Genomic DNA, 113732 nt, shown 5'->3' with positions numbered 1-113732 from the left:
CCTGCCCCGATCCGCCCGGTCCGCCCGGATGGCAGACCGCCTCCGACCCCTGGTGCACCGCACCGGCCTGCTCGGCCGCGGTCTCGAGGTCACCCTGCCCGGTGAGCCCGATCCGGCCGGCATCCGCGACGGCCTCGGCAAACCGCCTCCCCGGCGCTCGGCCCGAGGCTGGTGGCTCGAGCAGATGTGCGCCGGCGCACCGCTCGAGGTCTGGTCCGAGCTGACCGGCGCGGACCCGTCTGCGACGGTCAAGCGGCTCACCGACGCGCAGGCAGGCGACGCGCTGGCCGGCATACGTCGGGCGGTGCGGGCGCGACGCGACCCCGAGTGGGCGACAGCACTCCTTGAACGCGGGTGGGACCCGGCCCTCGTGCCCGCGCTGCCCCGCGAGCGCCGCGAGCGCGTCGTGCTGACCCGCGTCGACGCCACCACCGACCGCGTGCACGAGCTGGGTGCCGTCGTCGGCGCGGTCGACCCGCCGTGGTCGCCGGACTTCAGCGTGGCCCTCCTCTCGCGCCTGCGTGCGTCGAGGGTCGGCTCGGCCATGGTGCTCGCGACGATGCCGCACCTGCTCACCGGGCTGCACCCGGCGGCCCTCGACCCGCTCGAGCGGTGGATCGAGCAGGCCGGCGGCGACCAGACCCTCACGACCAACCTCCGCAACCTGCTCCAGTTCCACTCCGTCAGGCGATCGATCACCGAGGCCTTCAGATGAGCGAATCACCCTCTCCCACCACGGTTCTGCGGGCCCACGCCGAAGATGCGCACGCCGCCGAACTGGCCGCCCTGGTGGCCTCCGACGACCGCCCCCGCCCGCCACGGTGGAGGCTCTCACCGTGGGCCGTGACGACCTACCTCCTCGGCGGCACGCTCGACGACGGCACCGAGATCACCCCGAAGTACCTCGGGTCCCGCCGCCTCATGGAGGTCGCGGTCGCCTCGCTCGCCACCGACCGGGCGCTGCTGCTCCTCGGCGTGCCCGGCACCGCGAAGACGTGGGTCAGCGAGCACCTCGCGGCGGCGATCAGTGGCTCGTCGACGCTCGTCGTCCAGGGCACAGCGGGAACGCCTGAGGAGTCGCTGCGCTACGGCTGGAACTACGCGCGGCTGCTCGCCGAGGGGCCGACCCGGGCAGCCCTCGTGCCGAGCCCCGTCATGCGCGCCATGGAGACGGGCACCCTCGTGCGCATCGAGGAGCTGACCCGCATCCCGGCCGACGTGCAGGACGCCCTCATCACGATCCTGTCGGAGAAGCACCTGCCGATCCCCGAGCTCGACTCGGAGGTGCAGGCGCAGCAGGGGTTCAACGTCATCGCCACGGCCAACAACCGCGACAAGGGCGTCAACGACCTGTCGTCGGCGCTCAAGCGCCGCTTCAACACCCTCGTCCTGCCGCTGCCCGACTCCCTCGCCCAGGAGGTCGAGATCGTGCGGACGCGCGTCGACTCGCTGGGCCGCTCGCTCGAGCTGCCGCCCGGGCTCGAGTCGCTCGCCGAGATCGAGCGGGTCGTCACGATCTTCCGCGAGCTGCGCTCCGGGGTCACCGCGGACCAGCGCACGACGGTGAAGTCGCCGTCCGCCACCCTGTCGACGGCCGAGGCGATCTCGGTCATGACCAACGGCCTGTCGCTCGCCGCGCACTTCGGCGACGGCGTCGTGCGGGCCGACGACGTCGCGGCCGGCCTCGTCGGCGCGATCGTCAAGGACCCGGTCCAGGACCGCATCGTCTGGCAGGAGTACCTCGAGACCGTCGTCAAGGACCGCACCGAGTGGACCGACCTCTACCGCGCCTGCCGCGAGCTGGGCTGACATGACCGCGAGCACTGCCCGAGGCGAGCCGCGCGTCGAGGTGCTCGGGGTCCGGCACCACGGCCCGGGCTCCGCGCGCTCGGTCTCGCGCGCCCTCGACGAGCTACTGCCCGACGTCGTCGTCATCGAGGGGCCGCCCGAGCTCGACGTGCTCATCCCGCTCGCGGGCGACCCCGACCTCGTGCCCCCGGTGGCGGGCCTCGTCTATGCCGTCGACGAGCCACGTCGGGCGGCGTTCTATCCCTTCGCCGTGTTCTCGCCCGAGTGGGTCGCCCTGCGCTGGGCGCTCGAGCACGGCGTCGACGTCCGCTTCGCCGACCTCCCGGCCACGCACTACCTCGCCGACGACGCGGACGGCTCGGACGACTTCGAGGACTCCGACGACTCCAAGCGCGCCCCCCGCCGCCCGGGCAGGCGCGTCGACCCGATCTCGGCGCTCGCGTCGGCCGCGGGCTACGACGACCCCGAGCGGTGGTGGGAGGACGCCGTCGAGCACCGCCGCACGTCCTCCCTCGCGCACTTCGCCCACCTGCGCGAGGCGATGGAAGGCGTGCGGGGCAGCCTCGAAGTCGACGATGACGGTCGCCGAGAAGCCTTCATGCGCAAGGTGATCCGTGCCGAGATGCGAGCGGGCCGCGAGCGCATCGCCGTCGTGTGCGGCGCCTACCACGCCCCTGCGCTCCACCCCTCATCGTTCCCGCCCGCGAGCCACGACAACGCCCTGCTCGGCCGGCTCCCCAAGGTGAAGGTCGCCGCCACGTGGGCTCCGTGGAGCTCCGAGCGGCTGTCGTATGTCAGTGGCTACGGCGCCGGCGTCCGCTCGCCGGGGTGGTACCACCACCTCTTCGTCACCCCCGACGACGAGGTCGTGCCCTCGTGGTTCGTCCGGGTCGCCCGAGCGCTGCGTGGCGAGAATCTCGATGCCTCCACGGCGTCGATCGTCGAGGCGACCCGTCTGGCGGGCGCGCTCGCGGCCGTGCGGGGCCGCCCCTCGGTGGGCCTCGCCGAGCTCACCGACGCCGCCCGGGCCGTGCTCACCGAGGGCTCCGACCTGCCGCTGCGCCTCGTCGACCGCACCCTCGTCATCGGTGAGGAGCTCGGCCGGGTGCCCGAGTCGACACCGATGGTGCCCCTCGCCGGCGACCTCGCTAGGCAGCAGAAGTCGTTGCGGCTCAAGGCTTCTGCGACCTCGACGGTTGTCCAGCTCGACCTGCGCCGCGAGTCGCAGCTGGCGCGTTCGGTCCTGCTCCACCGGCTCGCGGTGCTCGGCGTGCCGTGGGGCACCCCGGTCGAGGCGGGCCGGACCATGGGCACCTTCAAGGAGGCGTGGGAGCTCGAGTGGACCCCCGAGCTGGCTGTCGCCGTCATCGAGGCGAGCCTCTACGGCACGACGGTTCGCAGTGCCGCCGAGGCCCGCATCGCCGAGGAGGCCCGGGAGGCGGCCGACCTCGGCGTGCTCGGCCGCCTCATCGAGGAGTGCCTGCTCGCCGACCTGCCGGAGGGCCTGCGCGCCGTCGTCGCCGCGCTGGCCGAGCGCACGGCCCGCCAGCACGACACCCGGGCCCTGCTCGAGACCGTCGAGCCGCTCGCCCGCACCTGCCGCTACGGCGACGTGCGCGGCGTCGACGTCGCCGATGTCTCCCACGTGCTCCAGACCGTCGTCGTGCGCGCGTCGGTGGGTCTGCGTGCCGCCTGCTCCAGCCTCGACGACGACAGCGCGGCCGCGATGCGCACCGCGATCGAGGCGGCGCACCGCGGGGTGGCCCTCGTCGACCGCGCCGACCTGCGCGACCCGTGGACCGAGGCGCTCGTCACAGTGGGGCGTGACGAGGCCATCCACGGAGCCGTCGCCGGGCGGGTCGGCAGACTCCTGCTCGACGGCGGCCTGCTGACCCACGAGGAGGCCGCCGCGCGCCTGAGCCGCCGCCTCTCGCCGGGCACCCCGGCGCCGGCAGCAGCGGCGTGGCTCGACGGCTTCCTCACGGGCGAGGCCCTGCTGCTCATCCACGGCGACGACCTGCTCTCCATCATCGACGAGTGGCTCGCCGGCGCCACCGAGGAGGCCTTCGAGGACCTCCTCCCGCTCGTGCGCCGCACCTTCGCGCGCTACCAGCCGGCCGAACGCCGCCTCATCGGGACGCACCTTCGAGACCTCGCGAGCGGCACGCATACCCCTGCTGTGTCGACGGACTCGCTCGACCTCGACCGCGCCGCCCCGGCGATCGCGGCCGTCGCCCGGCTGCTCGGACTGGGGGTGGCCTCATGACCGAACGCGACCGGCTGACCCGCTGGCGGCTCGTCCTCGGCGGCGAGCAGGCCGACGGCATCGGGGAGGCGGCCACCCTCGACAGCGACGACCTCAAGCGCGACGCGGCGCTGCGCGAGCTCTACGACGGCGAGCGACGCAGCGGCCTCGGCGCCTCGGCGCCACGGGTCGCCCGCTGGCTCGGCGACATCCGCGGCTACTTCCCGTCGTCGGTCGTCCAGGTCATGCAGCACGACGCGATGGACCGCCTCGGGCTGACCCAGCTGCTCCTCGAGCCGGAGCTTATGGAGGCGGTGCAGCCCGACGTCAACCTCGTCGCGACGCTCGTCGGGCTGAACCGCGTCATCCCGGAGCGGTCCCGCGCGACGGCGCGGGCGGTCGTCCGCGTCGTCACCGACGAGCTCGAGGAGCGGCTGCGCGCCGAGACCGTCCAGGCGGTGCACGGCGCCCTCGACCGCGCCGCCCGCACCCGGCGCCCCAGGGCCTCCGACATCGACTGGAACCGCACCATCGCGGCCAACCTCAAGCACTACCAGCCCGAGCACGGCACGGTCGTGCCCGAGCGGCTCGTCGGCCACGCCCGCCGGGCGCACCGGGTCGAGCGCCGGATCATCCTCTGCATCGACCAGTCCGGCTCGATGGCCGAGTCGGTCGTCTACTCGAGCGTCTTCGGTGCCGTGCTCGCGTCGCTGCGATCGGTCGACACGCGGCTCGTCGTCTTCGACACCGCCGTCGTCGACCTCACCGACGAGCTCGACGACCCCGTCGACGTACTCTTCGGCGTGCAGCTCGGCGGGGGCACCGACATCAACCAGGCGCTCGCCTACTGCGAGGGCCTCATCGAGCAGCCGGGCGAGACGATCCTCGTGCTCATCAGCGACCTCTACGAGGGCGGCATCGCCGACGAGATGGTGCGCCGGGCAGCGGCGATCGTCGGATCGGGGGCGACGATGGTCGCGCTGCTCGCGCTCAGCGACTCCGGCCGCCCGAGCTTCGACGCCGACCACGCCGCAGCGCTCGCGGCCGTCGGGGTGCCGGCCTTCGCGTGCACGCCGGACCGCTTCCCCGACCTCATGGCCACGGCGATCGAGAAGCGCGACATCACCGCCTGGGCCGCAGCCCACGACATCGTCACGACGCACGAGCCGCAGGCGGCTACCTGACCGCGGCCACGGCCTCGATCTCGACGAGCTGGTCGGGGTAGCCGAGGACGGTGACCCCGTGCAGGGTGCTCGGCACCTCGTGCTCACCGAAGGCGTCGTGGACCACGCCCCACGCCGTCACGAGCTCCTCGCGGACCGTCGTCGCGACGAGCACGCGCGTGTAGGCGACGTCCTCGAGGCTCGCGCCGGCGGCCTCGAGAGCCGTGACGAGGTTGGCGACGCACTGCCGCGCCTGGGCCGCGATGTCGCCGGGCGCGACGGTCGCCCCGGCCTCGTCGAGCGGGCACGCTCCGGCGGCGAAGACGAGGCGCGCACCGGCGTCGACGGTGGCGGCATACGCGTAGGGCGCGGTGTCGGTGAGGGCATCCGAGCCGACGAGACGGACGGCACTGCGGGGTCGGTCCATGGGCCGACGGTAGTGCGTCGGCGTGGAGCGAGGCCGTCTCCGGCGGCATACTCGCGGCATGCGACTGCACCCGGAGGAGACCGAGGCCGGGCCCTGGCGCCACGTCGGCGACGACGAGCTGGCGGCGATCGTCGCGCCGCTCCTCACCGACGGGCGCGGCGTACTGCTCGTCGACGGGCGCTCGGGCAGCGGCAAGTCCACGATCGCGGGCAGGCTGGCCGACCTGTTCGGCGGCGCCGCCGTGCACAGCGACGACCTCGCGTGGCACCACGATGCCTTCGCCTGGGACGACCTCGCCCGCGAGCACGTCATCGAGCCGTGGCGCCGCGGCGAGGCCGTCGACTACCGCCCGCCCGGCTGGGTCGCCCGGGGTCGCGAGGGTTCGGTGGCGGTCCCCGCCGACGCGCGCGTGCTCGTCCTCGAGGGGGTCGGCGCGGGTCGCGCGGCGCTCGCCGCTGACGCTGACGCCGTCGTCTGGGTGCAGTCCGACCGGGCGGAGGCCCGCGAGCGCGGGCTCCGGCGCGACGTCGAGCTCGGCCGCACCCCGGAGGAGGCAGAGAGCTTCTGGGACGAGTGGATGGAGGCGGAAGAGCCGTTCCTCGCCGCCGACCGCCCCTGGGAGCGTGCCCACCTCGTCGTCAGGTCGAGCTCCGAGGACTGGGCGCCCGGGCGCACGACGGTGGCGCGATGACGAGCGCGGCCCCCGCCCGCACGACGACTGCGCCGCCGACGCGGCTGCCGTGGCCGCCCCGAGCGCTGCTCATGCCACTCGTCATCCTCGGGGCGAGCCTGCTGACCCGAGGGTTCAGCCAGGCCGTGACGCCCTTCATCCGCCACGACGACTGGCCCTTCCTCGTGCCGGCCGACACCCCGGGCGTGACGTCCGTTGCCGAGCACGACCTCTACGAGGGGCGCTGGCTCAACACGCTGTGGTGGGCGGTCATCGGCCAGCACGGCACGCCGACGTCGGCGTCGCTGACGTATGCCGTTGCCTACGCTCTCGCCGGCGCCGGGATGTGGCGCGTGCTCCACCTCTCCGGCATCCGGCCGCGACCGGCCGTCGACGCCCTCCTCGGTGTCGCGCTCTTCTGCTCGGCCGTCTGGGTGCAGCTGCTCTACTGGCCGGGCGCCCTGACGCCGTCGGTGGTCGTGGCGGCCGTCGCGCTGTGGACCCTGCCCTGGGCAGCGCGGTCGCGCTGGCGACTCGGCCTCTGGCTCGTCATCGGCGAGGCGTGCGCCGTGCTCACCTACCCCCCGGTCGGCGTGCTGCTCGTGCTCTTCGCCGTCCTCCTCCTCCGTGGGGCACGCTGGCGTGCGGTGCTCGCCGTCGTCGCCGGCTGGGGAGCCGGGTTCGGCCTCGGTGTCGCGACGGCCTACACGCTCAACTGGATCGACTACGGCTACTTCGGCATCAAGATCGCCTACTGGCGCGACCCCAACCCCCTCACCTCGCTCGGGGCGCTCGTGACCAACGTCGGACGGTGGGCCGAGGGCGCGGGCACGCTCTGGGCCTCGCAGTGGTGGGTGGCGGTCGTGGGAGCCGTCGCCGTCGTGCTGGGTCTGCGGGACGCCGTCGTGCGACCCCGCATGCAGCGCCTCGTCGCGGCACTCGCGGTCGCCGGAGGACTCGACGCCGCCCTGGCCCTCGTGACGGGAGTCGTGACGGAGAACCGCGGCCAGCTGTGGAGCTGGTACGTCGGGGTGCTGCCCGTCGCCCTCCTGCTCATGGACCGTGGCGGGCGGACGCCTGAGGAGGAGACCGGCCCCCGCTCGCGGACTCTCGACCGGGTCGCGACGGCCGGGCTCGTCGTGCTCGTCGTGGGTGGGGTGCTGGCCTGGCGCACCGACGTGGGCGACCACCAGCAGACCCGGGCGCAGTATGCCGCCATCGCCGAGGCTGCCACGCGGGTCGGCCCTGACGGGCAACGCCCGTTCGTCGTCATCTACATGGAGCCGACCCTGCGCCACAGCCGCGAGGGAGGCATCATGGCCGGCACGATGCGGATGGCGGTGCGCTCCGAGCAGGACGGTCTGCTGCCCGTCTGGTGCGCGCCGGACGAGTGCGCCGAGATGATCGCGCGCGCGGCGTCGGGGTCGGTCATCGACCTCGGCCGGGTCGGCTCCAAGCCACACGTCGTCGGCGTCATCGTGCCGAACCCCCCGGCGTGGATCTACTGACGCCGCGGGGACGCCGTGGGGACGCTGCGGCGTCCGTGTCACATTCGGGCCGCGTGGACCGTCAGCATGTCGACGGACCATCACAGAAGGAGAGAGCGATGAAGACCATGACCTGCCGGGCCCTTGGAGGCCCCTGCGACCTCGCGCACCAGGGCGCGACCGCCGACGACGTCATCAAGGCCCAGGACCAGCACCTCAAGGAGGCGGAGAAGGCGGGCGACCCGGCTCACCAGCCGGCCCGGGACGCGATGAAGAGCCGGTGGCGCCACCCCCGCCAATCGATGGCCTGGTACCGCGAGACCAAGGAGGCCTTCGCCGCCCTGCCCGAGAGCTGACGACCTGGCGCGGCCCCGTCACTCGGCGTTCCCGCGGGACGGATCGAAAGAGCAATCCGCCCCCACGAGCGCACGGTTTCCCTTCGCAGGTACGGGCGGACTGCTCTTTCGATCAGGGGCGCACGAAGCACGACCGGCAGCGGGCCTCGTAGGTGAAGGTGCCGTCGTCAGGCAGCGCCTCGGAGTGGCCGAGGTCGTCGAGGAAGGGCTCGCCCGACCGGAGCACCTGGGTGTGGGTGGCACTGAAGTCTCGGCACTGGTCGCACACCGCGCGCCGGTAGCTGACGGTGTCAGGGCCGAGCTCGAGCAGCGCCCGGACGGGTGAGAAGAGCGCGCCCCGGTGATCGAGGTCGATGCCCGCTACGACGACGCGGGTGCCGCGGCGCAGCAGTCGGTCGACGACGGCGATGTCGTCGAGGTCGAACATGTGCACCTCGTCGACCGCCACGACGTCGAGCTGCTCGTCGAGTGCGGCGCGCAGCGAGGAGACCTTGGTCGTCGCGAGCACGCCGCCGCTGCGCGAGGTGACGCCCGTGTCACGCACGTGCCGCTCCGACTGGTAGACGCGATGGCGCACCCGGGTGAACTGCAGCGGCGAGAGCATCGAGATGAGCGCGAGGCTCTTGCCCGACTTCATCGGGCCGAGCACGACGTCGAGCGACACCCCCGATGCCGTCCGGACAGCAGGGCTGACGTCGTCGATCATGGTCACCCCGAGACCGTACCGACTGCCCCCGACAGCGCATCTGCAGAATCCGATGCGATGTCTACTCGCGGGTCAGCGCCTCGGGGTGGAAGGCTGCGGGTGTGGCGTGACGAGCGCCACTCGCCCCGACGGGCGGTGGCACGACGAAGGAGACCTGCTCGATGATCTCGCGCATCGCAATCGTCAACCGCGGTGAGGCCGCCATGCGGCTCATCCATGCCGTACGCGACCTCAATGCCGCCGCCGGCCCCGACGGCCACCGCATCGAGACGATCGCCCTGCACACGGAGGGCGAGCGGCGGGCGATGTTCGTGCGCGAGAGCGACCACGCATACGACCTCGGGCCCGCGTCCGCGCGTCCCTACCTCGACCACGCGGTGCTCGAGCGCGCCCTGCGCGAGACGGGCGCCGACGCGGCGTGGGTCGGCTGGGGCTTCGTCGCCGAGGACCCGACCTTCGCGGAGCTGTGCGGGCGCATCGGCGTCACCTTCATCGGGCCGAGCCCCGATGCGATGCGCAAGCTCGGCGACAAGATCGGCAGCAAGCTCATCGCCGAGGAGGTCGGCGTGCCCGTCGCGCCGTGGAGCCGCGGCGGCGTCGACACGCTCGAGGACGCCAAGGCTGCGGCCGCGCGCATCGGCTACCCCCTCATGCTCAAGGCGACAGCCGGCGGCGGCGGCCGCGGCATCCGCCGCGTCGACTCCGACGCCGACCTCACCGACGCCTACGAGCGCACCCGCGACGAGGCCGAGCGCGCCTTCGGCTCGGGCGTCGTCTTCCTCGAGAAGCTCGTCACCGGCGCCCGCCACATCGAGGTGCAGGTCATCGCCGACGGCCAGGGCAGCGCCTGGGCCGTGGGCGTGCGCGACTGCTCCGTGCAGCGGCGCAACCAGAAGGTCATCGAGGAGTCTGCCTCGCCCGTTCTCGGCCCCGAGCAGGAGCAAGAGGTGCGCGCGAGCGCCGAGCGGCTCGCCATCGCGGTGGGCTACGCCGGCGCCGGCACCGTCGAGTTCCTCTACCACCCGGGCGAGCGCTTCTTCGCCTTCCTCGAGGTCAACACCCGGCTTCAGGTCGAGCACCCGATCACCGAGGTCGTCACCGACACCGACCTCGTCAAGCTCCAGATCCACGTCGCGAACGGCGGCCGGCTCGACGACCTGCCGGACGGGCGACCCACCGAGCGCGGCCACGCCGTCGAGGCCCGCCTCAACGCCGAGGACCCCGACCGCGACTTCGCCCCCTCGCCCGGGCGCATCGAGCTGCTCAACTTCCCGTCGGGCCCCGGCATCCGCGTCGACGCCGGCGTCGGCGAGGGCGACTCCATCCCGGCCGACTTCGACTCGATGATCGCCAAGATCATCGCCCACGGCCGCGACCGCGACGAGGCCCTCGCCCGCCTGCGCCGCGCCCTGTCCGAGACGACCGTCGTCATCAACGGCGGCTCGACCAACAAGAGCTTCATCCTCGACCTGCTCGACCAGCCCGAGATCATCGACGGCTCCGCCGACACCGGGTGGATCGACCGGGTCCGTGCCGAGGGCCGTCTCGTCAGCCACCGTCACTCCGGCGTCGCCCTCGTCGCCGCCGGCATCGAGGCCTATGAGGACGCCGAGGCCATCGAGCGCGCCCGCCTCTTCGAGTCCGCCCGGGGCGGGCGGCCGCAGGTGCAGCACGCGGTCGGCCGCGCCATCGACCTCAAGCTGCGCGGCACGGCATACAAGGTCATGGTGCTGCGCATCGCGTCCGACCGCTACCGCGTGTCGATCCAGAACGGCGGCGACGCCCACGTCGTCGTCGCGTCGGTCGACCGGATCGACGACTACGCCGGGCGGATCACCGTCGAGGGCCGCGCCCACCGCCTCATCACCGCCACCCACGGGCCCGTGCACCTCGTCGAGGTCGACGGCATCACGCACCGCGTCTCGCGCGACGAGGGTGGCGTCGTGCGCTCACCCGCACCGGCCCTCGTCGTCGCCACGCCCGTCGCGGTCGGCGCGGAGGTTGCGTCCGGCGCGCCCGTGCTCGTGCTCGAGTCGATGAAGATGGAGACGGTCCTGCCGTCGCCCTTCGCGGCGCGCGTGCGCGAGCTGCTCGTCGCGGTCGGCAGCCAGGTCGAGACCGGCGCGCCCCTCGTGCGGCTGGAGCCGACCGGTGACGAGGACGATGCGGCCGAGGCCGCCGCGACCGAGTCGGTCGACCTCGACCTGCCCACCTCCGACGGTCACACGGCCACCGCCCGCGAGCGGGCCGACCGCCGCATCGGCGACCTGTCGGCGAGCGTGCTCGGCTTCGACGCCGACCCCGCCGGTGACCGGCGCCAGCTCTCCTCCTACCTCGCCGCGCGCGACGAGCTCGCAGCCGAGGGCCACGTGCCGCTCGCCGAGGAGATCTCGGTGCTCGAGCTCGTCGCCGACTTCGCCGAGCTGAGCCGCAACCGGCCGGTCGAGCAGGAGCGGCACACCGAGCTGCTCGTGCACAGCCCCAAGGAGCACTTCCACGCCTACCTCCAGAGCCTCGACGCCGACCGCGCCGCGCTGCCCGACGAGTTCCGGGACAAGCTCGCCCGGGTGCTGCGCCACTACGGCGTCGAGGACTTCGAGCGCACGCCGCAGCTCGAGGAGGCCGTCTTCCGCATCTTCCTCGCCCAGCAGCGCTCGGCCCCGGAGATCAACCTCGCCACCTCGATCCTCCAGCGCTGGCTCGGCGAGCCCGCTCCGGCCGAGCAGGAGGCCGCCGCGGCACGCGACGCCCTCGACCGGCTCGTCGTGGCGACCCAGCTGCGCTTCCCCGTCGTCGGCGACCTCGCGCGCAGCGTGCGCTTCCGCTGGTTCGACCAGCCGCTCGTCGACCAGGAGCGGGCCAGCGTGCTCGACGGCGTCGGCGACCGCCTCGCTGCCCTCGCCGCCGAGCCCGACGCCCCCGACCACGCGGCCCGGGTCGACGAGCTCGCCTCGATCCCCGAGCAGATCGTGCGCTTCCTCGCCGACCGGTTGCACGCGGAGCCGGGTGGCGGCCTGCCCGAGCACGAGCCGATGCTCGAGGTGCTCATCAGGCGGCACTACCGCGAGCATGAGCTGCACGCCCTGCACACCTTCGTCGCCGGTGGCCGCCCCTTCGCCGTCGCCGACTACACCCTCGACGACCGCCCCACGCACCTCACCTCGACGATCGGCTCGGTGACCGAGCTCGAGCCGGGCAGCGCCCTCGACACGGCCGTGTCGGCTGACGTCTGGGCCCGGGTGGAGGGCCACCAGTCCGTCGTCGACCTCTACCTCAGCTGGCCCGACGAGCCGGAGTCGCCCGACGAGGCGAGCGGCCGGCTGGCCGAGCTCCTCGAGGCCCTGCCCTTCACGCAGGACGTGCGCCGGGTGGCGGTCGCGACGACGCCCGGCAACGGGCGCCCCATCTCCTACTTCACCTTCCGCCCGACCGAGGGCGCACTCGTCGAGGACCGTCTCGTGCGCGGCGTGCACCCCATGGTCGGGCGCCGGCTCAACCTCTGGCGGCTCACCGCCTTCGACGTGACCCGGCTGGAGGCGCCCGAGGACGTCCTGCTCTACGAGTGCGTCGCCCGTGACAACAAGGACGACCGCCGCCTCGTCGCCCTCGCGCAGGTGCGCCAGGTCGTCGTCGTGCGCGACGACGAGGGCCACGTCACCGGCCTGCCCCACGTCGAGCGCGCCATCGCCAACTGCCTCGAGGCGATCCGCCGGGTGCGGTCGAGCCGGGGCGCCCGCGCCTCCAAGCTCGACATGAACCACGTGTGGGTCCAGATCTGGCCGACGATCGAGGCCGACCTCGGCCAGCTCACGGCCCTGCAGACGCGCATCGCGCCCCTCACCGCCGGCGCCGGCATCGAGGAGGTGCTCGTGCAGGCCAACGTGACGACCGACCCGGACGAGGCACCCCTGCCGATCGCGGGCCGCTTCTACTACCAGCCGGGCTCAGGTGTCGTCGGCACCGTCGGCGCCCCGCCGACCGAGCGGCTCAAGCCGCTCGACGACTACGCCTCGAAGGTCGTGCGGGCGCGTCGTCGCGGGCTCGTCTACCCCTACGAGCTCCAGGCGATGATCGCGGGAGACGGGGGCACGGTCGTCGAGCACGACCTCGACGACTCGGGCGTGCTGGTGCCCGTCGACCGCCCGTTCGGCCTCAACAAGGCCGGCATCATCGTCGCGGTCGTCAGCTCGCCGACGGTCCGCCACCCCGAGGGCGTCAAGCGCGTCGTCCTCAGCGGCGACCCGCTGCGCTCGCTCGGGTCGGTCGCCGAGGCCGAGTGCGCCCGCGTCATCGCCGCGATCGACCTCGCCGAGCAGCTGCAGGTGCCCCTCGAGTGGTACTCCCTCTCTGCCGGCGCCCGCATCTCCATGGACTCCGGCACCGAGAACATGGACTGGGTGGCGCGTGCGCTCAAGCGCATCATCGAGTTCACGCAGGCGGGCGGCGAGATCAACATCGTCGTGGCCGGCATCAACGTCGGCGCCCAGCCCTACTGGAACGCCGAGGCGACGATGCTCATGCACACCAAGGGCATCCTCGTCATGACCCCCGACAGCGCCATGGTGCTCACCGGCAAGCAGTCGCTCGACTTCTCCGGCGGCGTCTCGGCCGAGGACAACTTCGGCATCGGCGGCTACGACCGCGTCATGGGCCCCAACGGCCAGGCGCAGTACTGGGCCAAGGACCTCGCCGGCGCTCGCGCCATCCTCATGTCGCACTACGACCACGCCTATGTCGCGCCGGGCGAGTCGGGCCCGCGGCGCGTCAGCACGACCGACCCCGTCGACCGCGACGTCACGCTGTCTCCGCACACCGCGGCAGGCTCGGACTTCACGACGGTCGGCGAGATCTTCTCGAGCGCGACGAACCCCGACCGCAAGAAGCCCTTCGACATCCGCACCGTCATGCGTGCCGTCAGCGACGCAGACCACGAGCCGCTCGAGCGCTGGGCCGGCATGGCCGACGCCGAGACCGCAGTCGTCTTCGACGCGCACATCGGCGGCATCCCCGTGAGCCTCATCGGCATCGAGTCGAAAACCGTTGCGCGGCGGGGCTTCCCGCCCACCGACGGCCCCGACACCTACACGGCCGGCACTCTGTTCCCCCGGTCGAGCAAGAAGGTCGCCCGGGCCATCAACGCTGCGAGCGGCAACCGACCGCTCGTCGTGCTCGCCAACCTCTCGGGCTTCGACGGCTCACCGGAGTCGATGCGCGCGCTGCAGCTCGAGTACGGCGCCGAGATCGGCCGCGCCATCGTCAACTTCGACGGCCCGATCGTCTTCACCGTCGTCTCGCGCTACCACGGCGGCGCCTTCGTCGTCTTCTCCAAGACACTCAACCCGCGCATGACCGTGCTCGCCGTCGAGGGCTCCTTCGCGTCGGTGCTCGGCGGCGCGCCCGCGGCAGCGGTCGTCTTCTCTCGTGACGTCGACGCCCGCACCACGGCCGACCCCCGCGTCTCGGAGCTCGAGAGCCAGCTGGCCTCGGCGTCCGGCGTCGAGCGAGCCCGTCTCGCAACGGAGCTCGCCGAGGTGCGCAGCGCCGTCCGCTCCGAGAAGCTCGGTCAGGTCGCCGCAGAGTTCGACGCGGTGCACAGCATCCAGCGCGCCGTGACAGTCGGCTCCGTCGACGCGGTCATCGCGCCCCAGGAGATCCGCCCGCGCATCATCGCCGCCCTCGAGGAGGGCCTGCAGGGCTGACCGACGACACAGCCCGCGTATGCCGCCCGACGGGGTGGGCGGCATACGCGGGCTGTCGTCGTGGCGCGAGGCCGTGTGCCGCCCGGCGGGGAGAGCGGCACACGGCCCAGCGGTGACGCCGCCCCGTGGAGGGGAGGGCGGCGTCGCGGGGGCACCCTCGGTCAGGGACGTCCGGTGGGGTGCGTCGTGGGGGGCACCGTTGCCGGCTTGCCCGTGGGAGTGGTCGTCGGCTGGTGGGAGGGGACGGTCGGAGGAACGACGGACGGCTTGCCCGTGGGGACGGTGGCCGGCTTTCCGGTGGGCACCGAGGTGGGCTTGCCCGTGGGGTGGCCGGCCGGGCCGCCGGTCGCAGACCCGGAGCCGCCGACTGCGGGCAGCGCCGCGCACCAGGCGTCGACCTTGTCGGAGCCGCCGGCGGCCGCGGTGAGGTTGCGGAAGGCGGGGGCCTGCGCGGCCTTGCCCCTGTCGGCGACGTGCGACCACGCGGTGCACAGGCCGTGGGCAGCGGCGCCGGTGGCGACGGGGCCGACAGCGGTCGCGGTGACCGAGGGCGCGCCGGTCGAGGTCCGGACGCGGGCAGCAGCGCTGGCGCCGACGGACGTCGGGCTCGCGGACCCGCTCGAGTGCACGTCGGGAGTGGACGCGGGGGCGCTCGCCGACACGTAGGCGACCGTGGCCACGCCGCCGACGCCCACCGCAAGGGCGGCGAGGGTGGCTCCGAGCTTGGCGCCCGCAAGGGTGAAGATCATCGATGCTCTCCTGGAGGATGGTGGAGGGGACGTGACCTGGGCAGCCCGGAACGACCTGACGGCACCGTCGAGGCCGTCGAGCTCGCGCTCGGCAGCGGGAGCCCGGAGGGCCCGCAGGAGGGGGGCCAGGGCGGGGTCGTCGATGGGGTCTGCGCTCATGTCACCTCCCGAAGCGCACCGGAGTCGCTCAGCGTTACACCCTGCTCGGACATGATCTTCGCGAGGTTCTGCAGCCCCCGGTGCGCCGCCACCCGCACGGCCCCGGGCGAGCGCCCGACGAGCTCGGCCACCTCGCTCACGGACAGGCCCACGACCACCCGTAGGAGCACGACCTCGGCCTGCAGGGCCGGGAGCCGGCGCACGATCCGGACGGCCTCGGCGCTCGAGAGCGAGTCGATGACGAGATCGGCGCAGTCGGGCTCGACGGAGGTGACCCACGAGCCGGAGCGGTCTCGCCACGGGGCGCGAGCTGCCCGGGTGCGTTGGCGGCCCGCGTCGACGGCTCGACGCCTCGCGGTGGTGAAGACCCAAGCACGCCAAGCGGTTTCGTCACCGCGAAAGGCAGAGAGCCCCTTGACCACCGTCAGCCAGGTCTCTGCCGCAACCTCATCGGCCGACTCCCCCGCGAGACTGAGGTAGCGCAGCAGCGTGGGGTTGAGATCACGCCACAGTCGGGCGAAGGCGGCCTCGTCACCGGTGCGTGCCCTGGAGAGGACACGGTCAAAGTCCTCGCCGATCACCGGCCAAGTGTGGACCTTCTCGGGTGCTGTGTGGGGTTTTGCGCCCCTGAGACTTTCCTGTCAGCCGGCGGCGGGGATGCGCAGGGAGATGAGGCCGCCGAGGTCGAGCCAGACCGCGTCAGGTGTGCGCACGATGCGGAGCAGCACGTCGTCGCACCCGGGGCAGCGCCCGACGAGCCCGGGCTGGGGGCCGTGGACGCGCAGCGTCGCGATGGCCGAGCTCGTCCCGCACCCGCGGCACCGCCCGACCGCGGTCGTGATGTCGACCGCGAACACTTCGGAGAGCGGCCCGGCGAGCACGTTCCCGTCGAGACCCGCCCCGCCCACCGGCTCCTCACCACTGTTCTCAGCACTGTCCTGACCCTGCATCACTGCCTCCTTCACGAGCCGGTCGGCCCGAAGCGCTCGGTCCGGATGCGCGCCGCGTCGTGGCCGGCCGACGCAAGGATGGTTGCCGCGGCTTCGACGAAGCCGGTCGGCCCGCAGACGTAGCAGGTGGGCGCGTCGGCCGGCCCCCAGCCCGCGCCCTCCAGGTCGGCGGACCGCAGCCGCCCCGGCGGCCGCACATGGCCCGCACCGTCCGCGCCATCGGCACCGTCTGCACCGTCTGCACCGACCGGCGCCCCACGGCGCGTGAAGACGTGGCGCACGTCGACGCCGTCGGTCCCCGCAAGGGCAGCGAGCTCCTCACGGTAGATGACGTCGTCGGGCTGGCGGGCGGAGTAGACGAGGCGGAAGGGTGGCCCGACGGCAGGGCGGGCCCGCAGCATCGCCATGAGGGGCACGACCCCCGACCCGCCGGCGACGAGCAGGACCGGCCCCGGCTGGTCCGGGCGCCAGACGAACCAGCCCCCGACCGGTCCCCGCAGCTCGACGGCGTCACCCACCTGGAAGACATCGCAGAGGAAGGGCGAGACCTCACCGTCGGGCACGCGTTGGACGGTGACCTCCACCCGGTCGCCCTCGGCCGGCGCCGCGAGCGAGTAGCTGCGCGTGGCGGTGTAGCCGTCGTCGGCGGTGAGGCGCACGTCGACGTGCTGCCCCGGCAGGTGGCCCGGCCAGTCCGTCACGTCGAGGACGAGCGTCGTCGCGCTGGCGCTCTCGACCCGACGCTCGAGCAGTCGCGCCGGCCGCCAGGCGCGCCGGGCGCTCAGTCCCCCTGGTATCGCTGCTCGCGCCATGGGTCTCCGTAGTCGTGGTAGCCGAGCTGCTCCCAGAAGCCCGGGCTGTCCTCGAGCATGAGCTCGATGCCGCGCACCCACTTGGCCGACTTCCAGAAGTAGAGGTGCGGCACGAGCAGCCGGGCGGGCCTGCCGTGCTCGGGGTGGAGGTCGTCGCCCTCGAACTCGTAGGCGACCCAAGCCTTTCCGTCGAGCAGGTCCTCGAGCGGGAGGTTCGTCGTGTAGCCGCCGTAGCTGTGCACGAGCGCGTAGTCGGCGGCCGTCTCGACGTCGGCGAGGATCGTGTCCAGCGAGACCCCCCGCCACGTCGTGTCGAGCTTCGACCAGCTCGTCACGCAGTGGATGTCGACGGTCGGCTCGTCGGCGGCGAGCGCCATGAGCTCGGTCCACGACCACGTGTGCCGGGTGCCGTCCTCCGTGGCGACCCACAGCTCCCACTCGTCCAGCGGTATGCGTGGGGTGGGCCCCGCTGACAGCACCGGGAAGTCGCCGGTCAGGTGCTGCCCCGGAGGCAGCCGGCCGTCGTCGTCACGGCGCCGACCGTGGAAGCCTCTCGTCACGAAACTCATGCGCTCTCCTGGGTGCCGGTGCCGGAGCGGACTCAGTGACCAGTATTCAGGTCGGGAGCCGTCGTGGCGAGGTCACGCGACCCTCAGCCGGCGATCACGGCATACGTGAGGACGGCGCTCAGCGCAGCCCACACGGTGAGCCCGATCGCGTTGACCCACGGGTGGTAGGTGAGGACGGCGACGAACTCGCGCAGGAAGGCGCTCGGCACGAAGTACCACGCGGTGCGCGCGCCGCTGACGTCGGCGTCGAGCCCGAGACGCCGGCAGATGAGCGCGGCGCGGCCGACGTGGTAGCCGCTCGTGACGACCCGCAGGTGCCCCGTGACGCCGTGCTCCTCGAGGAGCGCCCGCGAGAGCAGGAGGTTCTCCTCCGTCGAGGTCGCTCGGTCCTCAGTGACGACCTCGTTCTCGTCGAGCCCCCGCTCCAGCAGGTATGCCGTCATGGCCGCACCCTCGGACGTCGGCTCGTCGTCGCCCTGGCCGCCGCTCGGCACGAGCGGGGGTCGTCCCCCGTGGAGCTCCTCGGTGCGGCGCAGCGCGATCGCGGCGTCGAGGCGCCGGGCGAGCAGGCGCGGGATGCGGCCGTGGACGAGGCCGGACCCGAGCACGACGATCGCCGCGGGCGTCGGGCGCTTGCGGCGCCTCAGGTAGTCGAGGCAGTAGAGGACGTAGCTCACGAGCGACAGGGCCGGGTAGCCCGGGAGCAGGAGGATGACGATGCCCGCGACGGCGACCGTCGTCGTCGTGCCGGAGAGGAAGAGCGTGACGCCGATGACGGTCGCGACGATCATGGCGAGGCCGAGCAGCAGCGAGAGGAGGTTGCTGAGGCTGCGTCCACCGCGGCGAACCATGCGCAGCCCGTTGAGCAGCAGGAGCAGGCCGAGCACCACGGCGCCCAGCCAGGGCAGGGCGAGCAGGACGACGGCGTCCTCGTGCCGCTCCACCCCGAGCCGGCCCACGATCTCACCCGCGAGGAGGTCGACCGCCGACCAGACGGCGGCGAGGAGGAAGACGCCGTTGCGCCACCGCCGGGGCTCGGTGCGCGTCGACACGACGTAGAGGACCAGGCCGAGAACGATGACCAGGGAGTGGACGAGCAGTCTCATGCCTCGGCCGCCGCCATCCCGTACACCCCCGCCGTCGTGCCGCGCGGGTGCGCGAGCTCGCCCCCACTATGCCCGTTTCGGGCGCAGGCCCGACGACCGGGGCCGAGCGGGCGTCGGGTCGCGGTTCGTGATGAGCCGCGGTCGCCGGTGACGCGGACGGCCGGCCGGGTCGCCGGCTCAGGCGAGCGCGGTGACGAGGAACCAGCCCAGGCTGCCGGCGGCAAGACCCGCCGCGAGGCTTCCCACGGCGTTGGCGGTGGCGGTGGAGATCGACCCCTCCTCGATGAGGCGCACGGTCTCGAAGCCGAACGTCGAGAACGTCGTGAGCGCGCCGCAGATGCCCGTGCCGACGAAGGTCACCGCCGCCGGGGGCAGCGCTCCGGTCGAGGCGGCGCCGAGCACCGAGCCGAGCACGAGCGAGCCGGCGACGTTGACGATGAAGGTGCCCCACGGGAAGAGGCTGTCGTGGCGGGACTGGACGAGCAGGTCGGTGAGGTAGCGCAGCGGGGCGCCGATGACACCACCTGCGAGCACAAGCAGCAGCGTCACGAGGCCCCCTCGCGGTGGTCGCGGCGAGCGCGGCGGGTGCGTGAGACCGCCGCCGCACCACGCCCAACGAGGATGCCGAGCCACACCGCCACCAGCCCGACGACCAAGGTGCCGAGGAGATAGAGCAGCGCGACGGGTGGGCGGCCCGCGGCGAGGAGCGCGTGGGTGTCGAGCATGTAGGTCGAGAAGGTCGTGAACCCGCCGAGGACGCCGACCCCGAGGAAGGGGCGGACGTAGCGGTGCGGCGGCCAGACGTCGTTGACGAAGACCATGAGCAGGCCGAGGAGGAAGCCGCCCACGACGTTGACGACCAGGGTCGACCACGCGATCTCGGACGGGTCGTGCGGCCAGAGCACACCGGCGCCGTAGCGCGCGGCGCTCCCGAGAGCGCCCCCGGCCGCGATGACGGCGAGGATGTCCCAGCGCTCGCGCACGATGCTCGACACGTGGCGGCCCAGCGGCACCCGGCTGGGCGCGTCGGGGTCGACGGGCATCGAGGCACCGGCCGGACCGGCGCCGGCGCCCATGGGCGCAGGATCTGTTGGCATGCGTGCTCCTACCGCTCGGGTAGGGACTGTTGGCGACCCTCGTCGCGGTTGTCGGCGAGCCCCACCGCCATCACGACCTAGGGTAGCGACGCCCCGAGCGTCGACAACCTCACCACCGCCAGACGGCTGCGCCGGCCGGGCTCGGAGGCGCGCGTTGATGGCCCCCTCAGGGGACGGCATACGCGCAGTCGCGGGCGTCGGTCACCAGCAGGTGCCCCGGAGCGTTCGTGATGGCGAGCGCCGGGCGCGACTCCATGACCAGCGCCTGCGCGGTGACGCCGGACGCCCAGAAGACGGGCACGTCGCCCTCCTCGATGACCGGTGGGTCACCGAAGTCCGGCGCCGCGAGGTCGGCGATGCCGAGGGCCGAGGGGTCGCCGATGTGGCATGGCACGCCGTGCACCGACGGGTAGCGCGACGTCACGCGCACCGCATCGGCGACGAGCGCCGAAGGGATCGCACGCATCGAGACGACGAGCGGCCCCGAGAGCCGGCCTGCGGCCCAGCAGCGGGTCGTCGTCACATACATCGGCGCGGTGCGCCCGGCCGTCAGGTGACGCACCGGAACCCCGGCCTCGAGCAGCGGGTGATCGAACGTCAACGAGCAGCCGACGATGAAGGTGACGAGGTCGTCGAGCCAGTGCTCACGTGCGTCGGACACCTCCGCGACGAGCTCGCCATGCTTGTAGACGCGGTAGAGCGGGAGGTCGGTGCGGATGTCCGCGTGCGACGCGAGGTCGGTGCCGCCCAGCACCCCGCCGCGCACCTCGCCCGCGTCGAGGACGTCGAGGACCGGGCACGGCTTGGGGTTGCGCTGGGCGAAGAGCATCATGTCGAAGGCGAGGGCCTGGGGCACGGCGACGATGTTGGCCTGGGCGAAGCCGGTGCACCAGCCGGGCGTCGGCACCCGCAGACCGGCAGCGAAGAGCGACCTCGCCTCGCTCGGTGACAGCGCCGCGGGGTCGTCCGGCAGGAGTGGGATCGTCGGTGTCGTCGCCGGCACCGCAGTCGGATCTCGCTGCGCATCAGTCGAGCTCGTCACTTCTGCTCCCATCGGAGCCGTACCTGTTGACCCGGCTGCAGCTGGGCTGCGCGGTCGACGTCGGCCGTCCGCACGACGCCGATCACCGGGTAGCCACCCGTGACGGGGTGGTCGTTGAGGAAGAGGACCGGCTGGCCGTTGGGCGGCACCTGGATCGCGCCGCGCACCATGCCCTCGCTCGGCAGCTCCGCGTCACGCCAGCGCGTATGCCGTCCGATCGGGTCGCCTTCGAGGCGAATCCCTTTGCGGTCGCTGCGTCCCGAGACGCACCACGGCGTCTCGGCGAGAGCCTGCGGCCTGGCGAACCAGTCGATGCGCGGACCCGGCAGGACGGCGAGCTCCACCGGGCCGCCGGTCGGTGGCGGCACCGCGGCGACGTCGACGTGCGGGAATCCCTCTGTGCGACGGCCGATCTCGAGCACCTGACCCGCCCGCACCGGCTCCGGCCCGAGTCCCGACATCGTGTCCGATGCCAGCGACCCGAGCACCTCCGGCATGGCCAGCCCACCACGGAAGGACACGTAGGTGCGCAGTCCGCTGGACGGCATACCGAGGGCGAGCTCCTGGCCGTCACGGATCGTGAAGGGTGCGGCGTGCGGGACCGGTCGGCCGCCGACGTGCCCCGGAGCGTGGGCGCCGGTGAGGCAGACGAGCACGTCGCCGCATGCCCGGAGGCACAGCCCGCCGAGGGTCACCTCGAGCGCTGCGACCCCACGGACGTTGCCGAGGAGACGTCCGCCGAGGAGGTAGGCGCCGACATCGGCAGCGCCGGAGCGACCGACGCCGACGGCGAGGTGCCCGACCCGCCCGAGGTCCTGCACGAGGGTCAGCGGACCGGGCTCGATGATCTCGACGCTGCGGGTCATCGCCCGGCCTCCACGAAACGCACGGTGGTGCCGGGTGAGAGGAGCGCGGGCGGCTGCCGGTCGGTGTCCCACAGGACGACGTCGGTCGTGCCGATGAGCTGCCATCCGCCCGGCGACTCGCGTGGGTAGATGCCGCTGAACTCGCCTGCGAGGCCGACGGATCCGGCCGGCACCCGCGTGCGCGGCTCTGCGCGGCGAGCCACCGTGAGGCGTGGGTCGCCGCCGACGAGGTAGGCGAAGCCGGGCGCGAAGCCGCCGAAGCCCACCCGCCACTCCGTGCCCGTGTGCGCGACGACGACCTCGTCGGGGGCCAGGCCCGTGAGGGCGGCCACCTCGGCGAGGTCGGGGCCGCCGTAGACGACGGGGATCTCGACGACGCGCTGCTCGGACGTGCCGGCCCCGACGCTCGCACCACGTGCAGCGCGGAGGAGCACGCGGGCGAGCTCGTCGAGGTCCGTCGTCGGGCGCGCGACGACGAGGAGCGTGCGGGCTGCCGGCACGAGGTCGTCGACCTCGGCCCAGATGCCCTCGCCGGTGTGGGCGAGCGGCGCGAGCACCGCCGCGAGCGCGAGCACGGAGTCGATGCCGTCGGTCTCGACGAGCAGTGCCGCGTCGCCCATCGGCAGCAGGCGGAGGCGCAGCGGCGGTGCCGACGAGGGTGTCGTGCGCGCTGGCGTGGGCGCTGTCACGGGCGAGTCGCTCGGGTGGGACATCGCGACCTACCTCGTGAAGGGGGCGATCTCGATGCCCGCGCCGGTCAGGGCGGTGCGCAGCGCCCGAGCCATCTCGACGGCCCCGGGCGAGTCGCCGTGGGTGCAGATCGAGTCGGCCCGCACCTCGATCTCGGTGCCGTCGATCGCCGTGATGCGGCCCTCGGTGGCGAGCCGCACCATGCGGGCGGCGACGCTCTCGGGGTCGTGGAGGACGGCGCCGGGCTCGCGCCGCGACACGAGGTGACCTTCGGGGGTGTAGGCACGGTCGGCGAAGGCCTCGGAGACGGTGCTGAGCCCGGCCTCCCCGGCGAGCCGGAGGAAGGCGGACCCGGGCAGGCCCATGACGTGCAGGCTGGGGTCGATGGCGACGACGGCCGCGACGACGGCGGCGGCTTGCTCCTCGTGCTGCACGATCGCGTTGTAGAGGGCGCCGTGGGGCTTGACGTACTCCACCCGCACCCCCGCGACCCGGCACATCGCCTCGAGCGCGCCGATCTGGTAGATCACGTCGGCCGTCAGCTCGTCGGGCGCCATGTCGATGAACCGGCGGCCGAAGCCGGCGAGGTCGCGGTAGCCGACCTGCGCCCCGACGACGACCCCACGCTCTGCCGCCTGCGCGCAGGTGCGCATCAGCGTCAGGCTGTCGCCCGCGTGGAAGCCGCAGGCCACGTTGGCGCTCGTGACGATGTCGAGCATCGCGTCGTCGTTGCCCAGCTCCCACGCGCCGAGGCTCTCGCCGAGGTCGGAGTTGAGGTCGATCCGCTGGACGGTCATTCGCCTCCTCCTCCTGGCTGCTGCACGCCATATTGTTCAACAATCCTGCGATACCGCGATCCTACGACGGCTCCCGCCGGCGGCCTAGAGTGCCGTTGTGGCCAACCGCGACCTGTCCGAGGCCCTGCGCCAGATCCCGACCCGCGTGTCTGCCCAGCCCTCGGCTGCGGAGCGGGTCGCGGACGCGCTCCGCGAGCAGATCGTCAACGGCGCCCTGCGCTCCGGCACGCGCCTCACGGAGGAGACGATCGGCGCCGCCCTCGGCTTCTCGCGCAACACGATCCGCGAGGCGTTCGCCCTGCTCATCGCCGAGCGGCTCGCCGCCCGCGAGCCCAACCGCGGCGTGTTCGTCGCCACCCCCACCGCCGGCGACATCCGTGACCTGTATGCCACGCGCCAGCTCATCGAGCCGGCGGCCCTCGAGCGCGGTCCGGGCTTCTCCGACGAGGCCGTCGCCAGGTTGCGTGAGGTCGTCGAGGCCGCACGCGTATGCCGTGAGCGGGGTGACGTCGCCGGCGTGGCCCAGGGCAACCAGGAGTTCCACCGCAGCGTCGTCCGGCTCGCAGGGAGCCGCCGGGTCGACCACCTCATGGAGGGCGTGCTCGCGGAGATGAGACTCGTGTTCCACCTGATGGGCGATGACCCCGGCTTCCACGAGCCCTACCTCGACCGCAACGAGGTCATCATCCGTGACCTCGAGGCCGGCGACCGCGCCGGTGCCACTGCGGCGCTGCGCGCTTACCTCGCCGACGCGGAGGAGCACCTCCTCCGCGCGCTCCACCACCCGTGACCCGACACCGGAGGCCTGACATGGAGCTCGACACCGCCACGCTCGACACCGCGATGGCCGCCGAGTCCTTCACCGGTGTCGTCACGGTCGACGTCGGGGGTGAGCGCACCTTCGAGAGGTGCGAGGGCTTCGCCCACCGCGCCCTGCGCGTGCCGATGACCGCCGACACGCGGATCGCCGTGGCCAGCGGGTCCAAGGCGTTCACCGCGCTCTCGGTCATGCGGCTCGTGGAGGACGGCGAGCTGCGGCTCGACCAACCCGTGCGCGAGCTGCTCGGCGACGACCTCCCCCTCATCGACAGCCGGGTCACCCCCGAGCACCTGCTCACCCACACCTCCGGAATCGGTGACTACCTCGACGAGGGCGACTGGGAGCCGGACGACTACGTCCTCACCGTTCCCGTGCACACCCTCACCACGGCCGAGGCGTTCCTGCCCCTGCTCGACGGGCACCCCCAGTCCTTCGTGCCGGGCGAGCGGTTCTCCTACTGCAACGGCGGCTACGTCGTGCTGGCGGTCGTGCTCGAGCGGGTGACGGGCAGCTCCTTCCACGACGTCGTGCGGCGGCTCGTCATCGAGCCCGCGGGCCTCGAGCGCACCGACTTCCTCCCCCTCAACGACCTGCCGGCCGAGGCCGCCCTCGGCTACCTCCACACCGACGGGAACCTCGTCAACACGCTCCACCTGCCACTGCTCGGCAACGGTGACGGCGGGGTGTTCACGACCGCCGGCGACCTGCACGGCTTCTGGCTCGCGCTGCTCGACGGTCGGATCGTCACGCCGGCGACCGTGGAGGAGATGACCCGGCCGCGGCACGACGTGCCGCAGGAGCGGCGGCGCTACGGCATGGGCTTCTGGCTCCACCGGACACATCCGGCCCTCATCCTCGAGGGCTACGACGCTGGCGCGTCCTTCCGCTCGACGCACCTCGTCGAGAGCCGGACGACGGTGAGCGTCATCGGCAACAGCACGGCAGGCGCCTGGCCCGTGGTCTCGGCGGTCAACGAGGCCATCGACGCAGCGCTCGGGGCGGGCTGACCCTCAGCCGGCGGCCGGGGACCCCCTCAGGATCGACGACATCTTCTTGCCCTTGGCGACCTCGTCGACGAGCTTGTCGAGGTAGCGGATCTTCTGCATGAGCGGGTCCTCGATCTCCTCGACGCGGTAGCCGCAGATGACGCCGGTGATGAGCGAGGCGTTGGCGTTCATCGCCGGAGCCTCGGCGAAGAAGGTCTCGAGGTCGACCTCGGACCCGAGGACACGGTCGAGGCCTGCGGCGTCGTAGCCCGTCAGCCACGCGATGACCTCGTCGACCTCGGCCTTGGTGTGGCCCTTGCGCTCCGCCTTGGCGACGTAGTGCGGATAGATGCTGGCGAAGCTCGCACCGAAGATCCGGTGACGTGGGGGGCCGTCCTGCGGCGGCACGTCGGGGCGTGGCATGCCGTCCAGCCTAGATCGCGCCGGGGCGCCCGTCGGCCCCGCCGGCACGGTCGGCCCCGTCGCCCGGCTCGCCGGGCATCGAGGTGCTGACCGCCACCCCGTCGACCTCGACCGTGGCCGCCCGCCAGAAGCTGACGAGGTCCTTGACCTGGAGCGCGTCGTGCAGGGGGTCGGGATAGAACCACGCGACGTCCGGAGCCCCCGGTGCGCTGAGGTAGGACGCGACCCCCTTGTACGCACAGACGGTGTGCGTCTCGGAGGGGGTGAGCAGGTCGATCCGGACGTCCTCCTGCGGGAGGTACCACCGCACCGGCAGCCCCGTCTCGATGAGCATCGTCGGCCGGGACGACTCGGCGACGGTCGTGCCGCCCACCTCGACACGGACGTGCCGGCTGCTGCGCAGCACGTCGATGCGCTTGAACGGGTCGTGCGGGTGGCCCATGACGGGCTCGTCCTCCTCGAGCCACTCGAACGGATCCCAGTGCAGGACAAGGCGACCGCCGAGATCGGGATCGTCCGGGCGGAAGGCCACCTCACCGTGGCCCTCGAGGTGGAGCGAGTGCCCCGGCACGGTGTGCCAGTCGTTGTGGTGAGGCGGCAGCACGGGTGCGCGCAGCTCGGGCACGGGCGAAGGGTCGTGCTCACTGAGCTGCAGGTCCAGGTCACCCGGCGGGACGGCATACCAGGGCACGACGCGGCGCGGCTCGTAGACGAGCAGCGCGTCACGGGTGTCGAGGACGGTCTGGCCGTCCAGCAGTGCGCGAATTCGCTTGGGGGTGCGGGCGATGCGCAGCTCGCGGAGCCCGCGGAACCAGTCCTGCTCGAGGTCGACGGCCATGTCTCAGTGTGGGCTCCGACCCGCACCTCCACAACGGCCCGGGCGACAGCGTTTCGGCAGGACGTTCGGCAGGACGTTCGGCACTGGGGCGGCTGGGCCCGACGCACGAGTCTGGAGTCATGAGGCCGACCGGCACCCACCCGGCTGCGCGACCTCGCCCCGACGGGCGGCGCGTCGCGGCGGCATACGCCCCGGGTCGACGGCATCGGGTGCGCAACCTCGCCCAGGAGCTGCTCCTCTTCGTCGGCCTGGCCGGCGTGCTCGGAGCTGCCGCATGGCTGCTCGCGGGCACCGCTGGGCTCGTCTGGGCCGTGTTCGTCGTGGTGGTCCTCGCGACGCTGCGCCCGCGCGTGCCGACGGCCTGGGTCCTCTCCCTGTATGCCGCCCAGCCCGTCCCGCGCGCAGCCGCACCTCGTCTGCACGAGCTCGTCGACGTGCTCTCCGAGCGGGCGCAGCTCGACCGGCGGCCGACGGTGTTCTACGTCGCGAGCCCCCAGGTCAACGCCTTCGTCGTCGGCCGCGGTGACGAGTCGGCGCTCGCCGTCACCGACGGGCTGCTGCGCCTGCTCGACGGCCGCGAGCTCGCGGCCGTCGTCGCGCACGAGGTGAGCCACCTGCGCCACGGCGACACGGCGGTCATGAGCCTGTCCGACCTCGTGGGGCGGCTCGCCCAGTGGATGTCGTGGGTCGGGCTGTGGTCGGGGCTGGTCACCCTGCCGCTCGCCGTCAGCCGAAACAGCCTCGTGCCCCTGCTCGTGTCGCTCGTGCTCGTCGCAGTGCCCATGGTCGTGACGCTGATGCAGCTCGCCGTGTCGCGGTCGCGGGAGTACGACGCCGACCTCGATGCCGCCTCGCTGACGGGCGACCCGGAGGGGCTCGCGCGGGCGCTCGTCGTCCTCGAGCACGCCGACGGGCGCATCTGGGAGCGGATCCTCGTCGGTCGCTCGGCCGGGCCCGACCCGCTGCTGCTGCGCACCCACCCGCCGACCGACGAGCGGGTCCGCCGGCTCATCGCGCTCGAGACCGACGTGACGGCCCAGCCACTGCCGACGACGCCCTACCGGGTGATCGTCATCTACCCTCCGGCAACCGACAGCCCGCGGCTGCGACGCACCGGCATCTGGTGGTGAGGGCGCGGCGGTCGCGGGCGAGGAGCTCGTGAGGTGACCCGGGCCTCCTCTGCGTTGAGTCATCCAGTGGCTCAGACTCCCTCAGAGCAACGCCACCGGGGCGCCCAGGCGCGACTGGACTGGACTGAGTCACGTGGTGACTCAATACAGAGGCAGCGCAGACAAGACTCCACCCACGGCGCCAGGCCCGGCACCGCGTCCCGGCTGGGCCGGCTCAACCGACCCCGCACCACCAGCGAGAGCCCCGGCGAGCGGGAGACGGTCTGGGCGGTCATGGCCTACTGACCCGTGCAGAAGGAGTCGGTCGCCGTCAGGCGCTCTCGAACGCCCACCGCGCTCCGAAACCAAGCATGGCCGTCCCGGTGACGACGTCGACGCCGCGGCGCACGCGCCGGCGGGTGAGGACGCGTCGGGCGGCATGCGCGCTCAGCGTGACCAGCACGAGGAAAACGGCCGAGATGACAGCGTGGGTGAGCGCGAGCCCCACCACCTCGACGGGGGCGACGCCGTCGGGCAGGAACTGGGGAAGGACGGCGAGGTAGAACGCCAGCACCTTCGGGTTGGTGATGTTGGAGGTGAAGCCCGCCCGCCAGCCCAGCCAGGCCCGGCTGCGATCCCGCCGCTCCGGGGCATCGCCGAGGTCGAGCTCGTAGTCACCGCGGAAGGCAGAGCGCAGCGTCCGGGCGGCGAGGAACAGGAGGTAGCCGACGCCGGCCCACTTGATCGCCGTGAAGAGTGGCTGGCTCGCCACGATGAACGCGCCGAGGCCGACGGCGACCGCCAGCCCCTGCACCGCGTTGGAGGTCGTCACCCCGGCGGCCGCCCACAGCCCCCGAGGCCGCCCGCCCACCACGGCACTGCGCAGCACGACCACGAAGTCCGGGCCGGGGATCACGCTCACGACGGCGGCGAAGACGACGAACGAGGAGAAGGCGTGCCATGTCATGACCAAAACGTGCTATGACTCCTGACAGCCGTCGAGGATCCGTCCAGTGCTCGGACGCTTGGGTGCGGTCTGGTGGCGGTGGCATCGGGCATCGTGCGCCGCAACCAGATGACGGGGGTGCTGCGCCACTGGAAGACTCCGGGAATGAACAGGGGAAGCTCGGATCGGGCGTCGTCACGCACAGGTCGTCTCGCGCTGGGGCCGGCCGTCGCGCTGGCGCTCCTGGCCGTGGCCGGTTGCGAGAGTGGCGGCTCGACGCCGCCGCAGCCGTCACCGGTCGCGGACTCCGGCACACCCGGTGTGACCATGACCGGGGTCACGGAGGCGGCGCGCTGCTCGGAGCACCGGGAACTCGGTCGGGGCGGGGACGCGGAGCTGCCGCTCACCGACCTCTTCAGTGACGGTGTCGCGCCCGGCATCGACGCCAACGACGAGTTCGTGCCCGGGCCGGACGCTGCCGATGACGCCAAGTGCGGCCAGGCCCTCGGCGACGGCGCTGACGCCTGGTGCGCCCAACCGCCGCCCTGGGTCTCGCTGGACTGGAAGGACATGGTCAACGCCTTCGGCGCCGAACGCATACGTCGAATCAGTCTCAGCACCAACGAGAGTGGCGCGGCCACCGACCCCTCGGCCGAGCGTTCGGCGACCTACGTCGAGATCGAGCTCGCGGCGGGAGACCCCAAGAGGGCCGCGCGCTACCTCCAGGCCGCGTTCGTCAGCTGCGCCGACGCCGTGCCCGCGACCGTGCACGGCGTGCCAGCCGTGGTCGGCAGCGTCCCCTCCAACCCGACCGCGAACCCCAGCGGCGAGGCCCCCGCGGTGGCGTTGCTGACACCGCAGCGTGTCGCGTGGGTCGTCCTCGACGGGCGGGCGTGGACGGATCCTGAGCGTGAGCGTGCCCTGAAGGCGATCGCGTCCCACCTCCGCGCCGGCTGAGGATCCGGCCCAGGAGCCCTAGGAAATTCCTTGCAGGCAAAAGACATTCGTTGTGTCACCGCGGGCACAGACTGTGAGCGCCGTTCGGCCCACCGTTGAGGGAATCGCACGTTGTCGCGACACCCCGGAGGTGAGTTCGAATGCACACCACGCGAGCAGGAGCCGCCCTCGTCGCCGCCATCGCCCTGGGGGCCCTCACGGCGCCCAGCTGCGCCGCAGCGATGGTTCGTCTGCCCGATCCGCCGGCCCCGTGGTCCTGGCCACTGACCGACGTCAGCAGAGTCGTCACGACGCTGACCGAGAACTTCCCGAACGCGCCGCTCACCCAGCGGCGGCGCCTCCACAACGACATGCTGCTCGAGCTGAACGCGCCGTGGTCGGCGATCTGACAGCGGCTGTCGCAGGCAGGGGCAGCGGCACTGGCGCCGAGAGGCGCTGGGGCGCATCGGGATTCGTCAGATTACGGCCCGGCGCGCTCTCAGCAGGACTACCGTCGAAAGGCAGGCCCCGTCGCGGGCCCTGGTGTGGGAGGCGAGCATGACCCTGAAGGACTCTCTGTGCGCCGTCGAACTCTTCTGCGAGCTGCCCGACGACCTGGCCGAAGAGGTGATCGCCCGCGGCTCGACGGTCTCGGTCGCCCCGGGCGTCCCGGTCGTCAACCAGGGCGATCGCGGCGCAGGCATGGTGATGCTGATCGAGGGCACTGCCGACGTCGTCGTCGACGGTCGTGTCGTGGGTTCGCTGTCGACGGGTGACTACTTCGGCGAGATGTCGCTCATCGACGGCTCCGGGCGCACGGCCACCGTCATGAGCGGACCTGACGGCCTGCGAGCATTCCGCCTGTCACCGACCGCGTTCACCAGCCTCATCGACCAACACCCGCACGTCGCCATGCTGCTCCTCAAGGGCCTTGTCGCGCGGGTGCGCAGGCTCGAGGCGCAGGACACCGGCCCCGCCGGCGGCTGACAGGCTTCCCCGTATGCCGCCGCGCCGGGAGCTCGGTGGCCCGGCCGAGGGTGGCAGGCTGGCTCGATGATCCTGCCGGAGGTCCGCGACCCACGCCTGGTCACGATCCGCCGCGGCGGCCTGCTCAGCGATGAGGACCACCGGCTGCTCGCGCTGTGGGCTGCCGAGTGCGCGGAGCACGTGTTGCCTCTCTTCGAGACCGAGGCGCACTCGGACGCCCGACCTCGCGACGCGATCGCCGCGGCGCGCGCGTGGGCCCGGGGCGAGATGGCGATGATGGTGGCCCGGGCGACCGGGGGGCATGCCATGGCGGCCGCGCGACCGCTGCGAGGAGCGGCACGGTTCGCCGCCTACGCCGCGGGCCAGGCCGCCTGCGTGGGGCACGTGCCCGAGCACGATCTCGGCGCTGCGGCATACGCCATCAAGGCCGCTCGGGCAGCGGACCCGAACGACGGCAGTGCCGGACGGCGCGAGCGCGACTGGCAGCGCGACCAGCTCCCCGAGCGGGTCCGCGCGCTCGTCCTCGAGGACCAGGCGCGCCGCAACGCCATCTGCTGGTCCGTCTTCGAGGACTGACGACGAGGCCGGCAGCCGCTAGCGCGGACCCCGTCCCGACACCCCGTCGAGGAGCTCACGCGCCACGTCGAGGTGGCCGGCGTGGCGTCGGTCTCCTCGATGAGGTGCAGGGCCACCCAGCGCAGATCGGTGATCGGCTCGCCGGGCCAGTCGAAGCCGACCGTGCCCAGCAGGGGCGCGTGCAGGTCGCGCGACCCGAGGATCTCGTTCGAGACGGCGCACTGACGGCGGTACTGCTCGATGACCGCGCCGCTGGCATGGCTCGTGGTGAACGGCGCCTCGGGGTCGTAGGGCGGGTCGTCGATCCCGTCGTCCCAGCTCAGCTGCGGCTGCCTCCCCATGACGACTCCCTCGAACCACATGGCCTCGGCGCCGGTGAGGTGCAGGATCAGCCCGATCGGGGTCCACCCGGACGGGAAGACCGGCGAGTGCAGCTGCACCTCCTCAAGGCCCTCGATGATCGCCAGCACCGCGGAGCGCTGCTCGTCGAGGAAGTACTTCAGTCGATCGCGCTCGCTCACCGGTGAGTCAGTCACCCGCCGACTCTAGGGGCAGAGAGGTGCCGAGCCAGCCCCGAGTGCAGCGGGATCTCGCACCTCGCCGTCCGGGCGACCTGTGCGAAACTCCAGAAGATGCAGACACGCTCGGGTGACTTCGCGCTGACGACCGAGGAGCTGCGCGCTATTGCGGCGTATGCCGTCTCGTGCGCAGAGCCCGCCCTCGTGATCTTCCAGAAGGCCCACCCCGACGACCAGCGCCCGGCCGCCGCACTGGAGGCCGCACGAGTGTTCGCCGAAGGAGCGCCCCGTTCGCGCCTCCAGCGCACCGCCGCCACCGACGCCCACCGAGCCGCGCGCGATGCCGACACGGAGGCAGCCCGGCACGCGGCGAGCGCTGCAGGGGATGCGGCCGCGGCGGCATACCTCCATCCGTTGGCGAAGGCGACGCAGGTGCGCCACATCCTGGGCGCCGCCGCCCACGCGGCGCGGGCGGCCGAGCTCGCGCGAGGCGACGACCCTGTGGTCGCGGAGTACGTCGTCACAGCTGCGGCGAAGCGAGCCACCCCGCTCGTCCTCGACGTGCTGAACCGCTACCCGCGGGCGCCGAAGGGACGCGCCCGGGTTGCGGTGCTCATGACCCGGCTCGACAGCCTCCTGCGCGATCCACCGCCACCACCGCGCGTCGTCGACGACCCCGGGCCGTTCTTCCACGGCACGAGGGCTGACGTGCGCCCGGGCGAGCTGCTGACGCCGGGTTGGCGCTCGAACTACGGATCCGGCCGACGGGCCAACCACATCTACCTGACGGCCTCGGTCGGGGGCGCGCCCCTGGCGGCCGAGCTCGCTCGCGGCGACGGGCCCGCGCGGGTCTATCGGGTCGAGCCGCTCGGCACCATCGAGGACGACCCGAACGTCACCGACAAGCGCTTCCCCGGCAACCCGACCCGGTCCTACCGGACGACCGAGCCGCTGCGGGTGGTCGAGGAGATCACCGGCTGGGAGCCACCCCCGGCGGAGCTGGTCGCCCACATCCGCGAGCGCACGGGCGAGCTGGCCGAGCTCGGGATCGAGGCGATGGACGACTGACGGGGTCCCGGACGGAGGAGCATGGCGCCATGGACCTTCCTCAGCTCTGGCCGCTCCTGCCCACGTCGACCCGCTCGTGGCTGGTCGACCACAACGGCGAGGCGCTGCCCGACGACATCGTCGCCGACATCCTCGGCGTCACCGGCAACCAGACCAGCCCGCAGTGGTGGGCAGGGACCTCGACGGACGGCGGCACCCAGCTCACCGACGAGGCCGTCGACTGGATCGAGTCCGTGGCCAACGACGAGGGCCTGCTCTGAGGCAGGGCGCCGCATCACTTCCCCTGACGCTCCTTGACAGAATGACTGAGTGCACTCATTATTGAGTTAACTCAGATCATCCACCGTCGAGATGCAAGGACAGTTGTCATGCGAGCGTTCGTCGTCAGGCAGTACAAGGGGCCGTTGGAGCCGGCGGATGTCCCCGAGCCCGTGGTCGGAGACCGTGACGTGCTCGTGCGCGTCGAGGCCGCCGGGCTCAACCAGCTCGACGAGAAGATCCGAACGGGCGAGTTCAAGCAGATCCTGCGCTACACGCTGCCGCAGATCCTCGGCAACGAGGTCGCCGGGACCGTCATCGGCCTCGGCACCAAGGTGCAGGGCTTCGCGCTCGGCGACGAGGTGTATGCGCGGCCCGACCAGGACCGCATCGGAACGTTCGCGGAGCGCATCGCGGTCGCCGAGGCCGACCTGGCGCTCAAGCCCGCGTCGGTCAGCGTCGTCGAGGCGGCGGGTCTGCCGCTCGTGGCCCTGACCGCATGGCAGGCACTCGTCGAACGGGGCAACGTCCAGCCCGGGCAGCGCGTGCTCATCCACGGTGGCGCCGGCGGAGTCGGCACGATCGCGATCCAGCTCGCCAAGCACCTCGGCGCCACGGTCGCGACCACGGCCAGCGCCGGCAACCTCGGCTTCGTCCGCGAGCTCGGGGCAGATGTCGCCGTCGACTACCGCAGCCAGGACTTCGAGCAGCTCCTCGACGGATACGACCTCGTGCTGGACAGCCAGGGCGGCACGAACCTCGAGAAGTCGCTGCGCGTGCTGCGCCCCGGCGGCACGGCGATCGGGATCGCCGGACCGCCCGACGCGGCGTTCGCCCGGCAGCTCGGCGCGAACCCGGTGCTCCGGCTGGTCATGGCCGCACTCAGCAGCGGCATCCGCCGCCAGGCCCGCCGCCTCGGCGTGACGTACGAGTTCCTCTTCATGCACGCCAGCGGTGAACAGCTGCGCCAGATCACCGACCTGGTCGACAGCGGCGCCGTACGACCCGTCGTCGGACGGGTCTTCGACTTCGACCAGACCGCAGAGGCGGTGGAGTCGCTGGCCAAGGGTGGCATCCGCGGCAAGGCCGTCGTCTCGATGGCCTGACAGCTCGTCCGAACCACGCACCCACGCACCCACGCACCAGGAGAACATCGTGAGCACCAACACCGACGGCGCGCAGGACGGCGTCATCACCAGCTACAAGAACGCCCCCACCCGCACCATCGACGCCGGCGGCGTCACCTACGCCTACCGCGAGCTGGGGCCGCGGGGCGGGATCCCCGTCGTCTTCTTCGTCCACCTCGCCGCGAACCTCGACAACTGGGACCCGCGGATCATCGACCCCGTCGCCGCGGAGCACCACGTCATCGCCTTCGACAACCGCGGCGTCGGAGCCTCCAGTGGCACCGTCCCCGACAGCATCGAGGCGATGGCCGACGACGCTGCCACCTTCATCGACGCGCTCGGCTTCGAGACGGTCGACATCTTCTCGTTCTCCCTCGGCGGCATGGTCGCCCAGGCCCTCGTCGTGAAGCACCCCGGGCTCGTCCGCAAGCTCGTCCTCACCGGCACCGGCCCCGCCGGCGGGAAGGACATGGACAAGGTGGCCCGCACGACCTACTACGACATCCTCCGGGCCACTCTGACCAGGGCAGACCCGAAGGAGTTCCTCTTCTTCAACCGCAACACCACGGGCAAGCTGGCCGCCAAGGCGTTCGTCGGCCGGCTCAAGGAGCGCACCGCCGACCGCGACGCGCCGGTCTCGGTGAAGGCGTTCCAGACGCAGCTCAAGGCGATCAAGAAGTGGGGACGCTCGACACCCGCCGACCTCTCGAGGATCACCGCGCCCACCCTGGTCGCCAACGGCGACAACGACCGCATGGTGCCCTCCGTGCTCTCCGAGGACCTGCACCGCCGCATCCACGGCTCGGAGCTCGTGATCTATCCCGACTCCGGCCACGGCGGCATCTTCCAGTTCCACGACACGTTCTCCCGCGTCGCCGTCGACTTCCTCAAGGCCTGACCGCCACCGCGCCGAGCCCGCCAGCGCTCGCCCCCACCGCACACCCACGGAAAGAACACCACCACATGCCTTCTCTCAATGGAGCAGTAGTCTTCGTCACCGGCGCGAACGGCGGCATCGGGACCCACTTCGTCCACCAGGCGCTCGAGCGCGGCGCCGCGAAGGTCTACGCCACCGCCCGCACTCCTCGCCCGTGGGAGGACGAGCGCATCGTCCCCCTCACCCTCGACGTCACCGACCCCGCGTCCATCTCCGCGGCCGTGGCCGCCGCGCCAGACGTCACGGCGCTCATCAACAACGCGGGCGCGACCCCGCCGAGCGGCAGCCTGCTGGAGACGTCCGAGGCGGACCTCCGGGCGAACATGGAGACCAACTTCTTCGGACCGGTGCTCCTTGCCCGCGCCTTCGCGCCGACCTTGTCCGCCGCTCCGCAGGCCGTCCTCGTCGACGTGCACTCGGTCGCGAGCTGGTACGCGTTCGGCGGGGCCTACAGCGCCTCCAAGGCCGCGCTGTGGTCGGCCACCAACTCGCTGCGCCTGGAGCTCTCGCCCCGCGGCGTGCACGTGACCGGTGTGCACATGGGCTACGTCGACACCGCCATGGCGGCGCACGCGAACGGCCCCAAGCTGCAGCCGGCCACGCTCGTGACCATGGTCTACGACGCCGTCGAGGCCGACGAGTACGAGGTCGTCGCCGACGAGGTGTCCGCCCACGTCAGGGCCACGCTCAGCAGCCCCGTCGAGGCCCTCTACCCCGAGGTCCGCCCCACGAGGGCCCCGCTCGCCTCCGTGGAAGAATGAGCGCCGGCGCGTTCGAGCCCCACAGCAGGAGCCACACAGCAGGTGCCCACCCAGCAGAGAAGGACGGCAACCATGCCACCCGCCTCCCAGCCCGTCGGACGGCGCGAACGGAACAAGCAGGAGAAGCTCGACCGCATCACCGCCGCCGCCCGAGAGCTCTTCGACACCCGCGGCGTCGACGAGGTCACCACCCAGGAGATCGCCGACAAGGCCGACATCGGCGCAGGCACGCTGTTCCTCTACGTGAAGTCCAAGGGCGAGCTGCTCCTGCTCGTCCAGAACGCCACCTACGCCGATGCGCTCAGCCGAGGTCGTTCCGCCGCCGAGGGCATCCCCGACCTGCTCGACGCCGTGATGGCGATCATCCGCCCGGTCGTCGAGTGCAACCGCAAGCAGGTCGACAACGGGCGCACCTACCTGCGCGAGATCGTCTTCGGCGACCCCCAGGAGCCGCACCACGGCGAAGCGCTCGCCCTGACCGTGCAGACCGAGGAGGCCGTCGCCGACGTCCTGGGGCGGGGCGGACGCGTCAACCCCGACGACGCGGCAACGCTCGCGCACATCGTCTCCGCGATCATGTTCGTCAGCATGGCGGCGACCATCAACATCGCCAACCCGGTCGATGTGGTCGTGCAGGAGATCCGAGACCAGGTCCGCGTCCTGCTGGCCGGCCCCGGGCTCCTGTGAACCGGGGGCCCGCCACCCCGAGGCTGAGACGTGCCGCCCGCGCGCTCATCCTTGCTGAGGACGACCACGTCCTCCTCTGCCGCTTCAGCCTCCCGCACCCGGCCGTCCCGACGGGCGCGACCGTCGTGTGGGCGGCCCCCGGCGGGGGCATCGAGCCCGGTGAGCTGCCGCTCGAGGCCCTGCGCCGGGAGCTGCACGAGGAGACGGGGCTCGTCATCGACGCGGACCCACCTCACGTCTGGCACCAGGAGGTTGTCGAGGCGGGTCACGCCGACGGCTACGACGGGGTGGTCAACGACTACTTCCTCGTCCGCACCCCAACCTTCGACCCTCGCGGCGCGCTGTCCGATGCCGAGCTCGCCGCCGAGCACATCAGCGCGATGCGGTGGTGGCAGCACGCAGACATCGCCGCCTACGACGGCCCCGACCTCTTCTCACCGCGCGACCTCGCCACCCCGCTCGCGGCACTGGTCGCCGGTGACGTCCCCTGCGCGCCAGTGGAACTCGGTCTCTGAGCCCCGTGAGCAGCCGGTCACACAGCGAAGGACTCAGCCGGCGAGGGCCGTCGTGCGCAGGTAGCGACCGAAGTGCGGCACCGTGAAGGCGATGAGCCCGCGCTCGCCGGAGTAGATGAGCCCCTTCTTGATGAGGGCGTCACGCGCCGGCGACAGCGACTGCGGCTTGCGCCCCAGCACCTCGGCCACCGCCGAGGTGGGCACGGCCTCCCGCTCACCCACCATCGCGTATGCCGTCACGCCAGTCGCGTCGCCGCCTTCAGTCCCCGACGAATCTGCCTCTGCACCAGGCGAACCCAACAAGGCGGCATCGGCCATGGCGCGCAGGTACTCGCGCTCGGCAGGCGTCGCCCGCTCGTAGCGTGAGCCGAAGAAGCCGACCGCCAGCTCGGACTCGGCCTCGGGTGCCGCGACGCGGATGTCCTGGGCCGTGACCGGTGAGGTCGGCGCGACGTCCCACACGACCTTGCCGTACGCCTGGATGAAGTAGGGGTAGCCCGCGGTGATGGAATACATCTCGTCGAGGGCCTCGGGCGTGAACTCACACTGCTCCTCGGCGGCGGGCCCCACCAGCGCCTGGTCGGCAGCCTCTCGCGGGAGGCGGTCGATACGGGAGTAGCGGAAGAGCCTCTCGGAGTAGGACTTCGACGCCGAGAGCACCGCCGGCAGGTGGGGCAGCCCGGCGCCGACGACGATGACGGGCAGCCCCGACTGCGAGATCTCGTGGCAGGCCGCGCAGAGCGCCGAGACGTCCTCGGGGTCGAGGTCCTGCATCTCGTCGATGAAGATGGCGACGCCCTTGCCCACGTCGGCGGCGAGGCCCCCGATGTCGGTGAAGAGCTCGACGAGGTCGATCTCGATGTCTCCGGAGTCGGCCCGCCCGGTCACCGCGGGCACGTCGATGCCCGGCTGCCACCGGTCGCGCAGCTTGGCGGCGCTGGGCGCCTCCCGCAGGGCGAAGGCCTTGACGATGCCGAGCACCTGGTCGACCTCGGAGCCGCGGGGGTGCCCCAGCTCGCGCACGGCCTGGTGCGCGGCGGCCGCGATCGGACGCCGCAGCCGCTGGTCGGGTCGCGCCTCGAACTTGCCGGTGCCCCAGTTGGCGCGCACCGCCGAGCTGCGCAGCGCATTGAGCAGGACCGTCTTGCCGACCCCGCGCAGACCCGTCAGGACGATCGAGCGCTCCGAACGGCCGCGCGCGATCCGCTCGAGCACGACGTCGAAGGTGCGCAGCTGCTCGTCGCGGCCGGCGAGCTCGGGTGGGCGCTGACCGGCGCCGGGCGCATACGGGTTCGTGATCGGGTCCACGATCGGAGGGTATACGCATCTCTATCGAAAACCTGAGACATCCGGATAGACACGCATCGGCGCGTCGCGCGGCAGCCTCCGAGCCCCCTACGAGCTCCCTGCGACCCCCTGGGAGCCCCCCTGCCCCGACGCACGGTCTCCGGTCGCCCCGGCATCATTTGATTCGGATTCCACTGAATGTGGGCGTGAAAAAGCGCCGTTCCGCACGGTCAGGGGTGGTCATGCGGAACGGCGCGATGAGACTATAACGCGCTCAGAGCCCGATCGGTCAACTGGTAGCGAAGATTTCAAAAACCTCGTCCGGCGCCGCGATGGAGTCCTGCTCCTGCACGAGCAGCATCTCGTCGGAGCCGGCCGCGTGAGTGCGCTCCAGCACGGCATACATCGTTGCGGCGGTGCGGGCGAGCGCCACCTGCGGGCCGTCGGTCAGCAGGTGCGCGAGGAAGACCGCGGCCGTCACGTCGCCGCCACCGCGCACCGTCATCGGCAGCATCGGCGTCGTCACCAGCCACGAGCCCTCGCCCGTTACGCAGGCCATCTGGATCGACCCCTCGGGAGTGTCGGAGGTGAGCGCGCTCGTGACGAGCACGACGTCGGGGCCGACCGAGCGCAGCTCCTGCGCCGCCTCGAGCAGGCTCTCCTGCGTCGTCACCGAGCGACCGACGAGGTGCTCGAGCTCGAACTGGTTGGGCGTGACGATGTCGGCCTTGGGCACGACGTGGTCACGCATGAACTCCGGAATGCCGGGGCGCACGAAGAAGCCGCGCCCGACGTCGCCCATGACGGGGTCACAGCAGTAGATCGCGGCCGGGTTGGCCGCCTTGACCCGCTCGACCGCGTCGAGCACGACGTTGGCGACCGCCTCGGCGCCGAGGTAGCCCGACAGCACCGCGTCGATCGTCGGGAACGCGCCACGGTCCTCGATGCCGTTGATGACCTCGGCCACGTCGGACGGGGCGATGAGCGGCCCCCGCGTCTCGCCGTAGCCGGTGTGGTTGGAGAAGGTCACCGTGAGCACGGGGTAGACCTCGTGACCGAGTCGCTGGAGCGGGAACACGGCGGCCGAGTTGCCGGCGTGACCGTAGGCGACGTGGGACTGGATCGACATGATCTTCACGAGTCGCAAGGCTAGTGCTCTCCCGCGTGAGCCGCGGTCGGCCGTGCGAGGATGGAGCATGAGCACGATCCCCACGACGACCGTGACCGAGCTGCCCGACGATGCCGTCATCGTCGACGTCCGAGAGGCCGACGAGTGGGCTGCCGGGCACGCGCCCAACGCCGTCCACATCCCGCTCAGTGACCTGCCGGCCCGCCTCGACGAGCTGCCCGACACCGACGACACCATCCCGATCGTCTGCCGCAGCGGCGGTCGCTCCGGCCGCGCCGTGGCGTGGCTCGCCCAGCAGGGCTTCGACGTCGCCAACGTCGAGGGCGGCATGCGCGCGTGGCACTCGGCCGGCAAGCAGCTCGCGGGCTCCGGAGAGCCCCGCATCCTCTGACCCACCCGGGGCCGTATGCCGTGCGGCCCCCTTCGCGAGATGACGACCTTCCCGAGATGACCGATCACCGAGACCGCGACGACGCGACAGAGCCGGACCCGGATGCCGACCGCTGGTCGGCCTGGCTGCCACCGCTCGACCCGACGAGCGACCACACCGGTGCTGCAGGTCCGACGCAGCAGGGCCCGCCGCTGCCGCACGCTCCGGGGCCGGTTGTGCCGCAGACTCCAGGGCCGGTCCTGCCGCAGAGCTCGGGCCCGCCGCCGCCGCCAGCGCCCGCCCGGCGTGCCTCGCAGTCCTACCGCTCGGCCCCGCCGCCGTCTCCGGTCGGCCAGCAGTGGGCGTTCACCCCACGGCGCTACCTCGGGCTGGCGATCTTCGCGACCTTCTTCGGGTTCCCCCCGCTCGGCATCGTCGCGATCTTCCTCTCCCTCTCGGTGGGCAGGCTCCTGCGGGCCGGGCGGGTCGCCGACGCCGAGCGCACCTCGCGCCTGGCGCGCAACTGGGCCATCGCAGCCCTCGTGCTCAGGGTGCTGTGGACGCTCGGTTTCTCCCTCGTGATGGGCTCGTAGCGATCCGTGCGTCTGCCTCGTCAGGGCACGGTGAGCGTCACCGCGGGTGTGCAGACCAGCTCGTCACCCTCGGGGGCCCGCACCGGGGCCTCGAGCACGCCCTGACCGACCGTTGAGGGACGCATCCCCGGCAGGCGCTCGCCGACCTGCACGCAGAACTCCCAGTCGCTGCTTCCCGACGGGAGCGGGGCACGCGGAGCCGCGAACTCGGCACCCGGCACGTCGAGCTCAGCGGGCGACACGGCATACGCCCGGCCCTGGAGCGGGCTGTCGGCCGGGATCACGCGCGCGCCGGTCGTGGGGGCGGCGACGAAGGTCGTGCCTGGGGCGCTGGCGAAGCCCTGCTTGCTGATCCGGACCGCGGGGCCGCTGGCGTAGACCCAGGCGTGCTCGGGGTTGACGTCGGGTGGCAGTCCGGCCGAGCCGAGGCTGTCGGGCACGACGTCGTAGGCCACGAGCTCGCCGGCGCCGCCGCCCTCGCGGGTCAGCGTGTAGGTCACGACGACGCCCGGCTTCCTGCGCACGCCCGGGTCGACCGGCTGCTCGGGGAAGCCGATTGCGAAGGTCGCCTCGAGCCGCACCCCGTGGCCGCTTGCCGACGCTCCGGCTCCCGACGAGGCCGCGCCGTCGGTCGGGTCGGTGGAGGCAGCCGGGCTGCTGGTCGATGCGGCACCGCCCGCGGGGGTGGCGCTGCCCGACGGGCCGGCCTGACCGCACGCGGCGGTGGGGCCGACGACGGCGAGCAGGGCGACGAGCGGCAGGGCGCGGCGGAATTGAGTGGAGGTCCTCATGTCCCAGAGAGACAACCATGTGTGGCGAAACGTTGCATCTCGGACGCTTCGCACCTTGGCGGGCTCACTTGAGCAGGCGGCTCATCCGGCGGTCGGCGAGCGGCTTGCCGCCGGTCTGGCAGGTCGGGCAGTACTGCAGCGACGTGTCGGCGAAGGACACCTCACGCACCGTGTCACCGCACACCGGGCACGGCTGGCCGGTGCGGGCGTGGACCCGCATGCCGGCCCGCTTGGCGTCCTTGAGCTCCTTGGCCGGCTTGCCCGACGCCGTCGCGACGGCACCCTTGAGCGTGTCGCGCAGGGCGGCATACAGCCGATCGACGACCTCGGGAGGGAGCGTGCCCGCGAGCGCGAAGGGGCTGATCCTGGCGACGTGGAGGATCTCGTCGGAGTAGGCGTTGCCGACGCCCGCGATGAACTCCTGGTCGCGCAGCAGCCCCTTGATCTGCGTGCGGCGCCCGGCGAGCAGCTCACGGAAGCGCTCGAGCGTGAAGTCGTCGGCGAGCGGGTCGGGGCCCAGGCGGGCGATGCCGGGCACCTCGGCCGGGTCCTTGACGATGTAGGCGGCGAGCGACTTCTTCGTGCCGGCCTCGGTGAGGTCGAAGCCCGAGCCGTCGGAGAGCCTGACCCGCAGGGCGATCGGAGACTTGCCGGGGCGCACGACGGTCGTCGGCAGCTGGTCGGACCAGCGCAGCCAGCCGGCGCGCGCGAGGTGGAAGACGAGGTGGATGCCGTCGGCGTCGATGTCGAGGAACTTGCCGTGGCGGTGCACGCCGTCGATCGGGCTGCCCTCGAGCGCCTGCGGCGGCGGGTTGAAGGTCTTCAGCACACTGAACGAGGCGAGCTCGACCGCGGTGATGGCCAGACCATCGGTGCGCTCGGCGAGGAAGTCGACGAGCGCCTGCACCTCGGGCAGCTCAGGCATGGGCTCAGTCTGACATCCGGGGGCGTCAGCGGGTGGGCTGTCGCAGGGGGCGTGAGGGCTGCTCGTGCTCGGCCACCGGGTCGCCGACGCGGCCCTGCTCGTTCAGCGCGCGAAGGAGGGCGTAGCCGTCGGGCGCCGAGAAGGTCGAGACGCTGCGCGGCCCCATCGAGCGGGCCGGTGCGTCGATCTTCATCGGGTTGCTCAGCACCTGCTCGGTCGGCGAGAGGTGGCGGATGCAGACGGCGTCGACGCGGTCGGGGCGCGCCTCGGCGAACTCGGCATAGAGCTGCGGGTCGTGCTGGCCGTCGTCGCCGACGAGCAGCCAGCGGATGTCGGGGAAGTCGCGGGCCAGCCGGTGGAGGCAGGTGCGCTTGTGGTCCTGGCCGCTGCGGAACCACCCGGTGTTGGTCGGGCCCCAGTCGGTCAGCATGAGCGGCCCGAGCGGGAAGCCGTTCTCGAGGAGGAAGCGGTTGAGCGTCGCGGCGGTGTTCCACGCGCCGGTCGAGACGTAGACGATCGGCGCACCGGGGTGGGCCGCGAGGAGGCGGCGATACATCGGCGCCATGCCGGGCACCGCGTGACGGGCCTTGCCGCGCCGCACGAAGGTGTTGAAGGCGGCGATCATCGGGCGAGGGAGCATCGTCGTGATGACGGTGTCGTCGATGTCGCTGACGAGGCCGAAGCGCACGTCGTCGGCGACGATGAAGACGTCGGCCGCGACAGGCGCCGTGCCCTGGGCCTCGACGACGACCTGCTGCCAGCCGGGCGCGAGACCGTGATCGCGGGCGACGATGTCGACGTGTCCGCCGCGGTCGGAGCGGCCGTAGATCTCGCGGTCGCCCGCGGTGACCTTGACCGGCACCCCGGTCGCTGGCGAGGTGAGGAAGGCGCGCCAGCCGCGGTCGTAGTGTGCGGGGCTCAGGGCGCCCGTCGCGTCCTGGCGGCTCTCGGGGCCTTCGGTGTTCTCACGGCCCTTGCGCCCGAGGAGGATCCGGGCAAAGACCCGGACGAAGGAGGGTGAGCCGTAGCCCACGTGCGTGATGACGCGGTTGCCCCAGCCGCGGCTTCGGAGCACGCGTTCGATCTGCTCGTGGACGGTGTCCTCGACGATGGCGGCCGCGTGCGGTCGTGACATGTGCTCAACCTACCTGCCGCGGGCGACGGCCGTCGGGTGGCGCCGGGCGTCCTCGGAGTGGCCGGCTCGTGACGTCGCGGGGTCTCGGTCGCCTCGGGTCGCGTCGGGTCGTGGGGTCGGGTGCTGGGCTCGGGTTGTGGGATCGGCGGGCGGAGCCGCGAGCTCCGTTGTTGGATGGGCGGCGTGCACCCCATCGCGCAGGTCCTGAGCAACGCCGCCCGCGGCGAGTTCCCCGACGTCGACGGCGCGTGGGAGCGCGTGGAGCCCTGGCGCGACGGGGTCGAGGGCGTCGTGGCGCTCACCGGGCACGCCCTCATCGCTGTCGCCGACGACGTGCCCGACACGCGCATCGACGCCCTGGGCGCCAACGGATTCGGGGGAGCCACCAACCCCCGGCTCGTCGCCGGCCTGGCTGGCGACGGCTGGATCGACGCCCTCGACGTCGTGCTCGTCGCGAGCGGGCTCGGCGGTGAGCCCGCCCTCGTACCCCGCAGCGACCTGCGCAACCACCCGCGCGCCGAGCACGCCACCGTCGTGCGCGCCGGCGTCGCCACCTTCGGGTATGCCGCCGCCGACGACCACACACTCGTGACCCTCGCGACGGGGCTGGGCGGCCTGCCCGAGCTCGGCATCGAGGTCGACCCGAGCAAGGGCCACACCGGCGCGAAGGTCACCCAGGCAGCCCTCACCCTCGTGCCGCGCGACCAGGTCGTCGTCGCCGCCTGCGCCCCCGGCAACGCCCGTGCCCTGCGCGCGGCCCTCGCAGCCGGCTTCGAACCGGTCGCCTCGGTCCAGCTCTGGAGACCCCACCGCCCCTGACCCCCAATCGAGAGAGAAGTCCGTCGGCCGACAAAGTGCTCTCTCGATCGAGAGGTGTGGGCGCCCCCCTGATCTAGGGCACCGCACCCAATCGAGAGAGCAGTTCGTCGGCCCCTACCCAATCGAGAGAGCAGTTCGTCGGCAGCCTGTGGGCGGAGCGGCGTTGCGTTCGTGGGCCGCTCGGTTGTCGGTGCCGGGTAACAGTCCTGCACTTCCGATTGCAGGATGTCGGCATCTCATGATCGGATCTGCGGGTGGACGACGCCGTCGAGGTCCCCGACGAGGCGATCAGCCGGCCGGCTGACCGCTTCGCGCGCCGACCCCTGCGCAGCCGGGTGTGGCCCGTCGCCCCCCTCGCCTTCGCCGGCTGGTGGGTCGTCGGAGCACTTCCGTGGGTCGTCACGGGCCTTCGGATCACACCGCGCCTGACGACCGCCCGGGAGCGACCGCCCGAGCCCTACCTCTCGACCCTGCCCTTCGTCACGGGCCAGCTGCCACTGCTCGTCGTCCTCACGCTGTGCGCCGGGGCCGTCTCGGCGCTGGCGGTCCTGTGGTCGGCACCCCACGGCAGCAAGCGGATCCGCAGAGCGGTCGCAGCCCTCTCCGGCGCTCTCGCCGCCACCGCCTACACGGTGGTCCAGTCAGCAGGGGCCGCCCGCCAGTCCGCCGGAACCTTCGACGGCGACCCGCGCGTGCTGCGGCCCCTCGTCGTCCTGGCCATGGCGTGCAGCATCGTCGGCTTCGTCCTCGGCCTCTGCGTCGCCTACGGGAAGCCGGTGCTGCGCGCCCTTGCCGCGGCTCCGCTCGCCGTCCTCACCGTCAACTGGCTGTCGGCCCTGACCGTGGCGCTGCTCGGCTCCGCTGCCGCCTACCGCTTCGTCGGCCAGACCCGGTGGCTCGTCGGCATCCTGCTCGGGCTGGCCCTGGCCACCGTCGGCCTGCGCCCCGCCCGCCGGGTCATCACCTGGATCGTCGCGCTGGCGATGGTGTGGGTGCTCGAGGCCGCCATCACCATGCTCGCCAACATCACCGTGCTCCTCCGCCCGGGCTACGGGCTACCCGGCACGGTGCGCGAGGTCGCGGCGTCCGGGCAGGACGTCTTCGTGCAGGCCCTCCTCGCCTACCGCCCCGGACCACTCGTGCTGGCCGTCGTCATCGGGCTCGCCGCCTCGCTGCTCCTGACCCGACTCCGGCCTGCCGGCGACGGCTCGCGCGAGGGCGCGGCAGGGCCTGGCGAGGCGGCGGCGCCGCCCATCCCGACGGCGCCCAGCCAAGGGCCGACGCCGCCACGCACGGACGAGCCGTTGGAACCAGAGCCGGCCGGACGACATACCGGAGACGCGGCAGCGCGATGACCACCGCGCACAGAGGCGGCACGTACCGTGTGCCCATGTCCGGCACCTCGCGCACCCGACGCGCCCGATCGACCGTCGCTGCCGCCCTCGGCGGTGTGCTCGTGCTCGGGCTGAGCGCCGGCTGCTCGCTCTTCGAGCAGGCGCCGGCACCCGAGGACACCGCCAAGGCGCTGGCGACCGGCCTCGCGAAGGGCGACCTGTCGGGCGTGACGTTCTCGGGGTCGACGCAGCCGGCAGCGGCGACCGCCTTCGTCGCCAAGGCCTACAAGGACCTCGGCACGCTGCGGCCCGAGGTCACGGTCACCTCGGTCAAGGCCAACGATGCCAAGGATGCCGCGACCGCGACCCTGCAGACCCGCTGGGACGTGTCCGCGGCACCCACTGACTGGACCTACACGACCACGGTGCCGATGCGCCTCGTCGACAACGTGTGGCAGGTCTCGTGGTCGCCTGCCGTCGTGGCCCCGCAGCTCACAGCCGACGAGACGCTCGCGATCAAGAGCACGTGGCCCCGCCGCGCCGACATCGTCGACGCCAACGGCGCCAAGCTGATGACCGAGCGCGAGGTCGCCGTCATCGGCATCGACAAGTCGAAGGTGTCGGGCGCCGCCGCCACCTCCTCCGCCAAGCAGCTCGCGGCCCTCGTCGGCATCGACCCCGGGCGGTATGCCGCGAAGGTGTCCTCCGCCGGCAGCAAGGCCTTCGTCGAGGCGATCACGCTGCGCTCCGACGACCCGGTGCTGGCGAAGCAGGGCGCCGCCATCGACGCCGTCAAGGGATCACTGACCGTGCCGGCGCTCAAGGTGCTCGGGCCGAGCCGCACCTTCGCCGCCCCGATCCTCGGGACCGTCGGCGAGGCCACCGCCGAGCAGGTCAAGGACTCCGGCGGAGTGCTCCAGGCCGGTGACGACGTGGGGCAGAGCGGGCTGGAGTACCGCTACGACAAGCAGCTGCGCGGCACACCCGGGCTCTCCGTGCGCGCCGTGAAGCGCGGAGCCGACGGCAGCTCCATCGACCAGCGCGAGCTCTTCGCCGAGGTCTCGACCGAGGGCCAGCCCCTCAAGATCAGCCTCGACTCCAGCGCGCAGACAGCGGCCGAGGCCGCGCTCGCCAAGCAGACCGCCCGGCCCACCGCCCTCGTCGTCGTCAAGGTGTCGACGGGCGAGGTGCTCGCCGCTGCCGTCGGCCCGGGCGCCAAGGGCTCGACGCTCGCCCTCGCCGGCAAGGCGGCGCCGGGGTCGACGTTCAAGATCGTCAGCTCGCTCGCCCTCGTGCGCAAGGGTGCGACGGCTGACACCAAGCTCCCGTGCACCGAGACGCTCACCGTCAACGGGCGCCGCTTCAGCAACTACACGACCTACCCGAAGGACAAGCTGGGCGACATCCCCATGCAGACGGCGCTCGCCTACTCCTGCAACACGGCCTTCATCAGCCAGCACGAGAAGGTCAGCCAGGACGAGCTGACGAGCGCGGCACAGTCGCTCGGCATGGGCGAGAAGCTCGACCTGCCCTTCACCGGATTCCTCGGTTCGGTGCCGGCAACCGACGACGTCGTCGAGCACGCCGCCTCCTTCATCGGCCAGGGCAAGGTCGAGGCGTCACCGCTCACGATGGCCCTCGTCGTCGCGTCCGTGATGAAGGGGCAGACCGTGCGGCCCAGCCTCGTGGCCGGGGCGCCCGCGCTGCCGGCACCCGCGATGCCGCTCGACCCCAAGGAGGCCGAGGTGCTGCGCCAGGAGATGCGCGCCGTCGTCAACGAGGGGTCCGGCACGGTGCTGAAGCCGGTCGGGGTCGAGTACGCCAAGACGGGCACGGCCGAGTTCGGCACGAAGAACCCGCCCGACACCCACACGTGGATGGTCGCCGGCAAGGGCGACATCGCGATCGCGGCCTACAACGAGGTCGGCGACAACGGCGTCACCGGGTCCGCCCCCTTCATCCTCAGCTTCCTCAAGGCCTACACCCCCAGCTGACCGATCGAGAGAGCAGTTCGTCGGCCACCTCGAGAGGCGGGTTCAAGGGGTCGTAGCAACACGTGACTCGTTGGTGCCTGAGAGTAGCTTGGCCAGGGCTTGGGCTGGGGTGTCCCAGGTCAGGGTTTTCCGGGGTCGGGCGTTGAGGGCTGCGGCGACGTCGTTGAGGTGTGCCTCGGTGTGGGTGGACAGGTCGGTGCTTTTGGGGAAGTACTGGCGCAGAAGCCCGTTGGTGTTTTCGTTCGTGCCGCGCTGCCAGGGTGAGTGGGGGTCGCAGAAGTAGATCGGCAACCCGGTGGCGAGGTGGATGTCGGTGTGGGCGCCGACCATCTCCGAGCCTTGGTCCCAGGTCAGGGACCGCCACAGGTGAGCGGGCAGGGTGGTGATCGCGTGGCTCATCGCGTCGCGGACCGCGACCGCGTCGTGGCGGCCGGGCAGGTGCAGCAGCATCGTGTAGCGGGTGGTCCGCTCGACCAGGGTGCCGATTGCCGAGCCGCTGTCGGCGCCGATGATGAGGTCTCCTTCCCAGTGCCCGGGCACGGCCCGGTCGGCGGCCTCGGCCGGGCGGTTGCTGATCAGCAGCTCGTCCGGGACCCGGGTGCGGCGCTGGCCGGGGTTGCGGTGGGGGCGCCGGACCGCGCGCCCGGTCCGCAGGCAGCTGGCCAGCTCACGGCGCAGCCCGCCGCGGCCCTGGACGTACAACGCCTGGTAGATCGTCTCGTGGCTGACCTGCATGGTCTTATCGTGCGCGTAGGTCCGGGCGAGCGTGGCGCTGATCTGTTCCGGGCTCCACCGCGACGGCCCGCCCAGCTTGTCCTGCACGTACCGGGCCAGGCGCGGGTTGCTGGCCAGCTTGCCTGGCTTCGGTCGCCGGCCGCGGGCCTCGGCCCGGGCCTGGGCGACCGAGGCCAGGTAGGGCCGAGGCGACGGGCGCGTCCCCGGCGGCGCGGACGGGGCGGGCACCGCGAACCGGGCGTTACGCACCAGCTCGCGGCTGACCGTCGAGGGCGACCGGCCCAGACGCCGGGCGATCTCGCGGACCCCGGCCTTCTCCGCGGCCCACACCGCGATCAGCTCGCGCTGCTCGAAGGACAGGTACCGCCCGGACGGCGGCTTCAGTCGTGGGTTCACCCCACCAGCCTTGCGGAACTGGCGCCACGCCGGCGTCGGGGTGATCCCGACACCGGCGGCGGCGGCCTCCACCGAGGCCCCGGCCCGGGTCAGCTCCCAGAACCGCCGCCACACCTCACGACGTACCGGGGGACGACCCTGCCGCGCTCCACTGCATCCCACCATTGACAACACCCTTCACACGGGTGTTGCGACGACCACTGGAATCCGCCAGACGACGAACTGCTCTTTCGATCGGGGTTTGGACCCGCTGGCGCCCCCCTGCAAATCGAGAGAGCAGTTCGTCGGCCATCCTCGAGACGACGAACTGCTCTTTCGATCGGGGTTTGGGGCTGCCTTGGCGCCCCCGGGAAATCGAGAGAGCAGTTCGTCGGCCATCCTCGAGACGACGAACTGCTCTTTCGATTGGTGGAGTGGGGTCAGTGGGCCTTGACGACGTCGACGTCGGCTGCCCGGACGAAGGCGAAGCGGTGGCCGAGCGAGATCTGGTAGTAGCGGTCCTGCCCGACCACGTCGACGTGGTCGTTCGGGGTGTCGAGCGAGAACGTCGTCGCGCGGTAGTAGTCCGTGGGGACGGTGAGGTCGCCGACGGCATACCGCTGACCCGGCGTGAACGCATACTGCAGCGGTGCGAGCGACTGCACGGGGATGCCGGCCGGGTAGGCCGACGCCTCGGGGTAGGCGCGACCGTAGACGGGCACCTGCGCGACCCCCGCCTTGGGCACGACGTAGGAGCCGGCCACGGGGATCGCGGTCGGGTCGCTCGCCGGGTTGTGGAACCAGCCCTTGACGCCGTTGAACCAGATGGCGGTCCAGTCACCCTTGCGCTCGGCGACGGCGAAGGTCAGGCCCGCCTGGGCGCGAGCGCCGATGTCGGACACGCGGGTCGTCGCGGGTGAGCCGTTGGGGCGCAGCGCGATGTCGTTGACGTAGGGCGCGTCCTCCGACGGGGCCTGGTGCAGGTAGACGAAGTTCGTGCCCTGCGGCTCGCACGGGACGCCAGTCGTCGTGCACGAGGTGAGCGGCTGCACGTTGCCCTCGAAGCCGGGCACGATGCGCACGAGGTCGACCGCGCCGTCGGCGGCGTGCGCGTTGAGCGGCGCGCCGAGGAGCTGGAAGTAGCGCTCCCAGTTCCAGTAGGGCCCCGGGTCCCAGTGCATCCCGGCAACGAGACCCGGAGTCACACCCGGGATCTGGTCGTGGCCGAAGATGTGCTGCATGTCGAGCGGGATGTCGTACTTGCGGGCGAGGTACTTCACGAGTCGCGCCGACGAGCGGTACATCGACTCGCTGAACCACTGCGCGCCCGTCGCCGCGAAGCCCTCGTGCTCGAGGCCGATCGAGTGGCTGTTGACGTACCAGTTGCCCGCGTGCCAACCGACGTCCTGCGGCGCGAGGTGCTGCGCGATGTGCCCGTCCGACGAGCGGAGCGAGTACTGCCACGAGAGGTAGGTCGGGTCGGTGACGAGCTTGAGGGTCGTGTCGTAGCTCGCCTCGGTGTTGTGGATGACGATGTTCGTGATCTTCGGCGACGACGGACGGCTCGCGAGGTCGTGGTTGCCGTAGTCGCCGGGGTCAGAGCCCAGCTTCTCGTAGGGCGCCGGCACCCACTCGCAGTCGAGCCCCGGCGGGCAGTCGACGGGGCCCCGGTCCTTCTTCTTCACGAGACCGAGTCTGCCGATCTGGGTCGTGTCCGGGCTCACCCGCGCCGGGAGGAGCGAGACGTCCTTGCCGTCGACGGTGCGGCGAGCCGCCCCGGAGGTGATGACCGCGAAGGTGTCGTCGGCGAAGGCCGCGGCGACGTCCTCCTGCGCGGACCCCGAGGAGTCGGCGACGGCCGCATACCACGCGCCCGGGCTCGTCGTGGCGCCCAGGGGCAGGCCGAGGGTGCGCTGCTCGGCCGCGAGTACCGCGGCGCCGCCGCGGATGTTGGCGAGCTCGTCGGTGCGCAGGGCGTCCTTGTCGAGCCCAGTGAGCGCCGCAGCGCGCGAGAGGGTGTCGGCCACCGGAGCCTCGGCGTCCGCAACCCGGGTGGTCGGGCCGCCCAGCCCCTTGGCCTCCGACGCGGACCCGAGGCTCGCGTCGACGAGGTGCATCGGACCGTAGCCACCCGACGTGCTGTGGCCGGGGTTGAAGTCCCAGCGGGTCTGCGCGTAGGAGACGGCCTCGAGCACGGGCTGCGGCACCCCGAACTCGACCGACGCTGCGGCGAAAGCCCGCTCGCGGCTGCCCGCATCGTCACCGACGGACGTCACCTGGGCCTGCGCCGACGGGCCGGCTGCCAGCGCGACGCCGCCGATGACGGCAGCAGCCGCCGCGAGCGCCGCGATCGAGCGCCGACGGGTCCGCGCCCGCGGTGGTGAGGAGAGGCTGGCGGCGGAGGCACTTGCCGACGCTCCTGGCGTTCGGTCGATCGTGTCGTGGGGTATCACTCGGTGGTCCCTTTCGTATGCCGGATGGGTGGTTCGCGTCGCGACCTGCGACCCGCTCCACCCGGTCGAGCCAACACCCACACCCCGAGGCCTGCCACTTGAGATCTTCACCGAAGTGTTGTCAGCGTTCCCGCCTGTCCCACGTGCACCATGGGGCAGATGGGCGCAAGATGGACAGCATGTGGCGCGCAAGCGTGTGCGCAGGGGTGGCCGTGAGTGCACTCCTGCTCGGGGGGTGCAGTTTCACTGCGTCCGTGAACGGGGTCGGATCGACGACCCAGAACCTGCCGTCCGACGGCGGGTCCACCAGCGACTCCTCCGGCGACTCGGCCGGTGGCGCCAACTCGGGCATCGACACGGGCAACGACATCGACCGCGCCAACGGTGACGGCGGCGTGGGCAGCGGCCCCGACGAGCCGGGCCCGAAGTTCCCGATGACCCTGCGACGCACCGGGGGCATCGCGGGCTTCGACGACCGTGTCGTCGTCGAGATCAGCGGCCGGGTCGTCGTGAACACTCGCCTCGTCCACGGCCGCACGTGCACGCTGACGAAGGTGCAGCGCCAGCAGCTGTTGGACGCCCTCACCGCTCTGCGCGCGACGCCGGTCGACTCCGGCAGCCTCACGTCCGGCGGCACGGCGACGCTACCACCCCCCGACGACACCGAGAGCGAGCCCATCACCCTGTCGGTGACCGACGACCTCGCCCGCTCCTTCGACCTCACCGACTCCTCGCTCGGCGGGGTCGCCGAGCTCATCGGCGCCGTCGTCACCGACGTGACGCTCACGACCCCGGCCAGCGCGACCTGCACGACGCCGACGGCCACGGCGACGGGCGTCACCGCAGCGGGCTGACCCCCGGACCAGTCCCGGGCCGCGTGCCCGCTGAGCCTGGTGTGCCCGCTGAGCCCGCCACGACGGCAACGGCCGGTATGCCGCCAAGGGAGCGAGCGGCATACCGGCCGTCAGTCTGTGGTGCAGTCCGTGCCCTGCGTGACGCAGGTGGAGCGGGTGACGCGACCGGTCAGAAGCTGGTCGCGACGTCGTCGAAGACGAAGCTCGTCTGGAGCGACGAGTCCTCGGTGGCGGCGAACTTCAGCGTGACGTTCGTGCCCTTGTAGGCGGTGAGGTCGACGCTGACCTGGACGTAGGACGACTTGGGCGTCGAGAGGTTGGAGTAGCTCTTCACCGTCGTGCCGTTGAGCGAGACGGTCGCCTTGTCGTAGGCCGACGAGGTCGTCGTCTCGGACGTGTCGATGCGGACCCAGTAGGTGAGGGTCGGCGACGAGGCCGTCGACGGCACCGCGAAGGTCTGCGACTCGTTCTCGGAGGCCGTCGTGCCGTTGCCGCCGAGCCAGAGCTTCCACGAACCGCTGTGGGCCGGGCGGCCCGTGTTGTTCGTGATCGGGCCCGACGTCCCGGTCCAGCCGGTCTGACCCGACTCGAAGCCACCGTTGGTCAGCGACCCGCCGGTGGGCGGCGGGGTCGTGCCGCCGCACGTCTCGGTGCTCGCGGGCGCCGAGATCGCCGCCATCGCGGAGTCGACCGCGGTGCACTCGGCCGAGCCGGCGCCGTAGAGGTCCTTCGCCGCCTTGATGACGCCGGTGCGGGCCGAGGCGTAGGTGCTCGACGAGGTGAGGTAGGTCGAGAGCGTGCGGTACCAGATCTTCTCGACCTTGGCGTGGGTGATGCCGGTCACCGTCGCGCCGTTGCACGTCGGGCTGTTGTAGCTGACGCCGTTGATCGTCTTGGCGCCCGAGCCCTCCGAGGCGAGGTAGTACCAGTGGTTGAGCGGGCCGCTCGAGTAGTGCGGGTCGAGGCCGCCGAGGCTGGAGCTCCAGCAGTCCTTCGACGCGCCGTCCTTGCTCGGCTTGTCCATGTAGCGCAGCGGGGTCCCGTTGCCGTTGAGGTTGATCTCCTCACCGATGAGGTAGTCCGGCGTGTCACTGGGGTTGTTGGCGTACCACTCGACGGCCGTGCCAAAGATGTCGGACGTCGCCTCGTTGAGGCCGCCCGCGTCGCCGGAGTAGTTGAGGCCGGCGGTGTTCTCGGTGACGCCGTGGCTCATCTCGTGGCCGGCGACGTCGAGCTCGACGAGCGGGGCGGCGTTGCTCGCGCCGTCGCCGTAGGTCATCTGGGTGCCGTCCCAGAAGGCGTTGACGTAGTTCTGGCCGTAGTGGACGCGGCTGCGGGCACCGGTGCCGTTGTTCCAGATGCCGGCGCGGCCGAGCTGGGTGTTGTAGTAGTCGTAGGTCTTGCCGGCGCCGTAGTGAGCGTCGACCGCGGCCGACTGGCGGCTGCTCTGCGAGCCGTTGCCCCAGACGTCGTCGGCGTCGGTGAAGGTCGTCCCCGTGCCGGAGGTGGCCTGGTTGAGGTCGGTCGCATAGTTCCCGTGCGTGTCCTTCATCGTGTAGGCGCCGCTGCTGCCCGAGGTCGCGAGCGACACGGTGCCGACGAAGATGCCGTTGCCGGTGCCCTCCTTGATGTCGTCCCAGCTCGTCAGCGTCTTGCCGGTCACCGCGTCGACGATCGTGTGCAGGCGGGTCGGCGTCTGGTCGGCCTTGATGCCCTCGGTGACGACCTCGTAGGCGAGCGTCGGCGCCTTGGCGCCCTGGTAGACGACGAGCTCACCGGCGGTGGACTTCTCGTTGTTGGCCTTGGCTGCCGCGAGGCCGGCCTGCTGGGCCGTGCTCTTGGAGATCTTCGGCGTCGTCGTGGCCGGGGTGACGCTCTTGCGGACGTTCCACGTCACGCTCTTGACGGCACCGGAGGCGTCGCGGTGCGACACGAAGTCGCCCCCGACGACGCGCAGGCCGTCGATGGTGCGCTCGTAGCGCACGTGCGTCGCACCACTTGGGTCGGTGATGACGGACTTCACGGTCAGCTGCTCGCCGGAGGCGAGGCCGAGCGCCTTGGCCGAGCTCGCCGCCTTGGACTGCTCGACGGTCTTGAGGCTCTGTGACTCCGGCGCCGGGCCCTTGCCGCCCGACGCCGCGGAGGCCGCGCCCGCCGGGATCGCCGGCGAGATGGCCAGCGCAAGGGCCAGCAGGCCCCCGGTCGCGAGCCCAGACTTCAATCGCTTCACTGATTGCTCCTGTCGACATGCGGCATCCGCCGCTGGTGGAGTCCGCCGTCTCAGGTGATGAGACTCACGATGGGGACGGCTGACAGTCGCAGGAGCCCGAAATGTCGGTCAACGTCCCTTACCAACTCTTTGCCAAATGCGGGCCGAACTCGGAGTAGCACTTGGGCACAGGGAGATTCGCGGTTGGGGCTGACTTGGTCGATCTCCCAGCCTTCAGGTGGGTGATCCCTCCGCGCCATCCCGGCGGCGTGCCTCCTCGAGGTCCGACGGGGTGTCGACGTCGTCGGCGACGCCGTCGAGGTCGGCGACCTCGCGCGGTCGCAGGCCTGCCGCGAGGTCGCGCATGCTGCGCCCCGACGGGTCCTCGAGGCGGTCGAGCGCGGCGGCCAGCGCGGCGCGTGGCCAGGCCGAGCAGAGCCAGTTCCGGCGTCCGGCCGCGTCGACCGTGACGGCGCCGGCCGCCGGCTGGTCGCAGGTGGCCGCGCTCACGAGCCGGTCGAGGTGAGCCGCGCTGACGAAGGGCAGGTCGGCCGCGAGCACGACGACGACCTCGGTCTCCGCGGGCAGCTGCCGCACGCCCGCGGCGATCGCGGCCACGGGTCCTCCCCCGGGCGGGTCCTCCACGAGCCGGGGTATGCCGTCCGGCACGTCGTCAGCCCGCCCGACGACGAGCACGGGGCGGGGTCGCGCAGCCTCGAGCACGCGCACCACCATGGGGAGGCCACCGACCTCGAGCGACGGCTTGTGGCTGCCCATGCGTCGCGAAGCGCCACCGGTGAGCACGAGGACGCTCACGGCATACGGCAGGACGGGTGGGCTCGGCTCCACGAGGGGAGTCTGGCACGCTGGCCCCATGGGACGAGTGACGGTGCGGCGGAAGGTCACGACGATCGACGTCAGGACCGCTGCGACGGCGACCCGCCCCGACACGCTCACCGTGGAGGAGCCGCTCGAGCTGCGCGTGGGCGGCAGCCCGCTGACCGTCACGATGCGCACGCCGGGGCACGACATCGAGCTCGTCCACGGCTTCCTGCTGACCGAGGGCCTCATCCGGTCGGCCGACGACATCGCGCTCGCGCGCTACTGCGAGGGCGCCGTCGTCTCCGGTGAGAGCGGCTTCGACGAGAACACCTACAACGTCATCGACGTGACCCTCGCAGCGGGCGTCACTCCACCCGACGCGTCGGCGACGCGGGCCTTCTTCACGAACTCCTCCTGCGGCGTGTGCGGCAAGGCGAGCATCGAGCAGCTGCGCGCACAGTCGGCCTTCGACGTGCGGGCCGACGCGACGGAGTTCGCCGCCAAGGTCGTGGTCTCGCTGCCGGACGCGCTGCGGGCCGAGCAGCGGTCCTTCGACAAGACGGGCGGGCTGCACGCGGCGGGCCTCTTCAGCGCCGACGGCGAGCTGCTCGTCGTGCGCGAGGACGTCGGGCGCCACAACGCCGTCGACAAGGTCGTCGGCTGGGCGCTGCAGAACGGCCGGGTGCCTGGCGTCGGGTGCGTGCTCGTCGTCTCGGGCCGGGCGTCCTTCGAGCTGACCCAGAAGGCCATCATGGCCGGAATCCCCTGTCTGGCAGCCGTTTCGGCGCCCTCGTCACTCGCCGTCGAGTGCGCCGAGGATGCCGGGATGACCCTGCTGGGTTTTGTGCGAGGCACCCGCCTCAACGTCTATGCCGGCGCGCACCGCGTCACGACCACCTGACCGGAAGGACCACCGTGGCCATCTTCGCGATCCACTACACCTACCCCGACGACAACTCGGAGATGCTGACGATCCGGCCCGAGCACCGCGAGTGGCTCATGGGGCTGCCCGGCTTGCTCGTCGGTGGGATGTACCAGGAAGGCATCGACGAGCTCAGCGAGGGTGAGCCGACCGACCAGGAGCCGCGCAACGCGGCGCTCATCATCGTGTCGGGCGAGTCCGTCGCCGACGTGACCGAGACCTTCGACCAGGACCCCTACTGGCAGGGCGGCTACGTGCTGCGCCGTGTCGTGCGCCGCTGGGACCCGCCGCTCGGCCCGTGGGTCGCCGACGAGACCCAGTCGCCCGGCTGAGCGGCACACCTGACGGCCAGCCGCACACCTCGAGATCAGCGACCCCTCGGAGACGGTGCGCGGCTGACCCGGAGGTGTGAGGACTGCTTCGGTTCAGAGCTGCTGGGCCAGGCCCACGACGTGACCCTGGGGGTCGGCTATCAGGGCGAACGCGACACCCGGGACGGTGACCGGCTCCTGCACGACCCGCCCGCCGAGCCGGACCGTGTTGGCGATGGACTCGGCCATGTCGTCGACGCCGACGAAGAACGTGACGAGGTCGCTGTCGCCCTGGAGAGGGCTGATGGCGGTGTACAGCGCGCCCGGCACGCCCGTCTCGACGAAGGTGTAGCCCGGAAGGGCGCCCTCGGTGGGGTAGGTCCAGCCGAACAGGTCGCCGAAGAAGGCGCGCGTCGCGTCGGGGTCGCTGGAGCGAATCTCGGCGTGGACGATGGGGTGACTCATGATGACCTCCGTTGCTTCGCGATCGCCGGCCGGTGACCGCACACCTCCATGACGAACGGGCGGGCTCAAAATCGACACACGTGCAGGTCGAGGTGACGCGACGGGCGCGCTCGACGGCACTCGACGGCATACGCCAACGGGTCGCGCGGTGACGGAAGCAGGGTGCTCGCCTGGTGGAGCTGAGCCGACGGACCGCCACGAGGCGTCGCACGACACCGGACTGAGGCGTGCCGACGCCACTGCGCACCCGCTCGTGGCGGTCCGTCGGCACGCAGCCCGGGCGACCGCGAGGGTCAGCGCTGGGTGACCTGACCGCCCTCGACGTGCCAGCGCTCGTCGAGGCGGACGTTCTCGAGCAGACGGCGGTCGTGCGAGACGAGCAGCAGCGCACCGTCGTAGGAGTCGAGCGCCTGCTCGAGCTGCTCGATGGCCGGCAGGTCGAGGTGGTTGGTCGGCTCGTCGAGCACGAGCAGGTTGACGCCCCGCGCCTGCAGCAGAGCCATCGCCGCGCGCGTGCGCTCACCGGGTGACAGCCGCCCGACGGCACTGCCGACCTGGTCGGCCTTGAGGCCGAACTTGGCGAGCAGGGTCCGACGATCGGCCGGAGCGAGGTCGGGCACCGCCTCGCCGAAGGCATCGCCGAGGGGCAGGTCCTCGCGCAACCCGGTGCGCGCCTGGTCGATCTCGCCGACGGCGACGCTGGCGCCGAGCGACGCGCTGCCCTCGTCCGGGTCCTGCCGCCCGAGGAGCAGCGACAGGAGCGTCGTCTTGCCGGCGCCGTTCGGCCCGGTGATGCCGATCCGCCGACGCGCCTCGACCTGCAGCGACACCGGGCCGAATGTCCAGTCCCCGCGCCGCACGACCGCCTCGTTGAGGGTCGCGACGACCGAGCTCGACCGTGGCGCAGCCCCGATCGAGAACTGCAGCACCCACTCCTTGCGCGGCTCGGCGACCTCGTCGAGCCGGGCGATGCGCGACTCCATCTGCCGCACCTTGCGCGCCTGCTTCTCGGCCGAGTCGATGCTCGCGGCGCGACGGATCTTGTCGTTGTCAGGGCTCTTCTTCATCGCGTTGCGCACGCCCTTGGACGACCACTCCCGCTGCGTGCGCGCCCGCGCCTCGAGGTCGGACTTGGTGCCGGCATACGCCTCGTAGGCCTCGCGTGCGTGCCGCCGGGCAACCTCGCGCTCCTCGAGGTAGGACTCGTAGCCGCCGTCGTGCACCGACACGGCGTTCTGGGCGAGGTCGAGCTCGACGATGCGGGTCACGCAGCGGGCGAGGAACTCCCGGTCGTGCGACACGAGCACCACACCGCCGCGCTGGCCGTGCACGAACGTCTCGAGCCGGTCGAGACCGGCGAGGTCGAGGTCGTTGGTCGGCTCGTCGAGCAGCACGAGGTCGAAGCGGCTGAGCAGCAGGGCCGCCAGCGCGGCCCGCGCCGCCTGGCCTCCCGAGAGCGAGGTCATGAGCGCGTCGGAGCCGACGTCGAGGCCGAGCTCCGCGAGCATGGGCGGGATGCGGTCGTCGAGGTCGGGCGCACCGCTCGCGAGCCAGTGGTCGAGCGCCACGGCATACGTCTCGTCGGCCTGCGGGTCGTCGCCGCCGAGCGCGGCGGCCGCCTCCTCCATGGCGAGCATCGCCGCGGTTGCTCCCGTGCGCCGCCCGATGTGGTCGGCCACCGTCTCGCCGGGCACGCGCTCGTGCTCCTGTGGCAGCCACCCGATGAAGGCGTCGGTGGGCGCGGTCGTCACCGTGCCGGCGAGCGGCTGGTCCACCCCGGCGAGCAGCCGCAGCAGGGTCGACTTGCCCGCCCCGTTGGCGCCGACGACCCCCACGACGTCACCCGGGGCGACGGTGAGGTCGAGGTGCTCGAAGAGAGTCCGGTGGGCGTGGCCCCCGGCGAGGTCCTTGGCCACGAGGGTCGCGCTCACAGGGCCAGCCTAGGTGCGCGGGCGGGCGCCCTCTGACACGCTCTCGGCCACGTTCCCTGCCACGGTCACAGCAGGTGCACGGTGACGACGTCGCCCTCGATGAGCTGGTCAATGCCCTCGGGCACCTCGATGAGGCAGTTCGCGGCGGCGAGCGCCGTCAGATGCCGCGCATCGGGCGCGGTGACGGTGCCGTCGTCGTGCAGCACGCTCGTGACGAACTGGACGCGTGCCGCTCGCGTGCGCCTCGGCTTGCCGCGGTATGCCGCCTGGCTGGGTCGCGCCGGCGGCGCGCCGTGGCGCCGGTCGAGTCCCGGCCGGACGAGGACCTCGAAGGCGACGAAGGCACCGACCGGGGTGCCGGGCAGGCAGACCACCGGGGTCGAGCCGTAGCGGCCGAGACCCTGGGGGCCGCCCGGCTGCATCGCGAGGTGGACGAAGTCGAAGGCCGGCAGCGGCTCGCAGACCTGGCGGACGACCTCGAAGGCACCGGCGCTGACGCCTCCCGTCGTGACGACGAGGTCGATGTCGGGGTCGAGGTCGAGCGCGTCGAGCAGGACACGCAGCTCGGAGGGCTCATCGGAGCAGACCTCGGCGCGGCGGACGTCGCACCCGGCTGCCTCCGCGAGGGCGGCGACCATGTCGGAGTTGGACTCGTGGATGCCCCCGTCGCCCGGGTCGGCATCGGGGGGCGCCAGCTCGGCTCCGGTGGCGATGACCGCGACCCGTGTGGGCACGTGGACCTCCGCGGTCGTGCAGCCGGCGGAGCGGCCGAGGGCGATGATGGCCGGCGTGGCCGCGGATCCCCTTGCGGCAAGGACCGATCCGGCCCTTACGTCCTCACCGCGAGGACGCACGTGCTGCCCGGGGGTCGGGTCGGCGTCGATGGTGACCCGTTCGGGGGCAGGCCCGGTCGGGCTCGCGTCGGTGCGCTCCACCGGGACCACGGCGACCGTGCCCTCGGGCACCCGCGCGCCGGTCATCACCCGGGCGGCCTCGCCGGGGGCCAGCACGAAGTCCGGGGCCGACCCTGCAGGCACGTCCCCGACCACGGGATAGGCGCGCTGGTCCGGCGAGCCCGGGCACACGGCATACCCGTCCATGGCGCTGTTGTCGAAGCGCGGCAGGTCATCGGCCGCGACGAGATCGGCGGCGAGGCGGCGCCCCGCGGCGTGGCGGTCGAGCGCGACACGCTCCGTCGTCCCGTCACCCAGCAGGTCGGCGATCGCGGCTCGGTGGTCGGCGACGGACCGGTGTCCAGCAGCTGCGCTCACGATCGCCAGTGTGCCGCACCAGCGGCCGAGCGTCCCCACCGACCGGCGCTCGAGCCATCCTCCAACCCCGTCCCCCCGAGCCGGTCCCCCGAGCCGGTCCCCCGAGCCGGTCCCCCGAGCCGGTCTCCCCGAGCCGACGGAGCTGAGTGCCGCGGCCCCCGAGCGCCGCGGCCCCCCGAGCTCAGTCCTGGGGCGTCTCGCACGACCCCTTGTCGAAGGTGAAGCTCGCTCCGTCGACGGAGAAGTGCGACACCGCCTGGACCTTCGCGTAGACGCCGCCGGCGGCGTCGTGGATGACGAAGTGCTCCGTGTCGGTGAAGAGGATCGGCTCCTCCTCACTGAGCGCCTTGCCGCCGAACCACTGCGCCCCCGAGATGGAGTACGTGTTGCCGGCCGCGTCGCTGAGCACGACGTCCTTCGGCGTCACCGTCGCGGTGATGTGGAAGATCCCTTGGCCGTCGACGCTGTCGTGCTGAACCATCGAGATCATCCCGGAGTCGATCGTGAGATCGCCTCCGGCGCACGTGAACACCTGGCCGGTGACGTCCTGCGTCTGGTGGATGGTCTCGTTCATCGGCTGCGCGGCCGATGCCCCTCCTGCTGCGAGACCCATCAGCCCCAACGCGACGACGCCGGTCATGACTGCTCGTCCTGCTCCTACCCTCATCGTTCTCCCCTTGCTGTACTTCTCGGCGAGGCCCCCGTTCCTCGGGCCGAGCCTCGTGCCCGACCAACCTGTGGGAGGGGCGAAGGGCGGACGGAATACCGCAAACGCAGCATTCCCAGCCAACTCCAAGCCCGCGGCGTCTTGTCTGACAGAAGCCTGAGCGGCCGCCCAGTAGCGTGAGCGCATGGCCACCGATGACGGCTTCCGCCTCGACGGGATGCTGCTCGGCGTCGCGAGTGCAGCGACCCAGATCGAGGGCGGCGAGGTCGAGAGCAACTGGAGCGACTGGGCGAGCCGGCCCGGCACCATCGCCGACGGCTCCACCCCGGCACGCGCCACCGACCACTGGCGGCGATGGCGGGAGGACACCGCGCTGATGGCCTCGCTCGGCGTCCAGGTCTATCGCCTGAGCGTCGAGTGGGCGCGGCTCGAGCCCCGGCCCGGGCTGTGGGACGACGCAGCCTTCGAGCGCTATCGCGCAGAGCTGGAACTGTTGGGCGACAAGGGAATCCGGCCCCTCGTCACGCTGCACCACTTCAGCCACCCGCTGTGGTTCGAGCGCGACGGAGGCTGGCTCGCGCCTGGCGCCCTCTGGGTCTGGGAGCGTTTCGTCGCCGAGGTCGTCGCGCGACTCGGCGACCTCGTGTCGGAGTGGGTGACGATCAACGAGCCCAACGTCTACGTCACCGGTGCGCACGTCTTCGGTGACTTCCCGCCCGGCCACCGCAGCCTGACCGAGGGCATGCGCGTCTACGGGGTCCTGGCCGCCGCGCACCTGCGCGCCTATGCCCTCATCCACTCGCTCCAGCCCGGGCCAGGCACGATGGTCGGGGTCGCGCACCACCTGCGGCCGTTCCGGCCGGGCAACCCACGCAACCCCTGGCACCGCGCGCTGACGCCGGCCATGCGCCACCTCTTTCAGGGCGCCATCGTGCGGGCCATGACGACAGGGGAGTTCACGTTCCCGCTGCGCCGGCCACCCGGCATACCAGCGCTGCCAGCGGGCTCGGGCGACGGGCGCGCCCCGTACGCCGACTTCTTCGGGCTCAACTACTACTCGCGCACGACGGTGACGCGCTTCGACGACGGCACCCCTCCCGGCGTCCCCGTCAACGACCTCGGGTGGGAGGTGTATGCCGCCGGGCTCGGTGAGACGGCCCGCTGGGCCTGGGAGACCTACCGCCTGCCCGTCTGGGTGACCGAGAACGGCACGTGCGATGCCGCCGACGCGTTCCGGTCACGCTACCTCTGGGAGCACCTCTCGGTGCTGAGCGAGGTTCGGGCACAAGGGGTTCCGGTCGAGCGCTACTACCACTGGTGCTTCGTCGACAACTGGGAGTGGAACGAGGGCGAGGGGCCCCGCTTCGGCCTCGTGGCACTCGACTACGAGACGCAGGAGCGCGCCGTGCGTGACTCCGGCCGCTTCTTTGCCGAGGTCATCCGCGCTGGGGGTGGCACGCCGGAGCTGCACGCCAAATACGTTGCAGGGCAGGAGTATCCGATCAGCGATGCACCGGCCCACCCGCGCTGAGACCACCCGTGTCTTGCGACAACCACACAGACCGAGCTGACCGGCGTACCGTCGAAGGATCGGACGCTCCGAGGAGGTCGGGATGCGACTCAACCATCTGTGCGATGCCCACTGGACCTACGAGCTGCTCCAGGAGGTCGCAGCCGGGTCCGGGCGCGACGGCCGGATCTACGGGCAGGGCACGGGCACGCTGACCGGACGCCTGTCGGGCTCGGCGACGTGGTCGAACTTCCCGCGCATCCGGGAGGGCTACGCGTCACCGGACGCCCGCGGCGTCATCGCGGTCGACGGCGGGGTCGTCCTCTTCACCCTGACCGGTCTCTCGTCGCTGGCCGACGGGCGCGGCGTCCACGTGCTCACCTTCCAGACGGACGCGGCCTCGCACCTCTGGCTCAACGACGTCATCGCCGTCGGTGAGGGCAGCATCGACGTGGAGGAGCACCGGCTCGCGATGCGGTACTACGAGTGCGAGGTCGAGCTGCCCCTGGCCGACCTCCCCGACCTCAGGCGCGGGGATCGGTGAACGCCACCGGCTTGCCGCTGGCCTGAGGGTGAGCGTGGCACGCGCCGCCGCCAGGCTCACCAGTTCCGACAGCACACTTCCTAGCAGGGGCCCGCGAGATCGGACGGCCGGATCGTCACGGGGAAGGGCCTGCTCGCCTCGAACACGTCGTCGCCGGCCACGCTCGCGACCTCGACGAACCGGCCGTCGTGGAGCTCCCACGCGACGAGCGTCAGCGCCGTCGGGTCGACGCACCAGTAGGCGCCGCAGCCCGCCTCCTCCAGCCGGTCGCGCTTGAGCGTCAGATCGACGCGGCGCGTGCTCGGCGAGAGCACCTCGACGGCGAGCAGCGGAGCCACAGGCAGCTCCCTGGCCGTGAAGTCGACCCGCCGCGCCACGATGAGGTCGGGCTGCAGCTCGGTGTCGTCGGCCAAGGCCACCGCGAAGGGCGCGAAGAGCACGACCAGCTCGCGCGGGCACGCCGCTCTGAGGCGGTCGTTCAGCTCGGCGAGCACGTTCTGGTGCTGGAACCCAGGAGCCGGAGTCACGATGAGGACGCCGTCGATGAGCTCGTAGCGGTGCCCGTCATCAGGCATCGACGCGAGGTCGGCGCGGGTGAGCGGCCGTGAGCGCGGCAGCGTCGTCATGAGCCCCATCGTGCCTCCTCCCTCTCACGCAGACCAGTCTGTCGACGGGGCCGGGTTGCGCGGTCTGCACACCCAGACCCGTCGGGCCGCGCACCGAGCTGACGCCACTTGAGTCTCTCGATCGCGCCAAGCGCCCGCACCGAGGGCTCGGGATTGGAGCCATCCCGCGACGCTTGTGCAGGACCCATATGCGTAGGGTTGCGATCCGGCGAGACGCAGTACGCATCCCTACGCAAGAGCCTTGCACGGGAGTGCCAACCCCACGCAGAGGAGCACGATGGACCGCGAGATTCAGTTCATTAGCGATGGCGACGGCGTTGCCGTCATCGGGAACCCGGCGGCGGTCGAGCGCTTCCTCGACGCCGAGGGGCTTGCGTCGAGAGACCTCGGGCTGCCCCGGCTGGGATCGGCTCTCAGCACCGCCTCTGTAGTGACGAAGGCGGGATCGGAGATCGCCGCCACCTCGGGCCGCTGGGTGAAACTGACGGAGAAGTCCGCGAAGGCACTCAAGGACACCCAAGGCCTCATGAAGGGTTCGGAGCCGGGCGCAAGTCGTGCCGTGTTGACGGACCGGGGAAAGATCAAGGGAATCCTGGAGTTCACGAGGACGCCGGGGTCCCTTCTGACCAACCCTGCCGTTCTCGCCGGTGCCGCCGGACTCATGGCCCAGCTCGCGATGCAGCAGACGATGGACGAGATCACCGACTATCTGGCCACGATCGACGAGAAAGTAGACGACGTCCTCCGCGCACAGAAGGACGCAGTGCTGGCCGACATGATCGGGGTGGGGTTCGTCATCGACGAGGCCATGACCGTGCGCGAGCACGTAGGCCGGGTATCCGATGTCACATGGTCAAAGGTGCAGGGCACGTCTGCGACGATTGCGCGCACCCAGGCCTACGCTGTGGGGCAGCTCGATGCACTTGCAGACAAACTGGACAAGAAGTCCAACGTCGGCGAGCTCGCCGCAGCGTCCAAGGACGCCGAAGGCACCGTCCAGGAGTGGCTCGCCGTGTTGGCCCGTAGCTTCCAACTACACGAAGCTCTTGGTGTGCTCGAGCTCGACCGGGTGCTGGACATCTCCCCTGACGAGATCGACCGGCACCGGATGGCCTTGCGGGCCGCCCGCCAAAAGCGTCTTGAGATCATATCTGGGGCCACGCAGCAACTCGTGGAACGCATAAGCGCCGCAGCCGGCACCGCCAACACCAAGGTGTTGCTTCACCCGACCTCCGCGCGCGAGGTGGTGCATGCGAGCAACCACGTCTCCAGCACCGTTGTCGGCTTCCATGCTCTGCTCGGCGTGGAGCAGGATGCGCGGTCACTCGAGGCGAGGCGATGGCTGGACGCGGCCACCGAAGCCAGGGACAAGGCTTATGACGCGGCTACGGAGGCCAGGGACAAGGCGCTCGTCACGGGAGCAGACGGCGTCGACACCGCCAAGCGGCTCGGTAATGAGACCTTCGGCCGCGCGCGGTCGATGACAGGAAGGCTGTCTTCGGGTTTCGCCGAGCGCACCCGCCGTCTGCGTGGGGACGAGACGGAGCCCGACGCGTAGAGGAACCCTGCTCGTCGCGGCTCAGTAGGTCAGCACTCGATGACGTTGACGGCGAGCCCGCCGCGCGCGGTCTCCTTGTACTTCACCTTCATGTCGGCGCCGGTCTCGCGCATCGTCTTGACGACCTTGTCGAGGCTGACGACGTGCGAGCCGTCACCGCGCAGCGCCGTGCGGGCGGCCGTGATCGCCTTGACCGAGGCGATCGCGTTGCGCTCGATGCACGGGATCTGGACGAGCCCGCCGACGGGGTCGCAGGTGAGGCCGAGGTTGTGCTCCATGCCGATCTCAGCGGCGTTCTCGACCTGCTCGGGCGTGCCGCCGAGCACCGCGGCCATCGCGCCGGCCGCCATCGAGCACGCGGAGCCGACCTCGCCCTGGCAGCCGACCTCGGCGCCCGAGATCGACGCGGTCTCCTTGTAGATGACGCCGATCGCGCCCGCGGTGAGCAGGAAGCGAACGATGCCGTCGCGGTCGGCGCCGCGCACGAAGTTGGCGTAGTAGTGCAGCACCGCCGGGATGATCCCGGCCGCCCCGTTGGTCGGGGCGGTGACGACGCGACCACCGGCAGCGTTCTCCTCGTTGACCGCGAGCGCGTAGAGGGTGATCCAGTCCATGCCGCGCAGCGGGTCGTCGCTGCCCGCCTCGAGCGCGAGCCGGCGCGCGAGCTCGGGCGCCCGCCGCCGCACTCGCAGACCTCCGGGCAGCACTCCCTCGGTGGCGATGCCGTTGCGCACGCACTCCTTCATGACCCGCCAGATGTCGAGCAATCCTTCGCGAACCTCGGCCTCCGTGCGCCACGACAGCTCGTTCTCGAGCATGATGCGCGCGATCGACTTGCCGGTCTCCTTGCACTGCGCGAGCAGCTCGTCGCCGGTGCGGAAGGGGTGGGCGACCGGCGTCGAGTCCTCGACGATCTTGGTCTGACCGTCGGCGTTCTCACCGACGACGAAGCCGCCACCGACGGAGTAGTACGTGTGCTGCGACAGCGTGGCTCCCGACGCATCGAGCGCGGTGAAGGTCATGCCGTTGGGGTGCAGCGGCAGCGTCTTGCGCCGGTGCAGCACGAGGTCCTCGTCCTCGACGAGATCGATCTCATGCTCTCCGAGCAGCGAGATCCGCTTCGTCGCTCGCATCTCAGCGAGACGCGCGTCGACCGCCCGCGGGTCGCACAGCTCCGGACGCTCACCCGTCAGCCCGAGCAGGACGGCCTTGTTGCTGCCGTGCCCGTGGCCGGTGGCGCCGAGCGAGCCGAAGAGCTCGGACCGCACCCGCGCGACCTGGTCGAGCCGGCCCTCGTCGCGGAGCCGCTCGACGAAGAGCACCGCGGCCCGCATGGGCCCGACCGTGTGCGAGCTCGACGGCCCGATGCCGATCGAGAAGAGGTCGAAAACGCTGAGCGCCATGTTGTCCTGACTTCGTGTCGTCGCTGACGGCGGCCGTCGCAGGGTGGTGGACGGCCCACCCGAGCCTACGACCCGCGTGGGCGTCGACGCACCACGCCGGGGTATGCCGTCCGCCCCCACCACCTCGAGTGGCCCCGTCGTCACACGCGCCCCAACTCGTCGAGTGGCCTCGTCGTCACACGCGTGCCACCACCGCCCCTCAGGTATGCCGTCCGCCCCCCTCTCGCGACAACCCTCACCCACTCGAGTGGCCTCGTCGTCACACGCGACCCTGCCCAAGCCTGCAACGTGCCTTGGACGGCATACAGTCTGGGCCGTGATGACGGAGCAGCCCCGCTGGGTCGACGCGACCGCCCTTCGACGTGCGGTGTCCGCGGACCGAGCACGCCGTCTCATCAGACAGGCCCTCGTCGACGGCCTCGACCCGGCGGCCGAGCCGGCACGGACGTCTTTGTCTGCCGGGGACGGACAGCTGCTCGTCATGCCGTCGGCCTCTCGCCGGGCCGCGGGGGTGAAGGTTGCCACGGTGGCGCCGGGCAACCCGAGCAAGGGGCTCGAGCGGATCCAGGCGGTCTACGTGCTCTTCGACGCGGCCACACTCACACCGTCGGCGCTGCTCGACGGCGCCGCCCTCACGACCCTGCGCACCCCCGCCGTGTCCGCCGTCGCCATCGACTGCCTTGCGCCGCAGGAGGTTTCGCGGGTCGTCATCATGGGCAGCGGACCTCAGGCCGTCGGCCACGCAGAGGCGATCCTCGCCATCCGGAGCCCTACGTCGATCACCGTTGCCGGGCGAGCACTCGACCGCGCCCGCTCCGCGGCGAACCGCGTCCGTGGCCTCGACGGCGCACCGCGCGTTGAGGCACTGGCCGTCACTGACCGGCAGGCCCTCGAGGAGGCGGTGCGCTCAGCGGACGTCATCGTCACGGCCACCACGGCTGAGGCCCCCGTGCTCGACGGGTCCTGGGTCCGCGACGGAGCGTGCGTCATCGCCATCGGATCGCACGAGCCCGACCGGCGCGAGCTCGGCAGCGACCTCCTGGGCCGGTCACTCGTCGTCGTCGAGGACCTCGCGACCGCCCGCCGCGAGGCTGGCGACGTCGTGCTCGCCGTCGCCGACGGCGCGCTCGAATGGGGCGGCGTGAGCACGCTGACCGACCTCGTGTGCGGACGCATCACGCGGGCGACCGACCGGTCGAACGTGTTCAAGGGCGTAGGTATGGCGTGGCAGGACCTCGTCGTGGCCGAGCACGCCACCCGCCTCTAGCCTGGCCACTCGACGGGGAGGACGCGGCACGAAGTGGCCACTCGACGAGGGAGAGGCGGCACGAAGTGGCCACTCGACGAGGGAGAAGCGGCACGAACTGGCCACTCGACGGGGAGGACGCGGCAAGAACTGGCCACTCGACGGGGTCAGTCGGTGCGGGGGTGGATGACGTCCTCGATCGGGGTCAGGCCGTCGTTGAAGGCGATGATGCGCCGGGCGGTGGTCTCCGGGTGCCCGACGACCGAGCGGATGACGTGCGCGACGTTGTCGCGTGACACCGACCCTGCGGCGACGCCCGCGCCCGACTCGATGTGGCCGGTCGCGTCCTCGAGCGTCAGCCCGCTCGGCCGCAGGATCGTCCACGCGAGGTCCGTGCCCTTGAGGTGCTCGTCGGCAGCGGCCTTGGCCTCGGCGTAGGCATAGAAGCCGTTGTCCGGAGAGACCCCGTGGTCGGGCCCGGCGCCGAAGTAGCTGACCATGACATAGCGCTCGACCCCGGCCTCGGCGGCGGCCGCCATCGAACGGATCGCAGCGTCGCGGTCGACGGCATACGTCCGCTCGGGACTGCCGCCGCCGGCACCCGCGGACCACACGACGACGTCGCTCCCGCGCAGCGCCTCGGCGATCTGCTCGGTCGTGGAGTTCTCGACGTCGAGGACGAGGGCGGTCGCGCCCGTCGCCTCCGTGTCGGCGACGTGGTCAGGGTTGCGCACGACCGAGATGACCTCGTGGCCGTCGTCGACGAGGAGGGGAGCAGCGAGCAGAGCCACCTTGCCGTGGCCGCCGATGAGCGTGATGCGAGACATGCCTCCACCATCTCAGAGCAACCTGAGCACCGCGCCCCCTCCCCAGCAATCGAAAGAGCAGTTCGTCGTCGCCCGGCCCCCCAAAGCGCGGCCCCCACAATCGAAAGAGCAGTTCGTCGCCCTTCCGCGTGACCGCGGGGGCCCGCTCGACGGCGACGAACTGCTCTTTCGATTGGATGCGGGTCAGTCGTTGCCGCGCCGCCCGAGGAGGATCCCGATGACGAGGCCGACGAACGCCGCCACGGCATACCCCGCGTAGCGCTTGACGAGAACCGGCATGACGGCCGACCCGAGGTCGAGCGCGTCGTCCTCCTCGACCGAGGAGGGCACCAGCCGCGGCCCGGGCGGGTATGCCGCCGGGCGCGGCGCCGCTGGCCCCGGCGTCACCGGCGTGGCTGGCGAAGCCGCTGCCGCCGCGCCGGACGAAGCCTCCGGAGCGATGGCCGTGCCGTCGGCAGTCGCAGCGCCTGCAGCCTCGACGACTCCCGCCTCTGCAGCGCCCGCCTCAGCGGGACCGGCCTCAGCCGCACCCGCCTCGACGCCACCGCCGTCGCCCTCGCCGAGGCGTGTCTCGATGCACGCGATGAACGCCATGAGCAGCTTGTCCGACACGTCCTGCATGACGCCCCGGCCGAACTGTGCCGGCTTGCCCGTGACGGCGAGGTCGGTGACGACGTCGGCGCGGGTGCCGGTGCCGTCGGGCGAGAGCTCGATGGTCACCGACGCCCCGGCCGTGCCGTTGCCGCGCTTGTCCTTGCCCTTGGCCTCGATCACCGCCCGGTGGGCCGCGTCGTCACGCTCGACGAAGGACCCGGAGCCGGAGTAGAGCAGGGCGATCGGGCCGAGCTTGACCTTGACCGTGCCGGAGAAGCTCTCCTCCGACACCTCCGTCACGGTCGCGCCCGGGAAGCACCCGCCGACCTTCTCGAGGTCCATGAAGAGCGCCCACGCGTCGTCGACCGAGGTCGGCACGGTGAAGGAGTGCGTCAGCTCCATCCGGCGATCACGCCCCGGCCGCGGCGAGCACCGCGCGCCGCGTCAGCACCGTGGCGAGGTGCTTGCGGTAGTCGGAGTCGCCGTTGAGGTCGGAGGGCGGGTTGGTGCCCTCGGCCACCGAGGCCACCGCAGCGCGCACGGCCTCGTCGGTCGCGGGCTGCCCGACGAGGGCGTCCTCGACCGCACGAGCGCGCAGGGGGGTCGAGCCCATGTTGGTCAGGCCGACCCGGGCCTCGGCGATCGAGCCGCCCTCGCTGCGCACCGTCGCCGCGATGCCGACGATCGACCACTGGTGGCTGACGCGCACGAACTTCTCGTAGTGCGCTCCCCAGCCCGTGTGCTTGGGCACGCGGATCTGCGTGAGCAGCTCGCCCTCGCCGACAGCGGTCGTGAAGAGGTCCTCGAAGAAGTCGTCGCCGGCGACCGTGCGGGTCGAGCCGCCCGGCCCTGCGATGACGAACTCCGCACCGAGGGCCAGCGCCGGAGCACCGACGTCACCGGCCGGGTCGGCGTGCACGAGGGCGCCGCCGATCGTGCCGCGGTGGCGGATCTGCGGGTCCGCCACGGTCTGGATCGCCTTGGACAGCAGGGCGGCATGCGTCCCGACGGCCTCGGAGGCCAGCACGGCGGCATACGTCGTCATGGCGCCGATGACGAGGGTGTCACCCTCCTCGGTGATGCCCTGGAGCTCGCCGATGCGGCCGAGGTCGATGACGAACCCCGGAGCGTTGAGCCGCATCCGCAGGATGGGCAGCAGCGACTGGCCACCGGCGAGCACCTTGGCGTCGTCACCGTGCTCGGCGAGCGCGCTGATGGCCTCCTCGACCGAGCCGGGCGCGATGTAGTCGAACTGTGCGGGGATCACTGGTCGCTCCCTTCGGTCGTGGTGCTGGGACTGCCGGCGCCCGGGTCCTGGTTGGGCGTGGCCTCGTCGAAGTGCGGCGCAGCGGCGCGCTCGCCCTCGTGGGACACCGCCTGCCCGGCCTGGATCGCCTTCCACACCCGCTCGGGCGTGCACGGCATGACGATGTCGTCGACGCCGAGCGGGCGCACCGCGTCGATGATCGCGTTGACGACCGCCGGGGTCGACGCGATGGTGCCGGCCTCGCCGACTCCCTTGGTGCCCAAGGTGTTCGTCGTCGACGGCGAGGTCGTGTGGTCGGTGATGAAGCTGATCGTGTCGGCCGCGGTCGGCAGGGTGTAGTCGACGAACGAGCCGGTCACGAGGGTGCCCTGCTCGTCGTACTCCGCGCCCTCCCACAGGGCCTGCGCGATGCCCTGGACGAGGCCACCGTGCACCTGGCCCTCGACGATGAGCGGGTTGATGATCGTGCCGATGTCGTCGACGCAGACGTACTTGCGCATCGTCGTCGCCCCGGTCTCCGTGTCGACCTCCATGGCGCACAGGTGCGTGCCGTGGGGGAAGGAGAAGTTGTCGGGGTCGAAGGTAGCGTCGGCGTCGATGCTGGGCTCAGCCCCGTCGGGGAGGTTGTGCGCCGTGAAGGTCGCCAGCGCGATCTCGGCGATGCCGATGCCCTTGTCGGTGCCCTTGACGCCGAACCGGCCGGCCTTGAACTCCAGGTCGTCCTCGCTCGCCTCGAGCAGGTGGGCGGCGAAGACCTTGGCCTTGTCGATGACCTTGTCGGCGGCCCGGACGACGGCCTCGGCTCCGACGACGAGCGAGCGCGAGCCGTAGGTGTCGAGTCCGCGCGGTGAGGTCTGCGTGTCGCCGTGCAGCACCTCGACGTCCTCGAAGGGCACGCCGAGCCGGTCGGCGACGATCTGGCTCCATGCCGTCTCGTGGCCCTGGCCGTGTGGCGAGACACCCGTGACGACCTCGACCTTGCCGGTCGCGAGCATGCGGATGCTCGCGTGCTCCCAGCCGCCGGCGCCGTAGCTCAGCTGGCCGAGGATGCGTGACGGCGCGAGGCCACACATCTCGGTGAAGGTCGAGACGCCGATGCCCAGCTGCACGGGGTCGTTGCTCTCGCGGCGGCGCTGCTGCTCGGCTCGAAGCTCGTCGTAGCCGAAGAGCTCCTTGGCCCTGGCGGTCGCCGCCTCGTAGTTGCCCGAGTCATAGGTCATGCCCGCGACCGTCGTGAAGGGGAACTCCTCGTGCGTGATCCAGTTCTGCTCGCGCACCTCGAGCGGGTCGCGTCCGAGCTCGGCTGCGAGCTCGTCCATCATCCGCTCGATCCCGAAGGTCGCCTCGGGGCGACCGGCGCCGCGGTAGGCGTCGACCCACGTCTTGTTGGTGAGCACCGTCTGGCAGTTGAACTGGTAGGCGGGGAACTTGTAGATCGAGTTGAACATCCACGCGCCGAGCACCGGCACGCCGCCGCCGACGATGGCGACGTAGGCGCCCATGTCGGCGAGCAGCTCGACCTTGAAGCCGGTGACCGTGCCGTCCTTCTCGGCCGACAGCGTCAGCTTCTGCCACTGGTCGCGGCCGTGGTGGCCCGAGAGCAGCGACTCCGACCGGGTCTCGGTGTACTTGCAGGGCTTGCCGAGGCGCCGGGCGACCGCGATCGTCGCGAACTCCTCGGGCGTCGTCTGCAGCTTGCCGCCGAAGCCGCCGCCCACGTCGGGCGCGATGACGCGCACCTTCGACTCGGGGATGCCCATCGTCGCCGAGATGAGGAAGCGCAGGATGTGCGGGATCTGCGTGGCCGACCAGACGACCATCTGCTCGCCCGTCGGGTCGACGACGACCGAGCGCGGCTCCATGAAGGCGGGGATGAGCCGCTGCTGGCGGAACTCGCGCTCGATGACGACACCGTCGGCGCGGGCCTTGGCGATCGCCGCGTCGACGTCGCCGCCGGTGCCGGCCTCCGCCGAGTCGAGCTTCCAGAAGGCGGACTTGTTCGTGCCCAGGTCGGGGTGGGCGAGGACCGTGTCGGCCGCCGCCTCCTTGAGGTCGAGCACGGCCGGCAGCTCGTCGTAGTCGACGTCGACGAGCTCGGCGGCGTCGCGCGCGGCAGCCGCGCTGCGGGCGACGACGACGGCCACGATCTCGCCGGCGCACGCGACCCGCTCGACCGCGACCGGCAGGTGGGTGGGCGTGACCTGGTCGGGCGTGATCGGCCACGCGTTGGCGTTGACGCCCTGCACGTCCTTGATGTCGGCGCCGGTGACGACGTCGATGACGCCGGGAGCGGCCTTGGCCTCGGACGTGTCGATCGCCGTGATCGTCGCGTGCGCAAAGGGGCTGCGCACCATGGCGAGGTGCAGCATGCCGGGCAGCTGGATGTTGTCGGTCCAGCGGGTGCGACCGGTGATGAGCCGCTGGTCCTCCTTGCGGCGCCGGGCCTTGCCGATCTCGAGCTCGGGTGCCGCGGTGTCGGTGCGGTCGTCGGTGATCGTCATGACGACACCGCCTGCGAGCTCAGCTCGCCGGCCGCCTGCTGCACGGCCTTGACGATGTTGTGGTAGCCGGTGCAGCGGCAGAGGTTGCCCTCGAGACCCTCGCGGATCTCCTGCTCGCTCGGGTTCGGGTTGTTCTTCAGCACGTCACACGCCTGCATGATCATGCCGGGCGTGCAGTAGCCGCACTGGAGGGCGTGGCACTCGTGGAAGGCCTTCTGCACCGGGTGCAGCTCGCCGTTCTCGCTGAGGCCCTCGATCGTCGTGACCTCGTGCCCGTCCGCCTGGACGGCGAGGACGTTGCACGACTTGACGCTGGTGCCGTCGAGGTGGACCGTGCAGGCCCCGCAGTTGCTCGTGTCGCAACCGACGACCGTGCCGGTCTTGCCGACCGTCTCTCGTAGGTAGTGGACCAAGAGGGTCCGGGGCTCGACCTCGTCGGTGTAGCTCACACCGTCGACGATCACCGTGATTCGACTCATGCTTCATGTCCTCCTGCCGCGCTGCAGTGACTTCCCCGCCCTGAGTCTCGCTCCCGTTCAACTACCTGACAAGGGCTGGGGGCAGACTGTTCCCCATGACGCTGCACGCCGACGACTACCAGGCCCTCCGATCGCGCTACGACTCCATGACCTACCGCCGCACGGGCCGGTCGGGGCTCGACCTGCCGGCGGTCTCGCTCGGCCTCTGGCACAACTTCGGCGACGATGTGCCGCTCGATCGCCAGCGCGCGACCCTGCGCCGTGCCTTCGACCTCGGGGTGACGCACTTCGACCTCGCGAACAACTACGGCCCGCCCTACGGCTCCGCGGAGCGCAACTTCGGCGCGATCTACGCGCAGGACTTCAGGCGCTACCGCGACGAGCTGATCCTCTCGACCAAGGCGGGCTACGACATGTGGCCCGGCCCCTACGGCCAGGGCGGCGGCAGCCGCAAGTACGTCCTCTCCTCGCTCGACCAGTCGCTCCAGCGGATGGGCGTCGACTACGTCGACATCTTCTACAGCCACCGCTTCGACGAGACGACGCCGCTCGAGGAGACGATGGGTGCGCTCGACACGGCGGTGCGCCAGGGCAAGGCGCTCTATGTCGGCATCTCGTCCTACTCGGGCCCACGCACCCGCGAGGCCGTGCAGATCCTGCGCGAGCTCGGCACCCCGCTGCTCATCCACCAGCCGAGCTACTCGATGCTCAACCGCTGGGTCGAGGAGGACCTGCTCGACGTGCTCGGTGAGGAGGGCGTCGGCTGCATCGCCTTCTCGCCGCTCGCGCAGGGCATGCTCACCGACAAGTACCTCAAGGGCGTGCCCGCCGGCTCACGCGCGGCGCAGGGCAAGTCGCTCTCGCCGAAGCTGCTCAGCGATCAGAACCTCAAGCACATCCGCGCGCTCAACCGCATGGCGAAGGCCCGCGGTCAGTCGCTCGCGCAGATGGCGCTCGCGTGGATCCTGCGCGACGAGCGCGTCACGTCGGTGCTCATCGGCGCGTCGTCGGTCCAGCAGCTCGAGAACAGCCTCGGATCGCTCGACAACCTCGACTTCACCCCCGAGGAGCTCGCCAAGATCGACACCCATGCCGTCGAGGGCGGCATCAACCTCTGGAAGCGCTCGAGCGCCCACTGAGCGCTCCCGAGCACTCAGGCCACCACGCCGGTATGCCGTCCGGCCGGGTCCCCGACGCGAGCGCAGATCGCGCGTCGGCTGGGACCGGGTCGGACGGCATACCTGCTCGTCAGCCGGTGGCGCCGCTGAGCGCGCTCCACGTGTCGACGGCCTGGCTGAGGATGGCGTCGGCGAGGTCGGCTGCGCGCTCGACGTCGCGGGCGGCGATGGCCTCGGCGAGCGGCGCGTGGGGCAGCAGGTCGGCGCGGTCGGCAGCGAGAACGGGGTCCATCGAGTCGGGCCACGAGTCGACGGCGCGCTCGAGCGAGTTGAGGGCGAGCCGGAACGCGAAGTTGTTGCTCGACTCGACGATCTCGCGCCAGAAGGACCGGTCGGCGTCGGGGTGGGCGTCGTCGCAGTAGTCGACGCAGCTGGCGATGATGCGGGCGTGCGACTCCGCGGTGCCACGGGCGGCGGCGAGGCGGGCGGCCTCGCGACCGATGGAGCGGCGCATCTCGAGCCCGTCGCGCACGATGGACGGGTCCGGCTCGCCGGCCACCTCCGCGAGGTGGGCGAGCAGGTCGAGGCCGGCGGTGGCGCGCACGTCGCGGACGGTCGTGCGCCCTCCGGGGACGATGCGCACGAAACCGGCGTGCTGCAGCCGCTGCAGGGCCTCGCGCACGGTGTAGCGGTTGACGCCGAAGGACAGCGCGAGCTCACGCTCGGCCGGCACGGCGTCACCGGGGGAGAGCCGGCCCGTGAGGATGGCGTCGCGGAGCTCAGCGAAGACCTCCTGCGTCACCGGCTGGCGGGTGACGGGGCCGAACCCCGAATGACTCACGGGGGGTGAGCCTGCCACCCAAGTGGTCACATCTTCAAGTGCCTGCCCCTGTGCCTCGACGGCACCTCGCCCCACCCGTCACACGTGGTGTCTCGTTCGCCACGTCGAACGGACGAGGCCGCACCGGCGAACTAGCGTTGGGGGAAGGAGCGCGTGTCATGTCAACCGCATCGCCGAATCAGACAGACCCCGGCCCTGGAGCCGACCAGCCGCATCCCGAGCAACCGCAGCAACGAGCAGGGGTCGCGGGCCGCGTGACGCTGGCGATCGCCGTCCTCGTCGTCGGTCTCCCGTGCATGCTCTATCTCACGACCGGCGTCACACTCTCGGTCCTGTCGTGGAGCCCTACCTACGAGGTCTGGCTGTCGGTGACCCTGAGCCTCGCGATCGTGGCGACGACCGGTCTCGTCGTGTGGCTGGGAAGGAAGATCCGTCGCAGGTCTCGCGCCGCAGGTTCACTCGTCGTGGCCGCGGGCCTGTTTGCGGCTGTGACCTCTCTCCTCGCCGCGAACGGTGCGCTGGACACCAGGGCGAACGACCCGCACCCGACCGTGGTCAACGCCTCGTCGAACACGATCGTCGTGTTCACCGGAGTCGATGACCTGCGTCAGTGGACCACGCTCGCGCCGGGAGAGTCCGCGCAGGGCGACCGACCCTTCCTCGCCCTCGACGGCTGCTACCGCACTCTGCGCCTCGAGGCCCGCACACCTGACGGGCGGGTGATCGACACCCGCAACGGGATCTGCAACAACGACACCTGGCGGATCACGGACGCCGGCGCATCAGGATCTTGAGCGTCGCCGGTGCCGCTCGCGCGGAACGTACGGCGAGCACCTCGCCGGTCGACGGGAGCGACGGCAAGGAGGCGGGTCAGCTGCCGACGTGCGTGTCGTGCGCAGCATGGTGGTGGATGGGCCCCTCCGTGACCGCGAGACGCTCGCCGGCGCCGCCCCACCGCAGCGCGATGATCTCGGCGGCGATCGAGACGGCCGTCTCCTCGGGAGTGCGGGCGCCGAGGTCGAGGCCGATCGGCGAGCTCATCCGGGCCAGCTCGTCGTCAGTGAGGCCAGCCTCACGGAGGCGCTCGAGGCGGTCCTCGTGGGTGCGGCGCGAGCCCATGGCACCGATGTAGGCGACCTCCGGCAGGCGCAGGGCGACCTCGAGCAGCGGCACGTCGAACTTCGGGTCGTGGGTGAGCACCGCGATGACGGTGCGCGCGTCGATCCTGCCCTCGTCGACCTCGCCCTGGAGGTAGTCGTGCGGCCACTTGACGATCACCTCGTCGGCGCCGGGAAAGCGCGTCTTCGTCGCAAAGACGGGCCGGGCGTCGCAGACGGTGACGTGGTAGCCGAGGAAGCCGCCGACCCGGGCCACCGCGGCCGCGAAGTCGATGGCGCCGAAGACGAGCATCCGCGGCTTGGGGGCATGGGCGGCGACGAAGACCCGCATGCCCTCGCCGCGCCGCTCACCGTCGGGTCCGTAGGTGAGGATCGCCGAGCGACCTTGTGCCAGCAGGCCCCTCGCGTCGTCGCGCAGGGCGTCGTCGGCCCGGCCACTGCCGAGCGATCCGAGCACGGAGGTCGCCTCGTCGCCCTCGTCTTCGTTGTGGACGACGATCCGGCGTCCGACCCAGGTGGGCTCGGGGTGCTCGATGACGGTCACGACGGCGACGGGCCGTCCGGCATCGATGTCTGCCGCGACTGCACCGAGCTCGGGGAAGGTCTCGGGTGAGACCTTCTCGACGAAGACGTCGAGGATGCCCCCGCAGGTCAGCCCCACGGCATACGCGTCGTCGTCGCTCACGCCGTAGCGCTGGAGGACCGGCCGACCGGACGCGACGACCTCCTGGGCGAGCTCGTAGACGGCGCCCTCGACGCAGCCGCCCGACACGGAGCCGACGGCCTCGCCGCCGGGCCCGACGAGCATCGACGCGCCGGGTTGGCGCGGCGCCGAGCGCCACGTGCCGACGACGGTGCCGACGCCGACGGTCTCGCCGGCCGACCACCACTGCATCAGCTCGTTCATCACCTCACGCATGGGCGACCACCTCGATCAGCTCCTCGAACGTCGCGAGCGAGTGCCCGGCGACGAAGTCGTCGATGTGCGGCAGGGCCGCGACGATGCCCTGCTGCACCGGCTCGTAGCCGACCTTGCCGCGGTGCGGGTTGGCCCAGACCACGCGGTGGGCGAGGGCGGCGAGCCGGCGCATCTGCTCGCCGAGCACCTCGGGCCCCTCGCGCTCCCAGCCGTCGGAGAAGACGACGACGACGGCGCCCCTCGCCATGCCGCGCCGCCCCCAGCGGTCGAGGAAGGCGCCGATCGAGTCGCCGAGCCGGGTGCCGCCCGACCAGTCGGGCACGACGCGACCGGCGGCTGCGAGCGCACGGTCGGGGTCGCGCTCGGTGAGCGCTCGGGTCACGTGCGTGAGGCGGGTGCCCATCGTGAAGACCTCGACGTGCTCAGCCCGGCGCACGTAGGCGTGGGCGAGACGAAGGAGGCTGTCGGCATACGGGCTCATCGACCCCGAGACGTCGATGAGCAGCACGACGCGGCGGGCGCGGACCCCGCGGCGGCGGTGGTGGATGCGGCCGGGCTCGCCCATCCGCCGCAGCTGCTCGCGGAGGGTGGCGGGCCCGTCGATCGCGCCGCTGCGCCCGCGCACGTGGCGGCGGGCGCGGCGCCGGGGGCATCGGGGCTGCAAGGTTGCGAAGACGCGCGCCGCGGCGGCCCGGTCAGCCGGGGTGAGGCTGGCGACGTCACGGTGGCGGAGGATCTCCTGCGCGCTCGCCTTGGCCTGCACGGAGTCGACGTCGCCTTCGTCGCCGCCCTCACCCTCGCCGCTGTCGAGCGGCGCCTGCACGACGGGCGGGCGCACGACGTCAACGCGCTGGCCGGGCTTGATCACCTCGCCGCCGAACCAGCGCTCGAAGACCTCGTCGTATGCCGCGAAGTCGGCGGGCGTCGACGTGAGGGTCGCGCGGCCGGCCCAGTAGACGTGCGAGCGCTCGTCGATGCCGACCGTCGCGACGGCGACGAGGAAGGTGCGCTCGCGGTCGGCGGTGACGCCGATGCCGGCTGCGCGCAGCGCGCGGGCGAAGCCGAGGAGCAGCTCGTCGGGGGCCGGCTCCCGGGGCGGGGTCCGGGCGGCGAGGTCGATGGCGCCGGTGGTCATGTCCTGCTCACGCGGTGAGGAGCTTGTCGAGCGACGCGCGGATCCGCTCGGAGTCCTCGCGGTACTTCAGGGCGGCACCGAGGGTCGCGGCGGCGACCTCGGGGTCGAGACGGGTCGCGCCGACGGTCTCGAGGGCGCGCGCCCAGTCGAGCGTCTCGGCGACGCCCGGCGGCTTGATGAGGTCGCCGCTCGTGCGGAGGCGCTGGACGAGGGTGACAACCTGCTCGGCGAGGGCGGCGCTGACCTCGGGGAGCCGGGTGCGCACGATCTCGAGCTCGCGGGCGAGACCCGGGTGGTCGATCCAGTGGTAGAGGCAGCGGCGCTTGAGCGCGTCGTGCAGCTCGCGGGTGCGGTTGGAGGTGAGCACGACGATGGGCGGGGTGGCGGCTGCGATGGTGCCTAGCTCGGGGATCGTCACCTGCCAGGTGCTGAGGACCTCGAGGAGGAAGGCCTCGAACTCGTCGTCGGCGCGGTCGATCTCGTCGATGAGCAGGACGCACGGGGCTTCGCGCAGGGCCTGGAGCACGGGGCGGGCGAGGAGGAAGCGCTCGTCGAAGAGCTCGGCCTCGAGGGCTTGGGGGTCGCGGTGCTCGTCGCGGCTCAGAGCCTCGACGGTGCGCAGGTGGAGGATCTGGCGCGGAAAGTCCCAGTCGTAGAGGGCCTGCGTCGCGTCGATGCCCTCGTAGCACTGGAGCCGGATGAGCTGGAGGTCGAGGGTGGTGGCGAGCGCCTCGGCGAGGGCGGTCTTGCCGGTTCCGGGCTCGCCCTCGAGCAGGATCGGGCGGGAGAGGCGCGTCGCGAGGAAGGTGATGGTCGCGAGGGCCTCGTCGGCAAGGTAGCCGGTGCGGGCGAGGGCAGCCGTGACGTCGTCGGCACTGGCGAACAGGTGATCCACCCCCTGAGCATCACTCATCGACGCAGGTTGCGGAAGCGGTGGGCCGCGACTGGCGGGACTAGCGGTGCGCGCCGAGCTCTTCAGGGGTGTCCGCGTCGCGGCCGGTGGCGAGGTCGCCGCACTCGACGAGCTCGTGCGGGGTGCCGCGGAAGTAGTGGCGGGCGCCGTGGTCGCCGATCGCCGAGGCGATGACCGCGTCCCAGTGGGCGCGCCCGATGAGCGCCGGGTGCCCGGGCACGCCGTTGTATGCCGCCCGGCGCAGTGTCGCTCGGAGGTCGGGGGCTGTGGGGGCGGCGGGGGTGGGGGTGCTGGGGCTGGGGCTGGCCGGCTCGCGGCGCTCGACGGCGTGCTCGTCGGGCTCGGGGTGGGGCGAGTGGGTGTTGTCGACGTGGCGCGGTGCGTCGAGCACGCGGGCGACGACTTCTGGGGTGAGGTCCGGCAGGTCGACGAGCGTGACGAGGACGGCGTCGACGCAGCCCTCACCCTCGTGGGTGGAGCGGGTGAGGGCGGTGAGGCCCGCGCGGAGGGAGGCGCCCATGCCCTCGTGCCAGTCGGGGCAGGTCACGACGTCGACGTCACGGCCGAGCGAGGTGACGATGGCCGACACCTCCTCGGCGGCGGCACCGACGACGACGGTGATGCCCGTGCAGCCGCCGGCGTGCAGCAGGGAGACGGCCTGCTCGACGAGCGTTGAGTCGCCTGGATGGCGTCGGAGGAGCGCCTTCGGCCCGCCCATCCGTTTGCCGGCACCGGCCGCGAGAACGAGCCCGCGGACGTGCGTGGCTCGGCCGTGCACGGAAGCCGGATGGGATGCGGTGTCGCTCTCGCTCACACTCGAAACCTACCCGTGGAGCCAGCCGAAGGCGTGGCCAACCGAACGCGATGGACCCGGGTCACTCCGCCCAGAATGACGCGGCCATGCAACCAAATCGTCTGCGATTCTCTCGCCCAGCAGAGTTCTTGCGCAGTAGGGGGCTTGCGATCCAGATCGGTTCGACATGCTCTAAACGATCGGCGCGCCGGCGCGCCAGCCCACGGATCGCGCCGCCAAGAGGACCGTTACTGTCCGTTGCTCACCAGTCGTCGCTAAGGGAAATAACTACCTCTGTGATTTCGGCAGCCTCGAACTCGGCTCGCACTTGGGCGGTGCACCGCAGTCGGACCGGGACAAGGACCGATGCCCAGTCGTCATCTCCGTAGACGATCCTCCCACCCAGGACGTCGGCGTAGTCGTGGGCAGAACCTGGTGATAGGCCAATGTCGAGGTCGGCCTCGAACTCAACGACGACCTCGTCGAGGCGTAGCCCGTAGTCGTACTCGTAAACGGTGCCCGAGTCGATGAGCGGAAAGCCCGTTGGGGCGGCCCTGACGGCGGTCACGATGACATCGCCGAGGTCATCGAGAATCCTGGCGATAGATGAGTCGTCGACGAGCAGCTCCAGAAGTCCACGAACGACCCGCTCGGAGTCCGCGGTCTCGAGGGCGTTTCCGGTCAGGGCACGTATGTGGTCGACGACTTCGCGTTCGGCCTCGTCGAGTTGGAACTCTTCCCAGCCATCGTCAGTGCTGTTGGGCGCCGGGGGCACAGTCACTGATGCGCGGCCTGTAGCGGTGGGCGGGTACGGCCCCTGCCCAGGACCGCCATCAGAGCCCTGGTCTGGACCACCGCTGTCCGGGTCATCATCGTTTGAGCCGGGCTGGCCTAGGTCGACGCGGGTCCGCTCGTAAACGAACTGACCGAGCGCATCGAGCCACACATCTTCGGTGGTGATGACGTCACGAGCGACATCCCGTGCTTCGCGGAGCACATTCTCAAAGCTGGTCATGGCCGGGTGCTGCCCGAGCAGGACAGCCGCCCGCCGGTGGCGCACTCCGACAACCATGAGGTCTCGAGCGGCTCGTGTCGGAACGCCAAACCGTAGGTACTCGGGGAGCAGGACTACAGCCTCGGCAACTCCCCTCTCGGTGTCGGCAAAGTAGCGCTGTAGGACTGCGACGGCCTGCTCGACGAGTGTGGCGAGTGAGTAGGAGATCACGCTTCCGTAGATGCGCAAGACTTCGTCAACGGTGCGGCCGGTGGCCGTGGCGATATCAGCGAAGCTGTCTCCGTTGATCCACCGCACGACAAAATCCCGGACCGACACTGGCTCGGGAAGGTTATCCGGCGGGACGAACTCCGCGTCGGGAAACGCTTCCCGGAGGTCTTCCCGGAAATCGGGCTGCCGATAGGCCCAAGCCAAGACCGCATCGATAAGAAACGGGTCTCGAGGTGTTTCAACGCTGTCCCAGTTGTCTAGCAGTGGCACCAAGTCGTCCACGACTGAGTCGACCAGCCTGGCTCTAGCTCCGGTCTCCCTGACCCAGCCAATGCGGCCGCTGGTCCGCAGGCTGGCCAGCCGGTCGGCGCGCATTGCGAAGACCCGCGCGAGGAGTTGTTGGCCCGACGGGTCGAGCTGCTTGGCGGCGAAGGTATGTGATGCAAGGGCCGCGGCAAGCTCGCGGAATTCTTCGTCACCGATCTCGTCGTGCAGCAACTCCAGGAGCGTCGAGTCCACCCCGTCAGTCAAGGGGAAGAGGCCAGCAGCACCCTCTAGCAGGTCGTTGCTCAGGCGGGTGCCTCGCGATATGGCATTCCGCAGTGCCTCCACAAGGGCACGAAGCGCACCATGTACGTCCTCACCCGGCCGGCCCGTGGCCACGGGTTCCACCGCGCGCCATTGGTTCGGATTGGCCACGATCACGAGGCCCTTCGTGGAGCTCCCCGCGCGGCCGGCACGGCCTACCAAGTTCCTGATGTCTCGAGCCAGCATCGGGATCGGCATGCCAGTGCGAGTTCGCCGCTGAACCGCGTACAACACCAGCGTTCGAATGGGTAGGTTGATACCTTCTGCCAGTGTGCCAGTGCACAGCACGAGCCGAATCTTGCCATCGCTTAGCAATTCCTCCACGGCCTCCCGAGTTTCCTGAGGAATGTCGCCGTGATGCACGACCACTCCAGCACGCAGGGATTGAGTTCCCACCCAGCCCGGGCCGAACTCACGGCCGAGATAATCGCTCACCAATTCGATAGCGGTCTGATCTTCGACTGCGTCGATCGGCCGCGGGAGTGGTACATCGCTGTCGAGCTGCTTCAACAGTTCCTCAGCGAGCCCAACGACTCCCTGCGCCCCCGTCTTCGTCGCTGAGAAGACAGCGACTGTACCCAGAACGAGCGACTTCCGGGCCGCCGCGATTGCCTGCGTTTTGACTGAGGAGAAGTTGTAGGTGTTGGGGCGCAGGGTCGTGGGATTGGTGAACTGGAAGTCTGAGACCTGGAGGAAGTCGGGAAGGGTGTGGGCCTCGAGGTTCGTGTCGACAGCCTGCATCTGCAATCCGACGCGGGTCGCTCGCCCGCTTCCGCGGGGGCGAAGCACGGCGTACTCGGCTTCGGCCGGCCGGAAGTCACTACGCACCACCGACCCTTCCGAGCCGCCGAGCCAAGCATTGATCTCCTCGATGTTCGGGACGATGGCCGAGACGAAGACGGTCCGAAGTCGGCTCCCCTCCCTGCCGAGGAGACGAGCGAGAAGTAGTTCGAGCCCCACCCCTCGGCCGGGCTGGTCAAGCAGATGGCCTTCGTCACACACGACTAGTGAGATTCGCCGCACCAGCTCCGGCGCGCTTCCCAGCAACCCGGTCAGTGCCTCGGGGGTTGCGATGATGGCGCGAAGGTCGTCAAGTCCTTGGGCCTCGTCGTAAGTGGGAACTGTCCCACCGTAGACGGTGCGGGTGTTCAACCCCACTCGTGAGAGTCTGCGAGCAACCGAGCCGCGCAACTCACGCGCGAGCGCCCGGTAGGGAACCAAGAGCACGGCGAGGTCGGCGGGGCGGTCGATCAGATGATTGAACAGTAGGGTCTCAGTAAGCGCCGTCTTACCCGCGCCGGTCGGCATCTCCATCGCGTAGGACGCCTCGCTTGACAGGAGGCCGGCCTCGATTGCGGCAATCTGCGAGGGAAAGAAGTCCCAGACTGGCCGAGGGCGGTTCATCAACGAGCCGACCAAGGGCGTCCATTTCTCAGATGCGCCGTCAGGAAGCACTGCTCGCACGTTTGTGCGGCTGAAGCGCTCCATCAGCGCGGCATAGACTCGCTCCGCGACCCAAGTATCTGGATCTTCTTCAAGGGCGGCCGCGGCCGCGCCTTCTGCGGCAATCCGCGCCAGTTCGATCGAGTCTAAGTCGCCAGTGATCACTGCCTGAAGCAGGCGCTGTACGCGCTCGGAGCCCGCTCTCGCGGGTCGGGCGAGAAAGTCGTAGCAGGCGCGGTATGTGTCTTGTTGCCAGCCGTCCCCGGGCACTTGTCGCATCGCGACGTAAGCTGAGGCAGAGTAGCCACCGCTGTAGAACGCCGCAGCGGAGTAAAAGGTCGCGTCAAGTTGCGCGTTTCCCTCCAAACCACCGGCGAGCTGTGAGAGGGCATTGCCGAGAGTGGCCCAGTCGCGGGAGTCCGCTGGGGCGTCTCGCAGCAGGTCGAACAATTCGCCTACCAGAGACAGGAAGAGGTCGAACGAGCGTCCGTCCTGATAGTCGAGGCCAACTATCTGGGCCGGGAGCCTGTACTGTTCGAGGCTTTGTCTGGTGTCGGCGTCGGCAATCCATGTCCGCAGCAGCTGTCTCATGCGCCTAAGACATCTACGTCTGAGTTCGCCATGAGGACCTCGTACAGACGCTCGTAGTTTTCCTTCAGGTCGGGCACGGAGATCACAACCAAGGTGCACTCCGACGTCCCAGGCGGCGTGACACCAGCTAGTTCCTTTTCCACGAGGTCGGAGCTAATGACCGCCACGGCTCTGAACTCGTATTTTGCCGGAGGGTGATCGGTTGCTCTCACGAATCGCTCGAGATGGTCCAGTTTGACAGTGCCGAGGTCACCCAAGATGGCTTTCTCCTTGAGCCACATCAGCGTCTTCACAAGGCGGCTCTCACGATCTTTTCGTGAATCCGCAATAGCTGACGCTATAGGAGTCGACGTGCCATTGGTGGACTTGGTCTTCACCTCTGCGCACACGATCACGTCGTCTTCGGAGGCCGTTGGCCAGTGAGGCAGCTGAAACTGAACGACGTCAGAGCCTTGGGAAGGCTTGGTCCGCCCGCTCTTGAGGCGCCACATCTTGGGCTCCAGCACCCGGTCTGGGTGGGCACGCGAGGCCAAGTAGAGCGCTGTCACGATCTCGCCATAGTCGCCGGCCATTACCGACCCCTTGTCGGGCATAACCGCGCCGACAACCGTCTCGTAGGGGAGACCTTTGCCGTCAACGACAGCCTGCAGGTGACCATCCGCGATGTAGCATCGTCGCGCCGGCACACCCAGTAGCTGTGTCCACGCGGCGGCCCTGTCCGCCCCGATGCTTACCATGACATATGGCTCGGCAAGGGACTCACTAAAGAACGATCGGACTTCCGCGAGGTCGAGCCCCAGTTCCTCCATCAGTGTCCACTCCTGCGCCCCACGTCGCGCGTGTAATAACTGCCGTCGATGGCAAGCGTCAGCCTAAGGGGCTCTCCCACCTGGGCGGGGACGGGGGTGTTTGATGGGCTCTTGACTCCATCCTGCCATTGGTCTCCCACAACACGGCAGCGGCGCGCCCACGTGCGTGAATGAGGGTACGTCAGTGCTTCTCGGACTGCAGCAGGAGTTCCACGTCCTGCAGTCCGACCAGTTCGATCCAAAGACTGTTCGGGTCGCAAATGAGGTGATCGACGGGCACGGCGCCTGCCCTGACCGCGGGTTGCTGACCTCCGAGACCAAGGATCGGACGCTAGTCCGGCTCAAAGCTCTGCCGGCCTCCGGTCGGGTAACCGCAGTGTGGTGGCGGACCCGGCACGCGGTCACCCCGGCACCTGCCTGCGCATCGGGCGTACCGGGTCTTGTCGGTGGCGAACCGCCCGGTGGCTGCTGATCCCCTAGCGTTGACGCGCCGCACACGTACGGTCACTCCCTGGCCTGCATTCCATTCCCCTCTAAGCCAGACGGGCCGGCAGCCTGCGACGACGCGCCACCCCTCCCGTATAGCCACCGGCGATGAAGAAGGTCATGTCCACCACCTTGGCCCGGGGGTAGAGCCGGGTGGTCGGCTGCCCGGTGGTGAAGTCCAATGTGGGCTCACGGAGTCGGTCGATGGCCGGCGCGTTGGCTTGATAGAAATCCCCGACACGTCGCAGAGCAGCCTGGCCAAAGGTGGAGACGCCAAAGCCTTTCTTGAAGTAGGTATCGAAGGCCGGAACGCAGCCGAATACGCCAAGCATCACCTTGGTCACGAGGATGTCGGATGCTTCGACCGGGCGTAGCGCAGAGCGGACATCGAGGGCGGTCCTATAGACCAGATCAATGCCTGTCGTGTCATAGCCATCGAGGTCCAAGTCCCATACCTGGGCAGGGGCATGGGCGATGGTCTCAATAAGCGGAGCTAGGTGGCGGGCGCTTCGCTGCAGCAGGTCGGATGATCCGCGCAGCATCCCCCAACTGGCGAGGTAGAAGCCGAGGTGGAGGCAGCTGGTCTCCATGCCGGTGGGCTCACCCCAGGCTGCGACCGTTGTCCGGTGCTGTTGGAAGTGGTTGAAGCAGTAGTCGAATGAGGCGTACCGCGCGGTCGGGTTGCGATCGCCGAGATATCTCCCGACGGCTTCCTCGATGTCCACCTCGGGCGGCAGCTGCGCAACTGCTCTCCGGGGCTGACCATCTGACTGCGACTTCTCGAGGGCGGGCTCGGCGTCGTAACGCCTGTACAGGCCGTGCTCGATCCGCGTGATGAGCGGCTGCCGGTTGGCGAACATGCCGCGCGACCCGGCAGACGCGTTGGAGGTTGCAGCCTGAATATGCGCGCGGAGTGATTGTTCCTTCACGTCCGGGTAGTGGCGGCGGAACCATCCGACCATCTCGGAGGCTCGAAATGGGTCCGTGAGGTGCTCTACGCATTCCTCTAGGCGATCCCAGATCGTGTCAGCCACGGAATCATCTTCCCACCTGGTCCTAGCGTGCGCCCCGATCGCAGTAAGCTCAACCGTTCAGGTGCTGATCTGACCGCCAACTTGAACTCGGTGGACCGTGGACACTCGAGGCTCTGGCGGGCCAGGAAAGACGTCGCGCCGCCCGATGCGCCGACGTCGAGTTCGCTCATGAGGCGGAGGGCTCCACCTGCGGAAGCGACGGACGCGGTCGTGCGTTGGTCAGCATGCCCGGATGATCGGAGAGCAGATCGGGACCACCCGATGGAGATGCGTCTATCCGCCGCCTGTGCCCGCACCTTCCTCGCCGAAGACAAGACCTACCAGGTGCGGGGGATGCCGCCTCGCTTGGGATTGTGGTACCAAGGCAGACGAGTCTGTCGGGCGGTGGGGGGCCGCCCACGCCGTTCCGTCGACTCAGTACAATAGTTCGGCCCTGGAGGCTCAACGCCCGCACATGTCTTCCGGGCGATATCTAACAGCGAGAGGCCGTGCGTCGCCGACCTGCGGCATCAGGGTCCACCCGGCTCAACGGGAACCGCCACTGGCATCCGCGAAGATGTCCGCATGTGGTCATGTGGGAGGCGTACGAGACGATGCCCTCGTCAGGGCTACAGCGACAACGAGTGAGGTCGGAAGTTGATCGTTGACGAGGACCACCCGCGGCGGGTCCGATTCTTTGGTGTGCATGACCTGGCGTCAGGCTGGTACGTCGAACGGGTGGCAGAAATCGTCGAAAGCTTCGACCCTTCTAGGGTCCCGACAAGCACAGTCGACATCATCGAACTTCACAACGTGCAGCAGTACCTCGAGAACGACTTCCTCCCACAGGCATACACCCAAGAGCAACGAGACTTCGCAAGGTCCCAGAGAGGGAATCTCCGAGCTGCAGTCGCGCGATACTTCAGCGCGATCGACGAGGCCACCTGTTCAAGCGTCGTCGCAGATGTCGGATACGAGTACCACGCCGATCTGCTCGAACTTCTGGGCAGGAGCGGGGCCTTCGAGCGCTGCGCACCAACGGCAATGCTGCCAGCGCTGAAGAGTGCTGGCGTCAACCTCGGCACGTTGCTGACATGCAAGAGGTTGGTGGCCGCTTATGACAACGAGATGCGCGACGAGTTGCTCGCCTCACCCCGGAACGCGGAACACGTGATCCGGAAGCATCTACAGAGGGACATCCGCGGAGAGGTGTACCTGCCCACCAGCTTCAAGCCGGAGGATTCGCGCGACCTCCTCGCGAGCTACATCGACTATCCGGATGCGAACCCCAACTACGTCAGCATGATCGAGACCGCACAGGTCAGTACGGCCACCGGTGTTGACGCCAAGCTCAAGTTGCGGGCGAAGCGGCGCAGCGCCGAGACGACCCAGCGGTTCTTCGAGGAGAATGCTGGGTTCAAGACTGGGACCGAAGTAGGCCTTTCCGATACACAGGTTGAGCCGGCCAGATATGAGGTGGACGAGTCCGATGGATTGGTCATCCGGCTTACTTACAGCCGTCGGTGGCTGGAGGACACCCTGGACAACCCCAGCATCCTCAACAACTTCCAGCATCTGTTCGAGTTCGCAAACCGACACACGCTTCTTACACTGCCGTCGTACCCAGCACGGCTCGGTGTCTTCGAGCGTTTCATGACGACAACCGGAAGGACTGACTACCATATCGGCGCCGCCTTTCGCTCAATCGACCAAAGCAGCCTTCTGCAGACGCGTCTATATCAACACTTTTTGGGAACAAAGGACGTCGACATAGAAGATGTCTTCCGTTGGTTCTTCGAGGAGTATCTGCCTGAAGAGTTCGGGGCTAAGAACTTCTCGTTCACACCGTCGAGCAGGGGTGCATCCTACTTGGAGAAGGTCAGACATCTCTTTGTCGAGATGGAGAGCGTAGTAAACCAATTCACGCTGTTCGTCGAAGACGGCGAACTCGACCGAGATCTTCTGGCGATCACCTCAGCCCCGGTGCGATACAGGCAGGTACCGAGCCTGTTGACGGGGAAGTATCTCTACGCAACCACGGGAGATGGGATCGTCGGCATCCTGCACCACCTGTTCTCCGACCAGTCGGGACTGGCCTATATTGACGAAGATCTGAAGGCCGACGACGCTGCCAGCCTCTTCCTGGAAAACGAAGTTGGCTACGAAGACCTCCACGACTTCCAGAATCGAACTGTCGACCAACTCATCGAATTGGGCATCATGGAGAACCATGGCTCGCGGTTGCGCATCCGCAGCGCAGAACAGTTCATTATCCTAAAGGCCCTGTTCGACACGCGGGCAGCCAGCTACTACCATCTCTCCGAAGCTGGTCGGGCAGAAGCGGACGCCATGACCGAGAGGGGATGGACCACTCGCCAATCGTCGTTGCTGACGGAAGCAGAGGGACAGTACTTCAACTACTTCCTGAATAAAGTCGATTTCAGCAACGGTCCCGAACTACGGAACAAGTACCTGCACGGATCGCAGGCGAACGCGGACGGCGAGGACGCACACTTCCACACGTACGTCACGGCGCTCCGGCTAACCACTGCGCTCATCATCAAGCTAAACGATGACTTCTGTCTCACCGCGCTGGCCGCAGAAGCAGACCGCGCCTGACGATGAGAGCGCCTATGTCTCCCTCCTCGGAACCCGGGGTCCTCGCGGCGCCACGCAGTCACTTAGCGGTGCGGTCCGGTCGAACAGCGAGCGCACAAGCGACTGCCAAGCGCTGCCGAAGGAGTTCGTAGCCGGGTCACACCGCCGCGAAGCGGCAGTGTCCCTATCGCCGCGTAGCGGAAGATGTTGCGGCAGTTGTCGAGGTCGCGATCACTCCTGAAGACACGCGGATGCGGGCCACCGCCTGCGCCTTGGATCTCGATAGGTCCTACAGCCCCAAGGTGTCGCGCGGAGCTGCGCCGCATATCGGTGGGTCGCCTAGGCACCACGAGGGATTGCTGCTATCTCTGCGGTACTCTCTGCTACCACAATCGGTGACGTCCGAGCGCACGGAACTCCCTTCTCGCGCAGCCTTCCGCAGGCAACATCCGACTAGAACGGACCTTGTCGTGTCGAGTTCTGCAGTAGACCACCCTACCTACGAGTCGTCCTACTTCTGTTCATCGGACCTCGGCGCGCAGGGCACCTATGACGGCTTTGAGACATGGTCGGTACACCTCGCCACACTGGGGGACCCAGGGCAGCAGGCCGCGGTGTCGCTGCATGAGCGCCTCCACCACGAACTGCAGCACACGACCCCGTGGGGGTTGCTGGGCCGATTCGCGCTGGATCTCGCTCACCAGGGCGGCAATAGCGCGCGCTTCCAGCGGCTGTTCCACTTCTGTCGCAACTCAGCACGAACCGTCCACGAAACATACGCAACGACACTTTCGGCCAACCTCATTACCGAGGAAACACAACTAAGTCTGGTGTACCGTGACTACCTTCGTGCTGGCCTTGAATTGGCTGATCGGCTCCCTTGGGAGACTGGTCGCTTTCAGATCGATGCAGTCCTCCGGGCTTGCATGAGCCCCGCTGCCCTAGGATCATCCGCATGTCGCCTGGATGCTGTTCGCATCAAGGACCTCGATAGTCGCGAGGTGCGGCCGGATCGGCGGTTAGCTCAGGTGACGCGGAAGGTGTTGGCCGGGCTGCCGAGTCCGGAGCATTTCGGGCTTCGTGATTCGCCGTCCCCGGCGGAAATGGAGCCGTACTTCTCCGCCGTTGCCGAACTGCTGACCAACGCAGGCATTCCGACAATGAATGCGGAATCAATGCGCATCTACACCACGGAGCTCATTGCCGACGTTATCGCCTTCGCCCCGGCAATGCGCAACAGGATCAGCATTGACGACATCAGGGCCGCGACGACCGATGACCTGCAGGAGCACGCTCGCGAACGCCTCTTCCTTCACAGGGATCCGCTCCCCGCGGAGATGGTGGCGGAAGACGACTTGCCGGGGCGGGCGCTGGACTTCGCCCGAGACCACCCCACCCTTGGGATCCACTGCCTCCTGACTTGGCTACCCGCCAAGCAGCTCGCGCAGCAGTTCTCGGGCCTAGTCGATTGGATGTCAACCCGCGAGCCGGACCGCCTGCAGTTGGCCCTAGTCGCTGCGGGCAAGGATTCTGCGAGCGCGCCCTGCGCACGGATATGCGTCATCGACGACTTGGAGCCTGGGCCATTTGTCCGCGCGATGAGGCAGAACACCGTCGTGCTCACGACGGCGTCCGCACTGATGATGTCTCCACCTCAAACGGATTTCGACGCGGTGTCGCCATTGGTCGTCCTTGTGGACGGTCCGGTCCTACCGCGAATCCTGTCGAGCCACGCAGGGCGGGTGGGCCTCATGTGGGACGTGTATGAGGTGCAGGGAGACCGCCACCTGTACGTGATCGTGGCTAGACTCACCGTCCTGACCCAGTACGTGTGGGCCACCATCACCGGCGAGGCCGGGCGCTCCTATCTCAAGGCTTGGCTCGAGTCCTTGGACGACTCCGAGGCGCGCCGTCTCCCGGCTGCTTTCAGTGAGTACCGTGCACATCTTGATGTCGTAATCCGTCATGTCATTGAGACCTGGTGGTTCCTCGGACAAGAAAGCGAGAGCCTTTTCGATGTGCTCGGAAGTTGAGCCCCAGGCCATCTTGTCGATTCAGGAACTGAGGCCCACCGGGCAAGGTGCGCCAAACATGATCACCGCTGAAGACCTGCTCGAACTGCTTCGGCCGCTCGGCCCGTTCGCCGAGCCTGTTCGAGATCTGGCTGTGATCCAGTTGACGGATTCCATGGAAGCATCCCTAGAGGTCCGCCTCGGGAGATGGCAGTGGAACGCAGCGCCTGCGGCCGTTCAGAGCGCGATCGCCACAGCCGTCCTTCTACCCGTGTGTTACGCGACAGGAGCAAACGAGGTACCCATTGTGGTGCTCTCCGTGGTCCTTCCCTTCTTGGTCAACGCGGAGCAGGTCGAGGTCCGTGACTCCGATCTTCATGTGCTGGCCAGGATCAAGGACGATCTCCTCCTACCCAATGACGTCGAGAGGGTGTACCAAGAACTGCCGGGCGATCTGCAGCACGAGATCTCCCTGTTGGAGTTCCGAGATCTTGTCCAGCGCCTGACGGGGAGTGGCCACCTCTCCAAGAACGATCTCGGGAGGTACAGATTGACTCGCCAGGCTTACCGGGATCTCCGTTCTATCTTGTCCTGAGAAGGGTGCCGGAGTGGTTGGATAGAATGCAAAGTTAATCTGGTTCACGCGCCCGGCCTCGACGTGGGCCGGGCCGCGTCACTCCGGCACCCCTCTGTTGTCAAGAGGCGGGTTGGAGGTGCCTGACGGTGCTGGTCTTCCTCGCCGGGGACGGCGCGGGTAGCGTCGCCTGTGCGGGTCCGGGAAGTGGCTGATCCGAAGTGCCGGTGTGCGGGTGCGAGCCGGCCGCGCTGGATTCATGTGACGTCCCGCGGTGCCCTCCCGGGCCCGCCTCAGCGGTCGCCTGCGCGGCGGCTCTGGCGTCGGCAATCAGCTGGCGGTACAGGGCGTCGGAGATCCGGCGCTTCAGGCAGCGCATCGCCTCGGCTTTGGTTTTGCCGGCGGCGAGCTTGCGCAGGTAGTAGGCCCGGCCGGGGGTGTTCAGCCGGATCTGGGTGGCCGCGGCGATGTGGATCATGTGGTTCATGCGACGGTTTCCCGCGCGGGAGAGCCGGTGCCGGACGATCTCGCCGGAGGAGGCCGCGATCGGTGCGGTGCCGGTCCAGGACGCGAACCGGTTCCGGTCGGCGAACCGGGCAACGTCCCCGACGTCGGCCAGCACGCGGGCAGCGACGATCGGCCCGACCCCGGTCAGGTCCATCAGGCTCGAGCCGGAGGCCTTCACCATCACCTAGAGCTCTTTGCTCAGGGCCTTGATCTTCGTGTCGATCCCGACGAGGTCGGTCAGCTGCTCGAGGGCGAGCCTCTTGCGGGTCTTGCCCACGATGTCGCGGGGGCGCACCGAGGCGAGAATCCGCTTGGCCTGCAAGGGAGTCAGGTCCTTCTTCGCTTTCCCGGGGATCAGCTCGGACAGCAGCCGCTGCAACCGGTTGAGCGTCTGCACGCGCTGCCGGGACAGCTCCTCGCGCCGGGCCACGAGCATCCGCAGCGACTCCAGCTCGGCGTCGTAGGACAGCACCCGAAGGCCCGTGGTGCGCACCGCGACGACCGCGACCGCGTGCGCGTCATGGGCGTCGGTCTTGCGGTTGTGGCCGGTGTCGAGCGCCCTGGCTCGCGCGCTGAGCTTGGCCGGCACATCCACGACGTGCTCGCCGTCCGCGAGCAGCCGCTGCGCCAGCGGACGGCCGGCGCCATTGCTGCCCTCCACCGCCCAGACCCGCTCCCGGTAAGCCGCGACATGCTTGCGCATCGCCGCGTAGCCCGCCTTGTCCGTGGAGAACCGCCCCTTCGTCAGGATCTTCTCGTGCTCGTCGACGACCTCGATCGTCGCCGACAGCTTGTGGGGATCGACCCCGATGAACACCTTCGCCATGCCACTACCTCGTCTCGTGATGGACCTGTAGGGGTTGCGAGGCGGGCAGTGCTACTGAGAGCTGGGCAGACCCCTCTGGAGCCACACCTCACGGGGCGGTGCCCGACGGGAACGCAAACCGAAGTTGAGCCACACCGATCACGCCGGTGGGCAGCCGCGAGGAGAGCTTCCCGCCGGGCGCCTGGACCGAGTCTGGCCAGACGCCGGCCCTACCGAAAGTATCTAGTAGCCGCCTAGCACCCACCACGGGGGCAGGCGTCACAGCGCCCACAGTGAGGCACAGGAACTGTGCTGGAATGCTGAGCATCCTGGGCTCCGGAGCAGGGCCACCGCTGACTTGAAGGCTGAGGACCGACGGTGATCGCTGTGATGCCCCGTGCGCGCTCTCGCAAACTTTCTCCGACCGACACGCCAAAAGCGATCGAGCAGGTGACCGGCCCCGCACGTGCAGCAACTCGCGCAGCAGACCTCGATCGTGCCGGCCGGCCGGCTGATGAGCCGATGAGGACGTTCAGTACAAGGCGCCGCATCCAATCGAGTCGACCACTGAGCGCGGACCGTCGCGGAGATGGCTCGCAACAAGCCTAACTCGTTGACGCGGCCTCGGGCATGATGTTGACGTGTACTTCTTCGTAGCTTTCGTCCTCTCTTTGCCTGTTGCGATCCCGCTCGCCATGCGCGCCTATGAGGGTGCCGGCGGTGCGGCGAATTATGATCAGGCGTCACCCAATAGCATGCTCACCTTCACTCTGGTGATTATTGTCGGTCAAGTCCTCGGATACGTAGCTAACGCCCACGCTAAGGCCCGCAAGGCGACCACCGAGAAGCGCCTGCACGAGGAGCGATTGGCGCAAGCGGCTCGTGATCGCGTGGAGGAACAGCGTCGGGAGGAGAGCTGCTTAGGCAGCAGATTGAGGGGCGACGGCGTGCGCTGGCTCAGCAAACCGGAACGCTCGGCGCTGAGGCACTCAAAGTTGCCTCGGTCGCCCGCGATGACCTAGTTCGCTGCGAGTCACTCCTGAGCACGACACATCAGCACAGAGAAATGGGGGCGTTCACACCCTTCTGGGAGCAGTGGAGTCGACACCTACAGGTCTCGCAGGCTTCGATCCCCAGACCCGCACAATTGGCATATCGGCAACAAGCCACAGCGCAGCTTGTGAAGAGTTCTACAACTGGGGGGAACGCCCGATGAAATTGCCCAGTTTCAAATGCAAGTCGATTCGGTGGCGTCGTTCGAGGCCGGCGCTCGCCTTGAGCGGGCGCTTCGGGAGTTGGTCTACGATGCTCAGCGGGAATTTCAATTTGCCTCAATTTTTGAGCAACGACGAACCACAAGCGCTGTAGTTGCCGGGTTTCCGCAACTTATCCGGGGCAATTGGCGGCATGTCCATGCTGCTGCGCTCCAGCATCGATCAGTTGAGGGACAGCGTCCTTGAAGGTGAACAACGGACCCAGCGGAGTGTCGGAGCGGTCACCCAGGCGCGGACAGGCCCAGTCGCCGCGTGGCCAAGTCGTGGCATCGACGTCGAACTTTGAGAAATCACTATGACTCTAAATCGAATTGCCAAGTGAAGTACTGGGCCACTCCAGGTGATCGTTCTCTTGTCCCAGTTCACGAATGACGCCTGATCGCTCCGCCGCAGAAAGGGCGAGGCCGGGGGCTGCTGCCCACCAGCCACTTGGGCAACGCGCTTCGGCCCGGCGAGGTCTCGGGAGACGCCACCAGATTCCTTGGCTCGCAGCATCCATACCCTGCCGTGTTCGCCTTGGATGAACGCGGCCGGACCCGCGTCCCCGGGGCACCTTGGGAGCGGAGCCTCCAGTTCTGCCGGTGCTAGAGGATCCGACGCAGCGAATCTCGAAGCTCGGAGATAGACTGCTCATCAGTAGACAAGCCCAAGCGTCCCCCGCCCTCAAGGGGTAAAAGGATTCGAAAGGCGCTTGGTCCAGTTTCTACTACTTCTAAGGGGCCGTCTGGCTGGCGGGGTTCAAGGCGCGCGATTGAACTGCGTTGATAGGCAATCGGCTTCCTCGCCATATCCCTTGGCCGGTCGTTCCCCCCAGTCACCGCGCCCTGCGGTTGCGCACGGAGGCGCTTAGGAATGGGAATAGTCGGCGCCAGGTGAAGCCTCATGTACCGATCGAGCCCAGCCGCGTCTACCTCTACCCCTGCTTGGCCTACCTGCATGTAGAGCTTGTCGGCAAGACTGGGTGGCATCGTGGGGCTACCCACCCGGCAGGGAAGCACGCTGATCTGGCGGCGGTTTAGCTCGCCCGTCATGGCGAGGGCAAGTTCCTTTTGGCACCAAGAGCTTTGTACCGAGTTGTCGCTCACAATTGCAATCAGGAAGTCCACTTGATCGATGGCCGCGCCAATCGATTGAATTAGGCTATCACCCAACTTGATCTGACCTTCATCGATCCACACGTAGTAGCCCCTCGCTTGCAGGGCCGCCGCGATGCCACGTGCGAGAGGGGCATCCGCGTGGTTGTAGCTGATGAAGCAGGAGGCGACGTAGTCGGTCATACCTCCATCATGGCGAGTCGACGGGACAAATCGAGGCTTTCGCGGTCTTGAAATCAAGGACAGTCCGCGCGGATGCAGAGGGTCAACACTGAGGGTGCGCCGGCCCGTGCCGCGCTCTCGGCCTCACTGTCGATGTAGGCCTTGATCTCGGACTCGTGGGTCATCCGGGGTCGAGGCGCCGGCCAGTGAGCCCTGCACCCGGTCGCGGAACCGCCTGAGGGCTTCGCGCCTCTCAATGGTCTAGGCCTCGAGCTTCCTCTTGGGGCCGCCGCACCCGGCTGGGGGCCACCGCGGGCCCTTGCGCCTACCTCCTCGAGTTTCCAAGGGGAAGCGGTCATGGACAGACCCGTATTGATTGCTGATTCGACCTCTAACATGCCAGGCAGGAAGCGCACTGAGGACCAGGCTGGGGAGGCCAAGTGGGGATCAAGAGTTTTTGGAATGGCATGGACACCCGGGAGAAGTCCTTGGCTGCAGTGGCCTCGGTCTTAGCCATCGCGGTGACAGCGACGGGCGTGATCTTGAGCAACACCAAAGATGACCTAAGCAACACCAAAGATAACCTAGCGGAGGTTGAGAATGAACTGAAGCAGCCCCAATCGCAGTTTCAGATTACAAACCAGTCGCTCACCACCGCCAATTCGATGTTGACGAATATCAAGACTGAGTTTCACGTCAACGTCATCAATGAGATTCCACAGGCTATCTAGAGCATCAAGAGCGATAAGTCCACACCTGAGACTAGCAACCATGCCCTCATAGTTAGAAGCAACAACTTGAAGCAGAGCTTGCCAACCTTAAGGGCATCGCGAGCCCGCAGGTAGACAAGGGCGCTCCGAGCGTGCGAGGTAAGCGAGCCCTCACGGTCAGAAGCGACATGGGATTCCAGCCGAGAGCCGACCTCGACGCCACCGATCCGGAGTGGGGCCGCAGCGAGGCGTCAGGCGATGGTCGGGCGGAAGCGCCGGACTGCAACGGATCCACCTTGAAGCCGTTTGAGGGCTCTTCCCAGTTGAGTGTGGGGTGAGCGCGACGCGCGGGGTCGCTGCCTGAGCTGGGAAGGGTCGAGGTCCCGGAGGATCAGAGGACTCTTACCTCTTCTGATCTCAAGGACCTCGACGTGCCCGAGCCTACGTCGTGCTGCTCTGCACTGGGCGGCTACTGCGACCGTTGTGACCTTCTTGTCGGCCTGGACGGCCTGCGCGTGATCGCCGTTGCTCGCGACGAGGCCGGCGCGTTGACCGTTGCCGTGGAGTCCGAGCCCGCAGTGATGGGCTGCCCGTCGTGCGGGGTCGTGGCGCACGGTCACGGACGAGTCGAGGTGCGGCTGGTGGATGCGCCGTGGGCAGGGCGGCCGGTCACGGTGGTCTGGCGCAAGCGGCGCTGGGTGTGCCCCGAGCCGTCCTGCCCGCGCGTGTCGTTCGTCGAGCAGGACGAGCGGATCGCCCGGCCGCGGGCGTTGCTGACCACGCGGGCGTGCCGGTGGGCGATCGAGCAGATCCGGCGGGAGCACGCCTCGATCCACGGGCTGGGCCGGCAGCTGGGCACCGCCTGGGACACGGTGTGGACCCCGATCCGGCCACTGCTCGAGCAGGCCGCCGCGGACGAGTCCCGCTTCGTCGGGGTCACCACCCTCGGGGTCGACGAGCACGTGTGGCACCACGTCAACCCGCTCAAGCGCGGGCCGAAGGAGCTCACCGGGATGGTCGACCTGACCCGCCAGCCCGACCCGAAGAACCCCGGCAAGATGGTCGTGAAGGCGCGGCTGCTCGACCTGGTCGTGGGCCGCTCCGGTCCGGCCTACGCCGGCTGGCTGTGTGACCGGGGTGAGGCGTTCCGAGCCCGGGTCGAGGTCGCGACGTTGGACCCGTTCCGCGGGTACAAGAACGCGATCGACGACCAACTGCAGGACGCCGTCGCGGTGCTTGATGCCTTCCACGTGGTGAAGCTCGCCGGGCATGCCGTGGACGAGGTGCGCCGCCGGGTGCAGCAGGAGATCCACGGCCACCGCGGCCGCAAGAACGACCCGCTCTATCGGATCCGGAACATCCTGCACGCCGGCGCCGAGCACCTGACCGAACGCCAACAGGCACGGCTCGCCGCGGTGATCGCCGCCGACGAGCGCCACGACGAGGTGTGGGTCGCGTACCAGTGCGCCCAGCAGGTCCGCTCGGCCTACCACCAGGCCAGCCACGCCCAGGGTCGCATCGTCGCCGAGAAGATCCTCGCCTCGTTCGCCTCGTGTCCGATACCGGAGATCGCCCGACTCGGCCGCACGTTGGCGCAGTGGCGCGAGGCGTTCCTGGCCTACTTCACCACCGCCGGCGCGAACAACGGCGGCACCGAAGCCATCAACGGCCTCATCGAGCTGCACCGACGCGTCGCCCGCGGCTTCCGCAACCGCGAGAACTACAGGCTCCGAATGCTCCTCGTCGGAGGAGGCCTCAACCTATGACCCCACACTCAACTGGGAAGAGCCCGTTTGAGAATGCCTCAATGACGACCTTGACCGACAAGCCCGCCACCTACGCCAACTGCGCGTTGGCCATCAACGATGCTTCCGTCAATAGGGTGGAGCTCGGAAGCCTGTCCCCCCGGTTCGACGATCTGCATGACGACCACCGCTGGCCGTAGCGCCGCCCTCGTAGTTGCGAAGGAGCCAAACCCGACATCGACGACTTTCAACGTCACCGTATGGCAGAAGCCCTAGCAGGTCCCGGGCTTTACCAGGGGTCTTAGAGTTAGCCGATTCGTTTGTCCGCGAATCTCAAAAGTGTTTCGTGGCTGACGCTACTCAAGGCACTACTATCTGTAGATATGGAGCTGCATTTGTCGACATAATCCCAATCCCGGACCACCAATGAGTTTTCCTTAGGTGTCAAATTCACTTTGTCGATCTCTTTTAACGGCAGGGAAACGACTTCCGCGAATGAGCCAACGCATAGCAACATACCGCTGGTCATGACTATTACCGCCGGTTCGTTAGGGTAGTCATATGCGCCCATCCGGGGGTTCTGAACAAGCCAACCCTCGCCGACTAGCCTGTATGTGTGTTCTTGGGCTTGCGTAACATGGCCAGCGAATTTTGATCGATATGGCGAGGGCGGGGTGGTCGGCACGTACCTGGTCCGCCTTGTCAGTTTGCTGTACTTAACTGCATAGTGTCCTGCGAGTATTGTTCTTAGTGTGTAGATTTCTTGGGTCGGAACCCGATGCGCTTGCATTAGCTTAAGGAATCGGCTCATTCTCTCAGTAGCTAGAGAGCGAGCCTCCTCTAGTCTGCGTTCACTTGCCGCCAGACTTGCAGCATTTTCTGCCCTATATCGTTCTAGGTCGTCCATAATTAACTCCTTTGCCCCTTGCGCATGTTCAGCGCGAGCCTGTAGAGCAGTGGCACCGAATAGGTGGCCGATTCGCGTTCGCCCGGTGGACGAACCCTACCGGGCGGATGAGGTCGGGATCGGTAGGCGCGGGCTACTGATTGAACGTATTCGGCCATGCGTGGGAAGGGTTGGCGAGCACTCGCAGATCCGCTGGCTCACTGAACGGGCAATGACTTCGACACGCGACGCGCCGTGAGCAGGGTGCACACGCACGCCGCTCGCAGACCGGCGGAGTTCAGGGCAGCGGCGGTGGCCCATCGGGCTCAACAGCGGCGTGATCCATTCAGCCGTTGTCGTCGGTGGGCGATCATGCATACTCAGGTACCAGGGAGAAGATCTTGTTTCTCGTCCGAGTCGAGAGCAGCCCGTGTAATAGCCACACCGGGCGCCTGTGGCCCCGCGGAACGTCGTTCTACCTCAAGTCGACTCACCCTGATCTCGCCGACATGAAGGTAATCCTCCACGGTCCGGATCCCCGCCATGCAGGCTCGGGGGCCCGCCTGAAGTTTGGCGTGATAGCAGCGTCAGAGAGGCCAGTAGAGCTGCGACTGTGGGGCGCGCAAACCTGCCGCACTCGGAGTCGACTTGTGCGCTATTCCCCGCCGCGAAGCGGCAGCGTCCTACCGCCGCGAGCCGGACCTGCGTCGCGAGACGGCCGCCAGATTGAAGTGACGGTCCAGCCATGTCAACTCATCTCTCGTGGGCGCTTCAGAGGGAAGGGCCGGCCTTGACGTCGTTGGGATCAACGCCTGCCCAGTACTGCGGTCCCTGCAGGTCGATGGCCATCCGAAGGATCACCTCATGGCGCGCAGAAGCCAACCCGTGTCCGTACTCGGTGGCTTCGTCGTTCGACTGTCCTTGGCCCCATGCGGGAGCAGTGAGCTGCTCAGCATGATCCCTTCAAGCGTCAAGCGATGGTCGCTCCACGGCCGCCCGGGGCGACGAGCGTCCTGCGGCGTCACCGGCTCGAGAACCATCCACAACTCGTCACTGACCACACCGTCGCGCAGCATGAAGGCCACACTTCACGACCGGTGGCCGGACGGTTAGCACACACGCCCATAGGAGAGTGCGCTCCCGAACTGAGGCCAGTGAGTGCGTTTGGTGCCCAGATGTGCCTCGACTGTTCGGATTGGCACCCGTCCTCGGATGACAGACGGCCCTTTCGGCTCTTGTCGCCCATCGCTTGCAACGACATACTGCGAAGGCCAGGCACCCGTGAGCAACCGCAGGAGAGCCCATGAGCATCAAGTCGACCGCGCCACTGGTGCCGACGACCGAGTCCGTGCCAACCACCCCGATCGGCCTAGGCAAGCCCCTGAGCATCCGGATCTTGAGCATGTATCCCGGATCTCAAGAGCACAATGAGCTTCTCGTCGTCTCCGCCGTGAAGAGCCGCACGACATACGACGCCAAGCCGCGGGCGATGCACTACGTCTTTCGAGACGTGGGCGGCAAGTTACTTGACCCAAAGGCATCCGAGGCCGGGTCCCGGATCGTCTACTACTCGCCCTCCATGCTGGACTCCGCTCTCGACGTCGAGCTCCGGTTCGCCTACGACGACTTCGACTTCGACAACGCCAAGAAGTGGCTGGACGTCGCGGCACAGGCTGCAAGCCTGCCGGTCTTCGCGGTGGCCACCACCCTGGGTGGTGCCGGTGGAGCAGCCGCAGGCAAGTCCATCCTGTACTTCGCGCAGAACGCGGTCAGGGTTGTGCTGGGGGCCTTGGACCGGCTTGTCGATTCGGACAATGACTGGTCTTCGACGGGCACATTCAGTCTCAGCTTCGGTAGTTCGGGCGTTCAAGAGTCGCAGTCTGGGTACGTGCTTTTCTACGGTGACGGCGAGAACGCCCAGATCCTTGCGCCTGTAGGCGGAGACCTTAATGACCAGCAGTTCTTGGCTCGCAGCCAAGCATACAAAGTCGACTCGGCCACGGGCCGTGTCGTCTACGCCGACAATCCAGACGAGGTTGTCCTCGAGGACGAGCCGTATGTGCTGACGTATGTCAACGGAGCGCAGGAGGACGAGTTGAACGGGTGGAAATCCGCTGCGGTTTCGGCGGCGTTGACGGCGAAGTTTCTAAACGTGGAGGAAGGTGCCGCGAATGATATCGGCGCCCTCCTCGAGGGATACAACGACATGAGGATGGCCACCCTTTACGCGGAGCGTACTCAGGCGCTAAAGAAGGTGGGTCTGAGTTCGGAGGAAAGGGCCAAGTTGGAGAGGGAGCGCGACGCGTATCTCAAGTACATTCAAAACAATGACGTGAAGGAGCTCGTGACCAAGGAGTGAACTGTTGCGTCTGGGGGCAAACGGCGCCTGCCAGTCAGCCTTGCCTGCTCGCAGATCCGCTCTGCGCACAGAACCGGGGGCTGGCGGAGGAGCCGTGCCAGGACGTACCGTCGACGGCGGTCTTGCCAGCTCCCGCTCCGGCGCGAGAGGCGACAACGGGGAGGCCGGCGACCACTGATACGTTCCGCTTGTGCCTGAGTGGATCTACACGCACAGTCCTGACAACTCGGCCCGCACCTTGCTGGGCACCCAGGGCCGACACCCCTTGGTGTGCGTGGGCATCAACCCATCCACCGCCGCTCCCGACGACTTGGATCGGACTGTTGCGACCGTCGAAAAGGTCGCCGAAGGCAGTGGTTTTGATAGCTTCATGATGCTCAATGTTTACCCTCAAAGGGCAACTAACCCGAACGACCTACACGCCGGCGTTGACGTGCAACTCCACGCTTGGAACATGCACTCGATCGCAGCTTTCGTTGATGGGCGCTCCTTGGACGTATGGGCCGCTTGGGGCACGCTCATCCGCAAGCGCAAGTACCTACCTCAGTTACTCACGGACATTGTGGCTCTGCCGGAGCTGGATAACGTTCAGTGGTTCAGCCGGGGACCCCGGAGTATGGCGGGACATCCCCACCACCCCCTCTACGTGCGAGCGGATGCCCAGTTGGACGCCTTCGACGTCAGGGCTTACCTGGCCGAACTGTAGCGACGAGCTTCTCAGAGCTCGACCGTGTCGCAGATGTCGGCGATGAACCGCTCCCGCACGCGGTTCGGGCTAGCGGCAGTGTGACGAGGAACCGCGTCCTACCACCGCGCATTCGTCAGGAGTGCGGGGCTGAAGTTGACCTGTCCACATCGTGTTTCGTGGCGCCGGACTTCCAAGCACGAGCGACGTCCGCCAAGCGCTTCCTGGCCGCTCGGTGTCGCCCTCTCGACTCGCAGAACCTGTCCAGATTCAACGGAGGCCGCAGCTGGCGCACCACTTTCGTCTCGAGGACGTCGAGACGGACTCCCTCGAGCTTGACCCAAGCACTGTCGTCGCTGCTGGGAAACACGCGTCATAGCGCCGGAAGCGGAGTCATGCCCGCAGACTACGCTCCAGTGAACCGCGCTCGAGTGCGTCCGGCATGCCATTGCCGTACAAGACCCCGGATCGGGGATCCCAAGCAAACGCAGATAGACCGGGAATCGTTGAAAACACTCCCTTCGTGGCGCTGAACTTGCTCTTGCGAAGCGCCTGCTCGAGATTCCAATCGACACCATTGCGCGCAATTCCAATAAAGGTTCCGCACGGGCCCCGCGAGGCCTCCGCCAAGTCGAGTGCACTGGCAAGAAGGGACAGGCCGGCCGAGATGGCTGGGCTCCCCTCGGCGGAATACCTGTTAGTAGCTTCGCGCACCGCTTGCCCTAGCTCCTTGGAGATGCGGTATGACCCGACTGCCGGCTCCAAGAATCGCAAGACGTCCCATACCCAGTCGTAGTCACGGCGCCACGCGTCGAGGCCAACAGGAAAATTGTCGCGGTAGGCAATGTCCGCCCATGGAAACCTCGATGTCACGGCTGGCCGAGGATACTCGTGAACGACGGCAAGACAGAAGAGGTTCTCACGGACTGCCATGTACAGTCCACAGAAATGGGGACTGCGCGTTCGCATAAGTGCCAGTTGCTGCGAGATGAATTGCCAGTTCGGCTGATCAACGACGCCCCTAAATATGTGCGCCATATCAGCAGGCAGACCTTCCCCAATTCGAACCGCTTCTGCCTGTTCGAGGACGGACACGTCTATCGGACGGTAGCCTTGAACGCGAATCGCCATATCTAATTGCTCAGGCGTCTGATTAGGCATGGGTCTCCCGTCTACGGCTCTCGGCTGAATCATGGAACCACTAATCACTCGCCTGGACGGGAGCGGAAACGTCGCCCGAACCGCCTCGCGCTGTACATGGCCACGCCCCTGACTCTAGCCAATCCGGCCCTGAGAGCTTCCCCGCTCGGCGATCACGGGTGAATCGGCCTTCCAGACAACGCGCGGCCGCCAGCAAGGTGCGTCATACCGGCACCCCTTTGTTGTCAACGGGTGGCCGACTCCGTTCTGGAGCTTGCGGTCTTCCGTGCGGAGTGGGGCGGTTGTAGCGTCGGTTTCGCGGGTCCGGGAAGTGGCTGATCCGAAGTGTCGATGTGCGGGGGCAGGTCGACCGCGCTGGATTCTTGAGTCGCCCCGCAGTGCCCTCCCGGGCCCGTTCCAGGCGTTCCACCGACGTCAGCTGCGGCCGCCAGGTGCGCTCGTTCGGCGTCGGCGACGAGCTGGCGATAGAGCGCGTCTGAGATCCTGCGCTTCAGGCAGCGCAGTGCTTCCAGCTTCGTCTTGCCCGCGGCGAGCTTTCGCCGGTAGTACGCGCGGCCGTCGGTGTCGAGCCGGATCTGGCTGATCGCGGCGATGTGGATCATGTGGTTCATCCGCCGGTTCCCGGCCCGGGAGAGACGGTGCCGGTTCTGCTCACCGGAGGACGCGTCCAAGGGCGCCGTCCCCGTCCAGGACGCGAACCGGTTCCGGTCGGGAAACCGGGCGATGTCGCCGACGTCAGCCAACGTCCGGGCCGCGACAACGGGTCCGACACCGCGCAGGTCCATCAGTCGGGACCCTCGCGCCTTGACCAAGACCTTGAGCTCGGCGGTGGCCTTCTTCATCTTCGCCTCGACCGCGACCAGGTCGGCCAGCTCCTCCGCAGCGATCCGGCGGCGTGTCTTGCCGGCGATGTCACGCGGGCGCACCGAGGCGAGGATCGCCTTGGCCTGCAACGCTGTCAGGTCCTTCTTCGCCGTGCCCGGGACCAGCTCGGCGAGGAGCCGGTGGAGCCGGTTGACGGTCTGGACCCGCAGCCGGGTCAGCTCCTCGCGGCGGTCGGACAGCATCCGCAACGCCTCGAGCTCCCCGTCGACCTGCAGGACCCGCAGCCCTTCGGTTCGCACGGCGACGACCGCGATGGAGTGCGCGTCCAGCGCGTCGGTCTTGCGGTTGTGGCCGGTGTCGAACAGGCGGACCCGCGCGGCGAGCTTCGCCGGAACGTCCACGACGTGCTCGCCGGACTCGAGGAGCCGCTGCGCCAGCGGACGCCCGGCGCCGTTGCTGCCCTCGACCGCCCACACCCGCTCCGGCCACGTCTTCACGTACGACCGCATCGCGGTGTACCCGGCCTGATCGGTGCTGAACCTGCCCGACCCCAGCAGCTTCTCGTGTCGGTCGACGACCTCGTGGTGGCCGACAGCTTGTGGGGATCGACCCCGATGATCACCTTCGTCATAGCCTTCCTCCTGCACTTCCTCGAACCGACAGGGACGGCGAGGTGGGCAGTGCTGCTACGAGCTGGGCAGACCCCTTTCGAGCCACGCCTCGTCACGGTGCCCGACGGACTGCAGACCGGAAGAGAGCCACACCCCAAACGGGGTGGGCAGCCGCTTGAAGAGCCTCCCGCCGGACACCTGGACCGAGTCTGGCCAGACACCGATCCTGTCGGCAATCGTCTAGCAGCCGCCTGTCGGGCGCGTGCGTTTCACCCAGATGTCGAGATCCGGACGGTCGGGACGGTGCGCTGTCTAACAACGACTGGTTCGCCCCTACTTGGCGCGGGTGACGGCTCAGGCGCGCTCCGGCGAGGGCCACACGACGGTCATCGACCGGCCGACGCCGACGGCACGCCATGTGCCGGACAGTGAGTCGAGGCGCTCGAAAGCTCGATGCAGGTCGGGATCGCTGAGGTCAGTCCGGGGAGGGTCTTGGTGCACGTAGTGACTCCCCGGTACGTGGCCGCCGTGCCGCAGCCAGCGCGGATACACCTGGGCAGCAAGGGCCTCGGATCGACCCATGTCGGTTCCGGTGGTCCTGTTGCGCCGCTCGACCTGGCGAGCCCAGGCCTTGGTGCGCAGCTCCTCGGTTGGAACGAAGGTCCCGGCGTTGCCGCCTGCAGCGAGCTGGCCGAAGATCCCGTCCCGCAGGCCGAACTCGTCCTCGACCACCCAGTGCACGAGGTCATGGGGAATCAGATCGGAGTAGCCGGGTGCCGGGTCCATGCGGAGGTCACCATGCAGGCTGCGTAGCACGGCCACGGCATACCGGCGCTGCCCCGTACGCTCGAATCTCACCTGCATGCCGGCCAAGTTAGCCGCTCATTCCGTCCGCCTCGACCAGTTTTCGCGCTCATCAAGAGGTGCCGACGGTAGAAAAGCCCGAGAGCCGCGTGTCGCACCTCCGTGCCAGCCATGTGATCATGCCGCGTGGAGGACGGGACGTCCGACATTGCTGCTCCCCGAGCGATTGTGCCGATGGAGAGACACTCCACAATGACGCTGCCCGAAGCCGACATGTGCCTCGGTAGTGGGTCGGGTCTGGTGTTTCAACGGCCCGGAGAGCCTCCGGTTTGAAGCGGAGGCCTCCGACAGGCGGCGGAGGCGGCTGCTTGTCGTTCTGTGGGGCCGGCGTCGCTCGGCTCGGACGGTTCGGCCTGGTCGGTGGTGGCTGCGCTAGTCGCGACACGGAGTCGAGCTACCAGCCGTGATGACACACCGGTGCGAGGCTCAATCCCGTCGTCACGAGCGGGGCGACAGTAGGCTCGGCAATGTCGGGCAAGAAGTGCGCCCAGAATCCAAGAAGGCCCTCGATCGCTCGAGGGCCTTTTGCGTACCTGACCAGCGCAAACAGGCCTCTGCCGCTTCATGTGGCGCTGCATCTGTCAGCCTCGCCCGTTGCAGTGTCACACTTGCGTCGTGCGTAGAGAGCGCGTCTACGAGGCCGCAGCACGGCTCCGTGTGACGTCCCGTCGGCTACTGACCTACCTCGATGCGCAGGGCCTGCCGCATGGAAGCGCTAGCAGCGCCCTCTCTCGTTCCGCCGCCCAACTCCTAGCCACGGTCGCTGCCACTGAAGTGCTCAACGTGAGCGCCGGAACTGACCTCCCCAAGCCCCGTCCTTGGGTGCCGTACTGGCGCTGGGAACACGACAACTGGTCGCCTGAGAGCTACCTCTGGCGCGAGTGGGACGGTCCCGGCGAGCTGACCACAGCCGAGGCGGCGGCCGCATACCGCGTCGCACCTGCCACCATCCGGCAGTGGGTCCACCGCGGACACCTGACACCGCTGCGCCAGGCCGGACGCACCGTCGTCTTCGACGCGCGAGCAGTCAACAAGGCGGCATTGGGTGCGGGTGACCGCAACCAGCAACCGGGCGGACCTCTCGTCCGCGATGGCCTCGACCAGGAACCCGCCGGTCGCGGCCTCAGCCCCCGGCTCCTGGAACAGCTCGTCACGACCGCCGTAGCCGCAGCAGCAGTGGGTGTCGCCCCTCCCACAATCCGGTCCTGGCGCAAGCGCGGGCATCTTCGCCCCGACGCCCACCGCGGGCGAACGCCCCTGTACCGGCTCAACGATGTTGTGTCGGCCGCCCGGCGGCCGAGACATCGCCCCCGGCGAAAGCCGAAACCCTGATCTGACGATCACCGAGGGGAGGTAGCGAATGCGACCCCCCTAGGGACACCCCTGCCCAGATGCGACCCGAGCAACACCCTTGCGCCCCGAACGCCAACAAGACTTCATGCTCACCTCAAGGCCCGCTGGCAACGGCGGGCCTTTCGCATGCCCGGACACGGGCAGGAGGACCGCACCAATGGCTCACACAGCCTTGATCCCAACCGAACTCAGCAGCGACACCGCGCTGGCCATGCTCATCGTCATTGCCGCCCTGACCGCCAGCGTCATCCTGGTCTGCTGGCTCTTCACCCGGCTCACTCCCGCCCGTCGACGAGACCTCGTGGAGCTCGTCCGAGCCTTCCGCCGGGGACCAAAGGACCCCGAGTAGGCGGGCCGGGCTGGCTGTCCATCAAGTGCGAGAGGTCGAGCCGGCTCCCTGACACCGACGCCCGCTCATGCCGCGATCAGGTGAGGAGGGCGCAGCGCGGGTGCATCCCGCCTCCGGCGTTTCCCGCTGATCGTGCTCGAACTCGTAGGCGCACTCGCCGCACATACCGTCGCTGTCGTTCGCGTGTCCGAGGTGCTCAGACCAGGGATGACGGCAGTCGAGGCAGTCGCCGAGCGCTCGTATCTGACGAGACAAATCTCGACGCCGCCGAAGGCGATCGATCGGGCTTCTCACAGGGACAACCATGCCCGACGCCGTGTCCGGATCTGCCGCTCGGAGGACGGGACGTCCGACATTGCCGCACGTCGCACGCCGTCCTGCCGATGGTCGGACGTTGCGGTGCAGCCGGTGATCGGAAGGTCGAAGAGACCCGTCCTCAAGCGCGCCGAGGCGGTAGGTTGCCGCAGGTGATGAAGCGGACCGACCCGCCCAGTACTGACAGCGACGCGGACAATCCAGTCGTCCTGATGAGACTCCGGACCCGGGTGCTCATCTCTGCGGGAGTCGCGCTGGCGTGGCTGTTCCTGATGGCCGTGCTAACGCTTTCTACGACTGGAGCACCGGGGCAGCATGGGTGATTGCCGCCGGGGCTCTTGCAGTGTTCGCGACCGGTGTGGCGATGATGCTGCGTATGCGCCACGCACCGATGGCCGTAGCTGGTCTCCTGATGGCCACCTTCCTGTCCGTTTGTTGGACCGGGCTGATGACCGGTGGAATCTGAGGAGCCTCGAAAGCTGCACCCGAAGGGTGCACGGACTGACGCCGACGGAAAGCACCCAAATGCCGCTCGCAGCGCGGCTGTTACCGACCAGCAGTACTTGGATCGTCCCTTCTGCCCAAGTCTTCGCCAGTCGTCTGCACCTGGCCACTTCCTCCGGCACACTCACCCGGTGATCTACGACGCACCCCATCCGGGAGGACATCCACAGCCAATGTCCTCCCCGCCGGCCGGCTGGTATCCGGACGGCTCCGGGCACGTGCGGTGGTGGGACGGTGTCGCCCGGACGGGTAGCGTCATGCCTCAGCCTCAGCCGCATACGACGTGGGCGGTGCTGTCCCACGTGAGCTTCGTCGTCATGCCAGTCATGGCGCCGCTGGTGATCCGACTCACGGCCGGCAGGCAGGACCCCTTCGTTCGGCACCACGCGACCGAAGCGCTGAATGTGCAGATCCTCTTCGCGATCGTCTGGAACATCCTCATTGGAGGCCTGACCATCGCCTCGGTAGCGGCGAACCCGGACGATCCCAACCCGCCGGCCTGGCTCTTCATCTCCATCCCCTTGGCGTTCCTCGCCGGGGCGGCGGTGCTCGGAATGGCGATTCGGGGTGCCGTTCAAGCGAGCCGGCGCGTCTGGTGGCGCTACCCCGTGTCCATTCGCTTCGTGCGAGGCGCGCGACGAGCTGAGAGCTAACGGGCGCCACCGTCTCGGATGGTCGAACGCACCGGCAGAAGCCATCCCCCCGGGGGCCGTGGTGAGATCGCGAGGGTCGAATCATCGCCCTGCTTGACTCACACCTCGAGCACGCCAAGCACGTCAACTCCTAGGGCGGGAGACGCACGCTCATGCCGCCGCAGCGGCCGTTCGGAGCCGTCGCATCCTGGTGCGAGGGCTCCGTCAGCCGTCTGCGTCAACGTTCACCCGACGCGCCCCGCGGAACCGCGGATCGGCGGTGATCGCGTCGCATACCTGCTGGCTGCCGGCCAACAGGTAGCCCGCCGTGATGCGCCGCGACCTGCTGGCGCGGCCTGGCTCCTCGGGCAGCTCCAGGACCACCTTGGTCATCACCGAGTCGGTTGCCATCACGTGGGCGCCGACGATCTGGTCCCACGCGACGAAACACCGAGACCACGGCAGCGGGCTCCCGTAGACACCCAGGTCGTCGATTCGGATGCCCAGCGACCCGCTTCGGACGACGAGCACGGCCATCGCAACGGTCGACGCCAGCCACATCGCGACGAAGAGCACCCGCACCCACGCCATGCCGCCGGGAGGCGGAAACACGTACGAGACAAGTGAGAAACCGGTCGTGCCGAGCAGCAGCGCAACTAGCAGCTGTCGGTCGCTGCCGAACGTGAGGGTCTGCCCCAGCTGGCGCACCGCATCCGCGGACGCAGCCGGGTCGCGAGCAGGCGGCGGTCCCACCAGGCTGGCGAGGGCCACGTCGCCCAAGCCGACCAGGAACGCGAGAACACCCGCCGCGGAAAGGATGTCGACCACGGGCGATAACGGGAACACCTGGGCCAGGCCCATCGCCACCATCCCGATGCCTGACGCGCCGAACCCGACCGGGCTCATCCGTCCCAGCCGCATTGGGCGTGAGTGGACCTGGTAGTAGCCCGGGAGCGTAGCCACGGTCCTCCTCTCGGAATAGTCGTGCGGCATGGGCACGGTAGCGCCCGCTCAGCTGCGGGAGCCCTTTGGAGCAGGACCCTTCTGCGAAGTGTCGGCTCCGTGAGCGGTGTACGAGTGCGCGATGGCGACGGTGCGACGTCAGGGGTGAGGCCGCGCTGCGTCCAGCCGGTGCTTCGAGGGCTAGAGCGTGGCGGCAGGCTGCGTTCTAGCCAACAGATGCCCGCATCTGCCGCTCTTCGCGCGGCCACCTGCCGAGACCGCCAATGCTCGCGACCGGTCGCATCTGCTTGAGGGTGGTGGCCCGCCCTCCGGGCTGCCTGCTGTGTAGGTCGCGGCACTGATGCCCGGTTTGTACACTGGGTCACAGCAACGCCGGGCCGCTGACGTCCCCATTACATGACTGCGCCGCCGGGCCCGCGTTAGGGGACCCATGTCGAGCAGTGGCGCCCAGTCCGACTGGCCCGCAGCGCTGGAGGAGGACTACCGGCGCACGCAGGGCCGACTCAGCGCCGCGCAGCAGCACAGGCGTGCCGCGTTCGACACCCTCACGCGCCGCTGGGCGCGGCGGCTGCTGGCAGCCGGGGACGACCAGCAGCTCGTCCTTCATGCCGTGGGGTACGGCGCGCCGGACCCAACCGTGTGGACCGCAAAAGCACGCGACGGGGCGCCACTGCCGGTGCGGGTCGGCTTAGCACCGCAGCCGCGCTTCGACGCTGAGACGACCCAGACCCCCAACGGCTGGCTCGTCATGGTCAAGGAGCACACCCCGGCCCTAATGAACGACTACGGCTGGCTGGTAACCGCGGTGGTCGACGGCAGCCTCGACGCTGAGGGCATTCGGTCGCTGCGGGACGAGCTCCTGCGCACCGAGCGGCGGCTGGAACCGGAAGCAGACCTGCGCCAGCTGTGGGACCGCAGAGTCGGCAACGCTGCGGACGCGAGCGTTCGCGGCGCGCAGGCGCTGCTGTTCCTCGTGGCGCACGAGGTTTCGCACGCGCTGTGGGGCCACCAAGGCGAACCGCCGCGGCTCGAGCTCCAGTGGGACGTCCCTGCCCGCATGCACGGCAGCCAGGAGGAGCTGCACGCCGACACGACGGCCGCGCACCTGTTCTCACGCGCCGGCGGCAACAGAGAGCGCGCCGAGGTGGGCGCCCGGCTGTTCTTCGGGATGACGCACCTCATCGACGAAGAGATTGCCCGCCGGGCGGCCAAACGGTTCACCGGCGTGTTCGCGCAGCGGGCCCGTGACTACCTGCAGTCCACTCACCCGCACCCCATGCTCCGGCTCGCCGCGACCCATGCCGGGCTCGGCACGCCGCCGCCGAGCGAGGAAGCCATCGCCGTCCAAGGCGCGATCGACGCGATCGCCGGCAGGCCCGCCCTGGTCCGAGACGAAGCAGCGCTCACCGCGTTCCGCGACGTGCTGGCCGGGGCTGAGGACGGCACGATCGTCGAGACCCTAGGCGTCCTCGAGGGCCGGCAGGTCGGGGACGTCCACGCGATCGACCTGGGCCACCTCGAGGCGCTGGTGCGCCGAGACATTGACACGGCCCTGACAGTGGTCGCGGTCGCTGTGCTCCGGTACGTGCAGGCAAACCCGGCGAGGTGGACCGACATGCACACCGCGGTCGCCCTGATCGACGTCGACGCGGCCATCTCCCGCCGCTGGGCCGCGGACGCGGCCGTCGAACGCGCGCTGCACCAGATCCGAGCCGCGATCCCCGAGATGGACGAGCTGCTCGACCTCACCCGGCACTCGCAGCTCACCCAGAGCGACCCCGAGCAGTAGGCGGCCAGCACGCACTGGCTGGCCAACGAACAGGCTGCCCCTAGGCCAAGGCCAGACGGACGACTCCGGCGACCATGGCGACGACGCCGAGACCGGCGATGATGCTGCCAGCCTCCGCCACCCGCTCACCGGTTGTCGAGTTGGCCCCTGTCAGGATCCGCCACGACCGGGCCAGCACCTTGTGCAAGTACCAGTCGAGGAACTTCTCCAGCACGTCGTCGACTCCACTGCGACGGCCAGCGACCTCGCGTGCGTGAAGACTCCGCCCGAAGATGATGGCTGCGACGCCAAGGACGAAGCCGGTGAACCCGACGAGCAGCAGAGTCATCCGGCCTCCTACCTACCGCTCGGCTGGGGCGAATGCCCGACGTTCGACACCTACGGGATCTCTTCAGGTTAGCGACCGGTCCTGCCCGTTATGAGCGAGTTATGCAACACGGCCGGGCGTCTTTGCGCCGGGGGGAGGCGACCGTCTGATGCAGGGGACGTACCGCGCCACGCACGTCGCCCACGACCAGGGGTGACCGTGGGGATCCGGTCTGTCCGTGCGCGCCCACCACGGCGGTGTCCGCGACGTCCTGACATGCCGCGTTCCGCTCGATCCTGCTGAGAGTTTGCGTTGACAACCGGCAGACGGGCGGACGCGCCATGCGCACAATGTGACCGTGACCGTGACCGATGCTGCGTTCTTCTTCCACCGATTCGAGAAGGCTTACAGCGAGGGAGGCGACCCGCTGGCGGCCCAGGGTCGACTTATGCGCTCGCTCGCCGATGCAATCGCCGACTCTCCTCCGAGACTTGGCCGAGGCCACCGGCCGACGCTGCAGGGGCGGCGAGGCGCGCCATCAGCTTCTGAGTTGCCCGAACGACGACCACGACGGACATCGTCCCGTATGTACACGCCAGCAGAGACCGAGTACGGCTCTCAGTCTCTGGGATCCACGGTTCCCAATGCGACCCCGTCCGTGCCTGGCGACGGCCGCTGGCGCTCGGGCCGGTCTTAGCATCAGAGGTCGAACGCCACGCCCGTGAGCTCCTGGCTGCGGGTCCACAGTCGGCGGGCGAGGTCGGGGTCGCCCGCCAGCGGGCTGAGCTTCGCTGGGCCCACCTTGCCGCGGACCTCACCGGGCCCTTGGGGCCCGCTGTACGAGCCCGGTGCGGCGACCGTCGCGGCATACAGGACTGCCTCGGCTCCACCCTCGGACCCTGGAAGCACCAGGCGCATCAGGGGCGGTGCGAAGGTGCGCACGACCCATCGCGCACCCATGCCGTCGCGGCTTGCGACGAGGTTGGTGACCGCGACCCCCGGGTGAGCCGCGGTCGACGTCAGTGGTGATCCCGCGGCAGTGGCCCGGCGGTGGAGCTCCAGGGCGAACAGCAGGTTGGCCAGCTTGGAGCGGCCGTAGGAGGTCCTCGGGTCGTAGTCCTGCGGCGGATTGCCGTTGACGACCCGGTCATCACCCTGGTGGTGGGCCAGTGAGGCCACGGTCGTCACCCGCGAGGAGGGAGCCGCCAGCAACGCGGGCAGCAGTAGACCCGTCAGGGCGAAGTGCCCCAGATGGTTCGTCCCGAACTGCAGCTCGAACCCGTCGACGGTGGTCCGGCGCGTCGGGGGCGCCATCACGCCGGCGTTGTTCACGAGCAGGTCGACCGGGCGGTCGATCCGCGCTGCGAACTCGCGCACCGACTCCTGGGAGGCCAGGTCGAGAGCCTCGACAGCGGTGCTGCCGTCAATCCGTGCGGCGGCCGCGCGTCCCGCGTCGAGGCTGCGGACGGCGAGGATGACGTGGGCGCCATGGTCGGCCAGAGTTCTGGCTTCCACGAACCCGATCCCGGAGTTGGCGCCGGTGACAATGGCGGTCGTTCCGCTCAGGTCGGTGATCTCGGTGGGCTTCCACGCCATGGTCCACTCCCGCGGGTCGTCGGTGCCCGCGGGTGATCGCCGGCCCCGGCAGCGTATGCCGTGCTACGACCAGAACTAATCCTCACGCCCCACAGTCACGCCGCCGCGAGCCGGTCGTGCGTCTCTCCGCCGCGAAGCGGCAGTGTTCTTCCGTCGCCCGCCGGGCGCATGCGTCTGACCCACTCGGATGACTGTCCTGGCAGCCGGGGGGAGAACCGGCCTGGGTTGTGGGCCTGGGATCACGGGTTCTGCCAGACTCGGGCGCATGGGATGGCTGGACTCCTTGAAGCCCAAGGCAGGTGACACCAAGCGGCACACGGCATCGGCGCTGCGGGCGGCGAGTCAGGAGCATCCGGGCCCTCTCGGCCGCGTGGTGCTTGGCGCGGGGCTCGATGGTCTCGGACCGATCCGGTCGGCGGTCCGAGTCGCCGAGGCCGCGCTGCGTGACGCCGATGATTCCGAGGAGGCCGTCGAGGCCCTGGTGCGTGATCACCTCGCCCTCAGCGCCGCGGGCGGTTTCCTCACCGGCGTCGGCGGCAATGTGACGCTGCCGGTCGCGCTCTCGGTGAATCTTGCCGAGTTCTACCTCGTGGCCACCCGCCTGGTCGGGGCCATCGCCGTCGTGCGTGGCTACGATGTGCGCCAACCGGAGGTGCGCACCGCGGTCCTGCTCACCCTCGTCGCCTCACGCTCTGACCAAGTGCTCGCCAAAGAAGGGTTCGGGGCAGGGACGCTGGCGCGGATCGGCCTGGGCCGAATGCCGCCGGGCGCCTTGATGCTGGTCAACAAGGCCATCTTCTTCCGTCTGCTGCGACGGGTGAACAAGCGCCTCTTCTGGAACCTCGGCCGCGGTACGCCGCTTCTGGGCGGAGGCGCCGGAGCCGCGCTTGACTCTTGGATGATGGCCCGCATTGCCGGGCAAGCCTTGGTGGAGTTTCCGGTGCGGGACGCCACTGAGGACCCAGCCTCCTAACTGAGCAGCCGCTTCGAGGGGCGCCCTTGCCACGTTTAGCACGCAAGTGGACACGCACCCGTGCATGCGGCTGATCTATTCGCCCCAATGCCCGCGCGACGACCTGCGTCACAACGCCGCGAAGCGGCAGTGTCCTTCCGGCACCCCTTTGTTGTCAACGGGTGGCCGACTCCGTTCTGGAGCTTGCGGTCTTCCGTGCGGAGTGGGGCGGTTGTAGCGTCGGTTTCGCGGGTCCGGGAAGTGGCTGAT

Annotated in this window: 103 protein-coding genes and 3 pseudogenes (2 of these 106 cut by a window edge); 51 read left to right on the top strand and 55 right to left on the bottom strand. The window is 69.7% G+C overall.

Annotated features, from left to right (window positions below; genetic code table 11):
- From FHX52_RS19595 to FHX52_RS19580, 4 genes are all read left to right on the top strand, one after another.
- Nucleotides 1–715, top strand: the end of a protein-coding gene (locus FHX52_RS19595; RefSeq protein ID WP_141824060.1) for a DUF5691 domain-containing protein. Its footprint begins 806 nt before the window's first position; only the last 715 of its 1521 coding nucleotides appear in the window; its start codon lies off the left edge, out of view; its stop codon occupies nt 713–715.
- A gap of 128 nt (nt 716–843) precedes the next feature.
- Entirely contained in the window at nt 844–1809 is a 966-nt protein-coding gene (locus tag FHX52_RS19590) for an ATP-binding protein (protein WP_246070279.1), read from the top strand.
- A 1-nt stretch (nt 1810) separates the two neighbouring features.
- A complete protein-coding gene (locus FHX52_RS19585; RefSeq protein ID WP_141824058.1) occupies nt 1811–4075 on the top strand; it encodes a DUF5682 family protein in 2265 nt (754 codons plus the stop codon).
- On the top strand, nt 4072–5238 hold the full coding sequence (locus FHX52_RS19580) for a VWA domain-containing protein (protein ID WP_141824057.1): 1167 nt from the start codon (nt 4072–4074) through the stop codon (nt 5236–5238). The genes FHX52_RS19585 and FHX52_RS19580 overlap by 4 nt, the downstream gene beginning before the upstream one ends.
- Here the strand turns inward: FHX52_RS19580 and FHX52_RS19575 are convergent.
- Nucleotides 5231–5644 carry a RidA family protein gene (locus FHX52_RS19575; protein WP_141824056.1) on the bottom strand — a complete coding sequence of 138 codons (414 nt, stop codon included), beginning with the start codon at nt 5642–5644 and terminating at the stop codon, nt 5231–5233. The genes FHX52_RS19580 and FHX52_RS19575 overlap by 8 nt on opposite strands.
- 58 nt (nt 5645–5702) lie before the next feature.
- On the opposite strand from FHX52_RS19575, the gene FHX52_RS19570 reads away from it, so the two are divergent.
- From FHX52_RS19570 to FHX52_RS19560, 3 genes are all read left to right on the top strand, one after another.
- Complete coding sequence (locus FHX52_RS19570) at nt 5703–6335, top strand: uridine kinase family protein (RefSeq protein WP_221630667.1); 633 nt, start codon at nt 5703–5705, stop codon at nt 6333–6335.
- Entirely contained in the window at nt 6332–7822 is a 1491-nt protein-coding gene (locus FHX52_RS19565) for a hypothetical protein (protein WP_141824055.1), read from the top strand. Before FHX52_RS19570 ends, FHX52_RS19565 begins: the two co-directional genes overlap by 4 nt.
- A gap of 98 nt (nt 7823–7920) precedes the next feature.
- Nucleotides 7921–8157 carry a hypothetical protein gene (locus FHX52_RS19560; protein WP_141824054.1) on the top strand — a complete coding sequence of 79 codons (237 nt, stop codon included), beginning with the start codon at nt 7921–7923 and terminating at the stop codon, nt 8155–8157.
- A gap of 112 nt (nt 8158–8269) precedes the next feature.
- On the opposite strand, the gene FHX52_RS19555 is transcribed toward FHX52_RS19560, so the two are convergent.
- Complete coding sequence (locus FHX52_RS19555; RefSeq protein WP_246070368.1) at nt 8270–8863, bottom strand: thymidine kinase; 594 nt, start codon at nt 8861–8863, stop codon at nt 8270–8272.
- 161 nt (nt 8864–9024) lie between these two features.
- Between FHX52_RS19555 and FHX52_RS19550 the strand changes: the two genes are divergently transcribed.
- Nucleotides 9025–14562 carry an ATP-binding protein gene (locus tag FHX52_RS19550; RefSeq protein WP_141824052.1) on the top strand — a complete coding sequence of 1846 codons (5538 nt, stop codon included), beginning with the start codon at nt 9025–9027 and terminating at the stop codon, nt 14560–14562.
- A gap of 161 nt (nt 14563–14723) precedes the next feature.
- Here the strand turns inward: FHX52_RS19550 and FHX52_RS19545 are convergent, their stop codons facing one another.
- From FHX52_RS19545 to FHX52_RS19490, 12 genes are all read right to left on the bottom strand, one after another.
- Nucleotides 14724–15470, bottom strand: coding sequence for a hypothetical protein (locus FHX52_RS19545; RefSeq protein WP_141824051.1), 747 nt, complete (start codon nt 15468–15470; stop codon nt 14724–14726).
- Nucleotides 15467–16051 carry an RNA polymerase sigma factor gene (locus FHX52_RS19540; protein ID WP_141824050.1) on the bottom strand — a complete coding sequence of 195 codons (585 nt, stop codon included), beginning with the start codon at nt 16049–16051 and terminating at the stop codon, nt 15467–15469. The genes FHX52_RS19545 and FHX52_RS19540 overlap by 4 nt, the downstream gene beginning before the upstream one ends.
- Nucleotides 16052–16111: 60 nt before the next feature.
- A complete protein-coding gene (locus FHX52_RS19535) occupies nt 16112–16420 on the bottom strand; it encodes a DUF6510 family protein (RefSeq protein ID WP_141824049.1) in 309 nt (102 codons plus the stop codon).
- Between the two features lie 11 nt (nt 16421–16431).
- Nucleotides 16432–17232 carry a ferredoxin reductase gene (locus FHX52_RS19530; RefSeq protein ID WP_141824048.1) on the bottom strand — a complete coding sequence of 267 codons (801 nt, stop codon included), beginning with the start codon at nt 17230–17232 and terminating at the stop codon, nt 16432–16434.
- Nucleotides 17202–17801, bottom strand: coding sequence for a molybdopterin-dependent oxidoreductase (locus FHX52_RS19525; protein WP_141824047.1), 600 nt, complete (start codon nt 17799–17801; stop codon nt 17202–17204). The genes FHX52_RS19530 and FHX52_RS19525 overlap by 31 nt, the downstream gene beginning before the upstream one ends.
- A gap of 83 nt (nt 17802–17884) precedes the next feature.
- Entirely contained in the window at nt 17885–18907 is a 1023-nt protein-coding gene (locus tag FHX52_RS19520) for a YdcF family protein (RefSeq protein ID WP_141824046.1), read from the bottom strand.
- A 177-nt stretch (nt 18908–19084) separates the two neighbouring features.
- Entirely contained in the window at nt 19085–19456 is a 372-nt protein-coding gene (crcB, locus tag FHX52_RS19515) for a fluoride efflux transporter CrcB (protein WP_141824045.1), read from the bottom strand.
- Entirely contained in the window at nt 19453–20004 is a 552-nt protein-coding gene (gene crcB / locus FHX52_RS19510; protein ID WP_141824044.1) for a fluoride efflux transporter CrcB, read from the bottom strand. The genes crcB (FHX52_RS19515) and crcB (FHX52_RS19510) overlap by 4 nt, the downstream gene beginning before the upstream one ends.
- A 166-nt stretch (nt 20005–20170) precedes the next feature.
- Entirely contained in the window at nt 20171–21046 is an 876-nt protein-coding gene (locus FHX52_RS19505) for a putative hydro-lyase (RefSeq protein ID WP_425460122.1), read from the bottom strand.
- Entirely contained in the window at nt 21043–21912 is an 870-nt protein-coding gene (locus tag FHX52_RS19500; RefSeq protein WP_141824042.1) for a 5-oxoprolinase subunit C family protein, read from the bottom strand. The genes FHX52_RS19505 and FHX52_RS19500 overlap by 4 nt, the downstream gene beginning before the upstream one ends.
- The gene (gene pxpB / locus FHX52_RS19495) at nt 21909–22553 is read right to left on the bottom strand and encodes a 5-oxoprolinase subunit PxpB (RefSeq protein ID WP_221630696.1); all 645 of its coding nucleotides are present in this window, start codon (nt 22551–22553) and stop codon (nt 21909–21911) included. Before pxpB ends, FHX52_RS19500 begins: the two co-directional genes overlap by 4 nt.
- 78 nt (nt 22554–22631) lie before the next feature.
- The gene (locus FHX52_RS19490; protein WP_141824040.1) at nt 22632–23399 is read right to left on the bottom strand and encodes a LamB/YcsF family protein; all 768 of its coding nucleotides are present in this window, start codon (nt 23397–23399) and stop codon (nt 22632–22634) included.
- Between the two features lie 97 nt (nt 23400–23496).
- Here FHX52_RS19490 and FHX52_RS19485 point away from each other — a divergent pair, with 97 nt between their 5' ends.
- Entirely contained in the window at nt 23497–24189 is a 693-nt protein-coding gene (locus FHX52_RS19485) for a GntR family transcriptional regulator (RefSeq protein WP_141824039.1), read from the top strand.
- A 20-nt stretch (nt 24190–24209) separates the two neighbouring features.
- A complete protein-coding gene (locus FHX52_RS19480; protein WP_141824038.1) occupies nt 24210–25226 on the top strand; it encodes a serine hydrolase domain-containing protein in 1017 nt (338 codons plus the stop codon).
- Nucleotides 25227–25229: 3 nt separating this feature from the next.
- Here FHX52_RS19480 and FHX52_RS19475 read toward each other — a convergent pair whose 3' ends face one another.
- Complete coding sequence (locus tag FHX52_RS19475; protein WP_141824037.1) at nt 25230–25628, bottom strand: DUF2200 domain-containing protein; 399 nt, start codon at nt 25626–25628, stop codon at nt 25230–25232.
- 10 nt (nt 25629–25638) lie between these two features.
- Nucleotides 25639–26466 carry a DUF427 domain-containing protein gene (locus tag FHX52_RS19470; protein WP_141824036.1) on the bottom strand — a complete coding sequence of 276 codons (828 nt, stop codon included), beginning with the start codon at nt 26464–26466 and terminating at the stop codon, nt 25639–25641.
- Between the two features lie 119 nt (nt 26467–26585).
- Between FHX52_RS19470 and FHX52_RS19465 the strand changes: the two genes are divergently transcribed.
- Nucleotides 26586–27596, top strand: coding sequence for a zinc metalloprotease HtpX (locus tag FHX52_RS19465; protein WP_141824035.1), 1011 nt, complete (start codon nt 26586–26588; stop codon nt 27594–27596).
- 310 nt (nt 27597–27906) lie between these two features.
- Here the strand turns inward: FHX52_RS19465 and FHX52_RS19460 are convergent, their stop codons facing one another.
- On the bottom strand, nt 27907–28542 hold the full coding sequence (locus FHX52_RS19460) for a LysE family translocator (protein WP_141824034.1): 636 nt from the start codon (nt 28540–28542) through the stop codon (nt 27907–27909).
- Between the two features lie 306 nt (nt 28543–28848).
- Here FHX52_RS19460 and FHX52_RS19455 point away from each other — a divergent pair, with 306 nt between their 5' ends.
- The 4 genes and pseudogenes from FHX52_RS19455 to FHX52_RS24455 all read left to right on the top strand — a co-directional run.
- On the top strand, nt 28849–29478 hold the full coding sequence (locus tag FHX52_RS19455; RefSeq protein WP_141824033.1) for a hypothetical protein: 630 nt from the start codon (nt 28849–28851) through the stop codon (nt 29476–29478).
- Nucleotides 29479–29618: 140 nt separating this feature from the next.
- Entirely contained in the window at nt 29619–29867 is a 249-nt protein-coding gene (locus tag FHX52_RS19450) for a hypothetical protein (protein ID WP_141824032.1), read from the top strand.
- A 148-nt stretch (nt 29868–30015) separates the two neighbouring features.
- Nucleotides 30016–30444, top strand: a complete 429-nt coding sequence (locus tag FHX52_RS19445; RefSeq protein WP_141824031.1) for a Crp/Fnr family transcriptional regulator — start codon at nt 30016–30018, stop codon at nt 30442–30444.
- Between the two features lie 66 nt (nt 30445–30510).
- Nucleotides 30511–30888, top strand: a pseudogene (locus FHX52_RS24455) (putative immunity protein); the annotation flags it as partial.
- Here FHX52_RS24455 and FHX52_RS24700 read toward each other — a convergent pair.
- Nucleotides 30795–31541, bottom strand: coding sequence for a mycothiol transferase (locus FHX52_RS24700; protein ID WP_342777993.1), 747 nt, complete (start codon nt 31539–31541; stop codon nt 30795–30797). The pseudogene FHX52_RS24455 and the gene FHX52_RS24700 overlap by 94 nt on opposite strands.
- Before the next feature lie 111 nt (nt 31542–31652).
- Between FHX52_RS24700 and arr the strand changes: the two genes are divergently transcribed.
- From arr to FHX52_RS19400, 7 genes are all read left to right on the top strand, one after another.
- Nucleotides 31653–32606, top strand: coding sequence for an NAD(+)--rifampin ADP-ribosyltransferase (arr, locus tag FHX52_RS24695; RefSeq protein WP_141824028.1), 954 nt, complete (start codon nt 31653–31655; stop codon nt 32604–32606).
- 29 nt (nt 32607–32635) lie between these two features.
- Nucleotides 32636–32866 carry a hypothetical protein gene (locus FHX52_RS19425; RefSeq protein WP_141824027.1) on the top strand — a complete coding sequence of 77 codons (231 nt, stop codon included), beginning with the start codon at nt 32636–32638 and terminating at the stop codon, nt 32864–32866.
- A 108-nt stretch (nt 32867–32974) separates the two neighbouring features.
- Complete coding sequence (locus FHX52_RS19420; RefSeq protein ID WP_141824026.1) at nt 32975–33970, top strand: NADP-dependent oxidoreductase; 996 nt, start codon at nt 32975–32977, stop codon at nt 33968–33970.
- An 85-nt stretch (nt 33971–34055) separates the two neighbouring features.
- Nucleotides 34056–34889 (top strand): alpha/beta fold hydrolase, encoded by an 834-nt coding sequence (locus FHX52_RS19415; RefSeq protein WP_425460126.1) that lies wholly within the window; start codon nt 34056–34058, stop codon nt 34887–34889.
- Nucleotides 34890–34954: 65 nt separating this feature from the next.
- A complete protein-coding gene (locus tag FHX52_RS19410; protein ID WP_141824024.1) occupies nt 34955–35689 on the top strand; it encodes an SDR family oxidoreductase in 735 nt (244 codons plus the stop codon).
- Between the two features lie 72 nt (nt 35690–35761).
- On the top strand, nt 35762–36376 hold the full coding sequence (locus FHX52_RS19405) for a TetR/AcrR family transcriptional regulator (protein WP_141824023.1): 615 nt from the start codon (nt 35762–35764) through the stop codon (nt 36374–36376).
- Nucleotides 36373–36891 (top strand): NUDIX hydrolase, encoded by a 519-nt coding sequence (locus FHX52_RS19400; RefSeq protein ID WP_141824022.1) that lies wholly within the window; start codon nt 36373–36375, stop codon nt 36889–36891. The genes FHX52_RS19405 and FHX52_RS19400 overlap by 4 nt, the downstream gene beginning before the upstream one ends.
- A gap of 33 nt (nt 36892–36924) precedes the next feature.
- Here the strand turns inward: FHX52_RS19400 and FHX52_RS19395 are convergent, their stop codons facing one another.
- Together FHX52_RS19395 and pdxY are read right to left on the bottom strand one after the other, a co-directional pair.
- The gene (locus FHX52_RS19395) at nt 36925–38199 is read right to left on the bottom strand and encodes an ATP-binding protein (RefSeq protein ID WP_141824021.1); all 1275 of its coding nucleotides are present in this window, start codon (nt 38197–38199) and stop codon (nt 36925–36927) included.
- A 268-nt stretch (nt 38200–38467) separates the two neighbouring features.
- Entirely contained in the window at nt 38468–39316 is an 849-nt protein-coding gene (gene pdxY, locus FHX52_RS19390; protein ID WP_141824020.1) for a pyridoxal kinase PdxY, read from the bottom strand.
- 58 nt (nt 39317–39374) lie between these two features.
- Here pdxY and FHX52_RS19385 point away from each other — a divergent pair, with 58 nt between their 5' ends.
- Both FHX52_RS19385 and FHX52_RS19380 read left to right on the top strand, forming a co-directional pair.
- Nucleotides 39375–39698 (top strand): rhodanese-like domain-containing protein, encoded by a 324-nt coding sequence (locus FHX52_RS19385; protein WP_141824019.1) that lies wholly within the window; start codon nt 39375–39377, stop codon nt 39696–39698.
- 56 nt (nt 39699–39754) lie between these two features.
- Nucleotides 39755–40270 (top strand): CD225/dispanin family protein, encoded by a 516-nt coding sequence (locus tag FHX52_RS19380; protein WP_141824018.1) that lies wholly within the window; start codon nt 39755–39757, stop codon nt 40268–40270.
- A gap of 20 nt (nt 40271–40290) precedes the next feature.
- Here FHX52_RS19380 and FHX52_RS19375 read toward each other — a convergent pair whose 3' ends face one another.
- From FHX52_RS19375 to FHX52_RS19365, 3 genes are all read right to left on the bottom strand, one after another.
- Entirely contained in the window at nt 40291–41061 is a 771-nt protein-coding gene (locus FHX52_RS19375) for a hypothetical protein (RefSeq protein WP_141824017.1), read from the bottom strand.
- A 64-nt stretch (nt 41062–41125) separates the two neighbouring features.
- Nucleotides 41126–41986 carry an Fpg/Nei family DNA glycosylase gene (locus FHX52_RS19370; protein WP_141824016.1) on the bottom strand — a complete coding sequence of 287 codons (861 nt, stop codon included), beginning with the start codon at nt 41984–41986 and terminating at the stop codon, nt 41126–41128.
- Nucleotides 41987–42011: 25 nt separating this feature from the next.
- Nucleotides 42012–43121, bottom strand: a complete 1110-nt coding sequence (locus FHX52_RS19365) for an App1 family protein phosphatidate phosphatase (RefSeq protein ID WP_141824015.1) — start codon at nt 43119–43121, stop codon at nt 42012–42014.
- A gap of 174 nt (nt 43122–43295) precedes the next feature.
- On the opposite strand from FHX52_RS19365, the gene FHX52_RS19360 reads away from it, so the two are divergent.
- The 3 genes from FHX52_RS19360 to FHX52_RS19350 all read left to right on the top strand — a co-directional run bounded on the left by FHX52_RS19360 (nt 43296) and on the right by FHX52_RS19350 (nt 47268).
- Entirely contained in the window at nt 43296–43940 is a 645-nt protein-coding gene (locus FHX52_RS19360; protein WP_141824014.1) for an N-acetyltransferase, read from the top strand.
- 254 nt (nt 43941–44194) lie between these two features.
- Nucleotides 44195–45295, top strand: a complete 1101-nt coding sequence (locus FHX52_RS19355) for a hypothetical protein (protein ID WP_141824013.1) — start codon at nt 44195–44197, stop codon at nt 45293–45295.
- 35 nt (nt 45296–45330) lie between these two features.
- Nucleotides 45331–47268: a penicillin-binding transpeptidase domain-containing protein gene (locus FHX52_RS19350; protein ID WP_246070278.1), complete on the top strand. Its 1938-nt coding sequence runs from the start codon at nt 45331–45333 to the stop codon at nt 47266–47268.
- A gap of 42 nt (nt 47269–47310) precedes the next feature.
- Here the strand turns inward: FHX52_RS19350 and FHX52_RS19345 are convergent, their stop codons facing one another.
- Both FHX52_RS19345 and FHX52_RS19340 read right to left on the bottom strand, forming a co-directional pair.
- Entirely contained in the window at nt 47311–48564 is a 1254-nt protein-coding gene (locus FHX52_RS19345) for an IS30 family transposase (protein ID WP_221630664.1), read from the bottom strand.
- A 254-nt stretch (nt 48565–48818) separates the two neighbouring features.
- Nucleotides 48819–50831, bottom strand: a complete 2013-nt coding sequence (locus FHX52_RS19340) for an N-acetylmuramoyl-L-alanine amidase (protein WP_246070277.1) — start codon at nt 50829–50831, stop codon at nt 48819–48821.
- Nucleotides 50832–51085: 254 nt separating this feature from the next.
- Between FHX52_RS19340 and FHX52_RS19335 the strand changes: the two genes are divergently transcribed.
- A complete protein-coding gene (locus FHX52_RS19335) occupies nt 51086–51685 on the top strand; it encodes a hypothetical protein (protein ID WP_141824012.1) in 600 nt (199 codons plus the stop codon).
- Between the two features lie 169 nt (nt 51686–51854).
- On the opposite strand, the gene FHX52_RS19330 is transcribed toward FHX52_RS19335, so the two are convergent.
- A complete protein-coding gene (locus tag FHX52_RS19330) occupies nt 51855–53915 on the bottom strand; it encodes a M4 family metallopeptidase (RefSeq protein ID WP_141824011.1) in 2061 nt (686 codons plus the stop codon).
- A gap of 213 nt (nt 53916–54128) precedes the next feature.
- Complete coding sequence (mobA, locus tag FHX52_RS19325) at nt 54129–54743, bottom strand: molybdenum cofactor guanylyltransferase (protein ID WP_185747394.1); 615 nt, start codon at nt 54741–54743, stop codon at nt 54129–54131.
- Nucleotides 54744–54768: 25 nt separating this feature from the next.
- On the opposite strand from mobA, the gene fdhD reads away from it, so the two are divergent.
- Both fdhD and FHX52_RS19315 read left to right on the top strand, forming a co-directional pair.
- The gene (gene fdhD / locus FHX52_RS19320) at nt 54769–55617 is read left to right on the top strand and encodes a formate dehydrogenase accessory sulfurtransferase FdhD (RefSeq protein WP_141824009.1); all 849 of its coding nucleotides are present in this window, start codon (nt 54769–54771) and stop codon (nt 55615–55617) included.
- 14 nt (nt 55618–55631) lie between these two features.
- Entirely contained in the window at nt 55632–55970 is a 339-nt protein-coding gene (locus FHX52_RS19315) for a YciI family protein (protein WP_141824008.1), read from the top strand.
- A 93-nt stretch (nt 55971–56063) separates the two neighbouring features.
- Here the strand turns inward: FHX52_RS19315 and FHX52_RS19310 are convergent, their stop codons facing one another.
- The 4 genes from FHX52_RS19310 to FHX52_RS19295 all read right to left on the bottom strand — a co-directional run bounded on the left by FHX52_RS19310 (nt 56064) and on the right by FHX52_RS19295 (nt 60256).
- The gene (locus tag FHX52_RS19310; protein ID WP_141824007.1) at nt 56064–56414 is read right to left on the bottom strand and encodes a VOC family protein; all 351 of its coding nucleotides are present in this window, start codon (nt 56412–56414) and stop codon (nt 56064–56066) included.
- A 293-nt stretch (nt 56415–56707) separates the two neighbouring features.
- Complete coding sequence (locus FHX52_RS19305; RefSeq protein WP_141824006.1) at nt 56708–58345, bottom strand: ABC-F family ATP-binding cassette domain-containing protein; 1638 nt, start codon at nt 58343–58345, stop codon at nt 56708–56710.
- A gap of 65 nt (nt 58346–58410) precedes the next feature.
- Nucleotides 58411–59616: a molybdopterin molybdotransferase MoeA gene (locus FHX52_RS19300; protein WP_141824005.1), complete on the bottom strand. Its 1206-nt coding sequence runs from the start codon at nt 59614–59616 to the stop codon at nt 58411–58413.
- A 181-nt stretch (nt 59617–59797) separates the two neighbouring features.
- On the bottom strand, nt 59798–60256 hold the full coding sequence (locus FHX52_RS19295; RefSeq protein ID WP_141824004.1) for a hypothetical protein: 459 nt from the start codon (nt 60254–60256) through the stop codon (nt 59798–59800).
- 211 nt (nt 60257–60467) lie between these two features.
- Between FHX52_RS19295 and FHX52_RS19290 the strand changes: the two genes are divergently transcribed.
- The gene (locus FHX52_RS19290) at nt 60468–61814 is read left to right on the top strand and encodes a glycoside hydrolase family 1 protein (protein WP_141824003.1); all 1347 of its coding nucleotides are present in this window, start codon (nt 60468–60470) and stop codon (nt 61812–61814) included.
- An 82-nt stretch (nt 61815–61896) separates the two neighbouring features.
- On the top strand, nt 61897–62337 hold the full coding sequence (locus tag FHX52_RS19285; RefSeq protein WP_141824002.1) for a DUF3237 domain-containing protein: 441 nt from the start codon (nt 61897–61899) through the stop codon (nt 62335–62337).
- Nucleotides 62338–62417: 80 nt separating this feature from the next.
- On the opposite strand, the gene FHX52_RS19280 is transcribed toward FHX52_RS19285, so the two are convergent.
- Entirely contained in the window at nt 62418–62963 is a 546-nt protein-coding gene (locus tag FHX52_RS19280) for a Uma2 family endonuclease (RefSeq protein WP_246070276.1), read from the bottom strand.
- A 277-nt stretch (nt 62964–63240) separates the two neighbouring features.
- Here FHX52_RS19280 and FHX52_RS19275 point away from each other — a divergent pair, with 277 nt between their 5' ends.
- On the top strand, nt 63241–64521 hold the full coding sequence (locus tag FHX52_RS19275; protein WP_141824000.1) for a hypothetical protein: 1281 nt from the start codon (nt 63241–63243) through the stop codon (nt 64519–64521).
- Nucleotides 64522–64550: 29 nt separating this feature from the next.
- Here FHX52_RS19275 and FHX52_RS19270 read toward each other — a convergent pair whose 3' ends face one another.
- Nucleotides 64551–65924: an L-serine ammonia-lyase gene (locus FHX52_RS19270; protein ID WP_141823999.1), complete on the bottom strand. Its 1374-nt coding sequence runs from the start codon at nt 65922–65924 to the stop codon at nt 64551–64553.
- Nucleotides 65925–66243: 319 nt separating this feature from the next.
- Here FHX52_RS19270 and FHX52_RS19265 point away from each other — a divergent pair, with 319 nt between their 5' ends.
- Nucleotides 66244–67191: an ornithine cyclodeaminase family protein gene (locus FHX52_RS19265; RefSeq protein ID WP_141824777.1), complete on the top strand. Its 948-nt coding sequence runs from the start codon at nt 66244–66246 to the stop codon at nt 67189–67191.
- A gap of 146 nt (nt 67192–67337) precedes the next feature.
- Here FHX52_RS19265 and FHX52_RS19260 read toward each other — a convergent pair whose 3' ends face one another.
- The 5 genes from FHX52_RS19260 to FHX52_RS19240 form a co-directional block, all read right to left on the bottom strand.
- A complete protein-coding gene (locus tag FHX52_RS19260) occupies nt 67338–67997 on the bottom strand; it encodes an SDR family oxidoreductase (RefSeq protein WP_141823998.1) in 660 nt (219 codons plus the stop codon).
- A gap of 183 nt (nt 67998–68180) precedes the next feature.
- Complete coding sequence (locus FHX52_RS19255; protein ID WP_141823997.1) at nt 68181–68993, bottom strand: SRPBCC family protein; 813 nt, start codon at nt 68991–68993, stop codon at nt 68181–68183.
- A gap of 7 nt (nt 68994–69000) precedes the next feature.
- A complete protein-coding gene (locus FHX52_RS19250) occupies nt 69001–69858 on the bottom strand; it encodes an FAD binding domain-containing protein (RefSeq protein ID WP_141823996.1) in 858 nt (285 codons plus the stop codon).
- A complete protein-coding gene (locus FHX52_RS19245) occupies nt 69855–72359 on the bottom strand; it encodes a xanthine dehydrogenase family protein molybdopterin-binding subunit (protein WP_141823995.1) in 2505 nt (834 codons plus the stop codon). Before FHX52_RS19245 ends, FHX52_RS19250 begins: the two co-directional genes overlap by 4 nt.
- Nucleotides 72356–72838 (bottom strand): (2Fe-2S)-binding protein, encoded by a 483-nt coding sequence (locus tag FHX52_RS19240; RefSeq protein ID WP_141823994.1) that lies wholly within the window; start codon nt 72836–72838, stop codon nt 72356–72358. The genes FHX52_RS19245 and FHX52_RS19240 overlap by 4 nt, the downstream gene beginning before the upstream one ends.
- Nucleotides 72839–72933: 95 nt before the next feature.
- On the opposite strand from FHX52_RS19240, the gene mgrA reads away from it, so the two are divergent.
- The gene (gene mgrA, locus FHX52_RS19235) at nt 72934–73977 is read left to right on the top strand and encodes an L-glyceraldehyde 3-phosphate reductase (protein WP_141823993.1); all 1044 of its coding nucleotides are present in this window, start codon (nt 72934–72936) and stop codon (nt 73975–73977) included.
- A gap of 109 nt (nt 73978–74086) precedes the next feature.
- Here the strand turns inward: mgrA and FHX52_RS19230 are convergent, their stop codons facing one another.
- Entirely contained in the window at nt 74087–74797 is a 711-nt protein-coding gene (locus FHX52_RS19230; protein WP_185747393.1) for a FadR/GntR family transcriptional regulator, read from the bottom strand.
- Nucleotides 74798–74955: 158 nt separating this feature from the next.
- On the opposite strand from FHX52_RS19230, the gene FHX52_RS19225 reads away from it, so the two are divergent.
- Nucleotides 74956–75591 carry a hypothetical protein gene (locus FHX52_RS19225; RefSeq protein ID WP_141823991.1) on the top strand — a complete coding sequence of 212 codons (636 nt, stop codon included), beginning with the start codon at nt 74956–74958 and terminating at the stop codon, nt 75589–75591.
- A 76-nt stretch (nt 75592–75667) separates the two neighbouring features.
- Here the strand turns inward: FHX52_RS19225 and FHX52_RS19220 are convergent, their stop codons facing one another.
- The 7 genes from FHX52_RS19220 to FHX52_RS19190 all read right to left on the bottom strand — a co-directional run bounded on the left by FHX52_RS19220 (nt 75668) and on the right by FHX52_RS19190 (nt 85851).
- On the bottom strand, nt 75668–76834 hold the full coding sequence (locus FHX52_RS19220; protein WP_141823990.1) for an XdhC family protein: 1167 nt from the start codon (nt 76832–76834) through the stop codon (nt 75668–75670).
- A complete protein-coding gene (locus tag FHX52_RS19215) occupies nt 76827–77969 on the bottom strand; it encodes a vWA domain-containing protein (RefSeq protein ID WP_141823989.1) in 1143 nt (380 codons plus the stop codon). The genes FHX52_RS19220 and FHX52_RS19215 overlap by 8 nt, the downstream gene beginning before the upstream one ends.
- Before the next feature lie 7 nt (nt 77970–77976).
- Nucleotides 77977–78882, bottom strand: a complete 906-nt coding sequence (locus tag FHX52_RS19210) for an AAA family ATPase (RefSeq protein ID WP_185747392.1) — start codon at nt 78880–78882, stop codon at nt 77977–77979.
- Between the two features lie 40 nt (nt 78883–78922).
- A complete protein-coding gene (locus FHX52_RS19205; protein WP_221630666.1) occupies nt 78923–79696 on the bottom strand; it encodes a nucleotidyltransferase family protein in 774 nt (257 codons plus the stop codon).
- 241 nt (nt 79697–79937) lie between these two features.
- Complete coding sequence (locus tag FHX52_RS19200; protein WP_141823988.1) at nt 79938–83522, bottom strand: DEAD/DEAH box helicase; 3585 nt, start codon at nt 83520–83522, stop codon at nt 79938–79940.
- The gene (locus tag FHX52_RS19195; protein WP_141823987.1) at nt 83519–84331 is read right to left on the bottom strand and encodes a Hachiman antiphage defense system protein HamA; all 813 of its coding nucleotides are present in this window, start codon (nt 84329–84331) and stop codon (nt 83519–83521) included. The genes FHX52_RS19200 and FHX52_RS19195 overlap by 4 nt, the downstream gene beginning before the upstream one ends.
- Nucleotides 84332–84864: 533 nt before the next feature.
- Complete coding sequence (locus FHX52_RS19190) at nt 84865–85851, bottom strand: DUF7669 domain-containing protein (protein WP_141823986.1); 987 nt, start codon at nt 85849–85851, stop codon at nt 84865–84867.
- A 636-nt stretch (nt 85852–86487) separates the two neighbouring features.
- Here FHX52_RS19190 and FHX52_RS19185 point away from each other — a divergent pair.
- The 3 genes from FHX52_RS19185 to FHX52_RS19175 all read left to right on the top strand — a co-directional run bounded on the left by FHX52_RS19185 (nt 86488) and on the right by FHX52_RS19175 (nt 91035).
- Nucleotides 86488–88449, top strand: coding sequence for a hypothetical protein (locus FHX52_RS19185; protein WP_141823985.1), 1962 nt, complete (start codon nt 86488–86490; stop codon nt 88447–88449).
- Between the two features lie 449 nt (nt 88450–88898).
- Nucleotides 88899–90461 (top strand): hypothetical protein, encoded by a 1563-nt coding sequence (locus FHX52_RS19180; RefSeq protein WP_141823984.1) that lies wholly within the window; start codon nt 88899–88901, stop codon nt 90459–90461.
- 58 nt (nt 90462–90519) lie between these two features.
- Complete coding sequence (locus FHX52_RS19175; protein ID WP_185747391.1) at nt 90520–91035, top strand: hypothetical protein; 516 nt, start codon at nt 90520–90522, stop codon at nt 91033–91035.
- A gap of 100 nt (nt 91036–91135) precedes the next feature.
- Here the strand turns inward: FHX52_RS19175 and FHX52_RS24815 are convergent.
- Nucleotides 91136–92347 (bottom strand): annotated as a pseudogene (locus FHX52_RS24815) (IS110 family RNA-guided transposase).
- 620 nt (nt 92348–92967) lie between these two features.
- Between FHX52_RS24815 and FHX52_RS19165 the strand changes: the two are divergent.
- Nucleotides 92968–93348 carry a hypothetical protein gene (locus FHX52_RS19165; RefSeq protein WP_141823982.1) on the top strand — a complete coding sequence of 127 codons (381 nt, stop codon included), beginning with the start codon at nt 92968–92970 and terminating at the stop codon, nt 93346–93348.
- Between the two features lie 836 nt (nt 93349–94184).
- On the opposite strand, the gene FHX52_RS19160 is transcribed toward FHX52_RS19165, so the two are convergent.
- Nucleotides 94185–94877 carry a toll/interleukin-1 receptor domain-containing protein gene (locus tag FHX52_RS19160; RefSeq protein ID WP_141823981.1) on the bottom strand — a complete coding sequence of 231 codons (693 nt, stop codon included), beginning with the start codon at nt 94875–94877 and terminating at the stop codon, nt 94185–94187.
- Between the two features lie 419 nt (nt 94878–95296).
- Here FHX52_RS19160 and FHX52_RS19155 point away from each other — a divergent pair, with 419 nt between their 5' ends.
- The 5 genes from FHX52_RS19155 (at nt 95297) to FHX52_RS19135 (ending at nt 101262) form a co-directional block, all read left to right on the top strand.
- Nucleotides 95297–95587, top strand: coding sequence for a hypothetical protein (locus FHX52_RS19155; RefSeq protein ID WP_141823980.1), 291 nt, complete (start codon nt 95297–95299; stop codon nt 95585–95587).
- 410 nt (nt 95588–95997) lie between these two features.
- A complete protein-coding gene (locus FHX52_RS19150; protein WP_425460121.1) occupies nt 95998–97332 on the top strand; it encodes an ISL3 family transposase in 1335 nt (444 codons plus the stop codon).
- Nucleotides 97333–97373: 41 nt separating this feature from the next.
- Nucleotides 97374–97511: a hypothetical protein gene (locus FHX52_RS23985; RefSeq protein WP_185747390.1), complete on the top strand. Its 138-nt coding sequence runs from the start codon at nt 97374–97376 to the stop codon at nt 97509–97511.
- Nucleotides 97512–99500: 1989 nt separating this feature from the next.
- Complete coding sequence (locus tag FHX52_RS19140) at nt 99501–100556, top strand: hypothetical protein (protein ID WP_141823978.1); 1056 nt, start codon at nt 99501–99503, stop codon at nt 100554–100556.
- A 190-nt stretch (nt 100557–100746) separates the two neighbouring features.
- On the top strand, nt 100747–101262 hold the full coding sequence (locus tag FHX52_RS19135; protein ID WP_141823977.1) for a DUF1643 domain-containing protein: 516 nt from the start codon (nt 100747–100749) through the stop codon (nt 101260–101262).
- Nucleotides 101263–101634: 372 nt separating this feature from the next.
- On the opposite strand, the gene FHX52_RS19130 is transcribed toward FHX52_RS19135, so the two are convergent.
- The 3 genes and pseudogenes from FHX52_RS19130 to FHX52_RS19120 form a co-directional block, all read right to left on the bottom strand.
- Nucleotides 101635–102402: a hypothetical protein gene (locus FHX52_RS19130; RefSeq protein ID WP_141823976.1), complete on the bottom strand. Its 768-nt coding sequence runs from the start codon at nt 102400–102402 to the stop codon at nt 101635–101637.
- Between the two features lie 224 nt (nt 102403–102626).
- Nucleotides 102627–103858 (bottom strand): annotated as a pseudogene (locus FHX52_RS19125) (IS110 family RNA-guided transposase).
- 334 nt (nt 103859–104192) lie between these two features.
- Nucleotides 104193–104624, bottom strand: a complete 432-nt coding sequence (locus FHX52_RS19120) for a hypothetical protein (RefSeq protein WP_246070275.1) — start codon at nt 104622–104624, stop codon at nt 104193–104195.
- Nucleotides 104625–105485: 861 nt separating this feature from the next.
- Between FHX52_RS19120 and FHX52_RS24160 the strand changes: the two genes are divergently transcribed.
- The 4 genes from FHX52_RS24160 to FHX52_RS19100 all read left to right on the top strand — a co-directional run bounded on the left by FHX52_RS24160 (nt 105486) and on the right by FHX52_RS19100 (nt 107876).
- Nucleotides 105486–106034: a helix-turn-helix domain-containing protein gene (locus FHX52_RS24160; RefSeq protein ID WP_221630665.1), complete on the top strand. Its 549-nt coding sequence runs from the start codon at nt 105486–105488 to the stop codon at nt 106032–106034.
- Between the two features lie 232 nt (nt 106035–106266).
- Nucleotides 106267–106404: a hypothetical protein gene (locus FHX52_RS23980; protein WP_185747389.1), complete on the top strand. Its 138-nt coding sequence runs from the start codon at nt 106267–106269 to the stop codon at nt 106402–106404.
- Between the two features lie 574 nt (nt 106405–106978).
- A complete protein-coding gene (locus tag FHX52_RS19105) occupies nt 106979–107185 on the top strand; it encodes a hypothetical protein (RefSeq protein ID WP_141823975.1) in 207 nt (68 codons plus the stop codon).
- A gap of 211 nt (nt 107186–107396) precedes the next feature.
- Nucleotides 107397–107876: a magnetosome magnetite crystal formation protein family gene (locus tag FHX52_RS19100; protein WP_342777991.1), complete on the top strand. Its 480-nt coding sequence runs from the start codon at nt 107397–107399 to the stop codon at nt 107874–107876.
- A 204-nt stretch (nt 107877–108080) separates the two neighbouring features.
- Here the strand turns inward: FHX52_RS19100 and FHX52_RS19095 are convergent, their stop codons facing one another.
- Nucleotides 108081–108761: a hypothetical protein gene (locus tag FHX52_RS19095; protein WP_141823973.1), complete on the bottom strand. Its 681-nt coding sequence runs from the start codon at nt 108759–108761 to the stop codon at nt 108081–108083.
- An 832-nt stretch (nt 108762–109593) separates the two neighbouring features.
- Here FHX52_RS19095 and FHX52_RS19090 point away from each other — a divergent pair.
- Entirely contained in the window at nt 109594–110607 is a 1014-nt protein-coding gene (locus FHX52_RS19090) for a hypothetical protein (protein WP_141823972.1), read from the top strand.
- A gap of 40 nt (nt 110608–110647) precedes the next feature.
- On the opposite strand, the gene FHX52_RS19085 is transcribed toward FHX52_RS19090, so the two are convergent.
- A complete protein-coding gene (locus tag FHX52_RS19085; protein ID WP_141823971.1) occupies nt 110648–110935 on the bottom strand; it encodes a hypothetical protein in 288 nt (95 codons plus the stop codon).
- Between the two features lie 678 nt (nt 110936–111613).
- A complete protein-coding gene (locus tag FHX52_RS19080; RefSeq protein ID WP_141823970.1) occupies nt 111614–112510 on the bottom strand; it encodes an oxidoreductase in 897 nt (298 codons plus the stop codon).
- 265 nt (nt 112511–112775) lie between these two features.
- Between FHX52_RS19080 and FHX52_RS19075 the strand changes: the two genes are divergently transcribed.
- On the top strand, nt 112776–113483 hold the full coding sequence (locus FHX52_RS19075; RefSeq protein WP_185747388.1) for a hypothetical protein: 708 nt from the start codon (nt 112776–112778) through the stop codon (nt 113481–113483).
- Between the two features lie 154 nt (nt 113484–113637).
- Here FHX52_RS19075 and FHX52_RS19070 read toward each other — a convergent pair whose 3' ends face one another.
- Nucleotides 113638–113732, bottom strand: partial view of an IS110 family RNA-guided transposase gene (locus FHX52_RS19070; protein ID WP_141823968.1) — the 3' end only. 1138 nt of this gene lie beyond the right edge of the window; the window shows 95 of its 1233 coding nt (coding positions 1139–1233); the start codon falls outside the window, past its right edge; the stop codon is at nt 113638–113640.

Source organism: Humibacillus xanthopallidus (genome assembly GCF_006717145.1).
In the GTDB taxonomy this organism is placed as follows: Bacteria; Actinomycetota; Actinomycetes; order Actinomycetales; family Dermatophilaceae; genus Humibacillus; species Humibacillus xanthopallidus.
Note: the sequence above shows the minus strand (reverse complement) of the source record. Positions and strands in the feature narration are given on the sequence as shown.

What these genes read in the sequence shown, in the direction of transcription:
- FHX52_RS19525 (WP_141824047.1), bottom strand. Translation starts at nt 17,801, where the DNA reads ATGAGTTTCGTGACGAGAGGCTTCCACGGTCGGCGCCGTGACGACGAC.
- FHX52_RS19310 (WP_141824007.1), bottom strand. Translation starts at nt 56,414, where the DNA reads ATGAGTCACCCCATCGTCCACGCCGAGATTCGCTCCAGCGACCCCGAC.
- FHX52_RS19425 (WP_141824027.1), top strand. Translation starts at nt 32,636, where the DNA reads ATGGACCTTCCTCAGCTCTGGCCGCTCCTGCCCACGTCGACCCGCTCG.
- FHX52_RS19365 (WP_141824015.1), bottom strand. Translation starts at nt 43,121, where the DNA reads ATGTCACGACCGCACGCGGCCGCCATCGTCGAGGACACCGTCCACGAG.
- FHX52_RS19480 (WP_141824038.1), top strand. Translation starts at nt 24,210, where the DNA reads ATGGAGCTCGACACCGCCACGCTCGACACCGCGATGGCCGCCGAGTCC.
- arr (WP_141824028.1), top strand. Translation starts at nt 31,653, where the DNA reads ATGCAGACACGCTCGGGTGACTTCGCGCTGACGACCGAGGAGCTGCGC.
- FHX52_RS19545 (WP_141824051.1), bottom strand. Translation starts at nt 15,470, where the DNA reads ATGAGCGCAGACCCCATCGACGACCCCGCCCTGGCCCCCCTCCTGCGG.
- FHX52_RS19360 (WP_141824014.1), top strand. Translation starts at nt 43,296, where the DNA reads ATGGGCGGCGTGCACCCCATCGCGCAGGTCCTGAGCAACGCCGCCCGC.
- FHX52_RS19465 (WP_141824035.1), top strand. Translation starts at nt 26,586, where the DNA reads ATGAGGCCGACCGGCACCCACCCGGCTGCGCGACCTCGCCCCGACGGG.
- FHX52_RS19470 (WP_141824036.1), bottom strand. Translation starts at nt 26,466, where the DNA reads ATGGCCGTCGACCTCGAGCAGGACTGGTTCCGCGGGCTCCGCGAGCTG.
- FHX52_RS19500 (WP_141824042.1), bottom strand. Translation starts at nt 21,912, where the DNA reads ATGACCCGCAGCGTCGAGATCATCGAGCCCGGTCCGCTGACCCTCGTG.
- FHX52_RS19420 (WP_141824026.1), top strand. Translation starts at nt 32,975, where the DNA reads ATGCGAGCGTTCGTCGTCAGGCAGTACAAGGGGCCGTTGGAGCCGGCG.
- FHX52_RS23980 (WP_185747389.1), top strand. Translation starts at nt 106,267, where the DNA reads ATGCTCATCGTCATTGCCGCCCTGACCGCCAGCGTCATCCTGGTCTGC.
- FHX52_RS19265 (WP_141824777.1), top strand. Translation starts at nt 66,244, where the DNA reads ATGACGGAGCAGCCCCGCTGGGTCGACGCGACCGCCCTTCGACGTGCG.
- FHX52_RS19225 (WP_141823991.1), top strand. Translation starts at nt 74,956, where the DNA reads ATGTCAACCGCATCGCCGAATCAGACAGACCCCGGCCCTGGAGCCGAC.
- FHX52_RS19580 (WP_141824057.1), top strand. Translation starts at nt 4,072, where the DNA reads ATGACCGAACGCGACCGGCTGACCCGCTGGCGGCTCGTCCTCGGCGGC.
- FHX52_RS19210 (WP_185747392.1), bottom strand. Translation starts at nt 78,882, where the DNA reads ATGAGTGATGCTCAGGGGGTGGATCACCTGTTCGCCAGTGCCGACGAC.
- FHX52_RS19095 (WP_141823973.1), bottom strand. Translation starts at nt 108,761, where the DNA reads ATGAGCCCGGTCGGGTTCGGCGCGTCAGGCATCGGGATGGTGGCGATG.
- FHX52_RS19220 (WP_141823990.1), bottom strand. Translation starts at nt 76,834, where the DNA reads ATGCGTGAGGTGATGAACGAGCTGATGCAGTGGTGGTCGGCCGGCGAG.
- FHX52_RS19575 (WP_141824056.1), bottom strand. Translation starts at nt 5,644, where the DNA reads ATGGACCGACCCCGCAGTGCCGTCCGTCTCGTCGGCTCGGATGCCCTC.
- FHX52_RS19275 (WP_141824000.1), top strand. Translation starts at nt 63,241, where the DNA reads ATGGACCGCGAGATTCAGTTCATTAGCGATGGCGACGGCGTTGCCGTC.
- FHX52_RS19160 (WP_141823981.1), bottom strand. Translation starts at nt 94,877, where the DNA reads ATGACCGACTACGTCGCCTCCTGCTTCATCAGCTACAACCACGCGGAT.
- FHX52_RS19565 (WP_141824055.1), top strand. Translation starts at nt 6,332, where the DNA reads ATGACGAGCGCGGCCCCCGCCCGCACGACGACTGCGCCGCCGACGCGG.
- FHX52_RS23985 (WP_185747390.1), top strand. Translation starts at nt 97,374, where the DNA reads ATGACGACCTTGACCGACAAGCCCGCCACCTACGCCAACTGCGCGTTG.
- FHX52_RS19255 (WP_141823997.1), bottom strand. Translation starts at nt 68,993, where the DNA reads ATGGAGCTGACGCACTCCTTCACCGTGCCGACCTCGGTCGACGACGCG.
- FHX52_RS19535 (WP_141824049.1), bottom strand. Translation starts at nt 16,420, where the DNA reads ATGCAGGGTCAGGACAGTGCTGAGAACAGTGGTGAGGAGCCGGTGGGC.
- FHX52_RS19075 (WP_185747388.1), top strand. Translation starts at nt 112,776, where the DNA reads ATGGGATGGCTGGACTCCTTGAAGCCCAAGGCAGGTGACACCAAGCGG.
- FHX52_RS19585 (WP_141824058.1), top strand. Translation starts at nt 1,811, where the DNA reads ATGACCGCGAGCACTGCCCGAGGCGAGCCGCGCGTCGAGGTGCTCGGG.
- FHX52_RS19240 (WP_141823994.1), bottom strand. Translation starts at nt 72,838, where the DNA reads ATGAGTCGAATCACGGTGATCGTCGACGGTGTGAGCTACACCGACGAG.
- FHX52_RS19370 (WP_141824016.1), bottom strand. Translation starts at nt 41,986, where the DNA reads ATGCCTGAGCTGCCCGAGGTGCAGGCGCTCGTCGACTTCCTCGCCGAG.
- crcB (WP_141824044.1), bottom strand. Translation starts at nt 20,004, where the DNA reads ATGCCAACAGATCCTGCGCCCATGGGCGCCGGCGCCGGTCCGGCCGGT.
- FHX52_RS19520 (WP_141824046.1), bottom strand. Translation starts at nt 18,907, where the DNA reads ATGAGACTGCTCGTCCACTCCCTGGTCATCGTTCTCGGCCTGGTCCTC.
- FHX52_RS19375 (WP_141824017.1), bottom strand. Translation starts at nt 41,061, where the DNA reads ATGAGGACCTCCACTCAATTCCGCCGCGCCCTGCCGCTCGTCGCCCTG.
- FHX52_RS19090 (WP_141823972.1), top strand. Translation starts at nt 109,594, where the DNA reads ATGAACGACTACGGCTGGCTGGTAACCGCGGTGGTCGACGGCAGCCTC.
- FHX52_RS19380 (WP_141824018.1), top strand. Translation starts at nt 39,755, where the DNA reads ATGACCGATCACCGAGACCGCGACGACGCGACAGAGCCGGACCCGGAT.
- FHX52_RS19085 (WP_141823971.1), bottom strand. Translation starts at nt 110,935, where the DNA reads ATGACTCTGCTGCTCGTCGGGTTCACCGGCTTCGTCCTTGGCGTCGCA.
- FHX52_RS19120 (WP_246070275.1), bottom strand. Translation starts at nt 104,624, where the DNA reads ATGGACCCGGCACCCGGCTACTCCGATCTGATTCCCCATGACCTCGTG.
- FHX52_RS19405 (WP_141824023.1), top strand. Translation starts at nt 35,762, where the DNA reads ATGCCACCCGCCTCCCAGCCCGTCGGACGGCGCGAACGGAACAAGCAG.
- FHX52_RS19410 (WP_141824024.1), top strand. Translation starts at nt 34,955, where the DNA reads ATGCCTTCTCTCAATGGAGCAGTAGTCTTCGTCACCGGCGCGAACGGC.
- FHX52_RS19385 (WP_141824019.1), top strand. Translation starts at nt 39,375, where the DNA reads ATGAGCACGATCCCCACGACGACCGTGACCGAGCTGCCCGACGATGCC.
- FHX52_RS19345 (WP_221630664.1), bottom strand. Translation starts at nt 48,564, where the DNA reads ATGGTGGGATGCAGTGGAGCGCGGCAGGGTCGTCCCCCGGTACGTCGT.
- mgrA (WP_141823993.1), top strand. Translation starts at nt 72,934, where the DNA reads ATGACGCTGCACGCCGACGACTACCAGGCCCTCCGATCGCGCTACGAC.
- FHX52_RS19450 (WP_141824032.1), top strand. Translation starts at nt 29,619, where the DNA reads ATGCACACCACGCGAGCAGGAGCCGCCCTCGTCGCCGCCATCGCCCTG.
- FHX52_RS19555 (WP_246070368.1), bottom strand. Translation starts at nt 8,863, where the DNA reads ATGATCGACGACGTCAGCCCTGCTGTCCGGACGGCATCGGGGGTGTCG.
- FHX52_RS19490 (WP_141824040.1), bottom strand. Translation starts at nt 23,399, where the DNA reads ATGACCGTCCAGCGGATCGACCTCAACTCCGACCTCGGCGAGAGCCTC.
- FHX52_RS19350 (WP_246070278.1), top strand. Translation starts at nt 45,331, where the DNA reads ATGTCCGGCACCTCGCGCACCCGACGCGCCCGATCGACCGTCGCTGCC.
- FHX52_RS19195 (WP_141823987.1), bottom strand. Translation starts at nt 84,331, where the DNA reads ATGGAGGAACTGGGGCTCGACCTCGCGGAAGTCCGATCGTTCTTTAGT.
- FHX52_RS19445 (WP_141824031.1), top strand. Translation starts at nt 30,016, where the DNA reads ATGACCCTGAAGGACTCTCTGTGCGCCGTCGAACTCTTCTGCGAGCTG.
- FHX52_RS19280 (WP_246070276.1), bottom strand. Translation starts at nt 62,963, where the DNA reads ATGACGACGCTGCCGCGCTCACGGCCGCTCACCCGCGCCGACCTCGCG.
- FHX52_RS19245 (WP_141823995.1), bottom strand. Translation starts at nt 72,359, where the DNA reads ATGACGATCACCGACGACCGCACCGACACCGCGGCACCCGAGCTCGAG.
- FHX52_RS19530 (WP_141824048.1), bottom strand. Translation starts at nt 17,232, where the DNA reads ATGGCGCGAGCAGCGATACCAGGGGGACTGAGCGCCCGGCGCGCCTGG.
- FHX52_RS19175 (WP_185747391.1), top strand. Translation starts at nt 90,520, where the DNA reads ATGATCACCGCTGAAGACCTGCTCGAACTGCTTCGGCCGCTCGGCCCG.
- FHX52_RS19260 (WP_141823998.1), bottom strand. Translation starts at nt 67,997, where the DNA reads ATGTCTCGCATCACGCTCATCGGCGGCCACGGCAAGGTGGCTCTGCTC.
- FHX52_RS19215 (WP_141823989.1), bottom strand. Translation starts at nt 77,969, where the DNA reads ATGACCACCGGCGCCATCGACCTCGCCGCCCGGACCCCGCCCCGGGAG.
- FHX52_RS19550 (WP_141824052.1), top strand. Translation starts at nt 9,025, where the DNA reads ATGATCTCGCGCATCGCAATCGTCAACCGCGGTGAGGCCGCCATGCGG.
- FHX52_RS19475 (WP_141824037.1), bottom strand. Translation starts at nt 25,628, where the DNA reads ATGCCACGCCCCGACGTGCCGCCGCAGGACGGCCCCCCACGTCACCGG.
- FHX52_RS19270 (WP_141823999.1), bottom strand. Translation starts at nt 65,924, where the DNA reads ATGGCGCTCAGCGTTTTCGACCTCTTCTCGATCGGCATCGGGCCGTCG.
- FHX52_RS19080 (WP_141823970.1), bottom strand. Translation starts at nt 112,510, where the DNA reads ATGGCGTGGAAGCCCACCGAGATCACCGACCTGAGCGGAACGACCGCC.
- FHX52_RS19100 (WP_342777991.1), top strand. Translation starts at nt 107,397, where the DNA reads ATGTCCTCCCCGCCGGCCGGCTGGTATCCGGACGGCTCCGGGCACGTG.
- FHX52_RS19560 (WP_141824054.1), top strand. Translation starts at nt 7,921, where the DNA reads ATGAAGACCATGACCTGCCGGGCCCTTGGAGGCCCCTGCGACCTCGCG.
- FHX52_RS19290 (WP_141824003.1), top strand. Translation starts at nt 60,468, where the DNA reads ATGGCCACCGATGACGGCTTCCGCCTCGACGGGATGCTGCTCGGCGTC.
- FHX52_RS19455 (WP_141824033.1), top strand. Translation starts at nt 28,849, where the DNA reads ATGACCGGGGTCACGGAGGCGGCGCGCTGCTCGGAGCACCGGGAACTC.
- FHX52_RS19460 (WP_141824034.1), bottom strand. Translation starts at nt 28,542, where the DNA reads ATGACATGGCACGCCTTCTCCTCGTTCGTCGTCTTCGCCGCCGTCGTG.
- FHX52_RS19295 (WP_141824004.1), bottom strand. Translation starts at nt 60,256, where the DNA reads ATGACCGGCGTCGTCGCGTTGGGGCTGATGGGTCTCGCAGCAGGAGGG.
- FHX52_RS19130 (WP_141823976.1), bottom strand. Translation starts at nt 102,402, where the DNA reads ATGCCTAATCAGACGCCTGAGCAATTAGATATGGCGATTCGCGTTCAA.
- FHX52_RS19570 (WP_221630667.1), top strand. Translation starts at nt 5,703, where the DNA reads ATGCGACTGCACCCGGAGGAGACCGAGGCCGGGCCCTGGCGCCACGTC.
- fdhD (WP_141824009.1), top strand. Translation starts at nt 54,769, where the DNA reads ATGGGACGAGTGACGGTGCGGCGGAAGGTCACGACGATCGACGTCAGG.
- FHX52_RS19200 (WP_141823988.1), bottom strand. Translation starts at nt 83,522, where the DNA reads ATGAGACAGCTGCTGCGGACATGGATTGCCGACGCCGACACCAGACAA.
- FHX52_RS19285 (WP_141824002.1), top strand. Translation starts at nt 61,897, where the DNA reads ATGCGACTCAACCATCTGTGCGATGCCCACTGGACCTACGAGCTGCTC.
- FHX52_RS19140 (WP_141823978.1), top strand. Translation starts at nt 99,501, where the DNA reads ATGAGCATCAAGTCGACCGCGCCACTGGTGCCGACGACCGAGTCCGTG.